The sequence below is a fragment of the Stenotrophomonas maltophilia group sp. Smal12 genome, from assembly GCF_037079935.1.
In the GTDB taxonomy this organism is placed as follows: Bacteria; Pseudomonadota; Gammaproteobacteria; order Xanthomonadales; family Xanthomonadaceae; genus Stenotrophomonas; species Stenotrophomonas sepilia.
Map to the genome: position 1 here is coordinate 53,924 of NZ_JBAWUK010000002.1, position 110,251 is coordinate 164,174.

General features: G+C 66.9%; 113 protein-coding genes, 2 tRNA genes and 2 pseudogenes (1 of these 117 only partly in view). 72 read left to right on the top strand and 45 right to left on the bottom strand.

Annotated elements, in window-relative coordinates; translation table 11 throughout:
* Positions 1-252 precede the first annotated feature (252 nt).
* Positions 253-2,688: a TonB-dependent receptor gene (locus WDC87_RS01460; RefSeq protein ID WP_252744331.1), complete on the bottom strand. Its 2,436-nt coding sequence runs from the start codon at positions 2,686-2,688 to the stop codon at positions 253-255.
* Between the two features lie 214 nt (positions 2,689-2,902).
* Here WDC87_RS01460 and WDC87_RS01465 point away from each other — a divergent pair, with 214 nt between their 5' ends.
* From WDC87_RS01465 to WDC87_RS01480, 4 genes are all read left to right on the top strand, one after another.
* Positions 2,903-3,385, top strand: coding sequence for a DUF3574 domain-containing protein (locus WDC87_RS01465; protein ID WP_072167652.1), 483 nt, complete (start codon positions 2,903-2,905; stop codon positions 3,383-3,385).
* Between the two features lie 36 nt (positions 3,386-3,421).
* On the top strand, positions 3,422-4,276 hold the full coding sequence (locus WDC87_RS01470; RefSeq protein WP_072167653.1) for an SH3 domain-containing protein: 855 nt from the start codon (positions 3,422-3,424) through the stop codon (positions 4,274-4,276).
* A gap of 126 nt (positions 4,277-4,402) precedes the next feature.
* Positions 4,403-6,121, top strand: a complete 1,719-nt coding sequence (locus WDC87_RS01475; RefSeq protein WP_252744330.1) for a thiamine pyrophosphate-dependent enzyme — start codon at positions 4,403-4,405, stop codon at positions 6,119-6,121.
* A 301-nt stretch (positions 6,122-6,422) separates the two neighbouring features.
* The gene (locus WDC87_RS01480; protein ID WP_072167655.1) at positions 6,423-8,027 is read left to right on the top strand and encodes a hypothetical protein; all 1,605 of its coding nucleotides are present in this window, start codon (positions 6,423-6,425) and stop codon (positions 8,025-8,027) included.
* Between the two features lie 197 nt (positions 8,028-8,224).
* On the opposite strand, the gene WDC87_RS01485 is transcribed toward WDC87_RS01480, so the two are convergent.
* A complete protein-coding gene (locus tag WDC87_RS01485; RefSeq protein WP_252744893.1) occupies positions 8,225-8,935 on the bottom strand; it encodes a glutathione S-transferase in 711 nt (236 codons plus the stop codon).
* 169 nt (positions 8,936-9,104) lie between these two features.
* Between WDC87_RS01485 and WDC87_RS01490 the strand changes: the two are divergent.
* The 3 genes and pseudogenes from WDC87_RS01490 (at position 9,105) to WDC87_RS01500 (ending at position 13,333) form a co-directional block, all read left to right on the top strand.
* Positions 9,105-9,927, top strand: a pseudogene (locus tag WDC87_RS01490) (DUF3014 domain-containing protein).
* Positions 9,928-10,108: 181 nt separating this feature from the next.
* Complete coding sequence (gene clpB, locus WDC87_RS01495) at positions 10,109-12,694, top strand: ATP-dependent chaperone ClpB (protein ID WP_072167658.1); 2,586 nt, start codon at positions 10,109-10,111, stop codon at positions 12,692-12,694.
* 54 nt (positions 12,695-12,748) lie between these two features.
* On the top strand, positions 12,749-13,333 hold the full coding sequence (locus WDC87_RS01500) for a hypothetical protein (protein WP_242015783.1): 585 nt from the start codon (positions 12,749-12,751) through the stop codon (positions 13,331-13,333).
* 39 nt (positions 13,334-13,372) lie between these two features.
* On the opposite strand, the gene WDC87_RS01505 is transcribed toward WDC87_RS01500, so the two are convergent.
* The 3 genes from WDC87_RS01505 to WDC87_RS01515 all read right to left on the bottom strand — a co-directional run bounded on the left by WDC87_RS01505 (position 13,373) and on the right by WDC87_RS01515 (position 16,338).
* Positions 13,373-14,173, bottom strand: coding sequence for a MipA/OmpV family protein (locus WDC87_RS01505; protein ID WP_072167660.1), 801 nt, complete (start codon positions 14,171-14,173; stop codon positions 13,373-13,375).
* 141 nt (positions 14,174-14,314) lie between these two features.
* Entirely contained in the window at positions 14,315-15,604 is a 1,290-nt protein-coding gene (locus WDC87_RS01510; protein WP_252744892.1) for an ATP-binding protein, read from the bottom strand.
* Positions 15,601-16,338: a response regulator transcription factor gene (locus tag WDC87_RS01515; protein ID WP_005418539.1), complete on the bottom strand. Its 738-nt coding sequence runs from the start codon at positions 16,336-16,338 to the stop codon at positions 15,601-15,603. Before WDC87_RS01515 ends, WDC87_RS01510 begins: the two co-directional genes overlap by 4 nt.
* Before the next feature lie 180 nt (positions 16,339-16,518).
* Between WDC87_RS01515 and WDC87_RS01520 the strand changes: the two genes are divergently transcribed.
* A complete protein-coding gene (locus WDC87_RS01520) occupies positions 16,519-17,805 on the top strand; it encodes an O-acetylhomoserine aminocarboxypropyltransferase/cysteine synthase family protein (RefSeq protein ID WP_252744891.1) in 1,287 nt (428 codons plus the stop codon).
* Positions 17,806-18,397: 592 nt separating this feature from the next.
* Here the strand turns inward: WDC87_RS01520 and ybaL are convergent.
* Positions 18,398-20,095 (bottom strand): YbaL family putative K(+) efflux transporter, encoded by a 1,698-nt coding sequence (gene ybaL / locus WDC87_RS01525; protein ID WP_069139333.1) that lies wholly within the window; start codon positions 20,093-20,095, stop codon positions 18,398-18,400.
* Between the two features lie 199 nt (positions 20,096-20,294).
* The gene (locus WDC87_RS01530) at positions 20,295-22,682 is read right to left on the bottom strand and encodes a TonB-dependent receptor (protein WP_252744919.1); all 2,388 of its coding nucleotides are present in this window, start codon (positions 22,680-22,682) and stop codon (positions 20,295-20,297) included.
* A 334-nt stretch (positions 22,683-23,016) separates the two neighbouring features.
* Here WDC87_RS01530 and WDC87_RS01535 point away from each other — a divergent pair, with 334 nt between their 5' ends.
* Positions 23,017-24,882: an ABC-F family ATP-binding cassette domain-containing protein gene (locus WDC87_RS01535; RefSeq protein WP_061480402.1), complete on the top strand. Its 1,866-nt coding sequence runs from the start codon at positions 23,017-23,019 to the stop codon at positions 24,880-24,882.
* 114 nt (positions 24,883-24,996) lie between these two features.
* On the opposite strand, the gene ampR is transcribed toward WDC87_RS01535, so the two are convergent.
* Positions 24,997-25,860 (bottom strand): LysR family transcriptional regulator AmpR, encoded by an 864-nt coding sequence (ampR, locus tag WDC87_RS01540; protein ID WP_088496740.1) that lies wholly within the window; start codon positions 25,858-25,860, stop codon positions 24,997-24,999.
* A 173-nt stretch (positions 25,861-26,033) separates the two neighbouring features.
* Between ampR and blaL2 the strand changes: the two genes are divergently transcribed.
* The 3 genes from blaL2 to WDC87_RS01555 all read left to right on the top strand — a co-directional run bounded on the left by blaL2 (position 26,034) and on the right by WDC87_RS01555 (position 28,943).
* A complete protein-coding gene (blaL2, locus tag WDC87_RS01545) occupies positions 26,034-26,945 on the top strand; it encodes a L2 family extended-spectrum class A beta-lactamase (protein WP_111007689.1) in 912 nt (303 codons plus the stop codon).
* Positions 26,946-27,030: 85 nt separating this feature from the next.
* Entirely contained in the window at positions 27,031-28,248 is a 1,218-nt protein-coding gene (locus WDC87_RS01550; protein WP_252744918.1) for a cation:proton antiporter, read from the top strand.
* Between the two features lie 53 nt (positions 28,249-28,301).
* Complete coding sequence (locus WDC87_RS01555) at positions 28,302-28,943, top strand: hypothetical protein (protein WP_252744917.1); 642 nt, start codon at positions 28,302-28,304, stop codon at positions 28,941-28,943.
* 50 nt (positions 28,944-28,993) lie between these two features.
* Here WDC87_RS01555 and WDC87_RS01560 read toward each other — a convergent pair whose 3' ends face one another.
* On the bottom strand, positions 28,994-29,482 hold the full coding sequence (locus WDC87_RS01560; RefSeq protein ID WP_095377237.1) for a DUF3011 domain-containing protein: 489 nt from the start codon (positions 29,480-29,482) through the stop codon (positions 28,994-28,996).
* Between the two features lie 158 nt (positions 29,483-29,640).
* Here WDC87_RS01560 and aspS point away from each other — a divergent pair, with 158 nt between their 5' ends.
* The 18 genes from aspS to queC all read left to right on the top strand — a co-directional run bounded on the left by aspS (position 29,641) and on the right by queC (position 45,534).
* Positions 29,641-31,392, top strand: coding sequence for an aspartate--tRNA ligase (gene aspS / locus WDC87_RS01565; RefSeq protein ID WP_252744916.1), 1,752 nt, complete (start codon positions 29,641-29,643; stop codon positions 31,390-31,392).
* Between the two features lie 16 nt (positions 31,393-31,408).
* Positions 31,409-31,732: a DNA primase gene (locus WDC87_RS01570; RefSeq protein ID WP_072167668.1), complete on the top strand. Its 324-nt coding sequence runs from the start codon at positions 31,409-31,411 to the stop codon at positions 31,730-31,732.
* Between the two features lie 31 nt (positions 31,733-31,763).
* Positions 31,764-32,285 (top strand): GNAT family N-acetyltransferase, encoded by a 522-nt coding sequence (locus WDC87_RS01575; RefSeq protein ID WP_049415346.1) that lies wholly within the window; start codon positions 31,764-31,766, stop codon positions 32,283-32,285.
* 75 nt (positions 32,286-32,360) lie between these two features.
* Positions 32,361-32,993 (top strand): alpha/beta fold hydrolase, encoded by a 633-nt coding sequence (locus WDC87_RS01580; RefSeq protein ID WP_032954421.1) that lies wholly within the window; start codon positions 32,361-32,363, stop codon positions 32,991-32,993.
* 175 nt (positions 32,994-33,168) lie between these two features.
* Positions 33,169-33,900 carry a YebC/PmpR family DNA-binding transcriptional regulator gene (locus tag WDC87_RS01585; RefSeq protein WP_005418519.1) on the top strand — a complete coding sequence of 244 codons (732 nt, stop codon included), beginning with the start codon at positions 33,169-33,171 and terminating at the stop codon, positions 33,898-33,900.
* Positions 33,901-34,006: 106 nt separating this feature from the next.
* On the top strand, positions 34,007-34,528 hold the full coding sequence (gene ruvC, locus WDC87_RS01590) for a crossover junction endodeoxyribonuclease RuvC (RefSeq protein ID WP_005418518.1): 522 nt from the start codon (positions 34,007-34,009) through the stop codon (positions 34,526-34,528).
* A gap of 13 nt (positions 34,529-34,541) precedes the next feature.
* Positions 34,542-35,135 carry a Holliday junction branch migration protein RuvA gene (gene ruvA / locus WDC87_RS01595; RefSeq protein WP_005418517.1) on the top strand — a complete coding sequence of 198 codons (594 nt, stop codon included), beginning with the start codon at positions 34,542-34,544 and terminating at the stop codon, positions 35,133-35,135.
* Positions 35,136-35,184: 49 nt separating this feature from the next.
* On the top strand, positions 35,185-37,104 hold the full coding sequence (locus WDC87_RS01600; RefSeq protein WP_301655158.1) for a potassium transporter Kup: 1,920 nt from the start codon (positions 35,185-35,187) through the stop codon (positions 37,102-37,104).
* A 51-nt stretch (positions 37,105-37,155) separates the two neighbouring features.
* On the top strand, positions 37,156-38,196 hold the full coding sequence (gene ruvB / locus WDC87_RS01605) for a Holliday junction branch migration DNA helicase RuvB (protein ID WP_005418515.1): 1,041 nt from the start codon (positions 37,156-37,158) through the stop codon (positions 38,194-38,196).
* The gene (gene ybgC, locus WDC87_RS01610) at positions 38,186-38,617 is read left to right on the top strand and encodes a tol-pal system-associated acyl-CoA thioesterase (RefSeq protein ID WP_049413323.1); all 432 of its coding nucleotides are present in this window, start codon (positions 38,186-38,188) and stop codon (positions 38,615-38,617) included. The genes ruvB and ybgC overlap by 11 nt, the downstream gene beginning before the upstream one ends.
* A gap of 10 nt (positions 38,618-38,627) precedes the next feature.
* On the top strand, positions 38,628-39,407 hold the full coding sequence (tolQ, locus tag WDC87_RS01615; protein ID WP_252744914.1) for a protein TolQ: 780 nt from the start codon (positions 38,628-38,630) through the stop codon (positions 39,405-39,407).
* A 24-nt stretch (positions 39,408-39,431) separates the two neighbouring features.
* Positions 39,432-39,860: a protein TolR gene (gene tolR, locus WDC87_RS01620; protein WP_005410751.1), complete on the top strand. Its 429-nt coding sequence runs from the start codon at positions 39,432-39,434 to the stop codon at positions 39,858-39,860.
* A complete protein-coding gene (gene tolA, locus WDC87_RS01625; RefSeq protein WP_069139342.1) occupies positions 39,850-40,905 on the top strand; it encodes a cell envelope integrity protein TolA in 1,056 nt (351 codons plus the stop codon). The genes tolR and tolA overlap by 11 nt, the downstream gene beginning before the upstream one ends.
* Positions 40,906-41,188: 283 nt before the next feature.
* Complete coding sequence (gene tolB / locus WDC87_RS01630; protein ID WP_005418511.1) at positions 41,189-42,508, top strand: Tol-Pal system beta propeller repeat protein TolB; 1,320 nt, start codon at positions 41,189-41,191, stop codon at positions 42,506-42,508.
* A gap of 64 nt (positions 42,509-42,572) precedes the next feature.
* Positions 42,573-43,091: a peptidoglycan-associated lipoprotein Pal gene (gene pal / locus WDC87_RS01635; protein ID WP_005418510.1), complete on the top strand. Its 519-nt coding sequence runs from the start codon at positions 42,573-42,575 to the stop codon at positions 43,089-43,091.
* 3 nt (positions 43,092-43,094) lie between these two features.
* Entirely contained in the window at positions 43,095-43,913 is an 819-nt protein-coding gene (gene ybgF, locus WDC87_RS01640; RefSeq protein WP_053499377.1) for a tol-pal system protein YbgF, read from the top strand.
* A gap of 176 nt (positions 43,914-44,089) precedes the next feature.
* Positions 44,090-44,791 carry a 7-carboxy-7-deazaguanine synthase QueE gene (gene queE, locus WDC87_RS01645; protein ID WP_072167671.1) on the top strand — a complete coding sequence of 234 codons (702 nt, stop codon included), beginning with the start codon at positions 44,090-44,092 and terminating at the stop codon, positions 44,789-44,791.
* A 77-nt stretch (positions 44,792-44,868) separates the two neighbouring features.
* Positions 44,869-45,534: a 7-cyano-7-deazaguanine synthase QueC gene (gene queC, locus WDC87_RS01650; protein WP_061480332.1), complete on the top strand. Its 666-nt coding sequence runs from the start codon at positions 44,869-44,871 to the stop codon at positions 45,532-45,534.
* A 90-nt stretch (positions 45,535-45,624) separates the two neighbouring features.
* On the opposite strand, the gene WDC87_RS01655 is transcribed toward queC, so the two are convergent.
* Positions 45,625-46,578, bottom strand: a complete 954-nt coding sequence (locus WDC87_RS01655; protein WP_252744913.1) for a DUF2268 domain-containing putative Zn-dependent protease — start codon at positions 46,576-46,578, stop codon at positions 45,625-45,627.
* Positions 46,579-46,745: 167 nt separating this feature from the next.
* On the opposite strand from WDC87_RS01655, the gene WDC87_RS01660 reads away from it, so the two are divergent.
* Positions 46,746-46,821, top strand: a tRNA-Lys gene (locus WDC87_RS01660).
* A gap of 60 nt (positions 46,822-46,881) precedes the next feature.
* On the opposite strand, the gene WDC87_RS01665 is transcribed toward WDC87_RS01660, so the two are convergent.
* From WDC87_RS01665 to WDC87_RS01760, 20 genes are all read right to left on the bottom strand, one after another.
* Positions 46,882-47,910: a tyrosine-type recombinase/integrase gene (locus WDC87_RS01665; protein WP_242876590.1), complete on the bottom strand. Its 1,029-nt coding sequence runs from the start codon at positions 47,908-47,910 to the stop codon at positions 46,882-46,884.
* On the bottom strand, positions 47,910-48,122 hold the full coding sequence (locus tag WDC87_RS01670; RefSeq protein WP_252744912.1) for a DUF4224 domain-containing protein: 213 nt from the start codon (positions 48,120-48,122) through the stop codon (positions 47,910-47,912). Before WDC87_RS01670 ends, WDC87_RS01665 begins: the two co-directional genes overlap by 1 nt.
* Before the next feature lie 11 nt (positions 48,123-48,133).
* Positions 48,134-48,316, bottom strand: a complete 183-nt coding sequence (locus WDC87_RS01675) for a hypothetical protein (protein ID WP_252744911.1) — start codon at positions 48,314-48,316, stop codon at positions 48,134-48,136.
* Positions 48,277-49,185, bottom strand: coding sequence for a DNA adenine methylase (locus tag WDC87_RS01680; protein ID WP_336331271.1), 909 nt, complete (start codon positions 49,183-49,185; stop codon positions 48,277-48,279). Before WDC87_RS01680 ends, WDC87_RS01675 begins: the two co-directional genes overlap by 40 nt.
* The gene (locus tag WDC87_RS01685) at positions 49,131-49,280 is read right to left on the bottom strand and encodes a hypothetical protein (RefSeq protein WP_252744909.1); all 150 of its coding nucleotides are present in this window, start codon (positions 49,278-49,280) and stop codon (positions 49,131-49,133) included. The genes WDC87_RS01680 and WDC87_RS01685 overlap by 55 nt, the downstream gene beginning before the upstream one ends.
* Positions 49,273-49,476: a hypothetical protein gene (locus WDC87_RS01690; protein ID WP_252744908.1), complete on the bottom strand. Its 204-nt coding sequence runs from the start codon at positions 49,474-49,476 to the stop codon at positions 49,273-49,275. Before WDC87_RS01690 ends, WDC87_RS01685 begins: the two co-directional genes overlap by 8 nt.
* Positions 49,473-50,078, bottom strand: coding sequence for a hypothetical protein (locus WDC87_RS01695; RefSeq protein ID WP_252744907.1), 606 nt, complete (start codon positions 50,076-50,078; stop codon positions 49,473-49,475). The genes WDC87_RS01690 and WDC87_RS01695 overlap by 4 nt, the downstream gene beginning before the upstream one ends.
* Positions 50,075-50,365 carry a hypothetical protein gene (locus WDC87_RS01700; RefSeq protein WP_087786643.1) on the bottom strand — a complete coding sequence of 97 codons (291 nt, stop codon included), beginning with the start codon at positions 50,363-50,365 and terminating at the stop codon, positions 50,075-50,077. Before WDC87_RS01700 ends, WDC87_RS01695 begins: the two co-directional genes overlap by 4 nt.
* On the bottom strand, positions 50,365-51,225 hold the full coding sequence (locus WDC87_RS01705; RefSeq protein WP_252744906.1) for a hypothetical protein: 861 nt from the start codon (positions 51,223-51,225) through the stop codon (positions 50,365-50,367). The genes WDC87_RS01700 and WDC87_RS01705 overlap by 1 nt, the downstream gene beginning before the upstream one ends.
* Positions 51,222-51,443, bottom strand: coding sequence for a hypothetical protein (locus tag WDC87_RS01710; protein WP_032962321.1), 222 nt, complete (start codon positions 51,441-51,443; stop codon positions 51,222-51,224). The genes WDC87_RS01705 and WDC87_RS01710 overlap by 4 nt, the downstream gene beginning before the upstream one ends.
* A complete protein-coding gene (locus tag WDC87_RS01715; protein WP_087786640.1) occupies positions 51,440-51,655 on the bottom strand; it encodes a helix-turn-helix domain-containing protein in 216 nt (71 codons plus the stop codon). The genes WDC87_RS01710 and WDC87_RS01715 overlap by 4 nt, the downstream gene beginning before the upstream one ends.
* Positions 51,655-52,437, bottom strand: coding sequence for a lambda exonuclease family protein (locus tag WDC87_RS01720; protein ID WP_252744905.1), 783 nt, complete (start codon positions 52,435-52,437; stop codon positions 51,655-51,657). The genes WDC87_RS01715 and WDC87_RS01720 overlap by 1 nt, the downstream gene beginning before the upstream one ends.
* Positions 52,434-53,396, bottom strand: a complete 963-nt coding sequence (gene bet, locus WDC87_RS01725; protein ID WP_220075467.1) for a phage recombination protein Bet — start codon at positions 53,394-53,396, stop codon at positions 52,434-52,436. Before bet ends, WDC87_RS01720 begins: the two co-directional genes overlap by 4 nt.
* Before the next feature lie 8 nt (positions 53,397-53,404).
* The gene (locus tag WDC87_RS01730) at positions 53,405-54,343 is read right to left on the bottom strand and encodes a hypothetical protein (RefSeq protein ID WP_252744904.1); all 939 of its coding nucleotides are present in this window, start codon (positions 54,341-54,343) and stop codon (positions 53,405-53,407) included.
* A 93-nt stretch (positions 54,344-54,436) separates the two neighbouring features.
* Positions 54,437-54,955 carry a hypothetical protein gene (locus tag WDC87_RS01735; protein WP_252744903.1) on the bottom strand — a complete coding sequence of 173 codons (519 nt, stop codon included), beginning with the start codon at positions 54,953-54,955 and terminating at the stop codon, positions 54,437-54,439.
* A gap of 41 nt (positions 54,956-54,996) precedes the next feature.
* Positions 54,997-55,287 (bottom strand): hypothetical protein, encoded by a 291-nt coding sequence (locus tag WDC87_RS01740; RefSeq protein WP_252744902.1) that lies wholly within the window; start codon positions 55,285-55,287, stop codon positions 54,997-54,999.
* Positions 55,277-55,573 carry a hypothetical protein gene (locus WDC87_RS01745; RefSeq protein WP_252744901.1) on the bottom strand — a complete coding sequence of 99 codons (297 nt, stop codon included), beginning with the start codon at positions 55,571-55,573 and terminating at the stop codon, positions 55,277-55,279. The genes WDC87_RS01740 and WDC87_RS01745 overlap by 11 nt, the downstream gene beginning before the upstream one ends.
* 109 nt (positions 55,574-55,682) lie before the next feature.
* Entirely contained in the window at positions 55,683-56,006 is a 324-nt protein-coding gene (locus WDC87_RS01750) for a hypothetical protein (protein ID WP_252744900.1), read from the bottom strand.
* A 147-nt stretch (positions 56,007-56,153) separates the two neighbouring features.
* Positions 56,154-56,546: a lysozyme inhibitor LprI family protein gene (locus tag WDC87_RS01755; RefSeq protein WP_252744899.1), complete on the bottom strand. Its 393-nt coding sequence runs from the start codon at positions 56,544-56,546 to the stop codon at positions 56,154-56,156.
* A gap of 8 nt (positions 56,547-56,554) precedes the next feature.
* Positions 56,555-57,256, bottom strand: coding sequence for a S24 family peptidase (locus tag WDC87_RS01760; RefSeq protein WP_252744898.1), 702 nt, complete (start codon positions 57,254-57,256; stop codon positions 56,555-56,557).
* An 84-nt stretch (positions 57,257-57,340) separates the two neighbouring features.
* Between WDC87_RS01760 and WDC87_RS01765 the strand changes: the two genes are divergently transcribed.
* Positions 57,341-57,580 (top strand): helix-turn-helix domain-containing protein, encoded by a 240-nt coding sequence (locus WDC87_RS01765; protein WP_164078658.1) that lies wholly within the window; start codon positions 57,341-57,343, stop codon positions 57,578-57,580.
* 17 nt (positions 57,581-57,597) lie between these two features.
* Here the strand turns inward: WDC87_RS01765 and WDC87_RS01770 are convergent, their stop codons facing one another.
* Positions 57,598-57,813 (bottom strand): hypothetical protein, encoded by a 216-nt coding sequence (locus tag WDC87_RS01770; RefSeq protein WP_252744897.1) that lies wholly within the window; start codon positions 57,811-57,813, stop codon positions 57,598-57,600.
* 355 nt (positions 57,814-58,168) lie between these two features.
* Between WDC87_RS01770 and WDC87_RS01775 the strand changes: the two genes are divergently transcribed.
* Positions 58,169-58,534, top strand: coding sequence for a hypothetical protein (locus WDC87_RS01775; RefSeq protein ID WP_252744896.1), 366 nt, complete (start codon positions 58,169-58,171; stop codon positions 58,532-58,534).
* An 84-nt stretch (positions 58,535-58,618) separates the two neighbouring features.
* Here WDC87_RS01775 and WDC87_RS01780 read toward each other — a convergent pair whose 3' ends face one another.
* The gene (locus tag WDC87_RS01780) at positions 58,619-58,828 is read right to left on the bottom strand and encodes a hypothetical protein (RefSeq protein ID WP_301655156.1); all 210 of its coding nucleotides are present in this window, start codon (positions 58,826-58,828) and stop codon (positions 58,619-58,621) included.
* Positions 58,829-58,872: 44 nt separating this feature from the next.
* On the opposite strand from WDC87_RS01780, the gene WDC87_RS01785 reads away from it, so the two are divergent.
* Genes WDC87_RS01785 through WDC87_RS01800 form a run of 4 tightly spaced genes read left to right on the top strand, consistent with a single transcriptional unit; the run spans position 58,873 to position 62,160 of the window.
* Positions 58,873-59,718 (top strand): hypothetical protein, encoded by an 846-nt coding sequence (locus WDC87_RS01785; protein ID WP_301655155.1) that lies wholly within the window; start codon positions 58,873-58,875, stop codon positions 59,716-59,718.
* Entirely contained in the window at positions 59,715-61,025 is a 1,311-nt protein-coding gene (locus WDC87_RS01790; protein ID WP_252745517.1) for a DnaB-like helicase C-terminal domain-containing protein, read from the top strand. Before WDC87_RS01785 ends, WDC87_RS01790 begins: the two co-directional genes overlap by 4 nt.
* Positions 61,022-61,543, top strand: a complete 522-nt coding sequence (locus WDC87_RS01795) for an HNH endonuclease signature motif containing protein (protein ID WP_252745516.1) — start codon at positions 61,022-61,024, stop codon at positions 61,541-61,543. The genes WDC87_RS01790 and WDC87_RS01795 overlap by 4 nt, the downstream gene beginning before the upstream one ends.
* Entirely contained in the window at positions 61,540-62,160 is a 621-nt protein-coding gene (locus WDC87_RS01800; RefSeq protein ID WP_252745515.1) for a hypothetical protein, read from the top strand. Before WDC87_RS01795 ends, WDC87_RS01800 begins: the two co-directional genes overlap by 4 nt.
* A 2-nt stretch (positions 62,161-62,162) precedes the next feature.
* On the opposite strand, the gene WDC87_RS01805 is transcribed toward WDC87_RS01800, so the two are convergent.
* Positions 62,163-62,786, bottom strand: coding sequence for a hypothetical protein (locus tag WDC87_RS01805; protein WP_152904830.1), 624 nt, complete (start codon positions 62,784-62,786; stop codon positions 62,163-62,165).
* A 47-nt stretch (positions 62,787-62,833) separates the two neighbouring features.
* Here WDC87_RS01805 and WDC87_RS01810 point away from each other — a divergent pair, with 47 nt between their 5' ends.
* From WDC87_RS01810 to WDC87_RS01955, 30 genes are all read left to right on the top strand, one after another.
* Complete coding sequence (locus tag WDC87_RS01810) at positions 62,834-63,118, top strand: hypothetical protein (RefSeq protein WP_049438766.1); 285 nt, start codon at positions 62,834-62,836, stop codon at positions 63,116-63,118.
* Positions 63,115-63,564 carry a RusA family crossover junction endodeoxyribonuclease gene (locus tag WDC87_RS01815; protein ID WP_049438767.1) on the top strand — a complete coding sequence of 150 codons (450 nt, stop codon included), beginning with the start codon at positions 63,115-63,117 and terminating at the stop codon, positions 63,562-63,564. The genes WDC87_RS01810 and WDC87_RS01815 overlap by 4 nt, the downstream gene beginning before the upstream one ends.
* Positions 63,561-63,773, top strand: coding sequence for a hypothetical protein (locus WDC87_RS01820; protein ID WP_180884081.1), 213 nt, complete (start codon positions 63,561-63,563; stop codon positions 63,771-63,773). The genes WDC87_RS01815 and WDC87_RS01820 overlap by 4 nt, the downstream gene beginning before the upstream one ends.
* A gap of 4 nt (positions 63,774-63,777) precedes the next feature.
* Complete coding sequence (locus WDC87_RS01825) at positions 63,778-64,188, top strand: hypothetical protein (protein ID WP_239668838.1); 411 nt, start codon at positions 63,778-63,780, stop codon at positions 64,186-64,188.
* Between the two features lie 287 nt (positions 64,189-64,475).
* Positions 64,476-64,554 (top strand) — tRNA-Met (locus WDC87_RS01830).
* Positions 64,555-64,642: 88 nt separating this feature from the next.
* Positions 64,643-64,882, top strand: coding sequence for a hypothetical protein (locus tag WDC87_RS01835; protein ID WP_225792042.1), 240 nt, complete (start codon positions 64,643-64,645; stop codon positions 64,880-64,882).
* Positions 64,879-65,343: a lysozyme gene (locus WDC87_RS01840; RefSeq protein ID WP_180884083.1), complete on the top strand. Its 465-nt coding sequence runs from the start codon at positions 64,879-64,881 to the stop codon at positions 65,341-65,343. The genes WDC87_RS01835 and WDC87_RS01840 overlap by 4 nt, the downstream gene beginning before the upstream one ends.
* Positions 65,340-65,807 carry a hypothetical protein gene (locus WDC87_RS01845; RefSeq protein WP_252745514.1) on the top strand — a complete coding sequence of 156 codons (468 nt, stop codon included), beginning with the start codon at positions 65,340-65,342 and terminating at the stop codon, positions 65,805-65,807. The genes WDC87_RS01840 and WDC87_RS01845 overlap by 4 nt, the downstream gene beginning before the upstream one ends.
* Positions 65,807-66,325 (top strand): hypothetical protein, encoded by a 519-nt coding sequence (locus WDC87_RS01850; protein ID WP_049438773.1) that lies wholly within the window; start codon positions 65,807-65,809, stop codon positions 66,323-66,325. The genes WDC87_RS01845 and WDC87_RS01850 overlap by 1 nt, the downstream gene beginning before the upstream one ends.
* Positions 66,297-67,796: a hypothetical protein gene (locus tag WDC87_RS01855; RefSeq protein WP_049438774.1), complete on the top strand. Its 1,500-nt coding sequence runs from the start codon at positions 66,297-66,299 to the stop codon at positions 67,794-67,796. Before WDC87_RS01850 ends, WDC87_RS01855 begins: the two co-directional genes overlap by 29 nt.
* Positions 67,797-67,806: 10 nt before the next feature.
* A complete protein-coding gene (locus tag WDC87_RS01860) occupies positions 67,807-68,010 on the top strand; it encodes a hypothetical protein (RefSeq protein WP_049438775.1) in 204 nt (67 codons plus the stop codon).
* Positions 68,011-68,014: 4 nt separating this feature from the next.
* Positions 68,015-68,278, top strand: a complete 264-nt coding sequence (locus WDC87_RS01865; RefSeq protein ID WP_049438776.1) for a hypothetical protein — start codon at positions 68,015-68,017, stop codon at positions 68,276-68,278.
* The gene (locus tag WDC87_RS01870; protein ID WP_053091793.1) at positions 68,278-69,990 is read left to right on the top strand and encodes a portal protein; all 1,713 of its coding nucleotides are present in this window, start codon (positions 68,278-68,280) and stop codon (positions 69,988-69,990) included. The genes WDC87_RS01865 and WDC87_RS01870 overlap by 1 nt, the downstream gene beginning before the upstream one ends.
* Positions 69,987-70,343 carry a hypothetical protein gene (locus WDC87_RS01875; RefSeq protein WP_152904831.1) on the top strand — a complete coding sequence of 119 codons (357 nt, stop codon included), beginning with the start codon at positions 69,987-69,989 and terminating at the stop codon, positions 70,341-70,343. The genes WDC87_RS01870 and WDC87_RS01875 overlap by 4 nt, the downstream gene beginning before the upstream one ends.
* Positions 70,336-71,025 carry a hypothetical protein gene (locus WDC87_RS01880; protein WP_049438778.1) on the top strand — a complete coding sequence of 230 codons (690 nt, stop codon included), beginning with the start codon at positions 70,336-70,338 and terminating at the stop codon, positions 71,023-71,025. Before WDC87_RS01875 ends, WDC87_RS01880 begins: the two co-directional genes overlap by 8 nt.
* Before the next feature lie 69 nt (positions 71,026-71,094).
* A complete protein-coding gene (locus tag WDC87_RS01885) occupies positions 71,095-72,096 on the top strand; it encodes a major capsid protein (protein ID WP_049438779.1) in 1,002 nt (333 codons plus the stop codon).
* Positions 72,097-72,166: 70 nt separating this feature from the next.
* Positions 72,167-72,601: a Bbp16 family capsid cement protein gene (locus WDC87_RS01890; protein WP_049438780.1), complete on the top strand. Its 435-nt coding sequence runs from the start codon at positions 72,167-72,169 to the stop codon at positions 72,599-72,601.
* Positions 72,598-72,921 carry a hypothetical protein gene (locus tag WDC87_RS01895; protein ID WP_049438781.1) on the top strand — a complete coding sequence of 108 codons (324 nt, stop codon included), beginning with the start codon at positions 72,598-72,600 and terminating at the stop codon, positions 72,919-72,921. Before WDC87_RS01890 ends, WDC87_RS01895 begins: the two co-directional genes overlap by 4 nt.
* A 49-nt stretch (positions 72,922-72,970) precedes the next feature.
* Positions 72,971-73,612 carry a hypothetical protein gene (locus WDC87_RS01900; RefSeq protein WP_252745513.1) on the top strand — a complete coding sequence of 214 codons (642 nt, stop codon included), beginning with the start codon at positions 72,971-72,973 and terminating at the stop codon, positions 73,610-73,612.
* Positions 73,613-73,614: 2 nt separating this feature from the next.
* Positions 73,615-74,787 (top strand): hypothetical protein, encoded by a 1,173-nt coding sequence (locus tag WDC87_RS01905; RefSeq protein WP_049438783.1) that lies wholly within the window; start codon positions 73,615-73,617, stop codon positions 74,785-74,787.
* Positions 74,787-76,430 carry a hypothetical protein gene (locus WDC87_RS01910; protein ID WP_252745512.1) on the top strand — a complete coding sequence of 548 codons (1,644 nt, stop codon included), beginning with the start codon at positions 74,787-74,789 and terminating at the stop codon, positions 76,428-76,430. Before WDC87_RS01905 ends, WDC87_RS01910 begins: the two co-directional genes overlap by 1 nt.
* On the top strand, positions 76,430-76,903 hold the full coding sequence (locus WDC87_RS01915; RefSeq protein WP_252745511.1) for a hypothetical protein: 474 nt from the start codon (positions 76,430-76,432) through the stop codon (positions 76,901-76,903). Before WDC87_RS01910 ends, WDC87_RS01915 begins: the two co-directional genes overlap by 1 nt.
* Position 76,904: 1 nt before the next feature.
* Entirely contained in the window at positions 76,905-77,474 is a 570-nt protein-coding gene (locus WDC87_RS01920) for a hypothetical protein (protein ID WP_235647098.1), read from the top strand.
* A 1-nt stretch (position 77,475) separates the two neighbouring features.
* Complete coding sequence (locus WDC87_RS01925) at positions 77,476-79,716, top strand: hypothetical protein (RefSeq protein WP_252745510.1); 2,241 nt, start codon at positions 77,476-77,478, stop codon at positions 79,714-79,716.
* Positions 79,713-86,315: a hypothetical protein gene (locus WDC87_RS01930; protein WP_252745509.1), complete on the top strand. Its 6,603-nt coding sequence runs from the start codon at positions 79,713-79,715 to the stop codon at positions 86,313-86,315. Before WDC87_RS01925 ends, WDC87_RS01930 begins: the two co-directional genes overlap by 4 nt.
* 156 nt (positions 86,316-86,471) lie before the next feature.
* Positions 86,472-87,899 (top strand): hypothetical protein, encoded by a 1,428-nt coding sequence (locus WDC87_RS01935; protein WP_336331272.1) that lies wholly within the window; start codon positions 86,472-86,474, stop codon positions 87,897-87,899.
* Position 87,900: 1 nt separating this feature from the next.
* Positions 87,901-89,088 (top strand): hypothetical protein, encoded by a 1,188-nt coding sequence (locus WDC87_RS01940; protein WP_252745507.1) that lies wholly within the window; start codon positions 87,901-87,903, stop codon positions 89,086-89,088.
* The gene (locus WDC87_RS01945) at positions 89,085-90,023 is read left to right on the top strand and encodes a hypothetical protein (RefSeq protein ID WP_252745506.1); all 939 of its coding nucleotides are present in this window, start codon (positions 89,085-89,087) and stop codon (positions 90,021-90,023) included. The genes WDC87_RS01940 and WDC87_RS01945 overlap by 4 nt, the downstream gene beginning before the upstream one ends.
* A gap of 1 nt (position 90,024) precedes the next feature.
* Complete coding sequence (locus WDC87_RS01950) at positions 90,025-90,588, top strand: hypothetical protein (protein ID WP_301655154.1); 564 nt, start codon at positions 90,025-90,027, stop codon at positions 90,586-90,588.
* 215 nt (positions 90,589-90,803) lie between these two features.
* On the top strand, positions 90,804-91,037 hold the full coding sequence (locus WDC87_RS01955; protein WP_336331273.1) for a hypothetical protein: 234 nt from the start codon (positions 90,804-90,806) through the stop codon (positions 91,035-91,037).
* Between the two features lie 247 nt (positions 91,038-91,284).
* Here WDC87_RS01955 and WDC87_RS01960 read toward each other — a convergent pair whose 3' ends face one another.
* From WDC87_RS01960 to WDC87_RS01970, 3 genes are all read right to left on the bottom strand, one after another.
* Positions 91,285-91,614: a hypothetical protein gene (locus WDC87_RS01960; RefSeq protein WP_252745503.1), complete on the bottom strand. Its 330-nt coding sequence runs from the start codon at positions 91,612-91,614 to the stop codon at positions 91,285-91,287.
* Positions 91,615-91,697: 83 nt separating this feature from the next.
* Positions 91,698-91,850 carry a hypothetical protein gene (locus WDC87_RS01965; protein WP_227838078.1) on the bottom strand — a complete coding sequence of 51 codons (153 nt, stop codon included), beginning with the start codon at positions 91,848-91,850 and terminating at the stop codon, positions 91,698-91,700.
* A complete protein-coding gene (locus WDC87_RS01970) occupies positions 91,844-92,053 on the bottom strand; it encodes a hypothetical protein (RefSeq protein ID WP_336331274.1) in 210 nt (69 codons plus the stop codon). The genes WDC87_RS01965 and WDC87_RS01970 overlap by 7 nt, the downstream gene beginning before the upstream one ends.
* 830 nt (positions 92,054-92,883) lie before the next feature.
* On the opposite strand from WDC87_RS01970, the gene WDC87_RS01975 reads away from it, so the two are divergent.
* Together WDC87_RS01975 and WDC87_RS01980 are read left to right on the top strand one after the other, a co-directional pair.
* Complete coding sequence (locus tag WDC87_RS01975; protein ID WP_088497082.1) at positions 92,884-93,735, top strand: alpha/beta hydrolase-fold protein; 852 nt, start codon at positions 92,884-92,886, stop codon at positions 93,733-93,735.
* 82 nt (positions 93,736-93,817) lie between these two features.
* Entirely contained in the window at positions 93,818-94,756 is a 939-nt protein-coding gene (locus WDC87_RS01980; protein ID WP_072167675.1) for an alpha/beta hydrolase-fold protein, read from the top strand.
* Between the two features lie 37 nt (positions 94,757-94,793).
* On the opposite strand, the gene WDC87_RS01985 is transcribed toward WDC87_RS01980, so the two are convergent.
* On the bottom strand, positions 94,794-95,219 hold the full coding sequence (locus WDC87_RS01985; protein WP_061480336.1) for a response regulator: 426 nt from the start codon (positions 95,217-95,219) through the stop codon (positions 94,794-94,796).
* 93 nt (positions 95,220-95,312) lie between these two features.
* On the bottom strand, positions 95,313-96,080 hold the full coding sequence (locus WDC87_RS01990) for a CPBP family glutamic-type intramembrane protease (protein WP_072167676.1): 768 nt from the start codon (positions 96,078-96,080) through the stop codon (positions 95,313-95,315).
* 150 nt (positions 96,081-96,230) lie between these two features.
* Between WDC87_RS01990 and WDC87_RS01995 the strand changes: the two genes are divergently transcribed.
* Positions 96,231-96,551 (top strand): zf-TFIIB domain-containing protein, encoded by a 321-nt coding sequence (locus WDC87_RS01995; protein WP_252745502.1) that lies wholly within the window; start codon positions 96,231-96,233, stop codon positions 96,549-96,551.
* 87 nt (positions 96,552-96,638) lie between these two features.
* Here WDC87_RS01995 and WDC87_RS02000 read toward each other — a convergent pair.
* The 6 genes and pseudogenes from WDC87_RS02000 to WDC87_RS02025 form a co-directional block, all read right to left on the bottom strand.
* Positions 96,639-97,144, bottom strand: a pseudogene (locus WDC87_RS02000) (GNAT family N-acetyltransferase).
* An 81-nt stretch (positions 97,145-97,225) separates the two neighbouring features.
* On the bottom strand, positions 97,226-98,221 hold the full coding sequence (locus WDC87_RS02005; protein ID WP_252745501.1) for a copper resistance protein B: 996 nt from the start codon (positions 98,219-98,221) through the stop codon (positions 97,226-97,228).
* Positions 98,218-100,029, bottom strand: coding sequence for a copper resistance system multicopper oxidase (locus WDC87_RS02010; RefSeq protein ID WP_088497079.1), 1,812 nt, complete (start codon positions 100,027-100,029; stop codon positions 98,218-98,220). Before WDC87_RS02010 ends, WDC87_RS02005 begins: the two co-directional genes overlap by 4 nt.
* 75 nt (positions 100,030-100,104) lie before the next feature.
* The gene (locus tag WDC87_RS02015; RefSeq protein WP_252745500.1) at positions 100,105-100,488 is read right to left on the bottom strand and encodes a CopL family metal-binding regulatory protein; all 384 of its coding nucleotides are present in this window, start codon (positions 100,486-100,488) and stop codon (positions 100,105-100,107) included.
* Between the two features lie 93 nt (positions 100,489-100,581).
* On the bottom strand, positions 100,582-102,387 hold the full coding sequence (recQ, locus tag WDC87_RS02020) for a DNA helicase RecQ (protein ID WP_072167681.1): 1,806 nt from the start codon (positions 102,385-102,387) through the stop codon (positions 100,582-100,584).
* A 510-nt stretch (positions 102,388-102,897) separates the two neighbouring features.
* Positions 102,898-103,446 (bottom strand): Dps family protein, encoded by a 549-nt coding sequence (locus tag WDC87_RS02025; protein ID WP_005418469.1) that lies wholly within the window; start codon positions 103,444-103,446, stop codon positions 102,898-102,900.
* Between the two features lie 86 nt (positions 103,447-103,532).
* Here WDC87_RS02025 and hrpA point away from each other — a divergent pair, with 86 nt between their 5' ends.
* Positions 103,533-107,615, top strand: a complete 4,083-nt coding sequence (gene hrpA, locus WDC87_RS02030) for an ATP-dependent RNA helicase HrpA (RefSeq protein WP_252744438.1) — start codon at positions 103,533-103,535, stop codon at positions 107,613-107,615.
* 75 nt (positions 107,616-107,690) lie between these two features.
* On the opposite strand, the gene WDC87_RS02035 is transcribed toward hrpA, so the two are convergent.
* Positions 107,691-108,215, bottom strand: coding sequence for a hypothetical protein (locus tag WDC87_RS02035; RefSeq protein WP_111008317.1), 525 nt, complete (start codon positions 108,213-108,215; stop codon positions 107,691-107,693).
* A 130-nt stretch (positions 108,216-108,345) separates the two neighbouring features.
* Here WDC87_RS02035 and WDC87_RS02040 point away from each other — a divergent pair, with 130 nt between their 5' ends.
* On the top strand, positions 108,346-110,251 hold the 5' portion of the coding sequence (locus WDC87_RS02040; RefSeq protein ID WP_061480346.1) for a bifunctional (p)ppGpp synthetase/guanosine-3',5'-bis(diphosphate) 3'-pyrophosphohydrolase. The gene runs 251 nt beyond the window's last position; only the first 1,906 of its 2,157 coding nucleotides appear in the window; the start codon lies at positions 108,346-108,348; its stop codon lies off the right edge, out of view.

Genomic DNA, 110,251 nt, shown 5'->3' on the forward strand with positions numbered 1-110,251 from the left:
AAAACGAATGGGGGTGGGGTCGGGGGGCGCTGGGTTGAGCTATTGACGCCAAAGAGTCCGTGGGTGGGTGTTTGGTGGGTGTCAGGCGGGTTAGATTTTGCGTGTGTGCCGCCCCACGGCGCGCACACCAAAAGAGCGGAATAGCCTGGGGTGGGCCGGCGGGTTTGGGCCCCACGATGGGGAGGGTTGCTTGAAACGGGGGGTGGGGGGACCAACGGGCCGCACCCACCGGGAGTGATTGGTCCAATGCAATCAGAACGTATAGCGGACGCGGCCGTAGTAGTACGCACCGTTGCTGCCGATCGGCGACAGCACGTCGTACGGCAGGTTGCCGAAGTAGTGGATATCGCTGTTGGATCGATCCGGATAGTTGTCGGTCAGGTTCTGCCCGCCGATGGCCACGCTCCACTGCGGGGTGATGCGGTATTCGACTTCCGCATCCAGCTTCCACTCGGCCTGGTAGGTCTGGCGCGGGATGTAGCCGTCTCCGAAGTTGAACACACGGGTGGCGCTGCCATAACGGTTCACGCGGGTGCTCAGCGACCAGTGGTCGTTGCTCCATGCGGCCGAGAAACTGCCACGTGTACGCGGTGTGGCATCGGTCAGCGTGTTGGTCTCTTCAATCCCGAACAGCACATAATCCGGGTCCAGCGCCTGCAGCTGGGCCGGGGTGGCCAGCACGTTCTTCAGTGTGGTCTTGGTATATGCATAGGTGCCGGTCAGCAGCAGCTGGCCATCGCCCAGCGACTGCCGCCAGTTGCTCACCAGCTCGGCGCCACGGGTGCGGGTGTCGGCGGCGTTGACGAAGAAGCTGGCACTCTGCAGGCCGCTGACGCCGTAGTTGGCGGCCACGTAGTCGGTCAGCGCATCGCCGGTGATGCTCTCCGACAGCGCGATGCGGTCATCGATGTCGATCTGGAAGAAGTCCAGCGACAGGTCGAAATGCTCGCCGATGCGGCTGGTGAAACCGAGCGAGGTGTTCAGCGATTTCTCTGGCTTCAGGTTCTGTGCCCCCAGGCCGCGTGCGATCGGATTGTTGACCGACAGCAGGCGGCCCTGCACCAGCTGGCCACCTGCGTTGTAGCCGGTGGAGGTGGACTCGTAGCCGATCTGTGCCAGCGACGGCGCGCGGAAGTTGTTGGAGATCGCGCCGCGCAGCGCGAACGCCGGGGTGAACTCATAGCGCAGGCCGAGCTTGCCGGTCAGTTCGCCGCCGAAGTCGTCGTTGTGCTCGTAGCGCGCGGCCAGATCAGTGGAAAACTTCTCGCCGAACTGGCTGGACAGGCTGGCATAGGCGCTGGCCACATCGCGCGACAGGCGCGCCGCATCCTGCGGGGTCAGGCCGCCACCGGCCTGCGAACCGGTCGGGCGGTCGGTGCACGGGCCGGCGGCATAGCTGGCCGGGTCGCCAGGGCGGGTCTGGTAGCGCTCGTGGCGTGCTTCCACGCCCAGGCCCAGGGTGTGGCTGATGCTGTCGTTCTGGGTGAACACGCGGCTCAGATCGAGGTTGCCCACGGTCTGCGCATATTCGTAATCGGCGGTCTTGAAGCGGGTCGGGCTGGTCGGGCCCAGCGAGGCGTTGAGCGAATCACGCAGGCGATAGGTGAAGTCATTCTGGCCGTAGTCCAGGCTGCCGTCGTAGCTCCATTCGCCCCACTGCCCGCGCACGCCGGCCACGGCCTGCACGTCGCGGTTCTCACCTTCGGAGATCGGCCGGTAGCCATTCGGATAGACCTGCTTCCAGTTGGCATCGCCATCGGGATAGCGGAAGTAGTTGGCGCCTTCGGTGTCACGCTGGTTGAAGGTACCGAACGCGTAGAACGTCGAGGTCTGGCCCACCGGAATCTCCGTGTTCAGCCACAGGTTGATGTCCTTGCTCTTGCCATCACCCAGGACATAGTTGCGCTTGCCCCGCAGTGCCAGGTTGCCCGGGGTCTGGTCCCACGGCGGAATCTGGTCGAAGCCGGCGCGGTTGGTGCCGTTGCGGTGCTTGTATTCCAGGCCGACGCGCAGGAAGCCACCGTCTTCGCCCAGCGAGGTGCCGACCTTGGCGCTGATGTTGCCGGTCTGGCCATCGGTGAGGGTGCGGCCGATCGGCTTGAGGTCGGTGTGGTTGGCACCGTAGCTCGCCTCGATCTCGCCGCCGTCACCGCCGTTGTCGAGGATCACGTTGATCACGCCGGCCACGGCGTCCGAGCCGTACAGCGCACCGGCGCCATCGCGCAGCACTTCAATGCGCTTGATCGCACTGACCGGAATCGAATTGAAATCGACCGGGGTGGTGCCCTTGCCGATCTTGCTGTCGGTGTTGACCAGCGCGGTGTGGTGGCGGCGCTTGCCGTTGACCAGCACCAGCACCTGGTCCGGCGACAGGCCACGCAGCTGCGCGGCGCGCACATGGTCGGCGCCACCGGAGTTGGACTGGCGCGGGAAGTTGAACGACGGCAGCAGCGCCTGCAGCGCGCTGCCCAGCTCACCGTTGACCACGCCGGCCTTGCGGATGTCCTCGGCGGTGAGCACATCCACCGGCGAGGTGGATTCGAGCACGGTGCGGTCGGCGGCACGGGTGCCGGTGACGATCACCGTATCCAGGTTGGTGGCGTCCTGGGCCAGGGCCGGGGCGGCGGCGGAGGAAAGCGCGAGGGCGATGGCGAGGCCGAGCGGCGACGCGGGCAGGCGGGCGGACATGGGGACTCCAGCAACAACGACGACGGGGGAAGGGGAGATGGTGTCACTTACATCCATCCGGATGAAGCGATATATTATCTTCGCGTGATGACCGGTGCGGATGCAAGCCCCTGCCGGTCCGGCATGAGCTGATGCCCGGTTGGCATCAGCACGCCGGGCCGGTGGCGCGGTACGCTGCCGGCTCGCCTTGTCCCCCTTCCCCGGAGCTGTACCGATGAAACACCTTGGCCTCGTCTTCGCCGTGCTGCTGGCCACCAGCGGCTGCGCCAGCCTCTCTTCGCAGGCGCCCAGCGCCTATGCCACGGCCACCACCGCCGAACTGAAGGGCGACGCCGCGCGCCCGTCTTCCGCGCACGGCTGGGTGCGCAGCGAGCTGTATTTCGGCGTGGGCGAGGAGCAGGGCGCCGGCAACCGCCCGCAGGCCGACACCATCAGCGAGGCGCAGTGGCGCGCGTTCCTGGACAAGGAAGTGACCCCGCGCTTCCCCGATGGCCTGACCGTGTTCGATGCCTATGGCCAGTGGCTGTTCCGCGGCGATGCCGCGCCCAACCGCCTGCGCACCAAGGTGCTGGTAGTGCTGCATGAGGACACCCCGCAGCGCCGCGCCGATATCGAAGCGATCCGCCTGGCGTGGAAGCAGCAGACCAGGCATCAGTCGGTGCTGTGGTCGCGGCAGCCGGTCGAGGTATCGTTCTGAGTTGAAGGTGCCGCCGCGGTGCCGCAGGGAGCAACGATGAACTACAGGGAATGCCTGCTGGGCCTGGTGTTGGCCGGCGCGCTGGCACCGACGGCGCAGGCGGAGGACGAGGGCGAAACGCTACGCTTCCAGGTGGGCGCGCATGTGCAGGCGCATGCCGATCCCCTGCAGGACGGCAGCATTGCCGTGCAGCTGTCACCGTCGGGCAAGCGGCAGACGCTGGCCGGCGCGGCGGATGCCGACGGCCATTCGCGCTGGTCGCTCGAAGATGTCGATTTCGATGGTTACCCGGAGCTGGTTGCACGCGCCCCGGTCGGCATGGTCAACGAAGCGGTGGCGGTGTACCGGTTCGATCCCGCCAGTGCCGGGTTCCGCGCGCTGCGGGCTGAAACCCACGGCAGGGAGAGCTGCGGCGAGCTGATGGGCCTGATGGTCGACCACCTGAGCCGCACCCTGACCAGTAGCTGCCGCAGCGGCCCGATGTGGTACACCGACCAGTATCGCTTTGCAGGTGCGACACTCTATCTGTACCGCGCCGAGAGCGTGCTGATGCTGGGCGATACGGTGAACGCCGCGCTGCAGTGGGAACAACGCGAAGAGAACGGGCCGTTGGCGGTCTGGCGCACCTATGATCCCGCCGGCCGTGTGTTGGAAAGTGCCATTGCCGATGGCCTGGGCGCACCGCCGGATGGACCGTTGCGCGGCCAGCAGGCCACCGTGGCATCCGCGCGGCTGTTCCTGTTCGACCGGCCTGGTGCGTCCAGCACCAAGCGTTACCTGGTGCAGGGCGATCGGGTGGAACTGCTGGATGAACAGAACGGCTGGGTGAAGCTGCGCTATCGCAGCCCGAAGCACGGCGACGTGCTGGGCTGGATCAACGTCAACGACTAGAAAGGGGACGGAGGGAATTAAGTCGCTTGCGGCACAAGCGAGTTAGTTCCCTCCGTCCCTTTTTTTGCGGAGGCATCACTTCATCGGGTCTAGCCTCGGGAGTTCCCCCGTTCGAGGATGTATCCGATGAGCAAGCGCGTGGCCGAAATCGTGGTGGACGCCCTGCAGCAGGCCGGTGCCCGCCGTTGCTACGGCATCGTGGGCGATACGCTCAACCATGTGACTGATGCGATGCATGGCAGCGAGATCGCCTGGGTGCACGTGCGCCATGAAGAAGTGGCAGCGTTCGCTGCTGGCGCCGATTCGCTGGTGAGCGGCGAGTTGACCGCCTGCGCGGGTTCCTGTGGTCCCGGTGGCCTGCACTTCATCAATGGCGTGTTCGAGAGCAACCGCAACCGTGCGCCGATGGTGCTGATCGCCAGCCAGGTGGTGACCAGCGAGCTGGGCATGGAATTCCCGCAGGAAGTGGATTTCAAGTCGGTCTATGGCAGCTGCACGGTGTTCTGCGAGCAGGTGCACAGCCCGGAGCAGGCGCGACGCGTGGTGGCCCTGGCCTGCCAGGCCGCGATCAGCCGCCGTGGCGTGGCGGTGGTGATCCTGCCGGCCGATATCAGCCAGGCCGAGGTGAAGCACGATGTGCCGTTCTCGGTGCATTACACCCAGCCGGTACTGCGCCCCTCCGACGCCGAACTGCAGCGCATCGCCGAGCTGCTGGGGCAGGGCAAGCGCATCGGCATCTACGCCGGTGCCGGTTGCCAGGGCGCGCACGCACAGCTGTTGGAACTGGCCCGGCGCTTGCAGGCCCCGATCGCGCATACCTCGCGCGCGAAGGATTTCGTCGAGCCGGACAACCCGTACAACATGGGCATGACAGGCATCTTCGGCATCGAGTCCGGCTTCCACACGCTGATGGCGTGCGACACGCTGCTGCTGCTCGGCGCCGACTTCGCCTGGGGCCAGTTCTACCCGGACAAGGCCACCATCATCCAGGTCGACCGCGATGGCAGCCACCTTGGCCGCCGCCACCCGGTGAACCTCGGCGTGGTCGGCGATATCGCACCGACGCTGGATGCGTTGCTGCCGATGCTGCCGCCGCGCGAGGACAGCAGTTTCTTGGACGAGTGCATCGAGCATCGCGACAAGGCGCTGAAGAAGCGCGAACAGGAAGAGCAGCCGGGCGAAGGCGAATTGATCCATCCGCAGCACCTGACCGCGCTGCTCTCGAAGCACGCTACCGAGGATGCACTGTTCACCGCCGACGGCGGCTCGCCGATGGTGTGGGTGCTGCGCCATATCCGCGTCAACGGTCGCCGCCGCACGCTGACCAGCCTGCTGCACGGCACGATGGCCAACGCGATGCCGCAGGCGCTGGGGCTGCAGAAGGCCTTCCCCGGCCGGCAGGTGATCTCGCTGTCCGGCGATGGTGGCCTGGCGATGCTGCTGGGTGATCTGTTGACGGCGGCGCAGGAGAACCTGCCGATCAAGGTGGTGGTGTTCAACAATGGTTCGCTGAACTTCGTCGAGCTGGAGCAGAAGGTGGAAGGCCTTCTGGACAACTACACCGACCTGAAGAACCCGGACTTCGGCCGCTTGGCCGAAGTGATCGGCTTCCATGGCCGCACGGTCACCCGCAGCGAGGATCTGGAGGAAGCGGTGCAGGATTTCCTGTCGCAGCGCGGCCCGGCATTGCTGGACGTGCACACGAGTCGCGCCGAGCTGGTGATGCCGCCGCAGATCGAGGCCAAGCAGGTCGCCGGCACGGCGCTGTATGCGGCCAAGGCGATGTTGAACGGTCGCTTCGACGACGTGAAGCATCTGCTGGTGGACAACTTCCTGAAGAAGTGAGGTGGTCGATGCAGGGCTGCGCCCTGCACCCGAGGTAGGGCCGGCCGCTGGCCGGCAACATCAGCAGCAACAGCAACAGCTGGGTATCCGTGGGATGGCGGGGTGGGTCCGGTTGCGGCGACCCCTGCGCAGCCTACCCGACCGGCCCAACTGGCAATGCCAGTCGACTAACAGTCGACTCTACCCGCGCCCAGCCATGAGGGGCGCCGCCGTTGGCTGGAACCCATCATTCCACCGCGGAATTGGCGCCCAGGCCCCGCTGGGCCTACCATCGGCGCTCCCCACCCCCACCGCCCCTTCCATGTCCGCTCCCGCTTCCGCCGCACCGCGTCGCTGGTTCGTCGCCGGCGACTTCAACGGCTTCTTCGGCCTGGTCGTCGACAACCTCTCCATCCTCGGCTTCATCGCCATGGCCCTGGTCGGGATCTTCCAGTTCCCCGCCGACGTGGTGTTCGGCCGCATGTTCCCCGGCACGGCCTTCGGCGTGCTGATAGGCAACCTGCTGTACACCCTGATGGCACGCCGGCTGGCCGCGCGCAGCGGCCGTGACGACGTCACCGCCATGCCGCTCGGCCTGGATGCCCCCACCAGCATCGGCATGGCCCTGCTGGTGCTTGGCCCGGCCTTCATCGCGTTCAAGCAGCAGGGCATGAACCCGCACGCGGCGGGCATCGCCACCTGGCAGCTGGGCATGGCGGCGCTGGTCATCATGGGCGTGCTCAAGTTCGTGCTGTCGTTCTTCGGTGAAGCAGTCACCCGCGCGCTGCCGCGTGCCGCGCTGCTGGGTTCCATTGCCGGCATCGCGCTGGTGCTGATGGGCCTGCTGCCGCTGCTGGAAACGCTGCGCTCGCCGCTGGTCGGCTTCACCACGCTGGGCCTGCTGCTGTATGTGCTGATCGCCAAGGGGAAGCTGCCGGTGCGTGGCCCGGGCGTGCTGCTGGCCTTCGTGTTCGGCACCGTGCTGTATTACGGCCTGGGCCTGGCCGGGCTGGGTGCGCCGGGCTTCCATGTGCCGGAGTGGGTGCCGCCGCAGGTGGTGCTGCCGCTGCCGACGCTGGGCTTCCTCGACGGCCTGCCCACTGCGATGACCTACCTGCCGCTGCTGCTGCCGTTCGGCCTGCTGATGGTGGTCGGCGGCATCAATGTGTCTGAAAGCGCGCGTGCGGCCGGCGATGACTACCGCACCCGCGACATCCTGCTGGTGGAAGCGGTGGCTACGCTGGTGGCAGGCGTCTGTGGCGGCGTCGCGCAGACCACGCCGTACATCGGCCAGCCGGCGTACAAGCACATGGGCGCGCGCAGCGGCTATACGCTGCTGACCGGCCTGTTCGTCGGCATCGGCGGCATGCTCGGCATCATCTCCGGGCTGGTGCAGTGGCTGCCGCTGGCGGTGCTGGCACCGATCATCGTGTACGTGGCCATCGACATCACCACCCAGGCCTTCCAGGCCACGCCGCGCCACCATACCGGCGCGATGGTGTTCGGTTTCCTGCCTTCGGTGGCCTACCTGCTGGCGATCAAGGCACCCGGCTGGATCGCACCGGATCAGCTGCCCCAGCTGCTGACCAAGCTCGACGGCCACGGCCTGCCGGAGCTGGCGGTGATCTTCACCCTGGGCAATGGCTTCATCATCACCTCGATGCTGTGGATTTCGGCGGTGGCGGCGATGGTCGATGGCCGCCTGCGCCGTGCCTGCGGCTTCCTGCTGGTGGCGGCGGTACTGACCCTGTTCGGGCTGATCCACTCGGTGGATCCGCGCGGCGGCATCTACCTGCCGTGGGAGCTGGAAGGATTGGCGCGCATCATCAGTGTGCAGTTTGCCGGCGCCTACGTGGCCCTGGCGGTGCTGCTGGGCCTGCTGTCGCTGCAGAAGCAGCCGGTGAAGCCGCTGGGTGGGGACAGCTGATCCCACGGTAGTGCCGGCCGCTGGCCGGCATGCTCATGGGTATCCAAGGGCCGGCGCATTGCCGGCCCTTCTGCTTCTGCCGCCTTGTAGAGGCGAGCCTGCGCTCGGCTGCTCTGAGCCGAGCATGGCTCGGCTCTACAGGGGCGTGTTGCAGGCGGCGAATGCTTACAGCGCGCTCTGCCGGCCAGCGGCCGGCACTACCGCTCGGCGTCCAGCTCCGGGTAATGGCGGAAGATGCCATTCGTGTTGAACGCCAGCCGCCGTTCCGAGGCCAGGTAGGCGGCGATGTTCGGCCGCTTCGCCACCCGCGCCTGCAGCGCGCGCAGCAGGGGCAGTGTGGGCGCCAGTGCCTGCATGCGACGCGGGAACATGTAGTCCAGCCCACTCAGCAGCTGGAACAGCGACAGGTCCACATACGAATGCTCGCGCAGTGCATGGCGGCCACCGTTGGCGGCCAGCACCCGTTCGAAGTAGCCCAGGAACTTCGGCAGGCGCTCGCTGCGCAGCGACGCGGCACGTGCCTTGGCCTCGGTCTTCTGCGCTTCGTAGTATTTCGATGCGGCGATCGGATGATGGGTGTCATGCACTTCGGCCACCAGGTCAGCGATGGTCAACTGCAGTTGCAGCGCCTGCATCCGCCGCGATGCGGCCTGCGGCACCAGATCCAGCGCCGGGCCGAGGAAGTCCAGGATCGCGGCAACCTGCGCAATGAGCTGGCGACCGGCCTTCAGGAACGGCGGCGCGAAGGGCTGCGGGCCTTCGCTGTGGCCCTCCAGGAACGGCTGCATCACCGCATCGCCGTGCACCCGCGCCATGTCGATGTAGTCGGCGCCGGCATCCTCCAGCGCCAGGCGCACGAACTCGCCGCGGCCCTGGATGCCGGTCCAGTAATACAGCGCGTACTGCATGGCAGTGCCTCCACATGAAAAGACCCACAGCGTCGCGCGGGGCATGCAAAGCAGGCGTGAGCGCGGCTTTGGCGCGGGCCGAAGCCGAACGGCAGCGGAACAGACGGGGAACCGGCTGGAACCGGTGGGGTCACACCTTCTCCATGCGTGTGAAACGAGGTGCTGCATCATGCAGAGTGGAAAGGCGGTATGGCCCTGGGTGTTGGGAGTGGTGGTGATCGGTGGCGCGGGCGGTTGGTTGTTCCGCGATCAGCTGAAGAGCCTGGCAGACGGTGTCTCGGTGCCGGTGCAATCGCCCCCCGCCAGTACCAGCGCACCGCCACAACCGCAGGCGGCCGCGGAACCCGCGCCAGCGCCACCGACGATCAAGCATCCGCTGGATACCGAGGCCGCAGCTGATCCGGCGCTACCGAAGCTGGCTGACAGCGATACGGCTGCCTGGGGGAGCATTGAGCCAGCTGTTCCAGGGCGAGGGCCCGATGACCCTGCTGCTGCGCGATCACCTGATCCAGCGCCTGGTCACCCAGGTCGACAACCTGGACAAACCAAGCGTGCCGCCGACGGCGCTGGCCGCACGGCCGCTGCCGGGCAACCTGCAGGTCGAGCCTGGCGAGGGTGGGGAACGCATCGCGGCAAGCAACTCGGCGCGTTACGCGCCCTATGTGCAGGCCTTTACTGCGCTGGATCCAGCGGCAGCGGCTACGGCTTACAAGCGCTTCTATCCGTTGATCCAGCAGGCCTACGTCGACCTGGGCCGGCCCGACGGCTACTTCAACGACCGTCTGGTGGCGGTGATCGACCATCTGCTGGAGACCCCGGAACTGGTGCAGGCGCCATTGGTGCAGCGTGATGAGCGCGGTCGCTACCGCTTCGTCGATTCCACCCTGCAGTCGCGCTCGATAGGCCAGAAGGCGCTGTTGCGCATGGACGCCACGCAGGCGCGGGCGGTCAAGCAGCAGCTGCGGGCGCTCCGCTCTGCGATCATCCGCTGAACCGGTCCACTGCGCCGAACTGATCGGGATCAACGCGCCGACCACACCCGTTCCGGCATGCTGGCCGCAGGCTGACTCGCTACGGGGTGCAGTCGCAGCCACCCTTGAAACGGGGTGGGGCAGCCGCATCTTCCCAGCATCGCCGGCGCGGGCCGGCCCTGATGACCGATGAGGATTCGCAATGCGGATGGACAAGCTCACCTCGCGTTTCCAGCAGGCGCTGGCAGACGCACAGTCGCTGGCCGTGGGCCGCGACAACAGCATCATCGAACCGGTCCACCTGTTCAGCGCGCTGCTGGACCAGCAGGGCGGCAGCACGCGCCCGCTGCTCGCGCAGGCCGGGGTGAACGTGCCGGTCCTGCGCGAGCGCCTGACCGAGGCGTTGGACGCGCTGCCCAAGGTGTCCGGCCAGGCCGGCAACGTCTCGATGGGCAATGACCTGGGGCGCCTGCTGAACCAGACCGACAAGCTGGCCCAGCAGCACGGTGATGCCTTCATCGCCAGCGAGTGGTTCGTGCTGGCGGCGCTGGAGGATGGTGGCACGCTGGGCATGGCGCTGCGCGCCGCCGGTGCCGACAAGACCCGCCTGCAGGCGGCCATCGACAAGCTGCGTGGCGGCGAGAACGTGCAGTCGGAGAATGCCGAGGAGCAGCGGCAGGCGCTGGAGAAGTACACCATTGACCTGACCGCGCGCGCCGAGAGCGGCAAGCTCGACCCGGTGATCGGCCGTGACGAGGAAATCCGCCGCACCATCCAGGTGCTGCAGCGCCGGACCAAGAACAACCCGGTGCTGATCGGCGAACCCGGCGTGGGCAAGACCGCGATCGTGGAAGGGCTCGCCCAGCGCATCATCAATGACGAAGTACCCGAGGGCCTGCGTGGCAAGCGCGTGCTGTCGCTGGACATGGGCGCGCTGATCGCCGGCGCCAAGTTCCGCGGTGAATTCGAGGAGCGCCTGAAGGGCGTGCTCAACGACCTGGCCAAGAACGAAGGCCAGATCATCCTGTTCATCGACGAGCTGCACACCATGGTCGGCGCGGGCAAGGCCGACGGTGCGATGGATGCCGGCAACATGCTGAAGCCGGCGCTGGCACGCGGCGAGCTGCACTGCATCGGTGCGACCACGCTGGACGAATACCGCAAGTACATCGAGAAGGACGCCGCGCTGGAGCGCCGCTTCCAGAAGGTGTTCGTCGGCGAACCCACGGTGGAGGACACCATCGCGATCCTGCGCGGGCTGAAGGAAAAGTACGCCGTGCACCACGGCGTGGAAATCACCGACCCGGCCATCGTGGCTGCCGCCACCCTGTCCAACCGCTACATCACCGACCGCCAGCTGCCGGACAAGGCCATCGACCTGATGGACGAAGCCGCCTCACGCCTGCGCATGGAGATCGACTCCAAGCCGGAGGAGCTGGATCGCCTGGAACGCCGGGTGATCCAGCTGAAGATCCAGCGCGAGATGCTGAAGAAGGAAAAGGACGAAGCCTCGCGGCAGCGCTTGGCCGACCTGGAGAACGACATCGACGGGCTGGAGCGCGAGTTTTCCGACCTCAATGAAATCTGGAAGTCGGAGAAGGCGGCGCTGCAGGGCGCCACCAAGATCAAGGAACAGGTCGAGCAGGCCAAGCTGGAGCTGGAAGCTGCGCAGCGCCGCCAGGATTTCGCCAAGATGAGCGAAATCCAGTACGGCCTGTTGCCGCAGCTGGAAAAGCAGCTGGCCGCCGCGCAGGAAGCCGAGCACAAGGACTTCAAGCTGGTACAGGACCGCGTGACCGATGAGGAGATCGCCGAGGTCGTTTCGCGCTGGACCGGCATCCCGGTCAACAAGATGCTCGAAGGCGAGCGCGACAAGCTGCTGCGCATGGAAGAAGTGCTGCACAACCGTGTGGTCGGCCAGGAAGAGGCGATCAAGGTCGTCTCCGATGCGGTACGCCGCTCGCGTGCCGGCCTGTCCGATCCGAATCGTCCGGCCGGCTCGTTCCTGTTCCTCGGCCCGACCGGCGTCGGCAAGACCGAGCTGTGCAAGTCGCTGGCCGAGTTCCTGTTCGACAGTGCCGACGCGATGATCCGCATCGACATGAGCGAGTTCATGGAGAAGCACAGCGTCGCCCGCCTGATCGGTGCGCCCCCGGGCTACGTCGGCTACGAGGAAGGCGGTTACCTGACCGAGGCCGTGCGTCGTCGCCCGTATTCGCTGATCCTGCTCGATGAGGTGGAGAAGGCGCATCCGGATGTGTTCAACATCCTGCTGCAGGTGCTGGACGATGGCCGCCTGACCGACGGCCAGGGCCGCACTGTGGACTTCCGCAACACCGTCATCGTGATGACCTCGAACCTGGGCTCGCATCAGATCCAGGACATGAGCAGCGACGACAGCCCGGAGGCCTACACGCAGATGAAGGCGGCCGTGATGGGCGTGGTGCAGGCGCACTTCCGTCCGGAGTTCATCAACCGCCTGGACGACATCGTCGTGTTCCACCCGCTGGACAAGCAGCAGATCAAGCAGATCGCACGCATCCAGATGCGCGGGCTGGAGAAGCGCCTGGCCGAGCGCGGGCTGAAGCTGGCGGTCTCCGATGCGGCGTTCGACCTGCTCGGCAACGTCGGCTTCGATCCGGTGTATGGCGCGCGGCCGCTGAAGCGCGCGATCCAGTCGCAGCTGGAGAATCCGCTGGCGCAGCAGATCCTGTCCGGCGCGTTCGTCAACGGTGACACCATCGAAGTCGGCAATGAGGGTGGGCACTTGGTCTTCGCCAAGGCCTGAACCGGTGGCGCGCCTGCCATGGCTGGCGCGCCACCAAAGCCTCAGCAAGGCACAATGATCCCGTTTCACTTTCGCAAGGACGAGGAGAACCGCATGGACGTTACCCGCAGGGTTTCACTCTGCATGGCGCTGGCGCTCGCTGCTGTTGCTGGACACGCTGCAGCCGTCGAACAGGTCCAGCTGCCGCCGATGAAGGGTTACCAGCAGGCCCACCAGAGCACCGACGCACAAGGCAACCGCATCACCGAGTACGTGCCGCAGGGCCAGACCGTGCAGGACTGGACCGACATGGTCACCGTCAATGATGCGCCGAACAGTGGCCATGTGAGTCCGCGCGAGTTCCTCGGCATCATCGAGGCGGGGTGGCGCATGGCCTGTCCGGCTGCGCAGAGCCACTGGATCCGCGAAGGCGAGGAGGGCGGACGGCCATTCGCGCTGCTGATGCTCAGTTGCCCGCTGAACCCCGGCACCGGCAAACCGGAGTTCACCTGGATCAAGGGCATGCAGGGCAGGCAGGGCTTCCACACCGTGCAGAAGTCGTTCCGCGCCGAGCCGGAGAAGGACGACGTCGTGCAGTGGATCGGCTGGCTGCGCGAGGTCGGCTTGTGCGGCAGCGGCACCGCACAAGCCTGCCACTGATCGCAGCGAAAGAGGGCGCCCAGCGGCGTCCTTCATGCATCAGAAGCGGTGCGTATAGCCGCTCATCACGCCAAACTGGTTGGCCTTCTGCACGATCGGGCTGTTGGCCGCATCGCCGAGCAGGCGCGTGCCTTCGGCCGAGATGTACCAGTTGCCATTACGGCCCACGCGGTGGCTCCACTTCAGGCCCACACCGGCGCTGACCAGGCCGGCCTTCGGTTTGTGCTCGGCAAAGCCGGTGCGCGCGGCCTGTTCCGGACTGACGCCGTACCAGGTCTGCATGTAGCCACGGTTGCCGTAGTCGGTGGAGACGCTGCCGCTGACCACGCCACCGGCCAGGTCGAACAGCGGCATGCTCAGGTTCAGGTGAATCTGCTGGGTAGCCAGTCCGTTCTCAGCCTTGTCCTCGTCCTTGCGGGTGAACTGCCAGGAGCCGCTCAGCACGGCTTCGCCCAGCGTATATCCAGCCGAGACACCGACCAGGGGACGGGTATCGATATCGCCCATGCCGCGCAGGAAGTCCGAACCGCCGAGCAGCGAATCCTTGTCCTTGCGGATACCGCTGGCACCGACATAGGCGCGCACGCGGGTGTGCTCGCCGAGGGTCGTGCCCCAGCCGATGCCACTGGTGCCCAGAAACCAGCCCCCTGGCGAGGTGACATCGAAGGACAGCGAAGGCGTCGCACGGTACTCCTCGCTGCCGCTGTAGCGCGGCGCCACGCCACCACCGGCGGCGAGCTCGAAGGTCCAGTGGTCATCCTTGGCGTGGGCGATCGGGGCAGCGAACAGTGGCAACAGGGCCAGGCAGAGCAGGGTGTGGGAACGGCGAAGCTGGGACATGGAAACTCTCGACAATGGGAGGAAAAGCAGCGCGCGCATCCGGCGAGTGCTGCAGGGTCGCTAGCGTGGCGATACGCCGGCGACCGATCCGTCCGCAGTTGTGCGGGAGTTGTAATCAACTGTAATTGCGCCCGTGGGCGTTCAGCTGGCAGCCAGCGGCCAGTGCATTTCCAGGCGTGCGCCGCCGAGGGCGGCGCGACCGATGCGCAGTTCGCCGTGGTGGCGTGCGGCAATGCGGCCGACGATCGCCAGGCCCAGGCCGAAGCCGCCGGTGTCGCGGCTGCGGCTGTCATCCAGGCGGGTGAACGGGCGGACCACCTTTTCGCGGTCAGCCTCGGCGATGCCGGGGCCGTCGTCGTCCACGCGCAGGCAGGCGCGCCCGCCCACACTCACCAGCGACACGTCCACCTGCGAGCGCGCGTGGCGCAGGGCATTGCCGACCAGATTGCTCAGCGCCAGCTGCAGCAGGCGCGGTTCCGCGTCCAGCCGAGGCAGGGCACTGGGCTGCACGCGCAGCACCAGGCCGGCACGTTCGGCATCGCGGCGGGCATCGGCCAGGCAGGCCTGCAGCCAGTCGTTGGCTTCGATCCGCTGCATCGGTTCGCCCTCGCCCGGATGCTCGAGCCGTTCGTAGGCCAGCAGTTCGCTGACCAGCCGGTTGAGCTCGGCCAGGTCGCCATGCAGGCCCTGCGCCAGTCGTTCGCGGCGCTCGCGATCATCGCTGTCCTGCATCAGGTCCAGGCCGAAGGCCACGCGCGCGATCGGCGTACGCAGTTCGTGGGAGATCGCATGGGTCAGGTCGCGCTGGCGCTGTACCAGTTCGGCCACGCGCGCGGCCATGCGGTTGGAATGGTCGACGATGACCCGGATCTGCGAGCGTGGCGAGACCTGCGCGCGTGCCTGCAGATCGCCGGCGCCGATGCGGTCGGCATGCACGCGCAGGGCATCCAGATCGCGCCAGAGCAGGCGTACCCAGGCGTACAGGCTGGCGCCGACCAGCAGCAGAATGCTGAGGTAGGCCGCGATGGTCATGTACGTGGTCATCTGCACCGCGCCAGGCACGCGCAGGTGCAACCAGCGACCATCGATGCCTTCGATGGGCAGCAGGACCTGCTGGTACTGATCGCGCACGATGAAGCCATCGGCCTGCACGGCTGCCTGTTCCTGCGGGGTCAGCGCGGGAGGCTTGTCGAGCAGGGTCAATGCGATGCCATAGTGCGGTTGCCACCGCTGCAGGCGCTCACGCTGCTGGCTACCCTCCAGGCCGGCCAGGCCGCTGCGCAGGGCGTACACCTGCCCGCGCACCTGCTGGACGAAAACGCGATCCTGCACGGGCGTATAGATGCTGTCGAGCACCCGGTTGAGAAAGAACACCGAGGCCAGGAAACAGGCGCCGGTGATGAACCACAGCCACAGGAACAGCCGCTTCATGCCGTCCAGGCCGACGGATTGAACTGGTAGCCGCGGCCCCACACGGTCTTGATCCGCCGCGGCTCGCGCGCATCGTCGCCGAGCTTGCGACGCAGCTTGCCGATGCAGACGTCAACGCTGCGGTCCAGGCCGTCGAAACCGATTCCGCGCACCGCCTGCAGGATCTGGTCACGGGACAGGATCTGCCCCGGCTGGCTGGCCAGCAGCCACAGGATCTCGAATTCGGTGGTGCCCACGTCCACCGTGGCACCGTGCAGGTGTACCTCACGCTGCATGCGGTCGATCAGCAGTTCACCGTGCATCAGCCGGCTGGGCGTGCCGGTGTTGCTGCTGCCGTGGCGGCGGCGCAGCAGGGCGCGCAGCCGGGCCAGAAGCAGGCGTGGTTCGATGGGCTTGTGCACATAGTCGTCGGCGCCCGATTCCAGGCCCAGCACCTGTTCGATGTCGTCCTCGCAGGCGGTCAGCATCAGGATCGGCACATCGGAGAAGCTGCGGATCTGGCGGCACACGTCGATGCCGCCCAGGCCGGGCAGCATCAGGTCCAGCACCACCAGCTCCGGCGCGTGCTGGCGGCAGGCGGCGCCGGCCAGGTCGCCGCGTGCGATGTGCTGCACGGCGAAGCCATGCTGGTGGAGGTAGTCGCTCACCAGTTCGGCCAGGCGACGGTCGTCCTCTACCAGCATGACCGACGTAGGCGAACTGCTGGTGGTGGGATGCCAGGGCGATGGCTGCATGGGTGGGGCCTCCGTGCCCGGGCAGCAGCGCCCGGCGGCGCAGCCTAGCAGCGCCCCATGACGACTGCCTGAATCGCGGCCAACCTGATAACCGCCGGTACGGGCGTCATCGCCAGTGGCTTTCAGTGGCGGGCGCGGGCTGGCCTATGGTGGCGGTTTCCCCGGATGGAGCCTGGTCCAATGAGCGAACCGCAGTGGCAACTGGAAACCCTGGCCGTGCACGGCGGCTACCGTCCCGACCCGACCACCCGCGCGGTGGCGGTGCCGATCTACCAGACCGTGGCGTATGCCTTCGATGACACCCAGCACGGCGCCGATCTGTTCGACCTGAAGGTGCCCGGCAATATCTACACCCGCATCATGAACCCTACCACCAACGTGCTGGAGCAACGCCTGGCCGCACTGGAAGGTGGCATCGGTGCGCTGGCGCTGGCCTCGGGGCAGGCCGCGATCACCTATGCCCTCCAGACCATCGCCGAGGCCGGTGACAACATCGTCGCCTCCAGCGCGCTGTATGGCGGCAGCCTCAACCTGCTGGCACACACGCTGCCGCAGTATGCCATCCAGGCGCGCTTCGCCGACCCGGCCGATCCTTCTGCGTTCGCCGCGCTGATCGACGAGCGCACCAAGGCGGTGTTCGTCGAATCGATCGGCAACCCGCGCGGCAACGTCACCGACATCGCCGCCATTGCCGAGGTCGCGCATGCGGCGGGTGTGCCGCTGATCGTCGACAACACCGTGGCCACCCCGTTCCTGCTGCGCCCGTTCGAGCACGGTGCCGACATCGTCGTGCACTCGCTGACCAAGTACCTGGGCGGCCACGGCAACAGCCTCGGCGGTGCCATCATCGACTCCGGCCGCTTCGACTGGGCGGCGCAGCCGAAGCGTTTCGCCCGCCTCAACCAACCCGACCCCAGTTACCACGGCGTGGTCTATACCGAAGCACTGGGGCCGGCGGCCTACATCGGCCGCGCGCGGGTGGTCCCGCTGCGCAATACCGGTGCCGCGTTGTCGCCGTTCAATGCGTTCCTGATCCTGCAGGGCATCGAGACCCTGGCCCTGCGCATGGAGCGCATCAACGCCAATGCACTGGCCGTCGCGCAGTTCCTGAAGGCGCACGACAAGGTCGCCTGGGTGCGTTACGCGGGACTGGCAGACGACCCCGAGCATGCCGCCGCGCAGCGCTACCTGGGCGGGCATGGCTCGGGCGTACTGACCTTCGGCCTGCCGGGCGGGCGCGAGGCTGGCGCGCGCTTTCTCGATGCGCTGAAGCTGTTCACCCGCCTGGTCAACCTGGGCGACGCGAAGTCGCTGGCCATCCATCCGGCCTCGACCACCCATCGCCAGCTGGATGCGGCAGAGCTGGCCAAGGCCGGGGTCAGCGAAGATACCGTGCGGCTGTCGATCGGCATCGAGCACATCGGTGACCTCCGCGCCGACCTGGAGCAGGCCCTGGCCGCCGCCTGATAGCCGCGCGCTTGGTGCATATCGCCACAGGCGATCACCACCGGCGGCGCGATGCGCTAGGGTGGAACTGCCTCTCCAAGGCGTGGCAACGTGGCGATCCAGATCCCCGGTCGATGCGGGTCGACCGGGGATTTTTTTGTTTCCAGGGTCAGATCCGTTTTCCTGTGGAAAACAGATCTGACCCCATGTGCCGACGGTCGGCATCAATCCTGGTAGATCCACGCCATGCGTGGATGGATCACCATCGGAATCGAACATTCCGACAGTTCATCAAACAGCATCCACGCATGGCGTGGATCTACTGCAGATCGTGGGAAATTGTCGAAGGCGGGGTGGGTCCGCTTGCGGGGGCGTGAGCCGCATGGGCCCGAGGCATGCCTCGGGCGGGTTGGGCAGGACGCCCAACCCCGGTCTTGCCGTGTGCGCAGGATTGCGCACACGAGCAAGCGGCGACCGAGCTTACATGGGCGTACTTGCAGCAGCCCCTGCAAGCGGACCCACCCCGCCATCCCACGGATAGTCAGCTTTTGCCTTTGCCTTTGCCGTTGCCTTGGCAGGTGCAGGGCTGCAAGCCCTGCCGCAAGCACACCCCTCACACCACCGGAATGCTGTGCTGCCCCAGATTCCGATATGGCGGCGTGGACATGACCATCTCCGCCAGCGAATAGGCCAGCTCGCGCTCGGCCATCACCGTGCCATCGGCACCATGCTCCAGCAGATGCTTCACTTCGGCATCGCTGTGCGCACGTGCCAGCAGGGTCAGGTCCGGGTTGATCGCACGCAGCTTGGCCAGCGCCTCACCGGCTTCCAGCGGCTGCGGAATCGCCAGCACTGCGATCTTGGCCCGCTCTGGATGGGCCTCGGCCAGCACCCGGTCGGCGGCGGCGCTGCCGCGGATCGCTGCCAGGCCCCTGGCGTGCGCCTGCTCGACGTGCTCCTTGTTGTCATCGATCACCAGCACCGGCACGCCGCGATCGCGCAGCACCTGTGCCAGCTCGCTGCCGACCCGGCCATAGCCGATCACGATGGCGTGGTCATGCAGGTCGCGCGACGGGCCGGTCGCCTCTTCCGGCTCTGGCGTTTGCGGCTGTGTTTCCTGCTTGGCCTGCCATCGGTCGAGCAGGCCGAACACCAGCGGATTGAGCATGATCGACACCAGCGCGCCGGCCAGCACCAGCGACTGGCCTTCCTTCGGCAGGATCTGCAGCGCCACGCCGAGGCCGGCGATGATGAAGGCGAACTCGCCGATCTGGGCGAGGCTGGCCGAGATGGTCAGCGCAGTGCTGGTCGGGTGGCCGAACGCGCGCACGATGAAGAACGCGGCTGCCGACTTGCCGAACATGATGATCAGCACCGTGGCCAGCACCTGCCACGGATGCTGGACGAGGATGTTGGGGTCGAACAGCATGCCGACCGAGACGAAGAACAACACCGCGAACGCATCGCGCAGCGGCAGCGAATCATGCGCGGCCTTGTGGCTCAGTTCCGATTCGTTGAGCAGCATGCCGGCGAAGAACGCGCCCAGCGCGAACGAGACACCGAACAGCATCGCAGAGCCGAACGCCACGCCCAGCGCAATTGCCAGCACCGACAGGGTGAACAGTTCGCGCGAGCCGGTACCGGCGATACGTTCGAGGATCCACGGGATGACCCGGCGCCCGACCACCAGCATCACCGCCACGAACAGGCCCAGCTGCACGAAGGTCCAGCCGATGTCGGCCAGCACGCTGCCCAGCGAGTGCGACTCCTTGGCCGCGTCGGGACCGAACACGCCGGCCATCACCGGCATCATCACCAGCGCCAGCACACAGGCCAGGTCTTCGACGATCAGCCAGCCGACCGCGATCTTGCCGCGCATCGTCTCCAGCAGGCGCCGTTCCTCCATTGCCCGCAGCAGCACCACGGTACTGGCCGTGGCCAGCGAGAAACCGAAGATGACGCCATGAATGGCCGGCCAGCCCATCAGCGAGGCCACGCCCCAGCCGAGCAGGGTGGCCACCGCGATCTGGCCGATGGCGCCGGGGATGGCGATGGCCTTGACCGCCATCAGGTCCTTCAGCGAGAAGTGCAGGCCGACGCCGAACATCAGCAGCATCACGCCCAGTTCGGCCAGCTGGTTGGCCAGCGCCTGGTCGGCGACGAAGCCGGGGGTGAACGGGCCTACGCAGATGCCAGCAACCAGGTAACCGACCAGGGGAGACAAGCGGAGCTTGTTGGCCAGCGCGCCGAAGATGAAGGCGAGCCCCAGGCCAACGGCAACGATGTTGATCAGGTCGGTGTCATGGTGCATCGGCACTCGCAGGAAATCGGGGGTGCCCCGATTTTCACCGATGAAGCCAGATACGGCAAACCTGCCGTCCACGTGCCGTGGCCGGCGGGTTTGCCCACGCATTTCTCCTCTACCCCCGCCTTCGGCGCGCCCCTTCAACAAGAAGGGGCTCTCCTCCAGATGCGGCCCGGGGTTGCCGGCCAGCGGCCGGCACTACCGCTTACCAGGTGTACTTGATCCGCCCGTACACATACGCGCCGTTGAAGCCGAACGGCGAGTAGTTGCTGTACGGCAGCATGCCGAAGGTGGAGTTCTGCAGGTCTTCGGTGCGGTCCGGGTACTTGTCCAGCAGGTTGTCGGCGCCCACGGTCAGGGTCCAGTTGCTGCTCGGCTTGTAGCTGGCCGAGGCATCCACCACCCAGGCATCGCCGTAGGTCTGGTCGCGCAGCGCGGTGGCCGAGTTGCGCACGGTGAACTTGCCGTAGCGGGTCGCGGCCAGGCCCAGTTCCCAGTGGTCCGAACGCCAGGTGCCGCTCAGGATCGCCTTGTCGCGCGGGTAGCTGTCCTCGATGCGACCGATCTCATCACGGCCGATCAGCGACTGGGTCAGGCCCAGCGTGCCGAACACCGCCGGAGTGCCGCCGACGCGGCGCACTTCGGTGTCGTTGTAGCTGTAGGCGGCGGTCAGCTCCAGGCTGCTGGCGCTGAACGGCACGGTGTAGCTGGACACGAAGTCGACGCCGCGGGTGCGCGTATCCAGGCCGTTGGTGAAGTACGAGAACGCGGTCACCTGCGGCAGGCCGAGGGTGCCCAGCAGCGCGCTGGTGGCGGCGTTGGTGGTGATGCTGGACGACAGCGCGATGCGGTCATCGATGTCGATCTGGTACGCATCGACGGTGATGTACAGACGGTCGACCGGCTGCAGCACCAGCCCCAGGCTGTAGGAGGTGGAGGTTTCGGCCTTCAACGGCGAGGCACCCAGCGCCTGGGCGGCCGGGCTCGTGGTCGGGAAGGTGCCGCGTTCAACGAACACGCCATTGAGGAACTGGCTGGTGACCGCCTGGTAGCCCTGCTGCGCCAGCGACGGTGCACGGAAGCCGCTGGAGGCGGTGGCACGCAGCGCGACCTTGTCGGTGAACGCATAGCGCGCCGACAGCTTGCCGGAGAAGCGGTCGCCGAAGTCCGAGTAGTCCTCGTAGCGGCCGGTGATGCCGGCCGAGAACTTCTCGGTCAGGTCCGCTTCCAGGCCGGCATAGACCGCGTAGTTGTGGCGGTCGGCATGCACTTCATTGGTCGGGGTGAAGCCGGCGAAGCCCTGCGCGCCGCTGCCGGTGTACGAGTTCAGTTCGCCCGGATTCTGGTCCCACTTCTCCTTGCGGTACTCACCGCCGAAGGACAGCGTGACCGGGTAGGCCAGGCCCCAGTCCAGCGACTTGGTCAGGTCGGCGTTGAAGATGTCCTGCTGGTACTTCAGCGTGCCGTCGTAGAACGAGCGCGGGCTGGTCGCACCGAGGCTGTAGTTGATGCTGTTGCGGGTGTGGAAATCGAGGGTGTTCTCGCCGTGGTTCAGGCTCAGGTCCCAGGTCCAGCCGCTGTCGGTGTTGCCCTTGACCCCGGCCACCAGCGAGCGGTCCTTGGAATACTGGTTGATCTCCGGCACGTAGCCGTCCGGATAGGTCTGCGCCAGCAGCGCGCTCTGCCCGCTATGGTTGCGCGAACGGTAGAACGCGAACGAGGTGATGTCGCGGTTGCTGAGCAGCGCGCTGGCGTAGCCGGTCACGTGGTCGCTGAAATCGAAGCTGGCGTTGGCCGAGGCGGCAGTGGCGTCCACGCGCGGGTCGCCGACGATGAAGGTCTTCTGGCCGATGCTCGGGAAGTTGCCGGTATTCGGCGTGGTGCCGCGGTACGGGCCGGCGCGGTTGCTCTCGTCCTGCTGGCTGATCTGGCCGGCCACGTGCACGCGGCCACGGCCGTTGCCGAACTCGACGCCGGTATCGCCGGAAAGCTGGTACTTGTTGCCGTCGCCGGCGGAGTACTGGCCGTAGTCCACGGCCAGGCTGCCGCCACGGCCGCTGCCCTTGAGCACGATGTTGACGACGCCGGCGATGGCGTCCGAGCCGTACTGCGCCGACGCGCCGTCGCGCAACACTTCCACGCGCTCGATCGCGGCGATCGGGATCGCGTTGATGTCCACCGCCGACGAGCCACGGCCGATGCTGCCGTTGACGTTGATCATCGCCGAGGTGTGGCGCCGCTTGCCGTTGACCAGCACCAGCACCTGGTCCGGCGACAGGCCGCGCAGTTGCGCCGGGCGCACGCCGCTGGTGCCGTCGGTCAGGGCAGGGCGCGGGAAGTTCAGTGAGGGCAGGGCGCGTGACAGGGCGGTGGCCAGTTCACTGGTGCCGGTGGACTGCAGCACTTCAGGGGTGATGATGTCGATCGGCGACTGCGATTCGGCGACGGTGCGGTCGGCCACGCGGGTGCCGGTGACGATCACGGTGTCCAGGGTGTTGGCGGCGGTGCCGGCCTGCTGGGCGGCGGCGACGAACGGAGAGCCACCGAGTGCGACAGCGACGGCGGCGGCGATCAGGCTGGTCTTGCGGGTCATCGGGATGGGCTCCGGTTGGCGGGGGCGGCACCGGAATCGACATCACGGGGGTGAGGCGGACGGCGGTTGTTGCGGTGCGCAATACAGCAATTAACGGGATATTCAGTGCCTGTCAAATGCCGGTCATCGGAAAAAACGTTGCAGCAGCAACCATTTAGCCCGGACAGGCATCGGCGGGGAGGAGACCCGGGAAGCGCGCGGCGAGGACGTGGGAGAGAGGAACGTCGGCCACTGCGCATCCCGGGACGCGTCAAGTATTCGTTAACGCTAGAATTGCGTCGCAGGAACAGTGCTCACCAGCACATTCCATCCGGTTATATGGACCCCTTCCCCGATGATCTCCCTTCGTAATTTCGCCTTGCGCCGCGGCGAGCGGCTGCTGTTGTCCAATGTCGACCTGACCCTGCACGCCGGTTACCGGGTAGGTGTGGTCGGCCGCAACGGTGCTGGCAAGTCCAGCCTGTTCGCGGCGGTGAAGGGCGAACTGGAGGCCGACAAGGGTGACGTCGACCTGCCCGGCAAGGTCCGTATCGCCAGCGTGGCCCAGGAAACCCCGTCGCTGCCGGACCCGGCGCTGAGCTTCGTGCTGGGCGGCGATACCGAGGTGGCTGCGGTGCTGGCCGAAGAGGCCGAGGCAACCGCCCGCGAAGACTGGGAGGCGGTGGCCAACGCACACACGAAGATGGCCGAGATGGGCGCCTACGACGCCGAAGCGCGCGCCGGCAAGCTGCTGCACGGGCTCGGCTTCCCGGCCGAGACGCACCACCGCGCGGTGTCCTCGTTCTCCGGTGGCTGGCGCGTGCGCCTGAACCTGGCCCGTGCGCTGATGATGCCCAGCGACCTGCTGCTGCTCGACGAACCGACCAACCACCTGGACCTGGACGCGGTGTACTGGCTGGAACAGTGGCTGCTGAAGTACCCAGGCACCTTGTTGCTGATCTCGCATGACCGCGAGTTCCTCGACAACGTGGCCACCCATACCCTGCACCTGCACGGCGGCGGCGCCAAGCTCTACCCGGGCGGCTACACCGATTTCGAGCGCCAGCGCGCCGAACAGCTGCGCCAGCAGCAGATCGCGCACGAGAAGGAGCAGGCCGAGCGCGCCCACCTGCAGAGTTTCATCGACCGCTTCAAGGCGCAGGCGAGCAAGGCCGCGCAGGCGCAGAGCCGCATGAAGCGCCTGGCCAAGCTGGCCGGCACCGAAGCGGTGCGTGCCGAACGCGAGTTCCGCATCGAGTTCGCGCCGCCGGCCAAGCTGCCGTTCTCGCTGATCCGCCTCAACCACGTCGAGGCCGGCTACGGCCAGGATGCGGTGATCCTGCACAACGTCGGCTTCGGCCTGGAAGCGGGCCAGCGCATTGGCCTGCTCGGCCCCAACGGCGCCGGCAAGACCACCCTGGTGAAGACCCTGGTGGGTGAACTGGCGCCGATCGTCGGTGAGCGCATGGCGCACCCGGACCTGAAGATCGGCTACTTCGCCCAGCACACGGTGGAGTCGCTGCACGAAGGCCAGTCGCCGATGGAGCACTTCCGCGAGATCGCCCCGGATGCGCCGAACCAGTCGTTCCGCGATTTCCTTGGCAAGTGGAATTTCCCGGGCGACCGCGCGTTCGAGCCGGTCGATGGTTTCTCCGGTGGCGAGCGTGCGCGCCTGGCGCTGGCGCTGATCGCCTGGCAGCAGCCGAACGTGCTGCTGCTGGACGAACCGACCAACCACCTTGACCTGGAAATGCGCGAAGCGCTGGCCGAAGCACTGGCCACCTTCGAAGGCGCGATCGTGATGGTCTCGCACGACCGTCACCTGATCGGCCTGGTCTGCGATACCTATTGGCGCGTGGCTGATGGCGTGGTCGAGCCGTTCGACGGCGATCTGGATGCCTACGCCGCGTGGCTGCGTACCCGCCCGCAGGCACAGGGCACCAAGGCGCGCATGGAACAGGTGGAAGAGCCGGTGGTGGTCAAGACCGCCCCGGTGGCGCAGGTGGTGCAGAAGAAGCCGGTGAACCCGCACAAGCTGGCCGCCGCTGAAGCCAAGGTGGCCGAGCTGGAAGGTGCGCTGGCCGAACTGGATCGCCAGCTGGCCGACCCGGCCAACTACGCCGATGCCAGCCGCATGGCCGTGCTTGGCCGCGATCGGGAAACCGCCGCCGCGCAGCTGGAAAAGGCTGAAGCGGCGTGGATGGAGCTGCTGGAGTCCTGACCGGTCGTGCCGGCCAGCGGCCGACTGGCATTTCTGCAGAGCCGAGCCACGCTCGGCTTTCGCGCGTAGCGCGGCATTGGACACGGAGCAGCCGAGCGTAGGCTCGGCGCTACATCATGCCTGCGCCTGCAGCCACTCGCGGAAGCGCTTGGCCGGCTCGCGCTCGGCGCGCGAGCGTAGCCGCGTCAGCCAGTAGCGGCCCAGCTCCAGCGTGGTGCCGAACGGCTGCAGCAGGCGGCCTTCGGCCAGTTCCTGCTCAAACATGCGCAGCGGCAGCAAGGCCACGCCGGCACCGCCGGCGGCGGCCATCGCCACCGTCAGCGAGGAATCGAACACCGGCCCACGTGCTTCCACACCGCTGACGCCGGCCGCCTGCAGCCAGCGCGGCCATTCGTCGCTGCGATAGGAACGCAACAGCGGCAGCGTGGCCAGGTCGCGCGGCTGCTTCAGCCGCCGCGCCAATGCCGGGGCGCACAGCGGCGCGAAGGGCGCATCGAGGATCGCCGTGCAGGCCTGGCCCTGCCAGTCGCCATCACCGAAGCGGATGGCCAGATCCAGCCCTTCGCCGGCCAGGTCGATGCGGTTGTTGTGGGTCTGCAGGCGCAGCTCGATGTCCGGATGCGCGGCCTCGAATGCGGCCAGCCGTGGCAGCAGCCAGCCGGTGGCAAAGGTGCCGACCACCCCCAGTGTCAGCACTTCGCGGGCCGGCCCGCCGGTGTAGCGCGCGATGCTGGCCGAGATGCGTTCGAACGATTCGTTGAGCACCGGATACAGCGCTGCGCCTTCATCGGTCAGCGCCACGCCGCGCGGCAGGCGATGGAACAGGCGGATGCCGAGCCGGTCTTCCAGGCCTCGGATCTGGTGGCTCAGCGCCGCCTGGCTGACACACAGCTCCAGCGCGGCACGGGTGAAGTTCTGATGGCGGGCGGCGGCCTCGAACGCGCGCAGCGCATTCAGCGGCAGGGTCGGGTGCAGCATCGTGCAGTCGTGAGCTGGAGTGATGGCTGATCCTACCCTGTCGATGGAGTTGTTCGTAAAGCAGTGGGTTGAATGCGACAGGCATGAATAATTTTCATGTCTCTCGCTGATATTTCGCGCTGGTCGCCCATCGTGCTGGCCTGAATAATCGAGGGGTTGCCAGGAGATTCCGTATGCTCGCCCGTCGCCGATTCCTGCAGTTCAGTGGTGCCGCCGCCGCTTCTTCGCTTGCCCTGCCGTTGCTGGCGCGTGCGGCAGGCAAGGCCAGCGCACGCGCACCGACCGAGGCTGCCATTACCACCGCCAACGATTTCGCAGCGCTGGAGATGGCCTGCGCCGGCCGCCTGGGCGTGACCCTGCTCGACACCGCCAGCGGTCGCCGCTTGGGTCATCGCCAGGATGAGCGCTTCCCGATGTGCAGTACCTTCAAGAGCATGCTGGCGGCCACCGTGCTCAGCCAGGCCGAGCGTGCGCCCGCGCTGCTCGACCGGCGCGTGCCGGTGCGCGATGCCGATCTGCTCTCGCATGCACCGGTCACCCGCCGTCATGCCGGCAAGGACATGACCGTGCGTGACCTGTGCCGGGCCACTGTGATCACCAGTGACAACACCGCCGCCAACCTGCTGTTCGGCGTGGTCGGTGGCCCGCCCGCGGTGACCGCGTTCCTGCGTGCCAGCGGCGATACGGTCAGCCGCAGCGATCGGCTGGAGCCGGAAATGAACAGCTTCGCCGAGGGCGACCCGCGCGACACCACCACCCCGGCGGCGATGGCCGCCACCCTGCAGCGTGTGGTGCTGGGCGATGTGCTGCAACCGGCGTCGCGGCAGCAGTTGTCCGACTGGCTGATCGACAATGAGACCGGTGATGCCTGCCTGCGCGCGGGACTCGGCAAGCGCTGGCGGGTGGGTGACAAGACCGGCAGCAATGGTGAAGACGCGCGCAACGACATCGCCGTCCTGTGGCCCTTGTCCGGCGGCGCACCGTGGGTGCTGACCGCCTATCTGCAGGCCAGTGCGATCAGCAACGAGCAGCGCGCCGGGGTGCTGGCGCAGGTGGGGCGCATTGCCGATCGCCTGATCGGTTGAGGTAACCGGGAGTCATCCAGAAACGGCTTGCCGGATCGGTTCAGCGCGCGCATCCTGCGCGCGTTCCAACCCCACGGAAGACCCCATGAGCCATGAACTGATCTACCTGCTGCTGATCTTCGCGCTGCTGGTGATCCCACGCGCGTTGCAGCGTTTCAGCCTGCCCGCCCCGTTGACCTGCCTGCTGTTCGGCATCATCGGCATGCTCTGGCTGGGGGATCAGGCACATGATGCGGTGATCGGACTGCTGGCCACCCTGGGCATTTCCTCGCTGTTCCTGTTCGCCGGCCTGGAAGTGGATCTGCAGGCGCTGCGCCGGGGCATGTGGCCGCTGCTGGCACATCTGGTCATCCGCACCGGCACGCTGTTCGGCGTCGGCTGGTTGGCCTGGCGTTACGCAGGATTGCCGTGGCAGGCCGCCGGGCTGCTGGCGTTGGCGCTGCTGACGCCCTCGACCGGTTTCATCATGGACTCGCTGTCGCGGCTGGGCCTGAGCGAGGACGAACGGTTCTGGGTGACCAGCAAGGCCATCGCCGGTGAGCTGCTGGCGCTGGCGGCGTTGTTCATCGTGCTGCAGGCCGGCGACCCGGGGCACATGGCGCTGTCCAGCCTGGCGCTGCTGGCGATGATGGTCGGCCTGCCGCTGCTGTTCATCGCGCTGGGCCGCTGGGTGGCGCCGCACGCGCCGGGCTCGGAGTTCTCGCTGCTGGTGATGGTCGGCATGGTGGCGGCCTACATCACCTACCTGCTGGGCGTGTATTACCTGGTGGGCGCGTTCATCGCCGGCCTGGTTGCGCGCCTGCTGCACCAGCGCATGCCGCTGCTGGCCTCGCACGAGAACCTGCACGCGCTGCGCCTGTTCGCCTCGTTCTTCGTGCCGTTCTACTTCTTCAACGCCGGCACCAAGGTGCCCAGCGAAGGGTTGAGCTTCGAGGCGCTGGGGCTGGGCATCGTGATCACCCTGGTGGTGCTGCCGCTGCGCATCGGCGTGGTCTGGCTGCAGCGCCGGGTGATGTTCGGCGAGAGCTTCCGCAGCAGCCTGCGCGTCTCGCTGGCGCTGGCTCCGACCCTGATCTTCACCCTGGTGCTGGCGGCGATCATGCGCGAGCGTTTCCAGATTCCGGCGGTGCTGTTCGGCGCGCTGCTGCTGTACGCCGCACTGACCACGCTGCTGCCGTCGCTGGTGTTCCGCACGCCGTTCGACGTCGATCCGGTGGAGCAGGAACCGGCGGGCGAGGGCGAGGCCGCGCCGGTAGCGGCGGCGACCGAAGCACTGCCGGCAGCACCGTCTGCCGAGCGCTGAGCGGGACTGGCGCGCGGTTTGCGCCCATCGTCCATGGCCGTTAGGGTTGGGGTATGAGACCGATTGCCGTTGCCACTACCGCCGCCCTCCTGCTCAGCCTCGCTGCGTGCACGCAGCGCTCCGACACGGTCGCCCATGACCTGGCGACCGCACCGGCCGATGCGTTCATGGCCGCCATCGCCGCACATTGCGGCCAGGCCTACGTCGGCAAGGTGGTGGAGGACACGCCTGCACCGACCGCCAAGGATCCGTTCGCCGGGCAGCGCCTGGTCATGCATGTGCGCGGCTGCGCCGACCCGGCGCACGAGCTGCGCATCCCGTTCCATGTCGGTGATGACCACTCGCGGACCTGGGTGCTGACCCGCACGCCGAACGGGCTGCGGCTGAAGCACGCCCATCGCCACGAAGACGGCAGCCCCGACGCGATCACCCTGTACGGTGGCGACAGCACGCCGCCGGGCACCGCCGAGCGCCAGCAGTTCCCGGCCGATGCCGATTCGGTGGCGATGTTCCGCCGTGCCGACATGCTGGCTTCCACGCATAACACCTGGGCGATGGAGATCGATCCGGATCAGACGTTCGTCTACGAACTGACGCGCCCGGACGGCCGCCGCTTCCGCGTGCAGTTCGACCTGAGCAAGCCGGTCGACCTGCCACCGCCACCGTGGGGCGACGACACAGCACCCGCGCCGTGATCCCCGGGTCGGACCCCTCCTGCGGAGGGCTCTGACCCCAACCCCTCAACTCAACGCGTACCGAAGCGCGCCCGGCAACCGTTGCTCACCCACACCTGGCCCCGTGCGTAGCCCCAGCTACGGCCCTCCTGGCAGGCGCTGCCGGACAGCTGCTGCTGCAGTACCGGCCGGCCCTGGCGCTCATCCCAGTCGCAGTTCTGCGTGCGGTTGTTGTTGCTGCTGCAGGTGATGGAGTAGTTGCTGTTGCCGCCGCCCCAGCCACCACGGGCCTCGACGAATTCGGCGCGGCAGCCATTGCTGACCCAGATGCTGCCATTGCGGCTGCCCCAGGTGCGGCCCTCGTCGCAGGCGCTGCCGGACAGCTGGCGGACCAGCTGCGCATTGCGCCAGCCTGTATTGCACACGCGTTCTCGGTTGTTCTGGCTCTCGCAACGGATCACCCCGCTCTGCGCGGCGGCCGGGGCGGAGGGCAGGGCGAGCGTGGCGATGGTGCCCAGGCTCAGGGTCACGGCCAGGCGGGCCAGGGACAGCGGATTCATGGCGGCATCCCATACGGTGGCAGGTGCCTGACTATAGGGAGGGGGATGATCAAGCCGGTGTGACTGGCCGGATTTGCCCCGGCCGGGGCCTCGGCCGCAGAATACGAGGCTTTCCGGCCCCCGTCCGGTGCCGGCGTTCTCCAGCGGAGCTTCCCCCAATGCGTACCCACTTCTGCGGCCTGGTCGACGAGACCCTGATTGGCCAGACTGTCACCCTCGCCGGTTGGACCGACGTGGCCCGTAACCAGGGCGGCGTCTGCTTCATCGATCTCCGCGATCATGAAGGCATCGTGCAGGTGACCGTGGAGGTCGATAACGCCGAAGTGTTCGCCGTGGCCGCTTCGCTGGGCTACGAGGACGTGCTGCAGGTGGAGGGTGTCGTGCGCGCCCGCCACGCGGTGAACGACAAGATGCGCACCGGCAAGGTGGAAGTGATCGCCACCGCCATCACCGTGCTGAACAAGGCTGCGCCGCTGCCGTTCCACGCCCACGAGAACCCGGGCGAGGAAACCCGCCTGAAGTACCGCTACCTGGACCTGCGCCGTCCGGAAATGCAGCGCATGCAGCGCACCCGCATCAAGCTGGTGCAGGCCCTGCGCCGCCACCTGGACGAAAAGGGCTTCCAGGACATCGAGACCCCGATCCTGACCAAGGCCACCCCGGAAGGCGCGCGCGACTTCCTGGTGCCGGCGCGCATGCACCCGGGCGAGTTCTACGCGCTGCCGCAGAGCCCGCAGCTGTTCAAGCAGATCCTGATGGTGGCCGGCTTCGACCGTTACTACCAGATCGCGCGCTGCTTCCGCGACGAAGCACTGCGTGCCGACCGCCAGCTGGAGTTCACCCAGCTGGACATGGAATTCGCCTTCGTGCGCGAGCGCGACGTGCAGGACTTCGTCGAAGACATGATCCGCGCCATCTTCAAGGAAGTGGTCGACGTCCAGCTGGATGCCAGCTTCCCGCGCATGACCTGGGCCGAGGCGATGCGCCGCTACGGTTCGGACAAGCCGGACCTGCGCATCGCGCTGGAGCTGGTCGACGTGGCTGAACTGGTCAAGGACAGCGGGTTCGCAGTGTTCACCGGCCCGGCCAACGATGCCGAAGGCCGCGTCGCCGCGCTGCGCATCCCCGGCGGTGCAGCGCTGAGCCGCAAGCAGATCGACGAGTACGCCGCGCACGCCGCCAAGTACGGCGCCAAGGGCCTGGCCTACATCAAGATCGCCGACAACGGCGAAGTCAGCTCGCCGATCCAGAAGTTCTTCAGCGAGACCTCCTTCGCTGCGCTGGTCGCCCATGTTGGCGCCGGCAACGGCGACATCGTGTTCTTCGGTGCCGGTGGCTACAACAAGGTCTCCGACTTCATGGGTGCGCTGCGCCTGAAGGCCGGCAAGGACTTCGGCCTGATCGCCGATGGCTGGGCGCCGCTGTGGGTCACCGACTTCCCGATGTTCGAATGGGACGAGGAAGAACAGCGCTACGTCGCCCTGCATCATCCCTTCACCGCACCGGCCGTGGACGACATCGCCGACCTGCGCGCCAACGCCCGTACCGCCGTCTCGCGCGGCTACGACATGGTGCTCAACGGCAATGAAATCGGCGGCGGTTCGATCCGTATCCACCGTCCGGACATGCAGAGCGCAGTGTTCGAGCTGCTCGGCATCGGCGCCGAAGAGGCCCGCGCCAAGTTCGGATTCCTGCTCGACGCGCTGAACTACGGCGCGCCGCCGCACGGTGGCATCGCCTTCGGCATCGACCGCATCGCCGCGCTGATGGCCGGCACCGAGTCGATCCGCGACGTCATCCCGTTCCCGAAGACCACCGGTGCACAGGATCTGATGACCGACGCGCCGTCGCCGATCGTCGACGCGCAGCTGGCCGAAGTGCACATCCAGGTTCGCCCCAAGACCAACTGATCAGGAGATCCAGGCAATGACCGAGTTTGCGTTTTCGCTGGAGTGGGAAAAGCTGGGCAATGAAGGCTCCGAGGCCAACCTGGTCACCGAGCGTGCACGCGTGTTCGGTGGTTGGCTGGTCCGCGTCGGTACCAACCCGGCGGCGATGGCCCTGACCTTCGTCGCCGACGGCGAAGGCCGTTGGGACGGTGAAGACTTCGGCGTCGAGGATTACGAGGACGACGAAGAGGAAGAGTACGACGAGGACGAGGAAGGCGAGGAAGAAGAGGACGAGGACGAGGACGAAGAAGAGTACGAGGAAGAGGACGAGGAAGAAGAGGAGTCGCCTGAAAAGGCTTAACCCCCGCTTCGCCCTGGCGTCAACTTCCTGCATGTATTCGATCCGCCGCGCCACTGTGGACGATGCGCCGACCCTGTCGGCGCTGGCCGCCCGCACGTTCACCGAAACCTTCGGCCATCTGTACCCGCCGCAGGACCTGCAGGCCTTCCTGGAGGAGGCCTACACGGTCGAGCGCCAGCGCGTGATCCTGGCCCACCCCGATTACGCAGTGTGGCTGCTGGAACTGGATGGGGAGGCGGTCGGCCATGCCGCCGCCGGCCCCTGTGGCCTGCCGCATCCGGATGTGAAACCCGGTGACGGCGAACTCAAGCGCCTGTACCTGATCAAGACGCAGCAGAGCTGCGGCTGGGGCAGCCGCCTGCTGGAAACCGCGCTGGCCTGGCTGGAGCGCGAAGGCCCGCGCACGCTGTGGCTGGGCGTGTGGTCGGAGAACTTCGGCGCGCAACGCTTCTACGCCCGCTATGGTTTCGAGAAGGCCGGCGAGTACCTGTTCCCGGTTGGCGATACCAACGATCTTGAATTCATCCTGCGCCGCGCACCGCGCGCGGCCTGACGTTCACCGCCGCTTGCTGCGCGCGCGTGTTCAATCACCTCACGTTCCTGCCCCGCTGACCGCCAGGCTGTTTGCATGACTCCCCCCGTATTGCTGCTGCATGGCATCTGGAATGCCCGCGCCTGGGTCGGGCCGCTGGCCTGGCGCCTGCGCGCGCGTGGTTTCCAGGTGCATGCGTTCGGTTACTCCTCGGTGTTCGGTGGTCCCGACGTGGCGGTGCCCCAGCTGCTGGAACGGTTGGCCGACGCCGGGCCGTTGTCGCTGGTCGGCCACAGCCTTGGAGGGTTGCTGGCGCTGGAAGCGCTGCGGCGCAATCCGCAGCTGCCGGTGCAGCGCGTGGTCTGCCTGGGTTCACCGCTGCGCGGCAGTGGCACCGCACGCTCGTTGTCCGAGCACGGCTGGGGCCTGGCGCTGGGACGCAGCAGCGAGCTGCTGCTCGATGGCCTGCCGGACTGGCAGGGCAGGGCCGAGGTTGGCCTGATTGCCGGCTCGGTGCCGCACGGGCTGGGCAGCCTGCTGGGTGCCATCGACGATGCCTCCGACGGCACCGTGGCACTGGCCGAGACCCGGCTGCCGGGCCTGGCCGACCACTGCGTGGTCCGCACCAGCCACAGCGGCCTGGTGGTGTCGCCCGACGCTGCGCGGCAGACCGCGCATTTCCTGCGCCATGGCAAGTTCGACCACAGCCGCGACGCGGCGGCAGCATAGGGGCAGGGGAGGCAGGCCGCCCTGTGGAGCCGAGCCCATGCTCGGCTGCATTCCGTCGGGCCCATTGAGCCGAGCATTGGCTTGGCTCTACAACAATACGGGCCTAGACACGGTTGCAGCGCCCGATCAGGTAGAATCCGCGCCTTGATCCTGAAGCAGCCAGACGGTAGCACCCATGGGTAGAGGCCCCTCCATCGAAGCCCGCAAGAACGCGTCCGACGCGAAGCGCGGCAAGATTTTCACCAAGATCATCCGCGAGATCGGCGTTGCCGCGCGCGGCGGTGGAGGCGACCCCAACAACAATCCGCGCCTGCGCGTGGCCGTGGACAAGGGCCTGGCCGTGAACATGTCCAAGGACGTGATCGAGCGTGCCATCAAGAAGGCGACCGGTGAGCTGGAAGGCGTCGACTACGAGGAAGTCCGCTACGAGGGCTACGCCCCGGGTGGCGTGGCCGTGATCGTCGACTGCCTGACCGACAATCGCGTGCGCACTGTGGCCGACGTCCGCCATGCGTTCAGCAAGTGCGGTGGCAACATGGGCACCGAAGGCTCGGTGGCCTTCATGTTCAAGCGCCTGGGCGTGCTCAGCTTCGCCGCAGGGGCCGACGAGGAAGCCATCACCGAAGCGGCCATTGAGGCCGGTGCCGATGACATCGTGGTCTACCCCGATGACGGCTCGATCGATGTGGTCACCAGCCCTGACGCGTTCAACGCGGTGAAGGATGCGATGGCCGCCGCCGGCCATGTCGCCGACCACGCCGAGATCACCTTCCGCGCGGACAACGACATCAAGGTTGAAGGCGACGTCGCCCTGCAGGTCAAGAAGCTGCTGGACATGCTCGAAGACCTGGACGACGTGCAGGACGTGTATTCCAACGCCGAACTCGGCGCCGACGCCTACGCCTGAGCCGTCTGCGACGGCCTGGGCGCGGGCCGTTGAACGGTCACCGCGGACAGCCATGAGCCCCCTACGCCTGCCAGCGCATCCCGTTCCGCCCCGCCAGGAGTGCAGCATGACCCGCATCCTCGGCATCGACCCCGGTTCGCAGCGGACCGGGGTCGGCATCATCGATGTCGATGCCGCCGGCCGCGTCACCTACGTGCACCACCAGCCATTGGTGCTGCTGGGCGCCGACGACTTCCCGCAGCGCATGAAGCTGCTGGTGCTGGGCCTGGCCGACCTGTGCCGCGAGTACCAGCCGCAGGAAGTGGCCATTGAAAAGGTGTTCATGGCCCGTAATCCCGATTCGGCGCTGAAGCTGGGCCAGGCCCGGGGCGCGGCGATCTCGGCCGTGGTGCTGCGCGACCTGCCGGTGCACGAATACGCCGCCAGCGAGATCAAGCTCGCCGTGGTTGGCCGTGGTGGCGCCGAAAAGCAACAGGTTCAACACATGGTCGGGCTCATGCTCAACCTGAAAACCAAGCTGCAGGCCGACGCGGCCGACGCGTTGGCGGTGGCGATCACCCATGCCCACGTACGGGCAACGGCCAACCGCCTGGGGCTCAGTGCCCGCCAGGCGTGGGGCCGCAAATGAGGAGCTGCACGCAATGATCGGTCGACTGCGCGGCATCGTCGCCTACAAGGCGCCGCCGTGGCTGGTGGTGGACGTGAACGGGGTGGGCTACGAACTGGAGGCGCCGATGAGCACCTTCTACGACCTGCCTGAGCTCGGCCGCGAGGTCACGCTGTACACCCACTACGCGCAGAAGGAAGACAGCGTTTCGCTGTACGGCTTCCTGCGCGAGGGGGAGCGGCGCTTGTTCCGCGACGTGCAGAAGGTCAGTGGCATTGGCGCGAAGATCGCGCTGGCGGTGCTGTCCGGCGTTTCCGTCGAGGAGTTCGCGCGCATGGTCCAGGCCGGTGACATCACCGCGCTGACCCGCATTCCCGGCATCGGCAAGAAGACTGCCGAGCGCATGGTGCTGGAACTGCGTGACCGTGCCGCCCAGTTCGGTGCCGGCGGCGCGCTGCCCACCGGCAGCGGCCCGGCCCCGGCCGACCCGCTGTCCGATGCCACCGTGGCCCTGCAGCAGCTGGGCTACAAGCCGGCCGAAGCGGCACGCATGGCCCGCGACGCCTTCAATGAAGGCGACGAAGTGGCCACCGTGATCCGCAAGGCGCTGCAGTCGGCGCTGCGCTGAGCCGCGTCCCTTTCCTTCAACGAACCGCCTGAGCGTCGCCAGGAGTCCCATGTCCAGCAGTCAAACCCCGCACGCAGCTGCCCCCGGCAGCCACGGTCACGCCCCTCCAGCAGGAGGCATGGCGCTGATCATCGGTGCGATCGGCGTGGTGTTCGGCGATATCGGTACCAGCCCGCTGTACACGCTGAAGGAGGCGTTCTCGCCACACTACGGGCTCAACAGCGACCACGACACCGTGCTGGGCGTGCTGTCGCTGGCGTTCTGGGCGCTGAACATCGTGGTCACGCTGAAGTACGTGACCATCATCATGCGCGCCGACAACGACGGCGAGGGCGGCATCATGGCGCTGATGGCGTTGACCCAGCGCACGCTGCGCAACGGCTCGCGCTCGGCCTACGTGGTCGGCATCCTCGGCATTTTCGGTGCCTCGCTGTTCTTCGGCGACGGCGTGATCACCCCGGCGATATCGGTGCTGGGTGCGGTGGAGGGCCTGGAGGTGGCCGCGCCGGGCCTGCATGCCTTCATCGTGCCGATCACGGTGGTGGTGCTGTTGATGGTGTTCGCGGCGCAACGCTTCGGTACCGAGAAGATCGGCAAGGCCTTCGGCCCCATCACGTCGGTCTGGTTCATCTCGCTGGCGGCGATCGGCATCTACAACATCTTCGATGCGCCGGAAGTGCTCAAGGCATTCAACCCGTGGTGGGCGATCCGCTTCTTCATGGAGCACAGCTGGCATGGGATCTTCATCCTCGGCGCAGTGGTGCTGGCGGTGACCGGTGGCGAGGCGCTTTACGCCGACATGGGCCACTTCGGTGCCAAGCCGATCCGACACGCCTGGTACTTCTTCGTGCTGCCGTGCCTGGTGCTGAACTACGTGGGGCAGGGCGCACTGGTGCTCAACCACCCCGAAGCGCTGAAAAACCCGTTCTTCGAGGCGGTGCCGCCGTGGGCGCTGTACCCGATGATCATCCTGGCCACCATGGCGGCGGTGATTGCCTCGCAGTCGGTCATCACCGGCGCGTTCTCGGTCTCGCGTCAGGCGATGCAGCTGGGCTACATCCCGCGCATGCGCATCAAGCACACCTCGCACGACACCATCGGCCAGATCTACATCCCAGGCATCAACTGGGGCATCGCGGTAATGGTGATCGGCCTGGTGCTGGCCTTCCGCAGCTCGTCCAACCTGGCAGTGGCCTACGGCATCTCGGTGTCGGCCACCATGCTGATCGACACCCTGCTGCTGGCCCTGGTGGCCCGTTCGCTGTGGCCGAAGGCGCGCGCCTGGCTGCTGCCGCTGTGCGTGGTGTTCTTCATCATCGACCTCGGCTTCGTCATCGCCAACGGTGCCAAGCTGCTGCAGGGCGCCTGGTTCCCGGTGGTACTGGGGATCTTCCTGTTCACCATGATGCGCACCTGGCGCCGTGGCCGCGAACTGCTGCGCGATGAGATCCGCAAGGACGGCATCCGCCTGGATACCTTCCTGCCTGGGCTGATGCTGGCACCGCCGGTGCGCGTGCCGGGCACTGCAGTGTTCCTCACCGCCGACCCGACCGTCGCCCCGCATGCGCTGATGCACAACCTCAAGCACAACAAGGTGCTGCACGAACGCAACGTGTTCCTGCACGTGGAGACCCTGCCGATCCCGTATGCGATGGAAGGGCAGCGGCTGAAGATCGAATCGGTGGGCGACGAGTTCTACCGCGTCTACGTGCGCTTCGGCTTCATGGAAACCCCGGACGTGCCGCTGGCGCTGATGCGCTCGTGCGACCACGGTGGCATCTACTTCGACCCGATGGACACCACCTTCTTCGCCAGCCGCGAAACCATCGTGGCCACCGCCAACCGCGGCATGCCGATCTGGCGCGACAAGCTGTTCGCGCTGATGCACCGGAATGCCGCGCCGGCCACGGGCTTCTTCCGTATTCCCGGCAACCGCCTGGTCGAACTCGGGGCCCAGGTCGAGATCTGAGGTCTGGTAGTGCCGGCCCCGGAATGCAACCATTTACCGCATAATCACGGTATGACCGACGACCGCATCATCGGCGCCGGCGCCACCCGCGAGGATGACGCCGCCGACGCCAGCATCCGCCCCAAGCGCCTGGCCGACTATCTCGGCCAGGCCCCGGTGCGCGAGCAGATGGAGATCTACATCGAAGCGGCCAAGGGGCGCGGCGACGCGCTCGACCACGTGCTGATCTTCGGGCCGCCCGGCCTGGGCAAGACCACGCTCAGCCACGTCATCGCCAACGAACTGGGCGTGGCCCTGCGGGTGACCTCCGGCCCGGTGATCGAGAAGGCCGGCGACCTGGCCGCGCTGCTGACCAACCTGCAGCCGCACGACGTGTTGTTCGTGGATGAGATCCACCGCCTGTCGCCGGTGGTCGAGGAAGTGCTGTACCCGGCGATGGAAGACTTCCAGATCGACATCATGATCGGTGAGGGCCCCGCGGCCCGTTCGATCAAGATCGACCTGCCGCCGTTCACCCTGATCGGTGCCACCACCCGCGCCGGCCTGCTGACCGCGCCGCTGCGCGACCGCTTCGGCATCGTCCAGCGGCTGGAGTTCTACAGCGTCGAGGAGCTGACCCGGATCGTGCGCCGTTCGGCCACCATTCTCGGCATCGACTGCACCGCCGACGGCGCCGGCGAGATCGCGCGGCGCGCGCGCGGCACCCCGCGTATCGCCAACCGCCTGCTGCGCCGCGTGCGCGACTACGCGCAGGTGAAGGCGGGCGGCCACATCGACGAGGCCGTGGCGCAGGCCGCGATGAAGATGCTCAAGGTTGATCCGGAAGGCTTCGACGAGCTCGACCGGCGCCTGCTCAAGACCCTGGTCGACTACTTCGATGGCGGCCCGGTCGGCATCGAGTCGCTGGCCGCGGCGCTGTCCGAGGAGCGCGGCACGCTGGAAGACGTGGTCGAGCCGTACCTGATCCAGCAGGGCTTCCTGGTGCGCACCGCGCGCGGTCGCATGGCCACCCACAAGGCCTACCGGCACATGGGCCTGAAGCCGAAGAACCCGCCGCAGGATCTGTTCGCGGAGGTTCCCGATGTCGGTTGAGCCACTATTCAGTTGGCCGACACGCATTTACTGGGAAGATACCGATGCAGGCGGCGTGGTCTACCACGCCCGCTACGTGGCCTTCATGGAACGGGCCCGGACCGAATGGATGCGTGCGCTCGGCTACGGCCAGGAGCGCATGCGCGCCGAGCATGGGATGGTCTTCGCGGTGCGCTCGATGCAGATGGATTTCATCAAGCCGGCACGGCTGGATGACACCCTGCAGGTGAGCGCCCGCCTGGTCCAGCTGAAGAAGGCCAGCATGGTCTTCGACCAGCAGATCCTGCGCGACGGCGAGCTGCTGCTGTCGGCCCGGGTCCGCATCGCCGCACTGGAAGCGGCCAGTTTCCGCCCGCGTGGCATGGACGAGGCCGTCCTTGCCATGCTGCAACCCCACCTCCACCCCGAATCCGAACACTGAGGAACAACGGATGATCGCAACGCTCCTGGCCCTGCAGGCCACGGTCACCGAGGCACTGCCGGCCGACGTCAGCAACGCCGCGACACAGACCCTTGCCCAGGCCACCACCGGCGGCGGCATCAACTACCTCGAACTGATGGCCAAGGCCAGCCTGCCGGTGAAGATCATCGTGCTGCTGCTGCTGGTCGGCTCGTTCGTCAGCTGGGTGATCATTTTCCGCAAGGCCCGCGTGTTCAAGCAGGCCACCCGCGAAGCTGACGAGTTCGAGAACCGCTTCTGGTCCGGCGCCGACCTGGGCAAGCTGTACAGCGCCGCCACCGACCGCAGCCGCAGCGTGACCGGCCTGGAAGCCATCTTCGAAGCTGGTTTCCGCGAGTACACCCGCCTGCGCGACAAGCGCCGCCTGGATGGCCGTGCGCAGCTGGAAGGCGCGCAGCGTGCCATGCGCACCACCTACACCCGCGAAGTGGACCAGCTTGAGCGCAACCTGGAACTGCTGGCCAACATCGGTTCGACTGCCCCGTACGTGGGCCTGGTCGGTACCGTGTTCGGCATCATGGTGACCATGCACGACATGATCAGCAGCGGTGCGCAGGCCGGTATCGCCGCCGTCGCGCCAGGCATCTCCGAAGCCCTGTTCGCCACCGCCATCGGCCTGTTCGTGGCGATCCCGGCGGTGTGGGCCTACAACCGCTTCACCACCCGCGTGGAGCGCATGTCGGTGCGGTTCGAGACCTTCGCCGAAGAGTTCAGCTCCATCCTGCAGCGCCAGAGCGCTAGCGACGAGTAAGCGCCTGACCCGGGAGTCCAAGCCATGTCCGCTGCCATCGGTCGCCGCAAGCGCCGCAAGCTGAAATCGGAAATCAACGTCGTTCCCTACATCGACGTCATGCTGGTGCTGCTGATCATCTTCATGGTCACCGCGCCGCTGCTCACCCTGAGTTTCGACGTCGACCTGCCGCAATCCAACGCCAAGGCGCTGGAAAGCAAGCAGGACCCGGTGATCGTCTCGGTGCGCCAGGACGGCCAGCTCAGCCTGAAGCTGCCCGACGCCAAGGAGCCGACCGCCGTGTCGGCCGAGGAACTGGAAGGCCGCCTGGCCGGCATCGCCGCCCAGGACAAGGGCGTGCGCGTGATCGTCGCCGCCGACCGTGCCGTGGCCTATGAAAAGGTCATCGCCGCGATGGATGTGATCAAGCGCGCCAAGGTAGACAAGGTAGGCCTGGCCACCGATGCACGCTGACGCCCTGCCACCTCCGCAGCAGCGCGAACCCGGCTGGGGCCTGCCCCTGGCGCTGGCGTTGCTGGTGCACCTGCTGGTCGCGCTGGTCTTCATCGTGGCCTGGTTCTGGTCGCCCGAGCGCAACACCGACGCCGCCGCCGGTGATCCGTCGGTGGAGGCCAGCCTGGCGCTGTCCGCGTCCGAAGCGTCCGCCGCCCGCCAGGCCCTGCGCCAGTCCGAAAAGCTGGAGGACCTGCCGCCGCCGGTGGCCGAGCCGGTTCCGGTGCCGGAAGACACCATTCCGCCGCCACAGCCGATTCCCGAGCCGCGCCCACAGGACGCCCCCACGCCGCAGCAGCAACAGGCACAGGAGCGTGTCGCGCAGCCGGATACCAAGGACCAGGAAGCGGTCAGCGCGTTGGCCATCTCGCAGGAGAAGGCCAGGCAGGAGCAGGAAGCCAAGCGCCGCCAGGAGCAGATCGACCTGACCGAACGCAAGCGCCAGGAAGAGGCCGAGCAGAAGCTGCGCCTGGCCAAGCAGCAGGAAGAAGACGCGAAGAAGAAGCTGGCCGATCAGGCGCGTCAAGCCGCGGACAAGGCCGAGGCCGAGAAGCAGAAGAAGATCGCCGAGATCCGTGCCCGCCGCGAACAGGCCGAAAAGGAAGCCAAGCTGGCTGAGCAGAAGCTGCGCCAGGTCGCCGCCGCGCGCAATGCCGCGGGCAGTGCCGCCGCCGGTTCCAGCGGTGCGTCCCAGCCGGCCGCCGGTGGTGGTGGCAACAGCGATGATCTTTCGGCCAAGTACGCCGCGGCGATCCAGGCCAAGGTGCTGTCGCAGTGGGTGCGGCCGGACACGGTGCCGCTGGGCCAGCGCTGCCAGATCACCATCACCCAGATTCCGGGTGGCACGGTGATGCAGGCCAAGGTCAGCCCGAACTGCCCGTACGACGAGGCCGGCAAGCGTTCGATCGAGGCCGCCGTGCTCAACGCGCAGCCGCTGCCGTACCGTGGCTTCGAGTCGGTGTTCGCACGCACGCTCAACTTCACGTTTACTGCCCAGGATCGCTGAGGCGGCGGGCCGGGGCGGCTCTCGAGCCACCCGCGCCCACGGTTGTCGCGCTTGCCTCTGGTGTGCTCGGTTTCGACCGGGCAGGCTGTGGGCTGCTGTCGAACACCGTCCTCCGGGGCGGCGTGACCAGGGCAGACGGTGCGATGTTAGCCACGACGTTAATGGTGCGTGAGAAGACGGGCTGGAACTGACCCGGAATTCACGTACCCTTGGTTCATGATTGCGAAGCGGTTCACTCCCGCTTTGTTATCCCTCGTTCCGGTTTCCCCTTATTGAGCGCTCCATGAAAAAGATGCCTCGCTGGCTTGCCGTGTTTGCGGCCCTGTTGCTGCCCTTTGCTGCTGTCGCGCAGCAGAAGGGGCTGGATATCGACATCATCGGCGGCAATGCCTCCGCGCTGCCGATCACCATCGTGCCGATGCCCTATCAGGGTTCGTCGGCCGCTCCGCAGACCGACGTCGCCGGCGTGGTCCGTGCCGATCTGGAGCGTTCGGGCCAGTTCCGCACGCTGCCGGAAGCGCAGATCGTCGAGAAGCCCGTGCGGGGGGGGGATATCCAGTTCGCGACCTGGCGCGCGCTGAAGCAGAACTACATCGTGGTCGGCCGCGTGCTTGATGCTGGTGCGGGTGCCTACCGCGTCGAGTACGAACTGTTCGACGTGCCCAAGGGCGAGCGCCTGCTGGGCCTGGCGATGACCGCCCGTGGCAACGCCATGCGCGACGTTGCCCACCAGATGGCCGACGCCATCTACGAAAAGATCACCGGTGTGCGCGGCGCCTTCTGGACCCGCATCGCCTACGTGACCGCCAGTGGCAAGGGCGACGCCATGCGCTACGCGCTGATGGTGGCCGATTCCGATGGCTTCAACCCGCAGACCATCGTGCGCTCGGCCGAGCCGCTGCTGTCGCCCTCGTGGAGCCCGGATGGCAGCAAGCTGGCCTACGTCAGCTTCGAGCGTGGCAATTCGGCCATCTACATCCAGAACATCGGCACCGGTGCGCGCGAGCTGGTCACCAGCTTCCGCGGCATCAACAGCGCCCCGGCGTTCTCGCCGGACGGCCGCAAGCTGGCCCTGACCCTGTCGCGCTCCGGTAACCCGGAAATCTACGTGATGGACCTGGGTAGCAAGCAGCTGACCCAGCTGACCAACCACTTCGCCATTGATACCGAGCCGACCTGGGCACCGGACGGCAGCGCGGTGTACTTCACCTCCGATCGCGGCGGCCGTCCGCAGGTCTACAAGGTCGGTGCCGGTGGCGGCAGCGCCGAGCGCGTCACCTTCCAGGGCAACTACAATGCCAAGCCCTCGGTGTCCTACGATGGCAAGAAGATCGCCGTCGCCCAGGGCTCGGGCAACAGCTACAAGATCGCGATGATGGACAGCTCGCTGGGGTCGCCCCGCTGGAGCACGCTGTCCCCGGGTTCGCTGGATGAATCTCCGAGCTTTGCGCCCAACGCAAGCATGGTGCTGTACGCCGCCCGCGAAGGTGGCCGTGGTGTGTTGTATGCCGTTTCGGCCGATGCGCGGGTTCGCCAGCGCCTGGTCCTGGCCGACGGTGATGTGCGCGAACCGGCATGGTCCCCATACCGTACCCAGCGCTAAAAGAGTGTTAATATTTTCGTTGTCTTGAACCCCTCATCGGCTTAGGAGCCACAAAGGTATCGCCATGAACAAGTCCACCCGCGTTCTGCTTGTTTCCCTGCTGTCTGTGGCCGTCCTGGCCGGTTGCTCGAAGAAGGTGAAGGAAGAGCCGGCAGCCCCGGTCGACACCGGCACCTCGACCACCACCCCGACCGGTCCGTCGACCTCCGGCCTGTACGGCCCGGGCGACCTGGACACCGACGCCTGCCTGCGCCAGCGCGTTGTCTACTTCGACCTGGACAAGGAAGACGTGAAGCCGGAATTCCAGGCCATCATGGCGTGCCACGCCAAGTACCTGCGTGACCGTCCGTCCTCGCGCATCACCCTGCAGGGCCACACCGACGAGCGCGGTTCGCGCGCGTACAACCAGGCCCTGGGTGAGCGTCGTGGCAACGGCGTCAGCTCGGCCCTGCAGGCCAACGGTGGTTCGGCTTCGCAGCTGACCGTCGTGTCCTACGGTGAAGAGCGTCCGGTCTGCACCGAGTCGAACGAGTCGTGCTGGTCGCAGAACCGTCGCGTCGAAATCGTCTACACCGCGCAGTAATCCATGCGCATTGGCATCAAACTGATGCTGGTCGTTGCGGCAGCCCTTGTGGCTGCCGCACCGGCGCACGCACAGCGACAGAGCCTGGCTGACCGTGTCGGCGCGCTCGAGCAGCAGATGTACAACAACAGTGCCAACCAGGACCTGTTGAACCAGATCAATCAGCTGCGGCAGCAGGTCACCAGCCTGCAGGCCTCGATCGAGCAGTTGCAGCATGACAACGCCCAGCTCAAGCAGTCCGCCCAGGATCAGTACCTGGATCTGGACAGCCGCCTGAACCGGTTGGAAGGGGGCAACGCCGCCCCGGCCCTGCCGCCCGTTCCGGCGAGCGCGCCGAAGGCCGCACCGGCCCCGGCAAAACCCGCAGCGGCGGCCACTTCCGAGCGGCCGCCTTCGGTCCATGGTGATGCTGGCAGCCTTGCCGCCACCGGCGATGAGCGCACCTCCTACAACGTTGCCTTCGATGCGTTGAAGGCCGGCAGGTACGACGATTCGGCGCAGCTGTTCCTGAGCTTCCTGGAGTTGTACCCGAACGGCGTGTACGCGCCGAACGCGCTGTACTGGCTGGGCGAGAGCTACTACGCCACCCGCAATTTCCCGATGGCCGAGACCCAGTTCCGAGAGCTGCTCTCGCGCTATCCGACCCACGACAAGGCCGCGGGCGGCCTGCTCAAGATCGGCCTCTCGCAGTACGGCGAGGGAAAGGTCGACCAGGCCCAGCAGACGCTGGAGACCGTCGTGGCGCAGTACCCCGGTTCGGACGCCGCGCGCACCGCGCAGGACCGCCTGCAGTCCATCCGCCTGGGCAGGCAGATCCGCTGATCCGCTGAGCGGGCGTACAATAGGTGCCCTGTAGAGCCGAGCCCACGCTCGGCTGCTTTCGTTTCCGGACCAGCAAACCCGTCCGGTTGCTGTTGTAGAGCCGAGCCATGCTCGGCTGTTTTCGTTACCGGCCACGGTAGCCCACCCGCCACGTGTCCCACCAAGAAGTACCCGCCATGACCGCCGTTACCCCGTCAAACGCCGTCGCCACCCCCAGCGACATCGTGCAGTCGCCGCTGCCGCGCCTGAAGATCACCGAGATCTTCACCTCGCTGCAAGGCGAGGCCGATACCGCCGGCTGGCCGACCGTGTTCGTGCGCCTGACCGGCTGCCCGCTGCGCTGCCAGTACTGCGACACCGCCTATGCCTTCCACGGCGGCACCTGGTGGGACATCGACGACATCGTGGCCGAGGTGCTGGCCCAGGGCGTCCGCCACGTCTGCGTGACCGGCGGCGAGCCGCTGGCGCAGAAGCGCTGCCTGGTGCTGCTGCAGAAGCTGTGCGATGCGGGCATGGATGTCTCGCTGGAAACCTCCGGCGCGCTGGATGTCAGTGCAGTGGACCCGCGCGTGTCGCGCGTGGTCGACATCAAGACGCCGGGCTCGGCCGAAGCCGTCCGCAATCGCCTGGAAAACCTGCCGCTGCTGACCGTCCGCGACCAGATCAAGTTCGTCATCTGCAACCGCGAGGACTACGACTGGGCCAAGGCCATGGTCGCCGAGCACGGCCTGGTGGAGCGTTGCACCGTGTTCTTCTCGCCGAGCAAGGGCGAGATCAGCGCGCGGCAGTTGGCCGACTGGATCGTCGAAGACCGGCTGCCGGTGCGCTTCCAGATGCAGTTGCATAAAATCCTGTGGAACGACGAGCCGGGCCGATGAGCCGGCGCAGCGTTCCCTGATGTAGCTCCGGCGCGGGACAGCGTGCTGGCTTTCCCCTCCCAACCGGAAGATTTCCCATGAAGAAGGCAGTCGTGCTTCTCTCCGGCGGCATGGATTCAGCCGCCGTCATCGCCATGGCCCAGGAACAGGGCTTTGCCGTGCATGCCCTGAGCGTGCGCTACGGCCAGCGCCACACCTCCGAACTGGATGCCGCCGCCCGCGTGGCCAAGGCCCAGGGCGTGGTCGCGCACAAGACCGTGGACGTGGACCTGCGCAGCATCGGTGGCTCGGCGCTGACCGATGACATCGACGTACCGGAGGCGGGCGGTGCCGGCATTCCGGTCACCTACGTGCCGGCGCGCAATACCATCATGCTGTCGCTGGCCCTGGGCTGGGCCGAAGTGCTCGGTGCCAATGACATCTTCTGCGGCGTCAACGCCGTCGACTACTCCGGCTACCCGGACTGCCGCCCCGAGTTCGTGGCCGCGTTCCAGGCGCTGGCCAACCTCGCCACCAAGTCGGGTGTGGAGGGCGCGGGCATCAAGGTGCACGCACCGCTGCAGTTCCTCAGCAAGGGCCAGATCGTCAGCGAAGGCGTGCGCCTGGGCGTGGACTTCGGCCTGACCGTGTCCTGCTACAACGCCGACGCCAACGGCGCTGCCTGTGGCCACTGCGACGCCTGCCGCCTGCGCGCGCAGGGTTTCGCCGAAGCCGGCGTGCCCGACCCCACGCGGTACGCCTGACCGCGCCTGGTAGAGCCGGCCGCTGGCCGGCTTCCCCGGTGGGGCAATCACTCCCTCGGTGGTGCCAACCGTTGGTCCGCACTCCTTGACCTAGCGGGCCTGCAACCATCCCGATGCCTCGATGAAGGCCCGCACCGCAGCCGGATCGGCATAGTCCAACTCGATCATCTGCGCGACAGCAGTCCTCTCGTCGGTCTGCCGGCGCATGTACTCCTGCGCAATGCGGTAGCCGGCGTAGTAGCCCAGGTCACTCACCCCGAACGGATTGCGCGCGCTGTTGTACAGCCAGTTGTCCAGGTTGTCCCCGTGCATCTCCGCACGGAAGCGCGCGCGGATTTCCGCTTCGTGCGCTGGCCCATAGGTGTACAGCGGCAACGCCGGGCGGCGCCCGCTGATGCGCTCTGCCACGTATTCGGCCACGCCTTCGCGTACCGCGTACTGGGCCAGGCTGCCGGTGGTCTCGCGCTGCTGGGTATGCACGTATTCGTGCAGGTTGTTCTGCGCGTTGTTCGCACCGGGGCGGCTGTCGTAGAAGATCCGCAGGCGGCTGCGCATCGGCTCGGGCAGCTCGCTCACGTCCACGCGCTCATCGCCGAGCGCCATCTCCGCGCCGATCAATACCTTGTTGCCCAGCGTGGTGCCGCCTGTGCGCAGCACGCCCACTGCATAGGTGATGGTGGCTGGACGCAGTGCCGGGTAGAGCGCCCGGAACGCAGTCAGGTCGCGCTCCAGCGTGGCGCTGGCGAGCTGTGCGTTGGCGGTGAGCGGCCGCACCGACGTCCAGAAGCGCGGCCACGCCCACATGGCCTCGGCGTATTCGCGGGCAGTGTAGTGGCGCACCTGCATCAGCGCATGCAAGCCGGGGCTGCCCGGATCGATGTAGCGCTGCTGGACCAGCGCCACCCGGCGTTCGCCATCGGGCTCGGCGCGCACCGCATCATAGGTGGCCCAGAAGCGGGCGATGTCGTCAGTGACGACCTGGGATGGGGCGGCCAGGGCTGCGCAGGGCAGCAGGGCGGCAAGCAGGCTGGCGATCAGACGCATCCATGGCTCGGGGAAAGGATCACAGATGGGATGCGACAATGGCCCGAAAGGTTTAAGCCGCTGGTAGTGCCGGCCGCTGGCCGGCAACCTCGACACACCGGGGTTTCACGCGACCGGCCAAAGTAGGGTAGAATGCCCACCCCGCCGAAAGGCTGGGGCAGTGCAATGGGCCGTTAGCTCAGTCGGTAGAGCAGAAGACTTTTAATCTTTTGGTCGAAGGTTCGAATCCTTCACGGCCCACCATATGCACCAAGGGTTTCAGCCCTTACCCCCCGCTCCGCAAAATATCGGCCGCTCCGCAATTCACTTCGTCGGACTGGTCAGCGCACCGCGGCGCTTCCGCACATAGATTTCGGTTGTGGTCACCGACTTGTGGCCCAGCTGCTGCTGCGCCTGGCGAATGTCGCCGGCCGAGTCTGCCTTGTCCGTGCCTGCCTTTGCGCGCAGGTCGCGGAACTGGAATTCCTTCTTCGGGATGCCGGCGCGCTCGCGGGCCTTATCGAAACGGTAACGCAGAGCGTCCTTGCCGATCGGCAGCCAGTCCTCGCCCAGCAGCAGACGCGTGCTGATAGGTGCGTCATCCGGGCGCTTCACTGACAGCAGGCGATCTATCAGCACCTTCAGCTCACCGGTGATCGCGATGCGTACCGGCGTCTTGGTCTTACCCTGGCGCAGCACCAGCGTCCCGTCCTTGATGTTGCGGCGGTCCAGCTCGCGCATGTCGGTCGGCCGCTGGCCGGTGAGGTAGGCAAGGTCCATCGCATCTTTCAGCACCTGGTCGGCGGCGTCGTACACCCGCTGCAGAATGTCGTCCTCCACGTACACGTCGCGGCCGTCTTCCCGGAATCGGTTCACGCCGGCGCATGGGTTCGGTAGGTCTGTGTAGCCCTTCTGCCGGCACCAGTTCCACAGGTGGGAGAGCAGCGACTTCTCACGGTTTGCAGCCACCGGCGCACTGCGGCGCCACTGCAGGTAGTTGAAAACGTGCGTCGGGCGGATCGCGTCGAGCGGACCCGGCGGGTCGTCGAAGAACTGGATCAGCGAATCGAGCTCGCGGTTGTTGTTCCGCTGCGTACCCTCGGACTTCGTCGGGATCACCTCGACGCGGTAGCGCTCGGCGGCCTGCCGGAACGTCAGCTTCGCGTCGGTAGGGATCACTGCCGCGCGCTCGAACTCGGCCCATTTCTGGATGGCCAGGCCGTAGTCGCTGCCCAGCGCAGTTTCCTTGCGCGGCTTGCCGCCGTGGTCGTAGTAGTAGTGCACCACGCCGGATTTCTGCTTGCGCTTGCGGAACCGGGGGATCGCCCCCGGCTTTGTCGGCTTCCTTCCCATCATGCGGCCTTGTTCGGTTTCCAATCGCTCGCCGGCGGCGTCTTCGGCTCCGGCTTGCCCTCGATCGCGGACCACAGCACCACCGGCCACCCGTGGGCGTCCAGATAGTGCCGGATCCCGTTGTTGCGCAGAAACTCGGCCTGGCCCTTCCGCCGCGGTGTGCGGCAAAGCGCCTTGATATCGTCACGGGACAGGTAGGGGCTGTCGGCCATGTTGTCCTCCTTCAGTTCGTGGCCAGCGCAGCGCGCAGCTGCTCGGTGGCCTGGGTTGCTGCATCGCGCAGGCGCAGAACCTCTGCGCGAAGGCGGATCACTTCATCGGCCGCGACCACCAGCTGCTCGCGCAGCACGTCCTTGGCCGGCTGCTTCATGCGGCGCGGTTCGCGGGGGAAAAGCTGGTCGGGCATGGTTCAAGCTCCAATGCGGGATGCGGCAGCGCTGCTGCAGCTGCAGGCGAGATCCACAGGGATTCGATGCGGGGCTGGTTGGACTGGGCACGCGCGTGCACGTCGACCCGGCGCCAGCCCACCAGCGCCTCGTCGTAGAGCGGATGCCGGTACCCACTGAGCAGCACCATGCCTCGAAGCTGCAGCAGCTGGTCCAACAGGGCGACATGCTCGGCGTCTTCCAGCTCATGCGTGTAGACCTTCCGGTGGTCGCCGGCGCGGGTCTTCAGCACATAGGGTGGGTCGACGTAGAACAGGGTTTCCGGCGAATCGAACTGCGCGATGACGTCGATCGCGGGCTGCTGGTCGATCAGCACGTCGCGTAGGCGATCGACATAGGCGGGGATGTGCTGCGGCCAGCCGCGCCACATGCTGGTGGGCGTGTGGTGGGTGGGGCCTGCACGCCAACCGTTCCGGGCCAAGCGCTTTTTGGCGCCGATCGCCTGGGCGGTGCGGATCACCATGCGGCGCGCGGCTTCGACAGGCTCTGGGTGGTCCTCCCACGCCTGCACGAACTCCGCGCGGGAATAGGGCGTCATGATCAGCGACAGCCGCAGCTGCTCGGCCTTCGTTGGATCCCGCAGCACGCGGAAGAAGTCGACCACGTGCTGGTCGAGGTCGTTGTAAACCTCGATCGCGGATGGCCGCTTCCGCAGCAGCACCGACATTGCGCCGCCGAACGGCTCGACGTAACAGTGGTGCTGCGGCATGTGGCCAATGATCCAGTCGGCCAGACGCCACTTGCCGCCGTGGTACCGGAGCGCGGGGCGTGTGATCATGCTGCGACCCTCCGCAAGCACCAGCGGAGCCCGGCACGCGCGGCGCGGCATGCGCGGCTGATCGCCCACAGGGTGGCGATGCCGGCCGCAAACCCGGCCAGGGCGAACACGTGGACCATTGCAGCGGTGAGCAGCAGGTCAGCCATGGGCGTCAGGCTCCTGTGGCAGCGCTGGCATGGCGATCTCGGCGTGCCGTTTGAAGATGCGCATCTGCAGCGCAATGCATTCGGCTGCCATGTCCAGAGACTCGACGCCGATATGCTCGGGCACATGCAGCACCACCTCGCCACCCTCGGGGATCGAGCAGCGCATGGTGCGGTAGACGACACGGACGCGGCTCATTTGCCCACCCCCTTGCCGTCGATCAGGTCCAGCAATTCATTCAGAGTTTCCCTTTCCAGTCCGTAGGGTGATGACAAGCCGAGTGCCGTCATCACTGCCGGACGGAAGCGTTCCAGGTCCACGGCTGGCGCGGGAGGGGCGGCGAGATAGTCGCGGGCCTGAGCGAGCAGTTTCCCCGGCGGTCGGCCCACGTCCGCGCACTGCACGAATTCTTCGATGATGCTGCGTGCCACCGGCTCCCCCACCGGCTGGCGGGCGGCGAGTGCGGCACGCATCTTTGCCTGCACCTCCTTTGCGAGGCGCTGCCCAACTTCGTGGCCTTCCAGCGAAGCGCGTCCAAACAGGGCCGGCAGGTCACATGCCACTTCATCCAGCGCATCCCCCTGACCACCCGGGGAGGGCTGGGCGGAGAGGGCGGCGCGTGCGTAGTCCCGCATCTGCTCGGCGGTGTAGTAGTAATCGCAGGCCTCGGCCAGATCCTTTTCGCCACGGATCATGCAGCGAACGGCATCAACCTCGGGCGGCAGTGGCGGCAGGGCATCCTTCAGCCTCACCATCCCACCGGGCTTCACGTCCGCCAGGGTCTTGTCGTTGGTCTTCATGCAACCTCCTGCAGTGGGGAGGCCTGTTCGGCCTCGATCAGGGCATAGCCGATGGCTTCGACGCGTTCGCGCAGCTGGCGGCGTGCGATCAGCAGCTGCAGCGCGATGTGCCGACGGTGGTCGTTGAGCTGGAACGTCCGCGTCTCGATGTGCAGCTTTCCGGCCAGGTCGCGGCGGAACAGGCGGTAGGTGAGGACGTGGCCGCCCAGCACCTTGTCGATGGACCGGCCCCAGGCGAAGCCCTCGGTGCGCTTCGGCAGCCGGCGGTCGTAGCGGTGGTGGGTCATCAGTAGGTGTCCCGTGCGTTGTCCAGGGCGGTCTGCACATCCGCCGACAGCTGCTGGTCGGCCACGCTTGCGAACAGAACGTCGTAGTTCCAGGTCGTATCGCGGAACACGCGGCCGTCGTCGAAGTCACGCAGGCAATCCAGCACGTCGTTGGCAATGGCCTTGTCCTCGTCGGTTTCGACGGAGAACCGGTCGAGCGCATGGCGCACACGGTAGGGGCCTTCGCTCCAATCGCCGCGCGTCTGTCGCATCGCCACGGCCAAGTCGAGGCGCTTATCACGGCCGCGCAAGGCTTCCAGGACGTCCTCCCATGACGCATCGATGGGGAGGTCGTACCTGAGCAGCATCGCGGCCAGAGCCATATCCGCCTTGCGCTGCTCGATCAGCCGGTTGTGCTCCCTTTCCTTGTGGCGATCAGCCTGCTCCTTCTGCTTCGCCGCTTCCGCTTCGAACCGGCGGTAGTCGGCCAGCAAACGCTCGTAGGTTGCTTGCGCATGGTCCCACCCGTCGCTCGTCTTCACCTCCCGGCGCAGGTCGGTCAGGTAGCCGGCGTCATGCGTGATCGACTTCGGGTAACGGGATCGTGAGCGCAAATCGCGTTCGCTGAAGCGCGACGGCATTCCGATCTCGGCCATCAGCGCTGTTACCCGTTCGATGATTTCCTGGTTGGCCGCCATCGCGGGTAGGTTCGCTTCATGGGTTGCCTTGTCCTCCGCGTAGGCCTGTTCCAACTTCTGCAGGGCAATGGCAGCTGTACGGGTCGGGCAGGCGCTGCCGTAGCTGGTCGACGGCGCGTAATACTTGGGGTCCGTCTTACAGCTGGTCACCTTGTTGCACGGGGCAATCTGCTGGATCTTCATGCGTGGCTCCGAAGCGGCACGCGGCGCACTGGCCCGTGCCACAGGTTGGTGAGGTTGTTGAGGCGGACCTGCAGCGGATCGCGGCGCAGGGGGCGCAGCGGGTCGTGCAGGCGGCGCTCGGTGTTCCGGCAGGGCGCGCATGCGGCGGTGGCCTTGCCGTTGATCAGGGGGAAGAACCGCAGCGGCAGCCGGGCAGCGCACTTCGTGCAGGTCTTCATGGCAGGCGGGCCTTCATCAGGTTGGCCCAGGTGAGCGGGTAGGGGCCGCGCTTGATCCGGTCGTAGGCCGTGCTGCGCGAGACGTCCAGAATCTCGGCCACCTGCCTGGTGGTGTAGCGCTTGCCCTCGATCACCTGCGCGAACAGCTGGGCGCGGGCGAGGCCGGCACGGCGCAGGCATTTGGCGTGGCTGGGGTAGATCGTCACGTCCATCAGGCGGCCTCCTGGTGGTGATCGCCAGCGCGCAGGCTCTGCTCGAACCCGGCCACCATCTGCCGGAACGGTTCCAGGTCGGCCCGCAGCTTGGCGATGAACGCCTCGTCGCGGTCGAAGCGGCGCCACCACAGCTGCTTGCCCACGGCGGCCAGCGCCGGACAGTACAGGCCGATGTGCCACCACTCGCGGTCGGTCAGCCACATGCAACCCTGCGCCTGCTCGAACACCTCGCTCGCATCGTTGTCGATGTGGAAGGCGCGCAGCTTCTCGGGGTTGATGAAGCACTTGTATTCGCTGCCGCCGTCTTCGCCGATGAAGCCGTCGGCCGAGCAGCCGTAGTCGCCGCAGTCGCTCAGGACGAACCCAGCGCGTTTCACCAGCAGGCCGGACTGCACCTCATGCTCGGCGCGGGCTTCCGGTTCCAGCTCATGGCCGCGGCGCATGGCGAACGTCTCGAAGCCTTCGTCCAGCGGCTCGCCGCTGATTCGCTCGATCGCCAGCCGGAAGGCGTAGTTCTTCGACGCCTCGCTGAAGTCGCCGATGGGCTCGCCGGCGATGGCCTTCTCGATGATGGCCGAGCGCGGCACGGCCTTGTACCCGGCGCGCTCCATGGCCGTCTTCTCGGCCAGGCCGGACAGCACCGCATCCACGTAGGTGCGCTGCTGGTCGGTCAGCTCGCCTACCCGCGAGCGCGCGGTGGCGAACATGCTGGCGGTGATGATGCCGGCGCGAGCGCGGTGCCACGCCTCGCTGCCCTGGTCGCACCCGATGACGATCACAGCGGCACCTCTTCATCGGCTGCGGTCTGCCCGGGGCCTTCCTCGACCACGGTGGCGCTGGCGCGTTCAGCGATTCCCTTCAGCGTTTCGTGGCCGGCGCTGCCGATCAGCTGGCGCTGCTCCTTGGTCAGGCGGCCCCAGGCGCCCTCGTATTCCTCCATGCCGCAGTCAGCGAAATCCTTCAGGCTTGCATACAGCGCCTTCCGTTCCGGGGTATCTTCCGGCTCCGGCGGCAGCTGTCGGGTGACGGCACCTGCGGTGGAGGGGCGGCGATCAGCGCGCACCGTCTCGCCGTCAATGATGTCCTTGCCTTCCATTTCCTCGGCGGTGGGCTGGGAGCCGACCGCTTCCGGGAACGCCTTGCGCAGCGCCTGGGCCTCTGCGCACTTCGCCAGCTGCCCGAAGGCGCGCTTTTCCCACATGGCGTTCGGGCTGCCATCGCTCTTGGAAGCGTAGTTCTCCAGCCAGTATTCCTTGGCGGAGAACTCCACCACCTGGTTGCCGAGCAGCTTGCGGACCGTTACGCGACACCATTCCGGGTAGTGCAGCTGAATAGCTTTCTGCGTCTTCTGCCTGCGCCCATTGGGGCCATCCGACCACACGTCGCGCACCGACTCCATGGTGCAGGTTGGTCCGAACTCGGGTTCACTGCAGCCGGCGTACTGACCCGTGCGGGAGGCGTTGATGCGGTACAGGCCAATGCCGGGCATAACCACGTCGCGCATGCCGTTGACGGGGGTGCCGTCGGGGTTCTCGCCGATCTTCACCTTCATGGGCACGATGTGCACCGGCTTGGTCATCGGGTCGAGCCCGGCCGCCTGGCAGTAGCTCAGCACCATGTCGATGGACGCATCACTGGCGCCCGGGTACAGGCTCGACTTCAACGCGCCGCGGATGGCTTCGGCCTGCTCGCTGGTCATCAGGGCGCCGGCAGCGGCGCGGGTGGTCATCTGGTTCATGGGGTGCCTCAGTAGCGGATGGCCACGGCCGGGACCTTGCCCTGCACGATGGCGGTAATGACGGTGGCGGCATCGTCTTCGCTGATGCCCTGTGCGATCAGTGCGGCCATGGCGGCGCGGTTGATCGAACGGCGGTGTTCGACGTCGGCGGCGCGTGCCTCATCCTCCCGGCGCTGCGCATCGGCCTTGGCCTGGCGCTCGCGCTCGGCCCGGTTGGCTTCTTCCTGGGCGCGGCGCTCAGCGGCAGCGACGGCCTCGGCCTTTTCGCGCTCGGCCTTCTCGGCGGCATCCTTGGCACGCTGCTCGGCTTCGGCTGCCTCACGGGCTGCGCGCTCGGTGGCTTCGCGGGCCTCACGTTCGGCTCGCTCCACGGCAGCAGCTGCCTCGCGCTTCGCGTTCTCTGCGGCCTCAGCCTGCAGGCGGGCCTCGCGCTCGACGCGCTCACGCTCGGCCTGCTCTGCGGCAGCGCGCTGGCGCTCGGCTTCTTCAGCAGCGCGCACGGCTTCCTCGCGCGCGCGGATCTCTTCTTCCTTCCGGGCGATCTCGGCCAGGCGTGCTGCTTCGGCCTCAGCACGGGCGCGTTCCTCAGCCTCTACGCGTTCGCGTTCGATGCGGGCCTGCTCTTCCTCCCAGTCGGTCAGCGGCTTGCGCACTTCGTCGCGCAGCGCGTCTAGGGTGTCGCGTGCCTTCTTGCGGGCCGAGTCGATGTCGCCGGTCTGCTTCTTCAGGTCGGCCACCAGCGCCTTGCCGGCGTCATCGATGGCGATCTTGGAGCGCGACACCTTGTAGGCGATCGAGGCGATCTCCTTGCGACCGGCTACCGTCTTGACGTTCGGTACCAGGGTGGAGGCCTCGGCGCGGATGCGGGCCAGCAGGTCGTCCAGTCCGCCGCCGGTGAAGACCTCGACGGCGTTGACGGATTCGATCGGGATCAAGGCTTCGGACATGGCAATTCCTTTTTTTCGACATGAAATGAGGTGCCGGCTTTGTGGAAGGCCTGGCCGGCGCAGGCACCCGCAGGCGGCGGGCGGGGGAATTCGTTACGCGGCCAGGTCGGCCTGCTGCGGGGCGGCGCTCGGCGGCGTGAGGGTCAGGCGCACCTGACCGCGGCGCCATGCAGAGATCAGCTCGGCGTCTTCGTCCTCGTCCAGCAGCACCGAGACGGTGAAGCCCATGGCCACGCTGCCGCCTTCGAGAGGCTTCCAGGTGATTTTTTTCACCTTGGCGTCGGCGAAGAACACCGGCTCGATGTGGTCCATCAGGGAGCCGATCGACAGCTCGTAGCCTTCGAACTTGCCGGTGATGTCCTGCTCGCCCAGCAGCGGCAGGTTCAGCGCTACCAGGTCGGTGCTGCCTTCCATCGGCAGGTTCTGCTGCTGGCCCTTGTCGGCCTTCTTCCAGAACGCCGGCAGGATGGCCGGGTCGATGGTGTTGAGGATCGTGTTCGGAGCGTTCAGCGAGAACTTCAGGTCAGCAGCGGCCGCGTCTTCGTCGCCGTGCTTTTCCTTCCGCAGGTTCAGATGCGAGAACACCGCATCGTGTTGATCGAGTTGGAACATCGGTGGTGCCTCTCGTAGGAGCCGGCCGCGCCGGCGGGAAGTCAGGACCAGGCCAGCGGCCAGCACATCGCCCAGCCAAGGCCGAGGACGATGGCGATGCAGCCCAGGAAGGCGAGGAATTCGGCTGCGTTGCGGCAGCCAATGCGCGCGAGCAGGCGACGCCGACGGACAGGGACGCGCACCGGCCGCACCAGGTGCACGAACAGCACGCCCACGTGGTCGAGCTGTGCAGCCCACAGCGTGGCCATCCAAGCCCACCGGTGAACGGTCACCAGCTGCTCGGTGCGGGTGACGGGACAGACGGAGAAGACGCCGTAACGGTCAGCGCGCATCATCGGATTCCTCCACGCACAGGCCGTCCACTGCCTCGCGGTTGTGATCGGTGTCGGTGGGTTCGCAGGCCGCCAGAGCGGCGTCCAAGCGATCACCGGTGACGATCACGTCGACCAAGTCGCTGGAATCGCGGTAGGCACGGGCAGCGGCGCGGACGTTGGCAAAGGCCATGCGCACGGCGTCGATCTGTGCGGCGGCGTCGGCCAAGCCCCGTTCCTCGCGCAGGTAGTGCGCACAGTTGTCGAGGGCGGCATCCACGCCGATGGCCAGCAGCCCGGCGCTCACGACAGCACCGCCTGCAGCAGTACGGTGGCCAGCACGCCCAGGCAGAACGCCAGGGCATTGGCGACGACGGTGGCCACCACGTGGTGCCGATGCTCGCGTTCGGCGGCGGTCATGCGGCGTCCTCCAGGTGCCCGGCCTCGAAATCCTTCATCGAGGCGTCCACGCGGCGGGACATGTCGCGGACCAGGTCGGCCAGCTCGCGGAAGTGGGGCAACAGGTGGGCCGGAACCTCCTGCGTCAGGAGGTGGGTCATCACGTGCCGAGCCTGGCTCAGCTTCTCGACCAGCGGGGCGATGTCGCCCTCGCGCTCCAGCTCCGCCGCCACGTGGTCGCACGCGAACTGGAAGGCCTCATCGTTCGGTTCGGCCGGTGCGCGGCCGTCATGGCTGCGCTGGGCAGCGCGGGCCAGGTCGTTTGCGGTGCGGACTGCCATGGGTGACCCCGTCATATGGCCCGGGTGGGCCGACGGCTGGCAATGTACCTTCGGGTAAACTTCTTTGCAATACCCGCAGGTAAACTTTTTTCGGACGGGCACAAAAAAGCCCCACCGAAGCGGGGCTGAGCTGTGCTGGGGCGCGGGCTACAGCGACCAGTAGTTCACAAGCTGGAGCTTCCGGAGGGCCGCGTGGTGGATCATGCATTCCAGCCGCTCGGAGGTGGCTCCAGTGCCTATGACCGCCGCAGCTTTGGTATCGCAGTCTTGTTTCCTGAACGTGGTCCAGGCAGCCTGCGCATCGTCCATCCGCCTAGCAATCTCTGGCCGAGCGCTGTCCTTCGCGAGCTTCAGCTCGGCGCCGACCAGCGCATCCTGTCGGACAAGCTCCTGTTTCATGCAGTCGCTGGTCTCAACCTGCGACGAGGTGCTCGCGATGCAGGCCCTGAACTCCGCAGTGAGCTGCTCGACCTGCTGTGCACCCGCTGCCGGAGCTGCACAGGCCATTCCGACAACGACAATCCACTTGATCCTGTTCATGCCTCTCCTTAGTTGAACCGGTCGATTCGATTCCGTAGGTAGACCTTGCCCCCGATGACCGTGCTGCTGGGCATCGCAAAGGCCGGGTAGAGCGCTGCGTTCGCGCTCACGATGTAGATAGCATCCCCACGGTCCTGTAGCCCCTTGACCTGCTGGCCATTGCCCGTGTTAATCAGGTAGATCCCGTCGCCGTCAAACGTCTGCACTCCTGAATCGACCAGCAGGGTCTCGCCTGGCTGGATGATCGGAATCATTGAATCCCCGCGCCCCGTGACCAGCACCAGCCGACCAGGGGTTGGCAAAAATCCCACCACCGAACGGATGTACGTGGGGGTGAAGTCCATGGCTCGGATCACTTCCGGGTAGTCCTCGTTCACCGCCTCGCCTCCCATACCTGCCTCCGCGTCCAGTTGCTGAACGCGAACATATGGGATGTCAGTCGCAGATCCGTAGACCGGAACTGATTCAGCAACACGGTTGGGAGCCTCTTCCTTGCCGGAAAAATAGCCGGGAATGCGCAGCGCTTCCTCGATCTTCTCGATGGAATCTTCGCCAATGCCTTTGGCGCCGGGCTTGCCCGTTGGGTAGAGCATCCGCGTCACGTAGGAGGGGGTGATCCCCACCGCGTTGGCGAATCGGGCGGCAACGCCCTCGAACTTGTCATCGATCAGGGCCCGCAGAAGCTGGCGGCGGCGGTCGGATTTGGTCATGAAGAAAGACTGTCAGGAAATTACCCGCAAGTAACTGACCTCCGGGTATTGATTTATGGATACCTGTAGGTAAACTCGCGGGTCATGGACACCCTACGCGCTTACCTCACGACACTCTCGACCGCAGACCAGGCCGATTACGCCCTGCGTTGCGGGACCTCCATCGGCTATCTGCGCAAGGCGATCAGCAAGGGGCAGCGGTTCGACGGCGGGCTGGTTCGCCAGCTCCATGTGCAGAGCCAAGGTGCTGTATCCCTGACGGAGCTGCGGCCGGACATCTGGCCGGCGGACGAGCAGACCCCGGAAACCGGGGCTGCCGCCTGAGATGTGTGCCGGCCGCGCTACTGCAGAGGCGCAAGCACGCGCTGCACTGATGCGAGCAACTGCCTCGCCTCGGCCGGCGAACCGTTCTTGGTCACACGGCGAAGTTCCACCAGCAGCCCCGGCTGCGCGGGGGCTCCGATGAACTGCCGCTCGATGTCTGCCACCTGTTGCTGCAGCTCTTGGCGTTCCCGCCGGTTGCGCTCTGCGGCGCGGGTCGATTGGGCTTTTCGCATTGGTAACTCCTGTGTGGGTTCGGTGGGTGTTGCAGGCCGACCGTACACAGGCTGCCGAACGCATCAACGGACGCCACCCGAGGCGACAGGGAAGGGGATCACCACCCCCGGAACCTTCCGGCGCCGCTTCTTCGCTACCTGGCCGACCGGCCGCACGTCGACCCGCTCGCCGACCCGCTTCAGCACGAACCACTTCCCACCCATTCGCATGAGCGTCAGGACGTTGGCTCCGGCCAGCTGATTCGTTTTTGCCACAAGGCTGCACTCCGATTGGGGATGCGGCCATTTTCAGAACCAGCCAGGGGAACGCAGGGGAAAACGTCTTCCCCCGCATTCCCACCCACGGGATAACTGCATGAAAAGTCAGCAAATTACCTATGAAGATGGGTTGACCCGCAACCCGACACTCCGGGATCACATGGCGGCGATGGTCCACCGCGGCGCCGGCCTGACGGCTGTGGCCGGGCAGCTCGATATGGCCCCTTCGAAGCTGAGCGAGAAGCTGGCCGGCTGCGACAGCGGTGGCAAGCCAAGGGGTCTGTCCATCGACGACCTGGAACGCTACATCCAAATAACCAAGGACGTCTCGCCGGTCCACTACCTGATCGAGCGCTACCTGATAACTCCCGAGGCAGCGACGGCAGAGGCGCTGGCCGAACTGCACCAGCACCTTTCTGCCCTGAGCGGGACGCTCGCCAAGCTGGGGATCAAGTGGCCATGAACGCTACCGAAAAGGCCATGCTGGCCGTTCGATCTCTTTGGTTCATAGCTGGCTGCCTGCAGCTGCTAGGCGGTGCCCGATGAATCAGTCTTCCGTGCGCTCTTTGTTCCGCAGCAGGTCGATTGCAAGCGCGACGGGATCCTCTGGCAAGCCCAGCGCGTGCCAGAACACCGGCTGGCCTTCGTCGTTGACGCCTCCTTGGGTGGCCAGGAGGACCCAGCCCTCGCGCAGCATCCTGTTGACGTCTTCCTGTCGGTCGGTGTGGCCGACCTGCGAAATGTTCCTCAAATCCATGGCTGCTCCTTCAGTGGATGGGGTGGTGCAGGGGGGAGTATCCCATGCGTGAGTATGGACAGATCCAGTGCGCGTTCTGGCAGAGCCAAGATGCCCAGGAGTGGACCGACGCCGGCAAGCTGCTGGCCGCCTACCTGATGACCGGCCCTCACTCGAACGGGCTGGGCTGCTACCGCTGCCCGGATGGCTATGTGATGGCTGACCTCGGGTGGTCTCTGGAAAGGGTTTCGGAAGGGTTTGCCGAACTGTCTCGAAACGGTTTCGCATACCGTTTCGAAGGGGTTGTTTTTCTGCCCGGATTCCTGCGCTGGAACAAGGTCGCCAACGGCAACGTGGCGGCGGCGCGCATGGCGGAGTTCGAGGCGCTCCCGAAGGGTGAGGCCAAGGCCCGTGTGGCCGGTGCAATCCTGAAGTACGTCAAGCACTTGGGTAACGACTACCGAACCGTTCTCCAAACCGTTGCAGAAACGGTTTCTGAAACGGTTCCCCCAACGGTTACCCAAACAGAACCCAACCCAACCCAACCCAGAGAGAACCCAAACCAAACCACTTGCGCTGCGCCGGTCGAGCCGGCTCCGGCTGGTGACCTCCTGCCAGCAGCGCCTGTTTCCCCGGTCGCCGTCAGCTTCCTGCTGAACGACGGCAAGGACTTCGAAATCACCGAGGCCCAGGTCCGTGAGTTCGCCGAGCTGTACCCGGCAATCGACGTGATGCAGACCCTGCGGGCGATCAAGGCCTGGACGATCTCCAACCCGAAGAACCGGAAAACCCGCAGCGGTGCCATGCGGTTCGTGAATTCCTGGCTGAGCCGTGCGCAGAACCAGGCGCCGACCCGGCCGGGTACAGCGCCAGCGCAGCAGAAGGGCGCACTGCCGAGGCTCAGCGCATGACGACCCTCGAAGACAACCACCGCTCCGCCATTCACCAGGTCGAGCGCCAAGTGCTGCACACCGCCATGTGCCGCCCGTCCAGCATCGCCGACATGCCGCTGCAGTCGTGCCACTTCGGCAGCGAGGCACACGGCCAGCTTTGGGAGCTGATCCGCAGCATGGACTCCGGCGGCAAGCCCGTCGACGCGGTGACGATCTCCGACGTGGCGGACCGGATGGGTAGCGCGCGCCTGAGCGAGTTGGCGCTGCTGATCGGTGCCGACCGCGACCTGTACCCCAGCAGCCAGCCGGCCTATCAGTCCTCGATCTTGTTGGCAGCTTGGCGCGACCGTGAGGCCCTGGCGATCGCACGGGAGCTGCAGGAAGGCGCGCAGGCTCGGCAGGAGGACGCGGTGGACGCCGCGATCCAGCGGCTGATGACCCTGCACACCGCCGACCGCAGCTACGAGCACACCTCGCAGTCGGCACTCGATGCGGCTGTGGCTCAGGCCATGGAAGCTCAACGCAACGGCGGGAAGCTGATCGGCGTCTCCACCGGCATCTTCGACTTGGACGAGGCGCTGGGCGGCTTCCACGACAGCGACCTCATCATCGTGGGTGCGCGGCCGGCGATGGGTAAGACGGGCTTCCTGCTTGGCGCCACTGCCGCTGGCGCCAAGGGCGGGCCGGTGGGCCTGATCTCGGGCGAGCAGCCTGCCGACCAGGTGGGCCTGCGCTGGCTGGCTGCTGGGTCGGGTGTCAACGTCGGTCGCCTGCGTGCTGGCAAGTTCCGCCACGACGACGTCGGCTCGCTGCTGCACGCCGCCGAGCAGTACGGCGCGCTGCCGGTGCGCATCCACGACCGGCCATCGCCGGACATCACCGAGGTGGTGCGCGAGGCCCGCCGGTGGAAGCACCAGCTGGGCATCCGCGCGCTCTACGTGGACTACCTGCAGCGCATCGAGATCGCATCGATGTCGCGCGCGCCGAAGCACCAGCAGGTGGGCAGCATCACCCGTAGCCTGAAGAACCTCGCGCGCGATCTGCGGATCCCGGTGGTGGCGCTGGCCCAGGTGAACCGCGAGGCCGATGGAGAGCGGCCGCAGATGAAGCATCTGGCCGACAGCTCGGAGATCGAGAAGGAAGCCGACCAGATCATGATGCTGTGGCGCGACCTGTCCAACCCGCAGGCCGAGCGCACCGCGGCAGAAATCAACGTGGTGAAGAACCGGCACGGCAACATCGGCGTGGTTCCGGTGACTTGGCACGGTGGGTCGACGTCCTACGTCAACCGCAGCGCTGCCGACGAGCTGGGGGAAGTCGCATGAGCCTCACCGCTGCAGCGAAGAAGATCAGCCACGCCAGGCTGCTGGAAGTCATTCGTTACGAGCCTGAGACAGGCGCGTTCATTTGGAAAATCGCGACATCGCGAAAGACCCGCGTGGGTAGTGTCATGGCGACCCGCTCAAAGGCGTCGCGTGGTGGGGTTTATCTGCAAGGTCGAATTGATGGCCGGATCTACCGACTGCATCGACTGGCTTGGTTCTACATGACCGGCTCATGGCCGGCCAATGAGATCGACCACATCAATGGAGACTCAACGGACAACCGTTGGACGAACCTCCGGGACGTGCCGCGAGCAGTGAATCAGCAGAACGTTCGATCAGCCAAGCGCAACTCGAAGACAGGCCTGCTGGGAGTAATCCCCGCCAGGGGCGGGAAGTTCCGCGCTGCCATTCGAGTCGGCCAGCAGTTCCATCACCTCGGGCACTTCGACACAGCCGAGGAGGCGCATGCGGCTTACGTCTGCGCGAAGCGTCGCCTGCATGAGGGGAGCACTGTATGAAACAGACGGAAGCAGCGCGGAAGGTGAAGGCCAAGCGTGCGCGCCGGCCGATCTACCTGGTGGTGGTGAAGCTGGTCGACCCGGCCACCGGCGAGGTGGTCGGCGCCCTGGTTCCGGCCCATGAGGTCGACCAGCGCCTGCTGCGCGAGCGCAAGTTTCGCGTGGGCCGCGAGATCCGCGGCGAACTGAAGCAGCCGCGCGAGGAATGGCAGCACAGGCTGATCCACAAGATCGGGCACCTGATGGTCGACAACGTCGAAGGCTGGGAGCAGTTGGGCGCGCACGACGCAGTGAAGCGCCTGCAGCTGGACGCCGGTGTCTGCTGCGAAACGGTGGAAATGGACGCCACGCCGGTCATCTCCGCAGTGCTGGACGCCTGCGAGACGCTGCTTGGGGCAGGCGCCCGCAAGGTGCTGGCCGGCGTGCTGCCGGAGATCCGCACCATCCCGGTCAAGCGCGCCGAGAGCCTGTCATTCGACGAGATGGAACAGGCCCGGTTCCAGGAGCTGTTCGATGGCCTGACCGAGTACATCGGCCGTCGCTACACCCACGTGATGCTCGACGACGTGCGCGCCGAGTTTTGGAACATGGCCGGATCGAACAGGAGGGTGGCGTGATTCTAGCGGCGATGCAGCAATTCCTGGATCCGCTTGGCAAGACGCTGCCCTGCGTCAAGCGCGCGATCGATCTTCTTTGCAATTTCGTACGGATCTTCGCCGTCGAACCACCGGCCAAGAGCGTTGTTCTGGGTGGCTTCGACGCATGCATTCGCGTCTTCCAGAGTGAGAACGAACTGAACGAGATCGTCGGCCAGGTCGGGGAATTCATGCCCCACAAGCAAGGCGTCCTTCACTTCTTTGAGGACCTTTGTGTTTTCTCTGGCGGTATCGAGAATGCTCGGCACGCGGTCGGCTGTATGAAGCTCGCAGATTACGTCGAACATCTCCAGCAGTTGGTTGTGAATAAGGTCAAGCGAGCCAGCAAATGCACACTTGGCTCTGGCAATCTCCCTCGCTCGACGAGCCTGCTGGTCGCGCCAGTACAACGTGGTTGGCACTCCTGCGGCCACCAGAACGGACAATATTCCTCCGATGGCTTGGACCCAGTCCGCTGCGCTGTCCTGACTGGGGCGAGGATCTGGTCCATGACCGCCACTGGTCAGTGCCCACGTCACCACGACGCCGGCGACGAACGTCAAAACTGCGACAACGGCCCAATCTCGGTCGGTTCTTCCTTGCTTCATTTCTTTCCCCCTGTGTTGGAGCGGATTCTACCGCCCGGGGTGGCCGCGTGAGGACCAAGAATTCCAAGGCCTTCAGCCCGGCCGAGAAGCGACACGTGGACGCGGTGAAGCTGCTGCCCTGCAGCGTCTGCAGCCGGCCTGGGCCGAGCGACGCCCACCACATCAGTCAGGGCCAGCACTTCACGACCGTGGCCCTGTGCAAGGACTGCCATCAGGGCAGTTTCAACGGCATCCACGGGCAACGCCGCATGTGGCTCGTCATGAAGATGGACGAGCTGGCCGCCCTGAACGTCACCCTTTCCCGGCTGCAGCTGAAGGAGGCCGCACGATGATCCACCTCACCCTCCCGTATCCGATCAGCTCGAACCGTTACTGGCGTGCTGTGACCATCAGGGGGCATGCCGTCATGGTTCCGACCAAGGAGGCGAAGGCCTACAAGGCCGAGGTTGCTTGGCTGGCCAAGGCTGCAGGGATTGGCCAGCCGCATGCTGGCCGGATTGCGCTGACCATCCGCCTGTACCCCAACCTGCCGCAGGACTGGGCGAAGCGCGCGCGCAAGGATCCGCACACCTGGGACGACACGGTGCAGTGCATCGACCTGGGCAACTGCGAGAAGGTGCTGTCCGATGCCCTCAACGGCGTGGCCTGGGTTGACGACAAGAAGCACCGCCGCATCCTGCTCGAACGCATGGAGCCGGATGCCAAGGGCGCACGCGTCGAGCTGGTCATCGAGCATCTCGCCGCCGCGCCGTCCCTGTTTGGGGAGGCCGCAGCGTGACCACCGCCGAGGCACGCACGCGGAAGCGATACAACGCCTACCTGCGCCGGCATGGCGTGTGTTCGGTCTGCACCATGCGCGAGCGCGGCAGTACCCCGGCGCATTGCCAGCGCCGGCCGGACCGGCAGGGCGGCTGCGACACCGACGGCCTGCTGCCGGTGTTCCGATTCGACGAGAACGTGCTGAAGGGGATGCGCGATGCAGATTGACCTGATGAGCGATTACATCCGGCGACGCATGGAGCATTGGGGCGAGGAATTCGCGCTGCACAAGGACTGCGAATACCTCGGCCACGCGTCGAAGAACCTGCTGGCTGTGCTGATGGAACACCACGAAATGCCGGGCAGGGCGACAGGCTACAAGCCACTGGAGATCAACCAGGAGGCGCAGCAGATCGAGGACGCGGTGTTCGAGATCAGCCGGCATGCCCCGGCCATTGGCTGGGTTCTGCGTGCCTACTACTGCGGACAGGGCCGGCGGAAGGTGGAGCGCTGGCACACCGCCAACACTCTGCTGGAGATCTCTGGTCTGCCGAAGGTCAGCCAGGCCAGCTACGTGGACATGGCCAGGCGCGGAACCGAGAGGGTGCATGGGATGCTGCTGGCTGTCGCGTCGGCCGCCTGAATACGTCTTGGCAATTCACTCCGGCCAATGCACAATTGCGCTCGGATCGACTGGGCGACACCAAGGCCCCATATCTCGTTGAGGCCCTCTGTCCCAGCACACCCGCTGGGCACGGTCTATATACGTAAAGGAGCTGAGGGCCGGTCTAATAGCCGGAGGCAGTTCGGTCCACTTTCTTCGCTGTGAACGCGCTTGACAGGTTAATCCTGAAGGCGTAGAAATCGCACAAGCTGACATAGCTACCTCATTTCAACGGCTCGCCCTCACCGGCGGGCCGTTTGCGTTTCTGCGGGCGTAGGCCAGAGGTCCAGGCTGCCGGGCTCATAACCCGGAGATTCGCCGGTTCGAATCCGGCCCCCGCAACCATCCACGCCCGTCCACCCTCACCGGACCAATTCGCCGAGCCTGCCGGGCTGCGGTGACGGGCACCTATCGACCAATCGGGGAGGGCGTCATGCCGAACCGGATCAACCATGGAACCGACATGCGGGGAGAAATCATTGACGCGGTGGGGACCGCAGCCCTGAAGGTCACGCCGCCGGTAACGGTGGCCACGGCCGTCGCATCAGGGTTCACCCTGGACAAGGCGGTGCTGGTGCTGACGGCCATCTACCTGGTGGGCCAGATCGGCTACCTGGTGTGGAAGTGGATCCGTGAATGGCGCCAGGCGCGCCGAGGCGGGGTGATCGGATGAAGGGCAAGGTGATCGGCGGCAGCGCCGCGGCCGTTATCGCCCTGGCCGCCGCCGCGCTGGTGAAGCCGTGGGAGGGCTACTCGCCCACGCCATACATCGACATGGTGGGCGTTGCCACCCACTGCTACGGCGACACCAGCCGCCCGGATAAGGCGGTCTACACCGAGCAGGAGTGTGCCGAGAAGCTCAACAGCCGCCTGGGTAGCTACCTGACTGGCATCAGCCAGTGCATCAAGGTACCGCTGCGCGAGCGCGAGTGGGCCGCGGTGCTGAGCTGGACCTACAACGTGGGCGTGGGTGCTGCCTGCCGCTCGACGCTGGTGGGCCGGATCAACGCCGGCCAGCCCGCCGCGAGCTGGTGCCCGGAGCTGGACCGCTGGGTCTACGCCGGTGGCAAGCGCGTGCAGGGCCTGGTGAACCGTCGGGCCGCTGAGCGCCGGATGTGCGAGGGCCGGTCGTGAACCGCATCGCCGTCGCAGTCGCCGCCTTCGCCCTGTGGTCCGCAGCCATGTTCGGTGCCGGGTGGGCGTGGCGCGGCGACCGTGCAGAGGGCAGGGAGGCCACCCAGCGTGCCGCCGGCGCCGAGGCAGTCGTCGCCCAGGTGAACCAGACCCGTGCCACCGAGCATGCCCAGGCCGAGACACTGGCCGCCATTGGAGCGAAGCATGAAGAAGACCGCACTGCGGCCGCGGCCGTCCCTGCTGCTGTTGTTGCTGGCGTGCGTGATGGCAGCCTCCAGCTGCGCGACGACCTCGCCACCTGCAATACCGCTCGCCTGTCCCAAGCCGTCGCCGGCACCATCGAACGTGACCAGGCAGCCCAACTACGAGCAGAGGTCGCGGGCGCTCTTGTTCAAATCGGGCGAGACGCCGATGACCACGTCCGCGCCTGCCAAGCCGTGATCCGGGCGGACGGGGAGCAGTGATGGCACGGCCCAGCAAGAAGACCGCCAAGCTGGTGCAGGCCATCGTAGAGCGCCTGTCCGAGGGTGAGCCGCTGGCCCAGATTTGCCGGGACGAGGGCATGCCTGCCGCCCGCACCGTCCGGGAATGGCAGCAGACGGACGAGACGGTTTCCGCCGCCATCGCACGCGCGCGCGAGGAAGGGTTCGACGCCATCGCGGCCGAATGCCTGCGGATCGCCGACACGCCGATGCCCGGCAAGATCGAGAAGCGGGAGCTGCTGGGCGTCCTGAAGCACAAGGACGAGGACGGCAAAGAGCAGGCCGTGGCGCTGCCGGAGGCTGAGCTGGTCGTCACCGAGGAACGCACCGAGGACATGCTGGGCCACCGCAAGCTGCAGATCGAAACCCGTCTGAAGCTCCTGGCCAAGTGGGATCCCAAGCGCTACGGCGAGCGCCTGGCCGTCGACCACGGCGTGCAGGACAACCTGGCCGAACGACTGAGGGCAGCCCGTGAGCGCGCAACTGACCGCGACGCCTGAGCAGGAGCTGGTCGAGGCGATCGGCTCGTTCCAGCGTGATCCGTTGGGCTACGTGCTGTTCAACTTCCCTTGGGGCGTCAAGGGCGGCCCGCTGGATGGTAAGAAGCTGCGCGCCTGGCAGCGCCGGCGGCTGGAGAAGATCGGGAACAGGCTGCAGGCCGGGGCCGCTGATGCTGGCGAGGTGATTCGCCAGGCCGTCGGCTCGGGCCACGGCATCGGCAAATCCGCGCTGGTGGCGATGCTGATCAAGTGGGCCTTCGACACGTTCGAGGACACCCGCGGCGTGGTCACGGCCAATACCGACATCCAGCTGCGCACCAAGACCTGGGCGGAACTGTCGAAGTGGCACGAAATCAGCCTCACCAAGGATTGGGCCACGCTGACCGCCACCGCGCTGATCAGCAACGCCCCGGGCCACGACAAGACCTGGCGCATCGACGCAGTGCCGTGGTCGCAGAACAACACCGAGGCGTTCGCCGGCCTGCACAACGAGGGCCGGCGCATCCTGCTGGTGTTCGATGAGGCTTCGGCCATCGCCGACAAGGTGTGGGAAGTGGCCGAGGGCGCGCTGACCGACCAGGGCACCGAGATCATCTGGGCCGCGTTTGGCAACACCACCCGCAACACCGGCCGCTTCCGCGAGTGCTTCCGCCGGTTCAAGGCCAGTTGGGACACCGAGCAGATCGACAGCCGCACCGTTGAGGGTGTGAACCTGGTCGAGGCCGAGCGCATGGTGCGCGACTACGGCGAGGACAGCGACGTGGTGAAGGTCCGTATCCGCGGCCTGTTCCCCTCGATGTCAGCCCGCCAGTTCATCGCCGAGGCGGATGTGGCTGCAGCCTACGGGCGACACCTGCGGCCCGAGCAGTACAGCTGGGCGCCGAAGATCCTCACGCTGGACCCGGCGTGGGAAGGCGACGACGAGCTGGTGATCGGCCTGCGGCAGGGCCTGGCCTATCGGCAGCTGCGCACGCTGGCCAAGAACGACAACGACATGGCGGTGGCGGCGATCCTCGCCCAGCTGGAGGACGAGCATCAGGCCGACGCTGTGTTCGTCGATGGCGGGTTCGGCACAGGCATCGTGTCCGCAGGCCGAACCATGGGCCGCGACTGGCGCCTGGTGTGGTTCTCGGGCGAGTCGGGCGACCAAGGCTGCCTCAACAAGCGCGCCGAGATGTGGAAAGCCTGCCGCGACTGGCTGAAGGAAGGCGGCGCCATCCCTGAAGACCCGCAGCTGCGCGACGAGCTGCAAGCACCGGAAACCGTGCCGCGCCTCGACGGCAAGCTGCAGATGGAATCGAAGAAGGACATGAAGCGCCGCGGCCTGCCGAGCCCCAACCGGGCCGACGCCCTGGTGCTGTCGTTCGCATACCCCGTGATGCCCCGGCCGCGCTTCCCCGACGGGTCGCCGATGGAGCATCGCGACCACGCCGACCAGCAGGCCGGCGAGCCCTACAACCCGTTGTCCTGAAGGAATCCCCATGTGCAACTCCGCCCCCAAGGTGAAGCCGGTGGCCGCAGCGCCCGAAGTGGCGCCCGAGTCGATCGACGATGCCGCCGTGAACGAGCGCGACCGCGAGCGCCAGCGGCAGCGCCTGCGCTTCGGCGCCAGGTCGACCATCCTGGCCGGCGATACCAGCTCGGCGATGCCGACCGCGTCGGTCAAGACGGCGCTGGGTGCCTGACGCCATGTGCACCTCGCGCCAGGTGATCGATCCGGGTGGCCTCCTGTTCGGCGACAAGACCGGCAAGTACGCCGACCCGCTCGGCATCACCAAGACCGCTGTGGGTGATCCGACCGGCCGCGTGCGCCGCGCTCGCAAGGAAGCCGAGGACGAGCGTCGCACCTACGCCAGCAGCGGCGTGCGCTCGGTGGCGTATCGATCCGCGGCACCGACCACAACCGCGCTGGGTGGAACGGCTCCGCGCAACACCGTGCTGGGGGGAGGCTGATGGACATCAAGGAGCTGTACGCGCACTGTGGGCGGCGCAAGACCGCCTTGAAGGAGGCCCAGAACGACTGGACCCCGCTGTGGCGCCAAACGTCGGAGTACATCGACCCGACCCGCGGCCGCTTCTACGGCGACCAGGACGACAAGCCGCGTAAGCGCAACTGGGCCAAGGTGATCAACAGCACGGCAACCGATGCGCTGGGCGTGATGGCCGCCGGCATGATGTCGCACATGACGCCGAAGGCGCAGCCGTGGTTCAAGGTGACGACGCCTGACCCGGCGACTGCCGAGCTGTTCGGCGTCCGCGTGTGGCTGGACGACGTTGCCCAGCGGATCCGCGACACCTTGGCCAGCAGCAACTTCTACAAGGCCATGCCAGTGGTCTATGCCGAGGACGGCATTTTCGGCGTTGCCCCGCTGCTGGTGCTGGAAGACTCGCGCGAGGTGGTCCGCTTCTATGCCCTGACCGCAGGAAACTACGCCGTGGGGCTGGACGACCAGGGGCGGGTCGACTCGCTGTGGCGCCGCTACCCGAAGACTGCGCGGCAGCTGGAGGAACGCTACGGCGCAGACGCGCTACCGGCCGTGGTGCGCGATGCACTGGGCAAGAACGGGGACCAGAAGTTCTGGGTGGAGTCGCTGATCGAGCCGAACCCGGAGCAGCGTCCCGGCATCGGCCCGCTCGGGCTGCAGGCCCCGCGCTTCCGGCCCTACCGCGAGGTGGTGTGGATCGACGGTGCAGCCAACGGCCAGAACGGCGTGATCGACATCGGCGGCCACTATGAGGCGCCGTTCGTCGTGGCCCGCTGGAACCCCGTCGCGGAGGACATCTACTCGTCCTGCCCGGCGATCAACTGCCTGGGCGATATCAAGCAGCTGCAGTACCTGGAAGGCGAGAAGCTGCGCCTGATGGAGCAGATGTCGGATCCGACTCTGGGCGTGCCGGAGGGCTTGCGCAGGACCGGCGGCGCACGACTGAGAAAAGGCGGCCAGATATACCTACCCGACGGGGTCACTAACGCGAACGTCGCGCCGGTCTATACGCCAGACGGGCGCGGCCTGCAGCAGATCCGTGAAGAGATCACCACCGTCGAGCAGCGCATCCAGCGGGCGTTCTTCTACCAGTTGTTCCTGATGCTGGAGGCGCTGGGCGACAAGACGGATCGCACCGCCACCGAGATTGTCACCCGCAAGGAAGAGAAGGCGGCGGTGCTGGCGCCGACGCTGGAGTCGATCACCGACGAGGTGCTGGACCCGGTTGTGGTCCGGGTGTTCCGCCTGCTGGAACGCGCGGGCCGCATCCCCGATCCGCCGCAGGTGCTGGCCAATGTGCCGCTGAAGATCGAGTACACCAGCATCCTGGCGCAGGCTGCCAAGGCGGCAGCGGTCGGGTCGATCGAACGCACCATGACCTTCGTGGCCAACGTGGCGCAGGCCACCGGCGACCCGTCCGTGATGGACAAGCTGGACAGCGACCAGGTGGTCGACGAGTACACCGCCGCCGTGGGCGGCCCTGCCTCGATCATCCGCAGTGACGACGCAGTGGCCAGGATCCGCGCAGACCGTGCGCAGCAGCAGCGCCAGCAGCAGCTGGCGGCGTCTGCCCAGCCGATGAAGGACGCCGCGCAGGCGCTGAAGACGGCCAGCGATACCGTGCCCGAGGAAGGCTCGGCGGCTCAGGCGCTGATCGATGCCATGCAGGGTGCCGCATGAAACGCCCCGGCATGGATCCGCGAGAGGACGAGCAGAGGAAGCTCGCCGACCGGCTGGCGGACATGCAGGACGCGCAGCTGCGCCAGGACGTGCGGACCGTTCTGGCAACGCCGGAGGGTCGGCGCATGGTGTGGCTGTTCGTCCAGGCGATGAACGTGGACGTCAGTGCGTTCAATCCCAATGCGATGACGCAGTCGCTGAAGATTGGTCGGCAGGAGGCTGGTCAGTGGTGGCTGCATGTGATCCGCGATAGCTGCCCGGAGCGTGAGGCACAGATGCGCGCCGAGGCCAACACAGAAGAGAAGCGGCTGCTGGCGCAGCTGCAGCAACCCGAGGAAGACGACGATGAGTGACACCAGCACCGAGACCAGCACACAAAATTCTGGCGCAGGCGGAGCTACGACCACCGCAACCGATACGCAGCAGGTTCCCGGCAGCAGCGCGCCGGCGGGATCCGAGGGCAGCGGCAACGGTGGTGACGCAACGGGCGGCGATGGCCAGCCGAACAAGGGCGAAGGCGGCGGCGATGCCGGCAAGCCCGAGGACGGTAAGACCAGCGCGGCACCGGAGCAGTACGGCCAGTTCAACCTGCCGGAAGGGTTCACCCTGGAAGGCGATCGACTGGGCGCGGCCACGCAGTTCTTCAAGGCCAAGGGCTGGACACAGGAGCAGGCCCAGGAGGCCGTCGACCTGTATACCCAGATGGCCGGGCAGGATGCGGCGGCGATGCAGCAGGCAATGGAAGCCCAGCGCCTGCAGCAGGTCGAGCAGTGGGGCGTGGATGCAAAGCAGCAGCTGGGCGCCAAGTACGACGAAACCGTCGGCCTTGCCACCACCGCGGTCAAGGCGATCAACGACCCTGAGCTGACCAAGGCGTTCAATGAGCTGGGCTGGGGCAACCACCCGACCATGATCAAGGCGTTCGCATTCTTCGGCGGTTTCCTCCGCGACAGCAAGGTGGATGGCCTGGGCGGTACCACTGCATCCGGTCCGAGTGCTTCCAGCGACCCGAAGTCGATCCTCTACGGCGGCTGATACCCGCCATGTACCACCCCATCAACCAGCCGCCGCAAGGCGGTTTTTTCGTATCTGGAGAGACCAACAATGTCGACCATCGGCAACACCTACCTGACCCTGGCGGACGTGTTCAAGCGGACCGACGCCGACAAGCAGATCGCTGCGGTGATCGAGCTGCTGGCGCAGGACAACCCGATCCTGCAGGACATGATCGTCAAGGAATGCAACGACGGCACGACGCACCTGACGACCGTTCGCACCGGCATCCCCGAAGGCACCTGGCGCATGCTGTACCAGGGCGTTCAGCCCACCAAGTCGACCACCGCACAGGTGCGCGACGCCACCGGCATGATCGAAGCATGGAGCGAGATCGACGAGAAGCTGGTGCGCATGACGGGCGACTCGGCCGGCCTGCGTCTGTCCGAAGCCCAGGCATTCCTCGAAGGCCTGAACCAGGGCGTGGCCACCTCGATGTTCTACGGTGACCAGGCCACCTCGCCGGCGAAGTTCACTGGCTTTGCCCCCCGCTTCAACAAGATCGCCACCAGCGGTTCGGGCGCCCAGATCGTCGACGCAGGCGGCACCGGCTCGGACAACACCTCGATCTGGTTCATCGTCTGGGGTGAGAACACCGTCCATGGCCTGTACCCGAAGGGCAGCAAGGCCGGCATCGATCGTGAGGACAAGGGCAAGCAGACCAAGACCAACGCGGATGGGTCGATCCTCGACGTGGTCCGCGAAAAGTTCCAGTGGGACATTGGCCTGTCGGTTCGCGACTACCGCTACGTTTCCCGCATCGCCAACATCGATGTGTCCGACGTGAAGGCCGGCAACGTGAAGCTGTACGACTTCATGCGCAAGGCCTATTACAAGCTGAAGCAGCGCCGCGTCATGGGTGGCCGTGCGGCCATCTACCTCAACACCGACATGCTGGAAGCGCTGGACGCGCTGGCCGCCAATGGCGGCACCACCGACAACTTCGTGCGCCTCACCCGCAAGGAGATCGAGGGCGAGGAAGTGCTGACCTATCGCGGCATCCCGCTGCGCGAGTCGGATGCGCTGCTGAACACCGAAGCCCGGGTCGTCTGATCCGCCGCCACTGAACCGGGCGCGCGGGCTCCGGCCCCGCTCCCTACCGCAATCCAAGGAGCAAACCACCATGATCTTCGATCAGCAGAACCTGTTCTCGAACGCACAGTCGGTGCTTGCGAGCGCAGTGTCCACCAACGTCATCGACCTGGGCGCCACTGGAACCGTGCAGGGCGAGGGCGCCCCGATCAAGCGTGACATTGGCCCTGGCACCCCGATCCCGCTGCGTGTGCAGGTAGTCGAGGCCTTCAACAACGCCACCAGCCTGCAGGTCGAGCTGCAGGTCTCGGCCACCGAGAACTTCGCCGCTCCGGTTGTCGTCGGCTCGCAGACCAAGCTGCTGGCCGATCTGGCTGCCGGTTCGGTGTTCGGCGGCCTGTACTACGTGCCGCGGGGTACCAACCTGCGCTATGTCCGCCTGAACTACACCCTGGCGGGCACCGCGCCGACCACGGGCAAGGTCACCGCGGGCATCGTCGCCGGCCACCAGGAGAACAACCTGTGACCGGCCTGCGCGTGCGCGCGACCCGGCGCGGCTTCTTCGGTCAGACCCGCGAGGCGGGCGACGAGTTCGAGATCGCCAGCAAGGAACAGCTGGGCTCCTGGATGGAGCAGATCGGTGGCAAGGCCGTGGCCGAGAAGTCGGCGCCGCCGGCGGACCCGTTCCTGGCCCGCAACGCTGACCTGATCAAGGCGGACCTGGCCGGTCTGGAGGTCGAGCAGTTGGCCGCATACCGCGAGCAGGAAGCTGCCGCTGAGAAGCCCCGCAAGGGCGTGATCGAGGCGATCGACGCGGCCGTGGCCGAGAAGTCGGCGAACGCTTGACGGCAACCATAGGGGGCGCCTTCGGGCGCCCCCGCTATCGGAGCGGCATATGACCTCCCAGGTCCAAATCTGCAACCTGGCCCTGGGCAAGCTGGCCCAGGACATCACGATCACCTCGCTGACCGAGCGCTCCAAAGAAGCGCGCGTGTTCTCGCGCCTGTGGGAGCCGATGCGCGACCTGGTGCTGGCCGACCGTCTGTGGCCCTGGGCCATGAAGGCCCAGCGCCTGGCGGTTGCCGCAGAGGCGCCGATGCCGGGCTGGAAGATCCGCTACGCGCGCCCGTCGGACTGCATCACAGTGCTGGCCATCACCGACGACCAGGGCATGCGCGCTAGCCGCCGGCTGTCGCGCTGGTGCGAGCCGCAGTTCCGCCAGTGCCACGGCATCCAGTTCGAGCAGGCGATGGGCACGGATGGCACGTCGCTGCTGTGCGACCGGGCCGAGGCGTATCTGATCTACGTTGCCCGCGTGGAAGACCCGGAGCGCTACCCGGCGCACTTCGTGGATGCGCTGGCCTGCAAGCTGGCCGAGGAAGGCGCGCCGGCGATCATCGGGGCCAATGGGTTCTCCAACAAATCCGGCCTGAAGCAGCTGTACCAGCTCGCGCTCAGCCAGGCCGCGGCGCACGACTTCAACGAGGCCGACGAGGACGAGCGCCAGCCGTCCATGGCCCAGATGGCGAGGGCCTGACCATGGCACGTCTGCTGCAACCGAGCATGTCCGGCGGCGAGCTGTCGCCCGGGCTCCAGGGTCGCGTCGACATGGTGCGCTACGCCATCAGCCTGAAGACCTGCCGCAACGTCATCACCAAGCCCACCGGTGGGGCTGAGAAGCGTCCGGGCTATCTCTTCCGCGGCGGTGCCAAGCACAACGAACGCGCCACGCGCTTCATCCCGTTCATTTACTCGACCACGGTCAAGTACGCGATCGAGATGGGCGACGGGTACATGCGGTTCTGGGTAGGCGGCGCGCTGCTGCGCAATGGGGCGGGGGACATCGTCGAGGTGGCCACGCCCTACACCGGCGAGGACATCTACAAGGTGCGGCACACGCAGTCGGCCGACGTGCTGTTCCTGGTGCACCCGTGGATCCCGCCGAAGGAGCTGCGCCGCCTTGCCGTCGACCAGTTCGAACTGCGCGACTTCGAGTACCGGCGTGGTCCATTCCGCCCGTTCAACAACGACGAGGCCGCTCTGCTGGCGGTGTCCGGTACCCAGGGCGTGGTGACCGTGACCACCAACGTGCCGACCTTCACCGCGGAGATGGTCGGGTCGCTGCTGTATGCCGAGGAAAAGGAACTGCGCTCGGTGAAACCCTGGGTGGCGGCGGAGAAGAACGTGCCGCTGGGTGCCCTCCGCCGGAGCGACCAGAAGGTCTACCGGTGCGTGAGCGTCCCCGTGGTGACCGGCCTGGAAGGAACGCCGTACTACGTCTGCGGCAGCGTGCGCCCCGTGCACGACAGCGGCCGTGCGTTCGACGGCCCGCAGGACGTGAAGTTCGACAACGTCAACGACTACGCCGTCGGGGTCGAATGGGAATACGTGCATGGCGGGTTCGGAATCATGAAGATCACCGCGTTCACCAGCGCGTTCGAGGTCACCGCCACGGTGATCGAGCGGATCCCGGACAGCATCGTGGGCAACGTGCCACCGCCGGTGGCCGGTCCGTGGACGTTCAACGGCGACGGCACCACAAAACAGTTCTCCATCCCAGGCGCGACCAGCAGCAGCTACCTGGACTACCAGGTCAAGATCGACGGCGTGCCGGTTCAATCCAATCCGTACTACCCGGGTGGCAGCGGCACTGGCGGCACCAGTGGTGGCGGTATCGGTCGCGGCGGCAACGTCGCGCAGGAGGCGCAGTAATGGCACAGGGCTGGACGATCGATCCCGGCGCGGACCTGATCAACTTCTACGAGGCACCGCCGACCGGCACCAACAACATCGTGGTGACGCAGTACGCGGCCGGCGCTGTCGGTGGAACCGACGTCTGGGCTGTCGGCGCATGGTCGTATCGCTACGGCTACCCTGGGGAGGTCGAGTTCTTCGGCGACCGCCTGTGGTTCGCCGGCAGCCCTGGCGATCCGCAGACCGTGTGGGCGTCGAACATCGGCGATTACCCCAACTTCGGCCGCAGCTCGCCGATCGTCGACAGTGACGCGGTGTCGTTCACGATCAACGCGCGCCAGGTGAACGCGATCCGCGACCTGGTGCCGCTGGACAGCCTGCTGGTGCTGACCACCGGCGGCGAATGGAAGGTCACAGGCGGGCAGGATTCAGTGGTGACGCCCAGCACCATCGGGATCAAGCCGCAGTCCGCCTATGGCACTGGCGACCTGCAAGCGCGGGTCCTGGGCGAGTCGGCGGTGTTCCTGCAGGCGCAGGGCCAGCGCGTGCGTGATCTGGCCTACCAGTTCGAGAAGGACGGCTTCCGCGGCAATGAGATCAGCATTTGGGCCGACCACCTTGTGCAGGGCTACACGTTCCGCGGCATCGAATACAGCACGGCGCCCTGGCCGATTCTGTGGATGCCGCGCACGGACGGTGTGCTGATCGGCTGCACGTATATGCCCGAGCAGGAGGTTACCGGCTGGCACCCGCATGAAACCGACGGCGAGGTGCTGGACGTCTGTTGCCTGCCCGGCGAGATCGAGACCGAGGTCTACCTGCTGGTGCGCCGCTTGATCAATGGCGAGTGGGTCCAGTACGTGGAGCAGATGGCGCCGACCCGGTACGACGATCCGATCGACTGGAAGTATGCGGACAGCCTGCTGACCTACGACGGCCGGCGCCCGAACGGCTCGCCCATGACGCTGACCAGCACCGATGGGTGGAACGAGGGCGCCGTGATCACCGCCACCACCGGCACTGCGATCTTCAGCGGGGCAGGCGACGTGGGCAACATCCTGCGGCTGGCGATTGGCGATATCCATGTGCGCGTGCGGGTCATGGCCGTGGTGTCGTCCACGGTGGCGACGGTGGAGTCGATCGGCTCGGTGCCGCTGGCGTTGCGCGGCGTCGCTGTGCAGGACTGGACCTACCAGCGCTCGACGATCGCCGGCATGGGCCACCTGGAGGGCAAGGGCGTGGTTGCCCTGGTCGATGGCAACGTGCAGAAGGACCTGCAGGTGGTCGACGGCCAGGTGCAGTTGCAGCGCCCGGGTGGCGTGGTGCACATCGGCCTGCCGTACACCGCCCACATCGAGACGCTGGAGGTCAATGCCAACGGTGGCGACCCGCTGCGTCCGATGAAGAAGCTCGCCTTCGAGGTCGCGCTGCTGGTGCGCAACACCCGCGGCGTCTACGTGGGTACAACGTTGGACACGCTGGATCCCATCGCACAGCGCGATTTTGAGGACTACGACGAGCCGACGGCCCCATACACGGGCGTTCTGCGCAAGAACATGTCCTGCCGATGGGGAGTGCACAGCGGTCATTTCCACATCATCAGCGACGACCCGCTGCCGATGGAGATCCTGTCCCTGATGCCACAGGTGGTGGCGTCCTGATGAAGATCACCGCAGAGCTGGTGCCGGCAGAGGCCGGCCACATCGAGGCGATCGCATCGGCGGCAAGGCCGGCAGACGTGGCCGAACTGTGGGCATGCGCTCGCACCACGCCGGCGGAGGCCCTGCAGCGCGGCCTGGCCGGAAGCGCTGAGGCGTGGACGGCGATGGTGCGCGGCGTGCCGGTGTGCATGTTCGGGGCCACCCCTTACTCGATTCTCGGCGGCATCGGCACGCCTTGGATGGTCGGCTCGACGGGGCTTAACCCGCTGTCGGTCCAGAAGGAACTGCTGCGCTTGTCGCGACCGGCCCTGGCCAGGATGCAGCAGGCGTTCCCCTCAATGCTGTTCAACGTGGTCGACCAGCGCAACGAGGCCGCCCAGCGCTGGCTGCATTGGCTGGGCTTCCACTTCCTCGCGCCGGTGCCGGTCGGACCGGACAGCGCCCCTTTCCTCCCGTTCTACTGGAGCGCATAACGTGTGCAATCCCGCCATCGCCCTTTTGGCGACAACCCTGGTCACCGGCGCGTATCAGGCCGATGTCCAGCGCAAGCAGGGCCAGGCCAACGCGCAGGTGGCCGAGAACAACGCATTGCTGGCCCAGCAAGAGGCCGACGCGAGCAACGCGCTGGCCACTCGCGAGATGGAGCAGCAGGCATGGCGCACGCGGATTGCGCTGGGGCAGCAGCGCGCCGCGATCGCCGCCAACAACATCGACCCGACGCTCGGGACGCCGGCGGAGATCCTGGGCGAAACCGCACTGTTCGGTGAGGTCGACCAGCAGACCATCCGTATGAACGCTGCGCGCCAAGCATGGGGATTCAATGCACAGGCCCAGAACCAGCGGACGCAGGGAGAGCTGGCCCGCTGGAGCGGCAACGCACAGGCGACCGGCACGATCCTGGGATCGCTCGCCAGTGCGGCCAGCATGGGTTTTGGAGGCATGGGTGGCGCCGGTGCTGGAGGCGTCGGTGGAAACCTGTCCGGGCAGGCCAACGCCATCACCATGCGCAACAACGCGCGCATCTCGCGCGGCTGGGGGCTGTGACATGGCGACCCTGATCCCCCGCACCAGCGGGCCGCAGGTCGAGGCCCAGCTGGGTCCGCAGGTCCGCAACACCGCACAGGTCGACCTGTCCCCGCTCAGCCGTACCGCAGGTGCCGTCGGCCAGGCGGCGGCCGACCTGTTTCAGCAGCAGAAGCAGCGCGCCGACCTGACGGCGGTCATGGAGGCACGCCGCGAGCTGTCGGACTGGGAGGGCGCCACCTTCAACCCGGCCAATGCCGACGGCATCGCCAAGTACCAGGGGAAGAACGCGCTACAGGCGCACGACGCGCTGCTGGGCGATCTCGATCAGCGCGTGTCGGTAATCCGCAGCCGGCTGTCGCCGGAGCAGCAGCAGCGGTTCGACCAGGTGTCGTTCTCGTTCCGCGACTCCGTTCAGGGCCGCCTCAACAGCTACGCCGACCGCGAGTACAGCGCCTATGAGGCCAACGAGCGCAAGGCGACGATCGACAACATCGGACAGGACGCCGTCAGCGCCGGCATGTCCGGCGACTTCGGGCTGGCCGACGTGCGGCTGCAGGAAGCCGTGGGCATCGCCAGCGCCGCCTATCAGACGCAGGGCATGGGCGCGGAAGCGATCAAGGCCAGCGAGCGCGGCATCGTATCGTCCGTGCGCAAGCAGACGGCTGCGGCGATGGCCACCCGCGACCCGTTTGCGGCAGAGGACTACTACCACCGCTACGCGGACCAGATGACGCCGGAGGACCGCGCGCAGGTCGAGCGCACGCTGTACCCGGTGGTGAAGGACCGCGCGGCCTATGAACTGGCCCAGTCGCTGGCCGATGGCCGCGGTGCGGTCGAACCGTTGCCGGCGCCAGCGGCAAGGGGCACACCCTCTGCAGCAATCGCCAAGGCGATCGATGATGCCGCGAAGGCCGAGGGGCTGGACGCAGCAGGTCGCGCGGATCTGTATGCGCTGGCCGAACAGGAATCGGGATTCCGCGCCGACGCCGTCAACCCTGAAGTGCTGGATGACGGCGACCAAGCCACCGGTCTGTTCCAGTACCGCGCCACCAGCGCCGGCGGCATCGACCGCAAGGACGCTGCGGCGTCTGCTCGTCGCGCAGCGCGTGAGTACAAGGAACGGCTGGCCAAGGGCGGCCGGGCGTTCGCCATTGCCGCTCATTTCGCTGGAGAGGGTGGGGCCGATGCGGTGGTGAACCGTGGCCGCTCAGCGCAGAACCCCAAGACGGCGCTGTACGTGCGGCAGGTGATGGGCCGCTCCGCGCGGTGGGCGTCGTCCGCGGGGCAGGGTGCAACACCGGGAACGCCGGCCGCTGCCGCTGCGACGGCCGCACCGTCGACGCTGGCCGATGCCATTGCTGCGATCCCGCGCACCATGCCGCCGGACCAGCGGGCTGCAGCCGAGGGCTACCTGCGCGACATCTACGCGCAGCGCAAGGACAGGCTGGAGCAGGCGAAGAAGGCTGCGGCCATGTCGATCTACGACAAGGTGGCTGCCGCCGGCGCCAGCGTGCCGCTGTCGCAGGTTCTGGCTCCGGCCGAACTGGCGCTTGTGGGTCAGGATTCCAGCCTGTCCGAGTCGATCAACCGCTACCGGAAGCTGGTCGCCGAGGGGGCCGTGGTCCAGGACGACCCGGCCACGGTAGACGAGCTGCAGCGCATGCAGGCTCTGCGTCCGACCGAGTTCGCGAAGCTCCCGCTCGGCCAGTACGCCGACAAGCTCAGCGGCAAGACGCTGAAGGCCTTCGCCGAGGACCAGACCACTGTGAACGACCCAGCCAAGCGTGCCGATTGGATGAACGAGAAAGACCGGCGCGAACGTGGCTTCCAGATGCTGGGCATCGGTTCGGAAGGGGACGCCGTGGGCGACGGCGCCAGTAAGAAGAACGAACCGAGGGCGGCACTGCGCGGCGAGTTCACGATTGCCTATCAGAACGCGCAAACGGCGTTCATCCAGTCCACCGGCAAGAAGCCCACCCCTGAGCAGGCGGACGTGCTGCTGTCGGCCACGGCGAAGCAGTTTGCCCAGAACCTGCAGTCTGGCCGTCTCGGCGCGATCCAGGAGAAGGACGGCAAGTTCAAGAACAACCCGAAGGTGAAGGTGGGTCTCTACAGCAGCGCGGCGCAGTTCGACCTGCAGGTGAGCCAAGCCGACCGCGACGCGGTGCGGAGCGCATACGCCGATAAGTACGGCCGTCCCCCAACCGACGCCTGGGTCACCCAGTACCTCGCCCGCAAGAGCCAAGGAGCCAAGAAGTGATCGACAACGTGCTGGAAGGCTTCGACGAACTGTCGGACGAGATCGAGAACAACCGGCAGGTGACTCTGCGCAGTGCCTACACCGGCACCAGCCAGAAGCCAGAAGAAGCCGCGCGCGCGAACCAGCTGTCGGACCAGCTTGGCCAGCCCTTCGGTGTAGTGGCGGCGAACCTTGCCGACTACGAGCAGGACGCGCGCCGGCAGGAGATCGACGACGCCGGCCGCGCGTCGCCCCACGTGGGCGATTTCCTCAGCGATCCGCGCCGCATGGCGCTGGCCAGCGATGAGGCCCCGAAGCTGGCCACCTATGCCAACTCGCTGGTGACCGGCGAGGCCCGCGCGACTGCAGAGCCGAATATCCTGGAGCAGGTCATCGGCGGCATCGTCAGCGGCTGGCAGCGCGGCAAGGCGAATGCACTGGCACTGCTGCCGGATGGTCCGGCGGTGATGGACCCCGTGACGGGCCGCCTGACCACGGATCGCTCGGCCGAGGAAGCGGCACTGCGCGCAGACCTGGAACGCAAGGCGCAGGCTGCGGAGGTGACCAGCGCCAGCACCACCCGTGGTTTCGAGGCCTTCGACCGGGCGAACAAGGCGGGCAGCTTCAGCGGTGCTGTGCGGGAGCTGGCCGGCGGCGGCAGCGACACACTGGGCGCCATTGCGGTCACGCTGGGGCAGTCCATCGGTATGGGCGCCCCGGGTCTGGCACTGACCGCAGCCACTGGCGGCGGTAGCCGCGTGGTGACGGCTGCCTCTGCCGGTACCGGTTCGGGCCTGACCGAGTTCGGCGCCAGCATCGCCGACGCCATGCAGGACGCGAAGGTCGACCCGACCGACGCCTACGCCGTTGGCCAGTTCCTGCGCGACCCGCAGAAGATGGCCGCCGCGCGCGACAAGGCGGCCAAGCGCGGCGTGGCGATCGGCGTGTTCGACGCGCTGACTGCCGGCGTGGCGGGCCACTTCATCAACAACGCCCGACGCAGCGCGTCCTCGGCGATCCTGCGCACCGGCGCCGAGGCCGGCGTCCAGCTGGGTGGCGGAGCGGCCGGCGAGGCCACGGCGCAGCTGCTGACCGAGGAACGCCTGAAGTGGGGCGACATCATCATGGAGGGCCTGGCCGAGGTCCCCACCGGTGCGGTCGAGGTGCACGCCAACTACCGTGCTGCGCGCGCGTCCGGGCAGGTGCGGTGGATCAACGAGCGCCTGGACCAGGTGATGCAGTCGGGCCAGAGCAACGACCGGCTGCGCGCTGCCACCGAGCTTGCCGGCGAGCTGAAACTGGGGGAACGCTCGCCGGAGGACATGAAGGCGCTGACGGCGCAGGTGGCCGGCGAAGACGCGCGCGTGTATCTGGACGCTGACCAGGCGCAGACGCTGTTCCAGTCCGCACCGCAGGTACTGCAGGACATGGTTGGCGGCGAGTCGGCGCTGGCCGAGCAGCTGGCGACCGGTCAGGTCGTGATCCCAATGGCCGAGTGGATGGCTGCTGTCCCGCGGCTGCCGAACCGCGACGAGATCCTGCGCAACGCTCGCACGACCGCAGACGGGTTGTCGCCCGCGGAGCTGGAATCGCTCGACATCGATGCGATGGCCCGCGAGCTTGGCGTGCCGCTAGACGCGCCGGCACCGGACCAGGCCGCAGCGAATGCCCGCGCGCAGGTGCAGCAGTCGGTCATGGCGCAGCTGGTTGGAACCGAGCGCTACACCCCGGCCCAAGCCGAGAGCCAGGCACAGTTGTGGGGCGCGATGTTCGGCCGCCTGGGCGAGGTCACGGGGCAGGATCCGGTGGCGCTGTACGAACGCTATGCCGCCGGCATCGAGGCAGCCGAGGCGCCGGCAGAGGGCGGCGAGAACCAGCCGCGCACGCTGATGCAGCGGGGCATGGATGCGCTGCGCAGCCTGTTCGGCCGGCCGCAGGTGGCCACCGACGGCCGCGGCCAGCAGACCATCGAGCGTTATGGCAGCGCCTATGTGCAGCGCGCCGGCCAGTGGCTGCTGGCGGACGAACGGGGGCAGGCGCGCGATTTCCTGACGCTGGGCCAGGCCCGCACCGAGGCCGAACGCACCGGCGGCGAGATCGTGCAAGACGACCCGATTGACGGTCAGCGGCAGACCTGGAGCGTGGCGCTGCCGGATACCGCTGCGCGCGAGGTGCTGGCCGGAGACATCCTGTTCCAGCCGACCCGCACTGACGAAGTGCCCACCGGCCTTGCCCCCGATACGCCGGTGCCGGTGATCGAACTGGAGCCCACCACCGGCAACCCGGCCGAGTGGTTCACCGAGTCGAACGAGCTGATGCGCACGCAGCAGGACGGCACCGAGGTCACCGCACCGGATGGGCAGCCCGTGCGCTTCGCATCCCGCGGCCGGAAGAAGGTCATGTCCAAGGGCCGCCGTGACCCGCTGCGCCAGGCGGTCGCACGGGAGCTGCCGGCGCTGGTGGAGTCGGCCCCAATCCACGCCACCTCGGTCGACACGGACGACAAGACGGTTTCCTACGCCTACGCGGCATCGGCGGTCCAATACGACGGCCAGGTCTACCCGGTTCGCTTGGTCTACAGGGTGGGTAACGACGGTGTCCGCCGCGCCTACGATTTCGAGGGCTTTGAAATAGGAAACCCCGACGGCCTCGGCAGCGAAGCGCTGCGCCAATCGGGGTCTGACGTCGGTGCCATGGAGCGGGCCGGCACGGCCGAGTCCGAGTTGCGTACCCGCGGTCTGCCGACGTCGGGGCTGACGCTATCAGAGGTCCTGCCGGCTTTCAACGCCCGGCCGTTCTTCCAGTCGTCTGAGGCGGCCCCCCGGGGGCAGATTCAGATTGGCCAGGGCCGGTCGATGCAGATCAGCCTGTTCAGGGGGGCGGACCTGTCCACCTTCCTGCACGAATCGGGGCACTTCTTCCTGGAGGTCTACCGCGACTTGGCCACGGCAGAGGACGCTGCCCCCCAGCTGCGCTCCGACCTGGACGCATTGCTGAAATGGTTCGGTGTCGAGTCGGCGGACCAGATCGGCGTCGATCAGCACGAACAGTTCGCCCGGGGCTTCGAGGCCTACCTTGGCGAGGGCAGGGCGCCGACGCCTGAGCTGCAGTCCGTTTTCAGCCAGTTCAAGCAGTGGATCCTCGGCGTCTACCGCAGCCTGCGGAATCTGGACGTGGAGCTGACCGACGAAGTGCGCGGCGTGTTCGACCGCATGCTGGCCAGCCAGGAAGAGATCGATGCGGCGCAGGCCCGGGTCGGCTTCGAGCCCATCGCGCTCGACCTGGCCGAAGCGCAGGCGCTGGGCATGACCGAGCGGCAGTTCGCGGACTATCAGGCGCAGGTGGCCGCCGCGCGCGAGCAGGCTGAGGCTGACCTGATGGCGCAGCTGCAGGAAGCCGATGCACGCGCCCGGGAGCGCTGGTGGAAGGACGAGCTGGCCAACATCCGCAGCGAGGTAGAGGCGGAGGTCGAGGCCACGCCGATCGTGCGCGCCTACCGCGTGCTGACCGGGCGCAAGGAAGCCGCCGGCGAGCCCGTGCCGGAGCAGCTGCAGGGCCTGAAGCTGGACCGCGCGGTGCTGGCGGCGACCTACGGCGATGGCCTGCTGGGCAAGATGGGCCGGGTCTACGCGCGCAAGGGCGGAACCCATCCCGAAGAGGTGGCAGCCATGCTGGGCTTCACATCCGCCGACGAGCTGGTGCAGGGCCTGTGGACGGTACGGCAGACCCTGGCCGGCGTGAACGCGGAGGCCGATGCGCGGATGCAGGCGCGCCACGGCGACCCGATGACCGACGGAACGCTGCCGCAGCGGGCCCTGGATGTGGTTCACGGCAGCCGCAAGATCCAGCTGCTGGAGCGGGAGCTGGGTGTACTGGCAGACCTGGCCAAGGAGCCCCGGCCGAACCGGCGCGAGCTGAAGGCCGTTGCGCAGGCGCTCCTGGCTGAGAAGACCGCGCGCCAGATCCGACCGAACGAATACCTGGTAGCCGAGCGAAAGGCTGCCCGCGCGGCGGCGCAGGCGGCGGCCAAGGGGAAGTTTGCCGATGCCCTGCAGGCGAAGCGGCAGCAGGCCCTGAACGCCGTTCTGTTCGCCGAAGCCCGCGCTGTGCAGCAGGAGGTCGAGTCGAAGGTTGGCTACATCCGCCGGCAGATGACCCCGCAGGCCCGCGAGCGGCTGGGCAAGGCGGGCGCCGACTACCTGGAAGCGATGGACACCATCGCCGACACCTACGAGTTCCGCGACGTGTCCGGCCGGGCCGTTGCGCGCCGCCAGAGCCTGCGGCAGTGGGTGGAAGCCCGCCAGGCCGAGGACGACCTGACCGCCGTAAGCGATGCGCTGCTGGCCCGGGTCGAAGCGGAAAGCGTGACGAACTATGCCGATTTGCCGATTACCGAGTTCCGCGAGCTGCACGACGCGGTGACCAACATCGCGCGGCTGGCCAAGCTGAAGAACAAGCTGCTGAGCAACAAGGACCAGCGCGACTGGGAGAGCGCGCAGGCGGAGCTGGCCGGCGCCATCCGCGGTGCGATCGCCGAAGGTAGGCCGCTGCCGCTCTCGGATGCGGACCTGACGGCGATGCAGAAGGTGGGCGCGACCTACACCGGCCTGATGGACTGGGTGCTGCGGCCGGAGACGGTGGTCGAGTGGTTGGACGGCGGCGAGACCGGGCCGTGGCACGACTTCCTCTGGAACCAAGCCGAGGCAGCGCAGCAGCAGCGGATTGAGTTGCGCAACCGCGTCGGCGGCATGCTGGAGCAGACCATGAAGGCCCTGACCCCGGCGCAGCGGGCGGACCTGAACCGACTGGTGTACGTGCCGAGCCTGGGGCGCTCGCTGTCGAAAAACACGATCGTGGCCGTGGCCCTGAACATGGGCAACGCTGGCAATCGCGACAAGCTGATGCGCGGCGGATTCATCGGCAAGAACGCCGAAGTGGTTCAGTTCACCCCGCAGAACATCGCGGAAATGCTGAGTCACCTCACGCCGGCGGACGCACAGATGGTGCAGGGCATCTGGGATGCGGTGAACAGCCTGTGGCCGGACATCGTGGAGCAGCAGCGCCGACTGTCGGGTGTCGCGCCTGAGCAGGTCGAGCCGATGCCGCTGATCTTCACCGCGGCCGATGGCTCGACAGTCAGCCTGCGCGGCGGGTACTACCCGGCGGTGTACGACCCGCGGGCAGGCGCCGGCGGCGTCAAGCAGGCGCGCGCGGCCGAGGAACAGATCATGGGCGGCACCTTCAGCCGCGCCATGACGAGTAAGGGGCACACGAAGGAGCGCACCGGGTATGCAGCGCCGATGCTGTTGGACTACCACCGTGTGCTGTCGCGCCACCTCAATGACGTGATCACCGACGTCTCCCACCGCGGCTACGTGAAGCAGGCGCTGCGGGTGCTGGAAGACCAGGAGCTGAAGAACCTGATCCAGCAGCGGCTGTCGGAGGGCGCCTATCACGCGCTCTACGGGAGCGTGAAGAACGCGGTGCGCGGCGCATCGGTGTCGGAACCCGGCTCCAGCATGGCCGAGAAGATCGGCGACGCCGTCCTGACGAACACTGCAGTGGCCGCACTGGGCTTCCGCCTGCCGCTGGTGTTCGCCAACACCGTGGTGGCGCCGATCCAGGCGGCGGCGCGCGTTGATCCGAAGTACCTGGCCACCGGTTACGCGGCGTACTACCGCAACCCCGGCAAGATGACCGAGATGATTCACTCGCTGTCGCCCTTCATGGAGGAACGCGCCAACTCGCTGGATTCGTCGTATCAGGTGGTGCTGGGCAAGCTGTCGGGGAAGCGTGGCATTCGCGCGGCGGCTATGAAGATGGCCATGGAGGTGCATCGCTGGACGGTGCCGCTGGCCGAGCGCGCGATCTGGCTGGGGCGCTACCAGCAGGCACAGGCGCAGGGCGCCAGCGTCGACGAGGCTGTGCGCCTGGCCGACAAGTCGATCCGCACCACCCAGCAGGCCGGCGCACCGAAGGACCTGAGCGCCGCCGAGCGCGACCCGCGCTACAAGTGGGTTCGCATGTTCATCGGCCCGATGATCATCATGAACAACCGTTTGCAGGAGTCGGGTTTGCGCGGCTTGTACCTGGGGCGCGTGCAGTCGCCGGCGCGCGCGCTCGGCACGTGGTTGTCGGCCGGTGTCCTGTCCAACGCCGTGTTCGAACTGCTGATGATGCGTGGCCCTGACGGTGGGGACGACGACGAGAAGGGCTGGGACGACTGGGGCAGCTGGCTTGCGCGGAAGACGCTGCTGTTCCCGTTCCAGACCATCCCGCTGCTGCGTGACGTTGCCGGCGGCATCGATGCGGCGATCGAGGGCAAGCCGAGCATGGGCCGACCCAACCCGATCGTGGACGCCGGTGTCGCGCTGGCAAAGTTCGGCCAGGCCGCGTGGAAGGAGGGCAGGGACTGGGTTGCCGACGATGACGAGCCCGACGCCGAGAAGCTGATCAAGACCGGCGTGCGCGCAGCTGGCCCGCTGACTGGCATCCCCAGCAACCAGATGCTGACCACCGGTGAATACCTCTACGACGTGGGCACTGGCCAGTACACCCCGGACAACCCAGCAGAGGCGGCCGCATACCTCATGTATCGCCGACCCAAGGACGAGCAGTAATCGACCACACCCAGCCCCGCAGAAGCGGGGCTTCTTCTTTCTGGAGCCGATGCACCCATGACCATTTCCGCCAACGACCGCCGTAAGACCTACGTGGGGAACGGCGTCGCTACCGCGTTCCCCGGGCCGCGCGCATTCCTGGCCTCGCATATCCAGGTGTTCACCGGCACGCATCCGGTATACAGCCTGGTGCCGCCATCGCAGTACACGGTGACCGGACTGCGGGCGAACACCAGCACGATCACCTTCAATGCCGCCCCTGCGCTGAACCTGGACATCCTGGTCCTGCGCACGGTGCCGATGGACCAGCCGGCCGACATCACCAACCAGGGTGCGTTTCTGCCGGAGATCCACGAAGACGCCTTCGACTACCGTGTGATGCAGCTGCAGCAGCTGCTCGATAGCGGCATGCAGCTGATACAGGACCCGGAGAGCGGTGAGTTCGTATGGGACGCCAAGGGCAGCCGCATCATCAGGGTGGGCGATGCGAAGGGCGATGCCGATGCGGTGAACTTCCGCACCGTGCTGGTGCTGATCGAACAGATCCAGAACGGCGGCGGGTCGGTAGGTATAGCGCCGAAGTTCTGGCCGTTTGAGGGCGATGGCGAGGTGACCGACTTCCCGCTGGCAGGTGCCGACGTGCTGGATCCCCTGTTCTATGACACGGCGCTGGAGAAGACGGCCGGGGCTGGGGACTACCTGGTATCGAAGCCCGGCGACTTCCAGATTCTGCCTGGCGGCGAGGGTGTGGCTCCGGCAATTCGATTCACGACGGCGCCAGCCGATGGGCAGCGAGGCTTTACCACCCTGCGCGGTTATGCCCGGCCTTGGATCGGTGAAACCCCGATCTACACAGTCGCGCCGCGCATCGTGAGCGTCACCGGCAACACGACCTTGGCCGGCGACATGCACAACACGCTGATCCTCGCCAACTCGCCCAATCCGATTACGATCACGATCCGCGCCAACACGGGCAGCGCGATCGACTGGAAGGAGGGGCAGTTCTTCTCGGTCCAGCAGGTGGGCGTCGGTCAGGTCACGCTGGCGATCGAGGGCGGAGGGCAGCTGTCGGTGCCGGATCTCTTCCAGCCGAAGTCGCGTGCGAGAGGATGCATCTTCAGTGCAACCTGCACAGCGCCCGATGCCGACGCGTGGTCAACTGCCGGTGATCTGCTGCGAAGCGCCGCAAACCCCGACCTGCAGTCGTTTGTCCTACCCGATCGATCTGCCCTCATCGGGACGAACATTACAGCCGGAACGGGGAAGGGCTCGCTGGTCCTGCCCTATGGTGTGGCGCTGTCGCCGGTGGCGCAGCGCGGCATCTACGCCAGCTTGTCAGAAGCGCAGGCCACCGGTGTGCCGCTGACGGTCGACGTGAAGCGAAACGGCACCAGCATCCTCAACGTGAAGCTCACGTTCGACAACGGCGAGCGTTCTACGCTGACCGCCGCGTTGCCGCCGACGTTTGTCCCTGGCGGCGACCTGCTGGCTGCCGGCGACGAAATCACGATCGATGTCCAGCAGGTAGGCACGGCCGGCGCCAAGGGCCTGCAGGTGTACCTGGTCGGCCAGAGGTCCAGCTGACATGTCGGCGCGCATCTACGACCGGCCGGACCTCGATCAGCGCAGTCGGCTGCTGCCGCTACTGGTGGTCGGCGACCTGCCGAAGGCACTGCCGTTCGTGGCCTACGAGGGGCGCCTGCAGATTTACAACGCCGTGGGCGGCTGCACGGTGCGCCAGATCGACGGCGACCGGCTGCCGCCAGGCCACCAGCTGTACGTCGACCAGGCCACGAAACAGGTGGTGCTGACCTGGCCGGCGTACCAGGCCGGCGCCGCGCCGATCGCCAATCCTGGTTTCGAAAGCGGCCCGACCGGCTGGGACACCGGCGCGGGCTGGGTGATCGCAACGGAGAACCCGCCGACCGGGCAGTGGGCCGCGGGATACAACAACAACCGCGGTGAGTCGATCATTTCCAGCACGTCGCGGTATGAGGTCTATCCAGGGCAACGCACCGCGGCGAAGTGCAAGGTGCGCCAGGGTGCGTCGGCCGAGGGCAACGCCGGCGCCTCGGTCCTGCTCGAGTACCGGGACCAGGATGGCCAGGTTGTCGGCCGGGTAGAAGGCAACCGGGTCATGTCGGCCAGCAAGAACCGGGTGTACGACTCCAACGTGGTCGGCATCGCGCCCGCCGGCGCCGCCACAATCAACATTGCCGGCAACGGCATCCGCTACCGCGAAAACAAGATCCTGTTCGTCGACGACTTCGAATGGGATCACACCGTCGCGGCCGTCGGCCTGGACCATGAGGCCGAGTACCGCCTGACCCTGCAGGTCAGTGACTCCGCCGGCCGCACTGCGATCTGGCGCGGCTTCATCGGCGACCACTCGGTGTTCTTCACCAGCAAGCCCTATGCGATCGGCGTCATCGAAGAACTGTCCAGCAGCCTTGCGGTCGACGGCGGTGGTATCCGGGTGCCGCCGCAGGTTTCGTATGTCGAGGGTGTGGCTCCGAGCCTGGTGATCGTGTCGGGCGAGATGCGCACACCGTTGCAGACGTACCTGATCCCGCCCGAAGGCGTGGACCCCAGCCTGCAGATCCTCAGCGGCGAACTTCGCCAGCTGCTGCGCGGCTACACGATGGTGCCAGAGGGTGTCGATTCCGGCCTGGCAATCCTCTCCGGCACGCTGGCCCAAGTGCTGATTACCACCACCATGGCGCCTGAAGGCGTCGACGCATCCATGTCCATTACCTCGGGAACCCTCGCATGAACGCTCGAAACAACGTCGTTGAACTGAACATTCCGCATGCCGTGGCCGGCCGCTTCAAGATTGAGGCGTTCAAGGTCGACGCACAGGGGGAAGAGATCCAGGGCTCGCGCCGACTGGCTGCCGACTGGTTCGACAACTTGGTCGTCGACGCCGGCCTGGATCGTATGGGTAGCAATAGCGACTACCTCAGCACCTGCATTGTTGGCTCTGGCAGCGCAGCCCCAGCGTTCGGGGACACTCAGCTGCAGTCCCGGGTGGCCAGCACTACCGCGATCAACTCGGACACCAACGGCATGGTGGTGTCCCCGCGCTACGGCTGGAAGCGCAAGACGTTCCGGTTCGCGGCCGGTGCTGCGGCGGGCAACCTATCCGAGGTCGGCATCGGCTGGTCCTCGACGGCGGTTTTCAGCCGAGCGCTGATCCTCGACGGTGGTGGCAATCCGACCACCATCACGGTGCTGAGCGACGAAGTGCTTGACGTCACCTACGAGCTGCGCGCCTACGTGAATGAGGCGGACGTGAGCTTCAACGTCGTTATCAGCGGCGTCACCTATGCGTGTGTGTTGCGCCCGGCCAACATCGGTGGCAACCAGGGCCTGCAGCTCGGCGACGCCATCACCATCAACACGGCGAACCGCGCTTCCGGCGCGCGCAGTACGGAGAGCAACGTCCTCGGTTCGGTTACCAGCATGCCCGGCGGCACGTCGAACTCCATGGACTACACGAACGAGCCCTATGTGAACGGCACGTACTACCGCAGCCACGTCCTCACGGCACAGCTGAACAACAGCAACTTCGCCACCGGCCTGGGAGCTGTGGTGGTGTCGAACACCTTCAGCGACTTCCAGACCTCGTTCACCCCGAAGATCCCGAAGGACGCGACCAAGGTCCTGACGCTGCAGGTCCGCAGCACCTGGGGGCGTCATGTTCCCTGACATGGCGCTATCGAGCGTTCCGCTGCAGGGCGACTTCGTGGAGAAGGTCAATGCGCGCCGCGCCCCCCTGATCGACTATGAGCTGGGGGGCAACGCCCTGGGCGATGCCAGCACCGGCCTGCAGGCGCGGCTGTGGACCATCGAGGTCAAGGGGGACGACGCGGTCCTGAGCGCCGACGGGGTCGCGCCGGTTGTCCTGTTCAGCCGTCCGGGCATGACCGAGATCGCCCTGGCGTTCGATCAGAACATGCGGGCGCATGTCGCGTTCGTGCAGGCCGGCCAGGCTTGGCTGTGGTGGTACGACAGCCAGGTGAATCAAATGGTGTTCACTGGCTTCCCAGGCATGAGCAACCCCAGGCTGGCCACGGATGAGAAGCGGAATGCCGAGCTGGCGGTGTCCGACGTGGTCCTGTCCTACATGAGCGCCGGCAATCTGTGCTGCCGGATCCAACGGGAGCGGTTCGCGGTCGAGCATGTCCTGACCGCGGCGCCCGGCCTGCAGCTGGTGTCGGTGGCCCGAAACACCGGCAACCGGCTGCAGTGGGAGTGCTTCCCGATCGCCTGACCGGGGCTGGTAGGGTCGAGTCAGGCTCGGCTCTGCCCGAACGATTCAGGGAGGTGGCCGGCCCGTTCGCAGGATCTGCGACGGCCGGCCGTATCCTCCCGGCCATGCCGCTCCCCGTCGACTTCTACTGGACGACCAGGTCATCCAGCCACCGGGATGACCTCCCGACCGTCATTGCCTGTGAAGGTGTGTGGGTGGTGGTCATGATCCAGCGGGTGAACGACGGAATCTGGATTGCCTCGCTGGACCGGCACCGGCATGGCCCAGGCGGTCCATTCCGCTGGTGCAGCAGCTACGAGCAGGGCAGGGTAGGCGCCGAGCTGTGGGTGATCAGGCACGAGGCCCGTCTGCGCGAGGACCTGGCCAAGATCAGGGAGTACCGGGAGGCGATCGCGGGGAACCGCCTGCTGAAGGACCGCCTGAAGCCGCCGTTCGATTGGATGGGGTAGGGCGCTTCCGGCGCTCCGCAACGAGAAACGGCGCCAAGCCACACAAGGGTTTCAGGGCGCCGTTGCAGATAGTGTTGCGGAGCGGATTTTGCGGCCAAAGCCTTGTGGCGCAATGGTTCTTCGTCAGACTTTTAATCTTTTGGTCGAAGGTTCGAATCCTTCACGGCCCACCAATGCGGTCAATGACCCAAGTCATTCAAAAAGGCACCGCTCAGCGGTGCCTTTTGTGTTGTTGCCCGCAAAATGCCTATTTCGCTTTGGCGCCGCGCGCCCGCGCCGCCTCGTGTTCGGCGGCTGCCTGCGCGGCGACCGCTGCGGCGTTGGCGGCAGCATTCGCAGAGCGTTCCGCTGTCGCACGATCCGCATCGAACCGCGCCTGCCGCTGGGCGCTGTAGGCGCGTTCCAGTTCCAGCGAGGCAAGGAAACTGTCTGGATGCTTCGCCGCACACGCCCGCTGTACCAGTTGCACAGCATGATCGGACAGCCCGGGCTGGATATTGCCCAGCAGGCAATCGGCATACGGTACGGACGCAGCGGGGCCAGCAGCCAGCGCGGCAACGATCACGACATTCAACACGCAAACCTCCTTGTAGGTTTCGATGGGACCCGGTACCGGCCGGTCCGGCCCCAGTATGGCCCGGTTTGCAGTACAGGGTGAGGCTACTCCGGCCGCACGTCCCGGCACACCAGCTCGGCCAGACTGCGGCAGGCAAAGAACAGCCCTTCAACCACGCCGGCATCCAGATGCCGGTCCGGCGTGGCCATTGCTCGGCAGCGGTCGGCGGCGTGCAGCATTTCCGCCACGGTCAGCATGCCAATGGCGGCTCGTTCCACCCGCGACAGGGCAACCCCGCGCCCTGCAGATAGGCTGGTTTCAGGCCAGGGCAGGCCATCGGCGCCTTCGCCCGCGCGGATGCGTTTGAGGCAGCCAGAAACGTGCTCAGTTCGGGCGCAGGGTTGTCGTCGTCATCGTGGGTGCTGGCGGCGTATGAAGCATAGGGCGGACGGTCGGTCATCTCGGCTTCCTCAGCTCTGGAGTGGGCGTGCCACCGCGCAGGGCGGGTGGCAGGCGATGCGTGGCTGCAAGCCGGAATGACATCACGTAGTAACCGGCGGGTCCGAAGACCCCCACGCACCGCCCGCCATGAAGGCCGACGGATCACCCGCCGGCACGGTCCAAAGACAGTGTCGGCGGGTGAGCGCAAACAACAGCGTGAATGTCATTACGGGCTTGCAGGCCCGCTGCCACCCGTTGTCGGTGGCGCAGTATGGTGTTTACGCCTGCGCCTGGAGCTCAATGAGGATTTTCCGAAGAACGATGCGGAATCCAGGCGCGCGACGATGGTGGCGCAGGCCGCGCCGACGCAGCAAGCGACAGGGCGCGACGCATGTGCTCATGCGCTCGGTCGGTCGCGTTGGACAATGTCGGTAACTGCCGCTGACGGCACGTTTGCCGTGGTGGGGAACGTGGAAAGTGCGCGCCACGTTTGCCAGCCGTGGTGGTACGGAACAGCGGGTCACGCACTCAAAAATCGGTGCATCTGCGACGTCCAAGGTGTTGTAGAGCCGAGCCATGCTCGGCTGCGGTTTGCGCGGTGGGCTGAGCCGAGCGTGGGCTCGGCTCTACAGTGATCCGTCCCATCCGCGACGGTTGAACTGTTGTAGAGCCGAGCCATGCTCGGCTGCGATTCGCATGGGAAACCGAGCCGTACCCGGTTGCGCGCGGGGAGGTCATCCCCCGCATGGCATGGATCTATGCATCTGGCAGGGATGCTGAGCGTGCAGAAGCCGCCAATGCCTGCCGCTGGGCGCTATGCTCGGCCTCTTTCCCAGGACGGGTCACCCCATGCGCTTGATCATGCTGTCGCTGTTGTTGTCCGCCATCTCCGTCGCGCCGTTGATGGCCGCCGAACCGGCGCCGTCCGCACAATCAGCGGCCGCAACCTCGCTGGTGATCGGCGAAACCTTCACCATCGAATCGAAGGCGCTGGGTGAAACCCGCCGCATCAATGTCTACCGCCCGCAGCCCTGGGGCCTGGACCCGAAGGCGCCGCTGCCGGTGATCTACATGCCCGACGGCGGCATCGGTGAGGACTTCCTGCACGTGGCAGGACTGGTGCAGGTGCTGAGCGGCAATGGCAGCATGCGCCCGTTCCTGCTGGTCGGCATCGAGAACACCGAGCGCCGTCGCGACATGACCGGCCCCAGCAGCGATCCGCAGGACCAGAAGATCGCGCCGCGCGTTGGGGGTTCCGCGGCCTACCGCACGTTTCTGCGCGATGAACTGATGCCGCAGGTACGCCAGCGCTACCCGACCACCGACGAGCGCGCGCTGATCGGTGAGTCGCTGGCCGGCCTGTTCGTGGTTGAGACGCTGCTGCAGGAACCGGCGCTGTTCAACAGCTACATCGCGCTGGATCCCAGCCTGTGGTGGAACCGCGGCGCGATGCTGGCCGGAGCGGCCAGGCAGTTGCCTGCGGTGACGCGTGCGCAGCCGCACGTGTTCCTGGCCAGCAGCGGGCAGCCGGAGCTGGCCGCCTCTGCCGCACGACTGGCCGCATTGCTGCAGCACGCCTCGCCGTCGCCGCTGGTGAAGTACCTGCCGCTGCCGGAGGAAACCCACGCGACCCTCTATCACCCGGCCGCAATGCAGGCGCTGCGCACGCTGTTCCCGGCACCACCGCCGGCCTCGCCCTGACCGCACTGGCACCGGGCTGCACGCCATGCAAGGATGCGGCAGCGGTGCCATGCGGTGCGCCGCCCGCAATGGGAGAGTGTGGATGCAGCGTGTGCGTGGATGGAGTATGGCGGCCTGCCTGGCCATGAGTAGCTGTGCGATGTCGGTGGCGCCACCGGCAACGCAGAATGAAGCGAAAGAAAGCGCGGCCACCGCTGTGCCGGGCGTGGTGCTGCCGGATACCGAAGCGCTGCGCGTGCACGATCCGGTGGGCCGCGATTATCCGATCTGGGTAGCACTGCCGGCTGACTACGCGGCGCATCCAGAGAAGCGCTATCCGGTGCTGTATGTGACCGATGCGCTGTACACCTTCCCGCTGGTGCGCAGCGTGCGCAACATGGTGGGGCAGAAGGGCGTGAACCTCGAGGATTTCATCCTGGTCGGGCTGCCGCCGCAGGAAGGCCTGACGTCCAAGCAGAGCCGCTCGCGCGATTACACGCCCAGCGATCCGGCGCGCACCGATCCGCGTGACTACAGCGACGACGTCAGCTACGGCGGCGCGGCGCACTACCGTGATTTCCTCGCTGAGCAGGTGCTGCCGATGATCGATGCGCGCTACCGCACTGATCCGGCGCGGCGCGCCTATGCCGGTCATTCCTATGGTGGCTTGTTCGGTGCCTACGTGCTGACCACGCGCCCAGACATGTTCCGCACCTACATCCTGTCAAGCCCGTCGCTGTGGTTCGACAACCATCGGGTGCCGCGCATGCAGGCCGAGGCCAAGGCGCCCACGCAGCCGACCACGGTGGTGCTGTCGATCGGCAGCTTCGAAACGGTGAAGCCGGAGCCGCGCTATTTCACCCGCAACGACATGCTGCGCCACAACGCCGAATTCGCCGAGCAGCTGCGCGCCAACGGGCGCTCGTTGACGGTGGACAACATGGTGATCGATGACCAGGATCACTTCACCGTGTATCCGGACATGATCACCCGCGCGCTGCTGAAGGTGTTCCCGGGTACCGGACCGTACAGCAGCGGTTGATTGCAGGTTCAATCCACGCCATGCGTGAATGATTGCCTCAGGCCGCGCTGGCCTGCGGCGGCGGCATCAACGTGGCATCCGCTGCATGGCGGAAGCACAGGCGGATGGCATCGAGCAGCTCGCTCATGCTGTACGGCTTGGGCAGGAAGTGGATGCCGGCGCGCAGCTGCGGCAGCACATGATGCTGGTCCATGCCGGAGGTGACCAGGATCGGCAGCTGCGGCAGATGCTCGCGCACGCGGTTGGCGGTTTCGATGCCGCTGATCCCGCCCAGGCAGACGTCGGTGAACAGCAGGTCGAACGGCTCGCCGGCGTTGAGCAGGCCCAGCGCGGCCTCGGCACTGCTGACAGCGGTGACCTGGCAGGCCTGGCTTTCCAGGGCGAGGCGGCTGAGTTCCTGGGTTTCCTCGGCGTCCTCGATCAGCAGGACGCGCGGTTCCACAAAGCGCTTGGACAGCAACATGACGCGGCAACTCCGGACAACAGGGGAGCAGAAGGCGCGCAAGTATGCGCAAGCCGGGGGTGATCCCGGCGTGCACGCCAGGCTAAGTGGGCGTTACAGCCGATGCTGCTGCCGGCGGCGTACCTGCCAGGCCAGCACCGCCACCGCCAGCAGCGCGGTGCCGATACGCAGGCTGGTGGCCTGCCAGCCCAGCGCGACGGCGTCATCGAGGCTGAACGCGTTCCACGCCATGTTCATCGATACATGCAGCACCAGGCCGCACCACAGGGTGTCGCCGTCCAGATGGTCGAGCCAAGCGAAGATGAAGCCGCCCAGTGCGATGACCGCGCCGACGAACAGGGCAGTGCCGCCGCCGTCGAAGCCGCCGAAGCCCAGCCAGTGCACCCAACCGAACAGCAGCGCCTGCGGCAGCGCAAGCAGGGACCACGGGCCACGCATGAGCTTCACCAGCAACACGAAGCCGAGGCCGCGGAACAGCACTTCCTCGGCCAGTGGGAACAGCACGGCGAGCATCGTTGCATCCAGGGTGGTCAGTGCGGTGTTGGGCGTGCCCAGCAGCGCCAGGCCCAGCCAGCAGGGCAGGCTGGCCAGCAGCACCCACATCGGGCCGCGCCAGCCGTTGCCGCGCAGCCCCAGGCTGGCCATCAGGCCTACCCCATGGGGGCGCAGCAGTGCGGCCAGCAGCAGTGCCAGCAGCACGGCCAGTGCGTTGTCCAGCAGGCTGCCGCCGTAGGGCATGGGCAAGGCGGGAATCGGCGCGCCTGCGGCCGCAGCGACATCGCGCAGATTGAGGCCCAGGCCGACGCCGAGGAGCACCAGCAGCAGGCGCGCCGCGTTGGGCAGGCGGGACAGGACGGTCATGCACGCACTCCCTGCGGAACCAGCGTGCAGTGTGGAAGGCGGCCGGGGAGGCTGGCACGCGCCGGAAGTCCCTGTGCCATCGGTCATGTGTTGCCGCACAGTCATCCGTGGGCAGGTAGAGTCGTTGCCAGACCTTCAGGAGCCATGCCCATGCTGTGCCCCGTGTGCAAGACCCAGACCCTGCAGATGGCCGAGCGCCATGGCATCGAGATCGATTACTGCCCCGGTTGCCGTGGCGTGTGGCTGGACCGTGGCGAGCTGGACAAGATCATCGAACATGCCGGCGCCGGTGCTGCGGTGCCGCCGCCCGCCCCTGTGCAGGCACAGCCGGCCGCTGCGCCGCCGCCGGTGATGCATCGCGATACCCGCCACCTGGGCCAGCGCTACGAGGACAACCGGGGCCAGCAGTACGGCCATGGGCACAAGAAAAAGAAGAAGGACAGCTTCCTGTCGGAGTTGTTCGACTTCTAGGTGCTTCGCTTTTGTAGAGTCGAGCCATGCTCGACTGGCTATTGCCAAAGCAGTCGAGCACGGCTCGACTCTACATGTGCAGCATGGTCACAGCCGGCGCAGGATGAACTCGCGGTCGCGCGTATCCCCGACGACGAAGTCGTACTCGCCGACCTTGCTGCAGCCGTAGCGCGCGTAGAAGCGCTGCGCGCCGAAGTTCTCCTCCCAGACGCCCACCCACAGGGTGCGGCGCTGCGGCTGGTCCAGCCAGGCCATGAACGCGTCCATCAGGCGCGCGCCGTGGCCGCCGTTCTGGTAGTCGGCCAGGATGTAGAAGCGCTTCAGTTCGATGTCGCCTTCGCAGGCATCGGCATGCGGCAGGGTGTTGGCACCAGCAGCCAGGTAGCCGACCACGTTGTTGCCGTCCATCAGCAGCCAGATCGCGCTGCGCGGGTCGGACAGTTCGGTGCGCTGCGGTTCGCTGCTGTAGTGCGGAAATCCTGCAGCTCCTGCGCCGGATACGAGTCGCCCCAGGTTTCGTTGTAGGTGGTGATGGCGATGGCCGACAGCGCGTCGACATCGGCAAGGGTGGCGCGGCGGATCTGCAGCGACATGGCGGAGCCTGCATTGGAACGTGGCGCAGTGTAGCCGGCCCCGGCGTTTGCCGGGGCTGGCGGTTGCTCACACCCCGCTGATCAGAACCACATGCGAACGCCGGCCACCCAACGCGTGTCGCGCGCGTGGTCACCGGCGTAGTCGGCGGTGTCGCCAAACGTGCGCTCGTGGCTGATGCCGATGTACGGCGCGAAACGGCGGCTGAACTCATAACGCAGGCGCAGCCCGGCTTCGACCTTGTTCAGTCCGCGACCAATGCCGTACTCCGGTTCATCCTTGGCTGCGATGGTGGCTTCCAGCAGCGGCTGCAGGATCAGGCGGTTGGTCAGCAGCACGTCGTACTCGACCTCGGCCTTGGCCAGCACCTGGCCGCCGGAACCCATGTACAGCGTTGCCGAGCTCTCGAACTTGTACGGTGCAAGGCCCTGGATGCCGATGGCCGCCCAGGTGCGCGAGTCGGCCGGCTGGAAGTCCTGGCGCACGCCGACCAGCACGTCCCACCACGGCGATACGCTGCGACCATACAGTGCTTCCAGTGACGACGATTCCGTGCGGCCGCGGCTGCGTTCGCCATCGGTGCGCAACCACAGGCGGTTGATGTTGCCACCGATCCAGCCGGTGGCCTCCCAGGCCTGGCCGGTGCTGTTCTTGCCGTCCCAGTGTTCGAGGCGATCGATCAGCAGCAGGCTGTTGATCTGCGGTGCATGCTCCATCGCATCGTGCGCGATCGGTGGGAATGCGGCAGCGCGGTCGGCATCGGTGGGAACCGGGATCGGCTCGCGCGGTTCGATCGGTGCGGGCGTGCCGTGACCCATCCCCTCGTGGTCCATCTGTGAATGGTCCATCTTCGAGTGGTCCATCGTGGAGTGGTCCATGCCGGCGTGATCCGCCGCGCCCATGTCCATCTTCGAATGATCCATCTTCGAATGATCGACCGGTTCGGCCGACGCGTTGGCGGTCTTTGCGGGCGGATCTATCGCGTCCATGTCATGGCCAGCATGCGACTGCGCGAATACCGGCCATGCCGCGGCCAGGCCCAGGGCCAGTAGGCTGGGGGAAAGCAGTGAGTGGCTCATTCTTCGATCCTCACTTCGCGCATCATGCCCGCTTCCATGTGGTAGAGCAGATGGCAGTGGTAGGCCCAGCGACCGAGCGCATCGGCACGCACGCGGTAACTGCGGCGGGTGCCGGGTGGCATGTCGATGGTGTGCTTGCGCAGCTGGAATTCGCCCTGCGCGTTTTCCAGATCACTCCACACGCCGTGCAGGTGGATCGGGTGCTGCATCATGGTGTCGTTGACCAATACGATGCGCATGCGCTCGCCGTAGTTCAGCCGCAGCGGCTCGGCGCTGGCGAACGGAATGCCATCGAATGACCAGGAGAACTTCTCCATATGGCCGGTCAGGTGCAGCTCGATCTCGCGGCTCGGCTCGCGGCCATCGGGGTCCTCGAACAGGCTGCGCATCGCGCCGTAGGTGAGTACCTGGCGACCGTTGTCGCGCAGGCCGATACCGGGATCGTCCAGCTTCGGTTCGGTGGCCGAGCTCTGCATGTCCACCAGCGGGTTGTTGCGTTCGCTGGCCGGGTGCTTCGGTGCCTTGCTGGCGGCATCGCTACCGCCGTGCGCACCGTGGCCCATGCTGGCGCCGCAGCCGCCTTCCATGCCCTTCATCGCGGCCATGTCATGGCCACCATGGCCACCACTACCCATGTTGTGCCCCATGTCGCTCATCGTCAGCAACGGGCGTGGGTCGCGCGCGGGAATCGGTGCCTGCAGGCCATGGCGGACTGCCAGCGTTCCGGCGGCAAAGCCGGTACGGCCCATGTCCTGGCAGAAGATGGTGAACGCGTCCTGCCCGGTCGGTTCCACCAGCACGTCGTAGGTTTCGGCCGGCGCGATGCGGAACTCGTCGATGCTGACCGGATGGATGTACTGGCCGTCGGCGGCGACCACGGTCATCTTCAGGCCGGGAATGCGCACGTCGAAGTAGGTCATCGAGGCGCCGTTGATGAAGCGCAGCAGTACTTTCTCGCCGCTGCGGAACAGCCCGGTCCAGTTGCCGGCCGGCGCGGTGCCATTCATCAGGTAGGTGTAGGTGTGCGCATTGATGTCGGAGATGTCGGTGGGCGTCATCCGCATCCGCCCCCACATGCCACGGTCGGACAACGCGGCCGACCAACCGTCGCGCTTCACGTCACGCAGGAAGTCGGGCAGGGTGCGCTTGTAGTAGTTGTCATGCTCGGCGAGCTTCTTCATGCGCCGGAACAGCGCGCCGGGGTCCATGTCGGTCCAGTCGGACAGCAGGATCACGTGCTCGCGGTCGTGCTGGTAGGGCGCCGGCTCGGCCGGGTCGATGATCAGCGCGCCGTACAGGCCGGCCTGCTCCTGGAACATCGAGTGGCTGTGGTACCAGTAGGTACCCGACTGCTTCAGTTCGAAGTGGTAGTGGTAGGTCTCACCGGGGCCGATGCCATTGAAGCTCAGGCCGGGCACGCCGTCCATGTTGGCCGGCAGCAGGATGCCGTGCCAATGGATCGAGGTCGGGTGGCGGTCCAGCGTGTTGCGCACGAACAGGTCCACGGTCTGGCCTTCGCGCCAGCGCAGGATGGGTGCCGGCAGCGATCCATTGACGGTGATCGCCGGACGGGTGCGGCCAGTGAAGTTGGCCAGCGATTCGCCGATGGCCAGTTCGATGCGGGTGTCGCTGAGCACGGCGGGGGCGCCGGCCAGGCGTGGGGCGGCAGTGGCGGCGGCGAGCGCGCGCTGCGGCACGCCGACAGCGGCGATGCCGGCAACCACGCCACCGGCGGCCAGGCCCTGCACGAACAGGCGGCGCGACGGCATGGGCACAGCGCCCGGACCGCGGGGGATGCGGGTATTCATGGTGGTGACTCCAGACACGTAAAGACGCCGGCAGGCGGCCGGCTGCGGTGCGCAGGGCGCACGGTGCGTGTGGAATCAGCCGATGGGAGGGCGTGAGATCGGCGGCAGCGGCGGCGCCGGCCGGCCGGTGGCCGGCATCGGCTGCGGGGCCAGCGACAGTGCCGGTCCGGCAATGAACGGCAACGGCTGCACCACCAGCAGCGGGTGCTGGGCGCAGCTGCGCACGCAGTCCTTGATCTGGCAGTGGGCGTCGTGGGCCGGGGCCTTGGCCTGCGGGGCCGGGTCGGCCTGCGTGCCGGCGTGGTGGTGGCAGTCGGCAGTGCCGCCATCAACAGCAGCGGCTGCGGCGTGGGCCATCCGCCCCATTTCTTCGTGACCACGGGCCATGGCCGCGTTCAGCCCGTTGAGCAACAGGCTGAGCATGAGCACGACGCGGAGCAGGGTCGAGGCCAGGGACATGGCGCTAATTTAGCCGCAAGCGGGTGCGGATGCACTTCCGGCTGAATGGCCGGTTCAAGGTTGGAGCCGCACCAATGTAGAGCCGAGCCCGGCTTACCCCTCTTCGCGCACGATCTCGACCAGGCGCGGGCCATAGCGGCTCAGCTTGGTACCGCCGATGCCGCCGACCCGGGCCAGTTCATCCAGGCTGGTCGGGCGCCGCTCGGCGATGTTGCGCAGCGTGCTGTCGTGGAAGATCACGAACGCCGGTACGTTCTGTTCCCGGGCCAGTTCGGCGCGCAGGCCGCGCAGCGCGTTGAACAGGGCCAGGTCCTGCGGCAGTACCGACAGGCCGGTGCGCTGCGCGCTGCGCTCGCGTCCGCTGCTGCTGCTGGCCGGGTCGCGGCGCATGCTGATCTGGCGGCGGCCGGTCAACACGTCGCGGCTGGCATCGGTCAGGCGCAGGCCACCGTGACCCTCGCTGTCCACTTCCAGCAGGCTGGCCGCGACCAGCTGGCGGAACACGCTGCGCCAGGTGCGTGCATCGAGGTCGCGGCCGATGGCATAAGTGCTCAGCTTGTCGTGGCCCTGCTGCCTCACCTTCTCGTTCTCGCTGCCGCGCAGGATGTCGATCAGGTGGCCGACACCGAAGCGCTGGCCGCTGCGGTAGACGCAGCTCAGCGCCTTCTGTGCCGGTATGGTCGCGTCCCACGAGGCCGGTGGCGTCAGGCAGTTGTCGCAGTTGCCGCACGGCTGGGGGTAGGTCTCGCCGAAGCCGGCCAGCAGCACCTGGCGGCGGCACTGCATCGATTCGCAGTAGCCCAGCAGATGGTCGAGCTTGGCCCGCTCCAGCTGCTTGCGCTCTTCGCCCGCCTCGGACTGCTCGATCATCTGCTTGAGCAGTACCACATCACCCAGGCCGTAGCACAGCCAGGCCTCGGCGGCTTCGCCATCGCGGCCTGCGCGTCCGGTTTCCTGGTAGTAGCCCTCCATCGACTTGGGCAGGTCGGTATGCGCGACGAAGCGCACGTCCGGCTTGTCGATGCCCATGCCGAAGGCGATGGTGGCACACATCACGATGCCGTCCTCGCGCAGGAAGCGGCGCTGGTTGCCGGCGCGCACTTCCGGCGGCAGGCCGGCGTGGTAAGGCAGAGCGTTGAAGCCCTGGCCGCAGAGGAATTCAGCGGTCTCCTCGACCTTGCGCCGCGACATGCAGTAGACGATGCCGGCCTCGCCACGGTGGCCGCGCAGGAAGTCGGTCAGCTGCTTGCGGGCGTTGTCCTTCTGCACCACGGTGTAGCGGATGTTGGGGCGGTCGAAGGAACTGACAAAATGGCGCGCTTCCTGCAGATCGAGGCGCTCGGCGATCTCGCGCTGGGTCGGCGGATCGGCGGTGGCGGTCAGCGCGATCCGCGGGATCTGCGGCCAACGCTCGTGCAGCACGGTCAACTGGCGATATTCGGGGCGGAAGTCATGGCCCCACTGCGACACGCAGTGTGCTTCGTCGATGGCGAACAGGGCGATCTGGCTGCGCGACAGCAGCGACAGGAAACGCCCGGTCAGCAGCCGCTCAGGGGCGACATACAGCATGTCCAGTTCGCCGGCGAGCAGCTCGCGCTCGACGCGGCCGGCGGTCTCGGCATCCAGGGTTGAATTCAGGTACTCGGCGCGCACGCCGAGCTGGCGCAGGGCTTCGACCTGGTCCTGCATCAGTGCGATTAGCGGCGAGATGACGATGCCGCAACCGTCACGCAGCAGGGCCGGGACCTGGTAGCACAGCGATTTGCCGCCGCCGGTGGGCATCAGCACCAGGGCGTCGTGACCGGCAGCCACATGCTCTACGATGTCCTGCTGCGGACCACGGAAATCGTCGTAACCAAAGACGCGTTGAAGCAGGTCGTGCGCGGGACGGGAAGCCATCGCGCTAGTTTACCCCGGCGGGGGAGTCGGCAGGGCTGCGCCCTGGGAACGCGCCATCGCATGCGCGCTGCCGCTCCCACGCTTCGCTCCGCGAAACGCGGGCCCCACTTACCAGCTCCCAGACCCCCGCCGCTTCGCGTCCGCCCCCTGACTCAGGGGGCTCTCCCCCGGACTTGGCCCGGTGGGCGGTAGATCCACGCCATGCGTGGATGAAATCTGTCAGATATCGACAAACAAAATGGGTCAGATCCGTTTTCCTGCGGAAAACGGATCTGACCCCAATGGCTTTGCTGGCAGATCGCGGAAAACTGTCGAAGGCGGGGTGGGTCCGGTTGCGGGGGCGTGAGCCGCATGGATGCGGCGACCGAGCCTACATGGACGTATTCACGGCGTCCCCCGCAACTGGACCCGCCCCGCCAACCCACGGATAGCCCGCTTTTGACGTTGACGTTGACGTTGCAGTTGCCTCTGCGGGTGCAGGGCGCAGCCCTGCCGCCCCCCCCCCAACCCTTACTGCAGCAGGGAACGCAGCATCCAGGCGTACTTCTCGTGGGTCTGCAGGCGCTGGGTCATCAGATCCTCGGTCGGGGCATCGTCACCCTTGGCCGCCACATCCAGCACTTCACGCGCCGTACGGCATACCGCTTCGTTGGCGACCACCAACTGGCGTACCATTTCACGCCAGTCCGCACTGTCGGTCAGGCCCGGTTCCTCGACGATCGAGGTCAGCGCAGCGAATTCCCGGTAGGAGCCCGGGGCATTGAAGCCCAGCGCGCGGATGCGCTCGGCCACGTCGTCCAGTGCCGCCCACTGCTCGGTGTACTGCGTCTCGAACATGGTGTGCAGCGAGTTGAACATCGACCCGGTCACGTTCCAGTGGAAGTTGTGCGTCTTCAGGTAGAGCGTGAACGCGTCGGCCTGGAAGCGCGACAGACCGTCGGCGATCTTCTTGCGGTCGCCCTGGGTGATCCCGATATCGATGTTCGGCGCCGACGGTGCCGCCGCTGCAAGCTTCTGCTTGCCGGTCTTGGCCTTGGTCGTGCTCTTGGTCTTCGCCATGGGGTTCCTCCTTGTGGAATCGTTGGCCTTCACAATAAACCGGTCGTGATGACTGGTCGCTTTCAAAGTTTTGAACGAACCGATTGATGAACTCTATCGATAAAAATCCATCGCCCCGCCTGCGCCAACAGCGCGCCGCCATCGACGGCGCCATGAGCCGCGACCGGGGCCGTTTGCTGGGAATGCTCTCGCGTTGCCAGGCCAAGCCGCAGGATGCGGCACTGGCCGCTACTTTCGAGCAGGCCTTGCAGGCGTCGGTGCAGCGCCGGCAGGTGCGGGCGCAACAGCAGCCGTCCATTACTCTGGACCCGCAGCTGCCGATTGCGCGTGAAGCCGACGCGATCATCAAACTGATCCGCGACCACCAGGTGGTGGTGATCGCCGGTGAAACCGGTTCGGGCAAGACCACCCAGCTGCCGAAACTGTGCCTGGCCGCAGGCCGTGGCCAGGCCGGCATGATCGGCTGCACCCAGCCGCGACGGATCGCCGCACGTGCGGTGGCCAGCCGCGTGGCGCAGGAACTGCAGAGCGAACTGGGCCAGCTGGTGGGCTACCAGGTACGCTTCAATGACAAGGTCAGCGACGACAGCCGCATCAAGTTCATGACCGACGGCATTCTGCTGGCGGAGATCGCCAGCGACCGCTGGTTGTCGAACTACGACACGATCATCGTCGACGAGGCACACGAACGCAGCCTCAACATCGACTTCCTGCTGGGCTACCTGAAGCAGCTGCTGCGCAAGCGCCCGGACCTGAAGCTGATCGTCACTTCGGCCACCATCGACACCGAACGCTTCGCCCAGCATTTCGACAATGCGCCGGTGATCAGCGTCGAAGGCCGTACCTACCCGGTGGAAGTGCGCTACCGCGCGCTGGAAGGTGAGGGCGAAGACCAGGGCGAGCGCACCGTCAACGATGCCATCGTGTCGGCCATCGACGAGATCACCCGCCTGGACGCACGCGGCGACGTGCTGATCTTCCTGCCGGGCGAGCGCGAGATCCGCGATGCGCACCAGTCGCTGGAACGGCGCAAGTACCGCAATACCGAGGTGCTGCCGCTGTACGCGCGCCTGTCCAACCAGGACCAGGACCGGGTGTTCAACCCCGGGCCGAACCGGCGCATCGTGCTGGCCACCAACGTGGCCGAGACCTCGCTGACGGTGCCACGCATCCGCTACGTGGTCGATCCGGGCTTCGCCCGCGTCAAGCGCTACAGCCCGCGCAACAAGCTGGATCGCCTGCACATCGAGCCGATCTCGCAGGCCAGCGCCAACCAGCGCAAGGGTCGCTGCGGCCGTATCGCCGAAGGCATCTGCTACCGCCTGTACGCCGAGGCGGATTTCCAGGCGCGGCCGGAGTTCACCGATCCGGAAATCCGCCGTTCCAGCCTGGCCGGCGTGATCCTGCGCATGCTGCAGCTGGGCCTGGGCCGCATCGAGGAGTTCCCGTTCCTGGAGGCGCCGGACGAGCGTGCCGTTGCCGATGGCTGGCAGCAGCTGACCGAGCTGGGCGCGATCGATGCCGAGCGGCGCATGACCACCATCGGCAAGCAGATGGCGCGCCTGCCGGTGGACGTGAAGCTGGCGCGCATGCTGGTCGCCGCACAGGCTGCAGGCTGCCTGCGGCCGATGCTGGTGATTGCCTCGTTCCTGGGCATCCAGGACCCGCGCGAACGCCCGCCGGAAGCGCGCGGTGCGGCCGACAGCGCGCATGCGCAGTTCGCCGATGGCCGCTCCGAGTTCGTCGGCGTGCTGCGCCTGTGGGATGCCTACCGGCAGGCCCATGAGGACCTGACCCAGTCCAAGCTGCGCGACTGGTGCGGACGTCATTTCCTCGGCTTCCTGCGCATGCGCGAGTGGCGCGAGCTGCATCGCCAGCTGCGCCTGCTGTGCGAGGAACTGGGCTGGAAGGAAGAGGCCAGCGAGGCGTCGATGGCACCGTTGCTGGCCGGCAGCAGTGCGCCGGCACCGGCGCGTGATGACGCGGCCGCAGTAAAGGCCACCCGCGGCCAGTTGCATCGTGCCGCGCGCCTGGCCCGCGAAGGCAAGGCCGAGGCCGCACCGGCACCGGCGGCCGCGCGCGCGCAGAAGGAACAGGCGCCCGTCGGCGGCGGCTTCAGCGAACGTGTACGCGCTGCTGCCTACCAGACCCTGCACCGGGCACTGGTGGCGGGCCTGCCGACGCAGATCGGCCACCGCACCGAGAAGGGCGATTTCCAGGCACCACGCCAGCGCCGCTTCCTGCCGTTCCCCGGTTCGGCGCTGGCCAAGCGGCCACCGCCGTGGCTGCTGGTGGCCAACCTGCTGGATACGCAGAAGGTATGGGGCATGACCCTGGCCGCGATCGAGCCGGACTGGGTGATCGCCGAACTGCCGCACCTGCTGCTGCGCAAGCACTTCGACCCGCACTGGTCGCGCGCGCAGGGCCAGGTGCTGGCGTCCGAGCAGATCAGCCTGTTCGGCCTGGTGCTGGCACCGAAGAAACCGGTCCATTACGGCCGCATCGCGCCGGGCGAGGCGCATGACATCTTCGTGCGCCAGGCACTGGTGACCGGCGAGATCAATACCCGCGCCAGTTTCGTCGCCGACAACCAGAAAGTGCTGGAGGTCGCGCGCGAGGAAGAAGCCAAGCTGCGGCGCGCCGGCATCGTTGCCGACGAAGACTGGCAGGCACGCTGGTACCTGGACCGGGTGCCGCCGCAGATCCACTCGGCGGCGGGACTGAATAGCTGGTGGAAAGGGCTGGCGCCGGAACAGCGCAAGGCGCTGCACTGGTCGTTGGCAGACCTGTTGCCCGGTGAGGGCAGCGAACAGGAGCGCTATCCGAAGTACCTGGCGCTGGGCCAGGCGCGCTTGCCGCTGCACTACCGCTTCGAACCGGGGGCCGACGACGATGGCGTCACCCTGGACGTGCCACTGCACCTGCTCAACGCGTTAGACCCGGTGCAGCTGGGCTGGCTGGCGCCGGGCTTTGTTGCCGACAAGGCCTCGGCACTGATCCGCAGCCTGCCCAAGGCGATGCGCCGCAACTACGTGCCGGCGCCGGACTTCGGTCGCGCGTTCTACGAGGCCTTCCCGCAGCCCAGCGCCGATGCCATCACCGGCGAGCTGGCGCGTTTCCTGTCACGTGCGACCGGCGCGACGGTGACCGCACTGGATTTCGAGCCGGGTTCGATCGAGCCACACCTGCACATGAACCTGCGGCTGCGCGACGAACAGGGCAAGGTGCTGGCCACCTCGCGTGATCTGGAAGCGCTGCGCGCGAAATTCGGTGGCCGTGCTGGCGATGCCTTCGCCGCGCGTGCCGGGCGCGAGATGGCGGCTGACGGCCTGCGCACGTTCCCGGCCACGCCGATTCCGCTGCAGGTACCCGGTGAAGCCGGCGTGCCGGCCTATCCGGCGCTGCTGGACGAGGGCGACAGCGTGGCGCTGCGCATCTTCGCCGACCGCCAGCAGGCGCAGGACGCCCATCCGCTGGGCGTGCGCCGCCTGCTGGAGATCGCCCTGGCCGACAAGGTGAAGCAGGCACGCAAGCAGTTGCCGGTCGGTGCCAAGACCGGCCTGTTGTATGCCGCGATCGAATCGCAGGAGCGCCTGCGTGGTGACCTGGTCGATGCAGCGATGAACGCGGTGCTGGCCGAGGGCCTGGAAGACATCCGTGATGCGGCGGCCTTCGAGCAGCGCCGCGAGCATGCCGCCAAGGCCCTGTTTGGCGAGGCGATGTCGCGGCTGAAGCTGGCCGAATCCATCCTGGCGCTGGTGGCGGAGCTGAAGCCGATGCTGGAGGCGCCGCTGATGGGCTGGGCGCGCGGCAACCTGGACGACATGGAAGCGCAGCTGGCCGGGCTGATCCACCCCGGCTTCATGCGCGACACGCCGGCCGACGCGCTGGCGCAGTACCCGCGTTACTTGAAGGCGATGATCCTGCGCACCGAACGTGCCAAGCGTGATCCGCCGCGCGACCAGGCGCGCATGCTGGAACTGCATCCGTTCCTGGAAGCGCTGGAGGCGGGCGAGCAGCAGGGCCTGCGTGATCGCCCGCAATGGCAGGCGCTGCGCTGGGATCTGGAAGAACTGCGGGTATCGCTGTTCGCGCAGGAGCTGGGGGCACGCACCGGCATCTCGGCGAAGAAGCTGGCGCAGCGCGTGGCTGCATTGCGCCAGGCCTGAGCGCGCCCCGGCCGCCCCCTCGGGCGACCGGGGCCGGCCGGGCAGGGAGCCGGGCACGGCCGGAATGCCCGGACGTTACTTGGTGCGGCGAACCTTCGGCTGCACGTTTACCCCGTCCACCTTCATATACCAGGCGCCCATCACCCCTGGGCGCATGCTGACGCCCGGGGCGTCCTTGCGGCCACCGGAATAGTGCGTGGCGTCTATCTGCTCCCACTCCTGGCCGTTCTGCAGCACGTAGCGGCGGCCCTGGCCGAATCCACGGAATTCACCCTGCAGGTTGCTTTCGATCGGTTCGCTGCTGCCGAAGTCCAGGAAGCCGCGGTTCTTCTTGATCACTTCCTGGCGGCCTTCTTCGCGCGCTGCGGCGACGGCCTGGTTGGTGGCCGCCTCGACCTTGCCCTGCAGCCAGCGGTTGAGCGTGGCCAGTTCACCGGCACTGAGCTTGTCCAGGCCGGCGGCCTTGAACTCGGAGGGCGACATCTGCTGCTGCAGGTCGCCCTCCACCACGCGCTGGGCCAGCGCAGGCGCGGACAGGGACAGCAGCACGGCGGCACAGGCCAGCAGCCGTGGACGGACGCGCGGGGCAATCGAAGGCATGGCGGGTCTCTCCTGGGTGTGTGGGCGAGTGTAGCGGCATGTCTTCATGCCGGGTGATGGTAGGTGCAGTGATTGTCCCTGAACGGCGCCGGCGCTAGTGTAGGGGCCTCTGTCTTGCCTGCTCGATGCTGTGAACCGCGCTTCCGTCCCCGGCCTGGATGCCTTGTTGAACCGTCCCTCGGCAGCGGTGCTGCCTGCTCCGCTGCGCCAGGCCCTGCGTGAGCATTGGGAAGCGCCGGATTGCGACCACCAGATGCGTGCCAGCTGGTCGGTGCTGGGCGATACCCTCGATGCGCTGGCGATGCTCTCGGCCGACGAAGGCGCGGTGGTGGCCGCATTGCTGTTCGACCTGCCGGGCCTGCGCGCCAGCCTGGACCAGCTGCCGCTGGGCAACCACAAGGCGGCGGTGACCGGCCTGCTGGATGGCCAGGATGCGGCCGATCCAGTGTGGGCGCTGCATGCCGGCCGTGAGGCGGGGCGCAACAGTGAGGGCCTGCGCCGGCTGCTGCTGGCGATCATCCGCGACCTGCGCGTGGTGCCGATCCTGCTGGCGCGCCAGCTCGCGAGGATGCGTGCGGCCGACAAGCTGGACGAGGAGCAGCGGCGCGCGCTGGCCCAGCTGACCCGCGACATCCACGCGCCCCTGGCCAACCGGCTGGGCATCTGGCAGCTGAAGTGGGAGCTGGAGGACCTGGCGTTCCGCCACCTGGAACCGGAAACCTACCGCCGCATCGCCCGCGAGGTGGATGAAACCCGCATCGCCCGCGAGCGTTACGTCGAGAACGTCAAGAAGGTATTGTCGCGCGAGCTGGTCGCCCAGGGCATCAAGGCCGAAGTCAGCGGCCGCCCGAAGCACATCTACAGCATCTGGCGGAAGATGCAGAAGAAGCGGTTGGCCTTCGACCAGTTGTATGACATCCGTGCGGTGCGCGTGATGGTCGACGACGTTGCCGCCTGTTATGCCGCGTTGGGCGTGGTGCACGCGCTGTGGGCACCGGTACCGAGCGAGTTCGATGATTACATCGCACGCCCGAAGGCCAACGACTATCGCTCGCTGCATACCGCCGTGGTCGGCCCGGAAGGTCGCACCATCGAAGTGCAGATCCGCACCCATGAAATGCATTCGCAGGCCGAGCTGGGCGTGGCCGCGCACTGGAAGTACAAGGAAGGTGGCAAGGGCGCGGAGAAGTCCTTCGACCGCAAGATCACCTGGATGCGCCAGTTGCTGGAACAGGCGCAGGACGGGCAGGGCAATGAACTGGCCGGGGCGCTTGATGCTGAGCTGACCGAGGACCGGGTCTATGCGCTGAGCCCGAAGGACGAGGTGCTGGACCTGCCGCAGGGCGCTACGCCGCTCGATTTCGCCTACCAGGTGCATACCATGGTCGGGCACCGCTGCCGCGGCGCCAAGGTCAACGGCCGCATCGTGCCGCTGACCTACCGCCTGCGCAGCGGCGACCGCGTCGAGATCCTGACCGGCAAGGAGGCCGATCCGCGCCGCGACTGGCTGATGCCGGCCAACGGCTTCCTGGCCAGCAACCGCTCGCGCGAGAAGGTGCGCAGCTGGTTCCACAAGCTGGACCGCGCGCGGAACGTGCAGGCCGGTCGCGAGCTACTCGAGCGCGAGCTGAAGCGGCTGGGCCTGCAGCACGCGGACCTGGCTGTGGCGGCGAAGAAGTTCCATGCCGACAGCGTCGATGACCTGTACATCCAGGTGGCGCTGGGCGATACCGGCCCGAACCAGGTCAGCCGTGCGCTGCTGGAGGCGGAGCGTGCCGCCAGCCAGCCCGCGCCCGCACCGGCTCTGCCGCGGCCGACCGCGCGCCGCGAGAACCTGGGCAAGTCCAAGTTCACCGTGCAGGGTGTGGGCAACCTGCTGGTGCAGCTGGCACGCTGCTGCCAGCCGGTGGCCGGCGAGCCGATCGTCGGCTACCTGACCCGTAGCCGGGGTGTCACCGTGCATCGTGCAGACTGCGCCGCGCTGGCCCGGCTGGCGGCCAGCAGCCCGCAGCGCATCCTGCCGGTGGAGTGGGGCC

Excerpts from the sequence above, each read along its gene's own strand:
- WDC87_RS01785 (WP_301655155.1), top strand. The coding sequence starts at position 58,873 with ATGCGTGAGTATGGACAGATCCAGTGCGCGTTCTGGCAGAGCCAAGAT.
- WDC87_RS01465 (WP_072167652.1), top strand. The coding sequence starts at position 2,903 with ATGAAACACCTTGGCCTCGTCTTCGCCGTGCTGCTGGCCACCAGCGGC.
- WDC87_RS01915 (WP_252745511.1), top strand. The coding sequence starts at position 76,430 with ATGAAGATCACCGCAGAGCTGGTGCCGGCAGAGGCCGGCCACATCGAG.
- tolR (WP_005410751.1), top strand. The coding sequence starts at position 39,432 with ATGTCCGCTGCCATCGGTCGCCGCAAGCGCCGCAAGCTGAAATCGGAA.
- WDC87_RS01880 (WP_049438778.1), top strand. The coding sequence starts at position 70,336 with ATGAGTGACACCAGCACCGAGACCAGCACACAAAATTCTGGCGCAGGC.
- WDC87_RS01500 (WP_242015783.1), top strand. The coding sequence starts at position 12,749 with ATGATCCCGTTTCACTTTCGCAAGGACGAGGAGAACCGCATGGACGTT.
- hrpA (WP_252744438.1), top strand. The coding sequence starts at position 103,533 with ATGAACTCTATCGATAAAAATCCATCGCCCCGCCTGCGCCAACAGCGC.
- WDC87_RS02025 (WP_005418469.1), bottom strand. The coding sequence starts at position 103,446 with ATGGCGAAGACCAAGAGCACGACCAAGGCCAAGACCGGCAAGCAGAAG.
- WDC87_RS01900 (WP_252745513.1), top strand. The coding sequence starts at position 72,971 with ATGACCTCCCAGGTCCAAATCTGCAACCTGGCCCTGGGCAAGCTGGCC.
- ybaL (WP_069139333.1), bottom strand. The coding sequence starts at position 20,095 with ATGCACCATGACACCGACCTGATCAACATCGTTGCCGTTGGCCTGGGG.
- WDC87_RS01730 (WP_252744904.1), bottom strand. The coding sequence starts at position 54,343 with ATGTCCGAAGCCTTGATCCCGATCGAATCCGTCAACGCCGTCGAGGTC.
- WDC87_RS01965 (WP_227838078.1), bottom strand. The coding sequence starts at position 91,850 with ATGCTGACCGTGGCGGAAATGCTGCACGCCGCCGACCGCTGCCGAGCA.
- queE (WP_072167671.1), top strand. The coding sequence starts at position 44,090 with ATGACCGCCGTTACCCCGTCAAACGCCGTCGCCACCCCCAGCGACATC.
- WDC87_RS01485 (WP_252744893.1), bottom strand. The coding sequence starts at position 8,935 with ATGCAGTACGCGCTGTATTACTGGACCGGCATCCAGGGCCGCGGCGAG.
- WDC87_RS01835 (WP_225792042.1), top strand. The coding sequence starts at position 64,643 with ATGCCGAACCGGATCAACCATGGAACCGACATGCGGGGAGAAATCATT.
- queC (WP_061480332.1), top strand. The coding sequence starts at position 44,869 with ATGAAGAAGGCAGTCGTGCTTCTCTCCGGCGGCATGGATTCAGCCGCC.
- WDC87_RS01670 (WP_252744912.1), bottom strand. The coding sequence starts at position 48,122 with ATGGCCGACAGCCCCTACCTGTCCCGTGACGATATCAAGGCGCTTTGC.
- WDC87_RS01570 (WP_072167668.1), top strand. The coding sequence starts at position 31,409 with ATGACCGAGTTTGCGTTTTCGCTGGAGTGGGAAAAGCTGGGCAATGAA.
- WDC87_RS01775 (WP_252744896.1), top strand. The coding sequence starts at position 58,169 with ATGAAAAGTCAGCAAATTACCTATGAAGATGGGTTGACCCGCAACCCG.
- WDC87_RS01480 (WP_072167655.1), top strand. The coding sequence starts at position 6,423 with ATGTCCGCTCCCGCTTCCGCCGCACCGCGTCGCTGGTTCGTCGCCGGC.
- WDC87_RS01905 (WP_049438783.1), top strand. The coding sequence starts at position 73,615 with ATGGCACGTCTGCTGCAACCGAGCATGTCCGGCGGCGAGCTGTCGCCC.
- WDC87_RS01840 (WP_180884083.1), top strand. The coding sequence starts at position 64,879 with ATGAAGGGCAAGGTGATCGGCGGCAGCGCCGCGGCCGTTATCGCCCTG.
- WDC87_RS01860 (WP_049438775.1), top strand. The coding sequence starts at position 67,807 with ATGTGCAACTCCGCCCCCAAGGTGAAGCCGGTGGCCGCAGCGCCCGAA.
- aspS (WP_252744916.1), top strand. The coding sequence starts at position 29,641 with ATGCGTACCCACTTCTGCGGCCTGGTCGACGAGACCCTGATTGGCCAG.
- WDC87_RS02035 (WP_111008317.1), bottom strand. The coding sequence starts at position 108,215 with ATGCCTTCGATTGCCCCGCGCGTCCGTCCACGGCTGCTGGCCTGTGCC.
- WDC87_RS01795 (WP_252745516.1), top strand. The coding sequence starts at position 61,022 with ATGAGCCTCACCGCTGCAGCGAAGAAGATCAGCCACGCCAGGCTGCTG.
- WDC87_RS01580 (WP_032954421.1), top strand. The coding sequence starts at position 32,361 with ATGACTCCCCCCGTATTGCTGCTGCATGGCATCTGGAATGCCCGCGCC.
- WDC87_RS01680 (WP_336331271.1), bottom strand. The coding sequence starts at position 49,185 with ATGCCGCGCCGCGCGTGCCGGGCTCCGCTGGTGCTTGCGGAGGGTCGC.
- WDC87_RS01460 (WP_252744331.1), bottom strand. The coding sequence starts at position 2,688 with ATGTCCGCCCGCCTGCCCGCGTCGCCGCTCGGCCTCGCCATCGCCCTC.
- WDC87_RS01950 (WP_301655154.1), top strand. The coding sequence starts at position 90,025 with ATGGCGCTATCGAGCGTTCCGCTGCAGGGCGACTTCGTGGAGAAGGTC.
- WDC87_RS01585 (WP_005418519.1), top strand. The coding sequence starts at position 33,169 with ATGGGTAGAGGCCCCTCCATCGAAGCCCGCAAGAACGCGTCCGACGCG.
- WDC87_RS01530 (WP_252744919.1), bottom strand. The coding sequence starts at position 22,682 with ATGACCCGCAAGACCAGCCTGATCGCCGCCGCCGTCGCTGTCGCACTC.
- WDC87_RS01995 (WP_252745502.1), top strand. The coding sequence starts at position 96,231 with ATGCTGTGCCCCGTGTGCAAGACCCAGACCCTGCAGATGGCCGAGCGC.
- WDC87_RS01575 (WP_049415346.1), top strand. The coding sequence starts at position 31,764 with ATGTATTCGATCCGCCGCGCCACTGTGGACGATGCGCCGACCCTGTCG.
- WDC87_RS01505 (WP_072167660.1), bottom strand. The coding sequence starts at position 14,173 with ATGTCCCAGCTTCGCCGTTCCCACACCCTGCTCTGCCTGGCCCTGTTG.
- WDC87_RS01770 (WP_252744897.1), bottom strand. The coding sequence starts at position 57,813 with ATGCGAAAAGCCCAATCGACCCGCGCCGCAGAGCGCAACCGGCGGGAA.
- WDC87_RS02015 (WP_252745500.1), bottom strand. The coding sequence starts at position 100,488 with ATGTCCCTGGCCTCGACCCTGCTCCGCGTCGTGCTCATGCTCAGCCTG.
- ruvB (WP_005418515.1), top strand. The coding sequence starts at position 37,156 with ATGACCGACGACCGCATCATCGGCGCCGGCGCCACCCGCGAGGATGAC.
- ybgC (WP_049413323.1), top strand. The coding sequence starts at position 38,186 with ATGTCGGTTGAGCCACTATTCAGTTGGCCGACACGCATTTACTGGGAA.
- pal (WP_005418510.1), top strand. The coding sequence starts at position 42,573 with ATGAACAAGTCCACCCGCGTTCTGCTTGTTTCCCTGCTGTCTGTGGCC.
- WDC87_RS01885 (WP_049438779.1), top strand. The coding sequence starts at position 71,095 with ATGTCGACCATCGGCAACACCTACCTGACCCTGGCGGACGTGTTCAAG.
- WDC87_RS01550 (WP_252744918.1), top strand. The coding sequence starts at position 27,031 with ATGAGCCATGAACTGATCTACCTGCTGCTGATCTTCGCGCTGCTGGTG.
- WDC87_RS01700 (WP_087786643.1), bottom strand. The coding sequence starts at position 50,365 with ATGACCCACCACCGCTACGACCGCCGGCTGCCGAAGCGCACCGAGGGC.
- WDC87_RS01910 (WP_252745512.1), top strand. The coding sequence starts at position 74,787 with ATGGCACAGGGCTGGACGATCGATCCCGGCGCGGACCTGATCAACTTC.
- WDC87_RS01470 (WP_072167653.1), top strand. The coding sequence starts at position 3,422 with ATGAACTACAGGGAATGCCTGCTGGGCCTGGTGTTGGCCGGCGCGCTG.
- WDC87_RS01600 (WP_301655158.1), top strand. The coding sequence starts at position 35,185 with ATGTCCAGCAGTCAAACCCCGCACGCAGCTGCCCCCGGCAGCCACGGT.
- ampR (WP_088496740.1), bottom strand. The coding sequence starts at position 25,860 with ATGCTGCACCCGACCCTGCCGCTGAATGCGCTGCGCGCGTTCGAGGCC.
- WDC87_RS01535 (WP_061480402.1), top strand. The coding sequence starts at position 23,017 with ATGATCTCCCTTCGTAATTTCGCCTTGCGCCGCGGCGAGCGGCTGCTG.
- WDC87_RS01865 (WP_049438776.1), top strand. The coding sequence starts at position 68,015 with ATGTGCACCTCGCGCCAGGTGATCGATCCGGGTGGCCTCCTGTTCGGC.
- WDC87_RS01780 (WP_301655156.1), bottom strand. The coding sequence starts at position 58,828 with ATGGATTTGAGGAACATTTCGCAGGTCGGCCACACCGACCGACAGGAA.
- WDC87_RS01870 (WP_053091793.1), top strand. The coding sequence starts at position 68,278 with ATGGACATCAAGGAGCTGTACGCGCACTGTGGGCGGCGCAAGACCGCC.
- WDC87_RS01990 (WP_072167676.1), bottom strand. The coding sequence starts at position 96,080 with ATGACCGTCCTGTCCCGCCTGCCCAACGCGGCGCGCCTGCTGCTGGTG.
- WDC87_RS01750 (WP_252744900.1), bottom strand. The coding sequence starts at position 56,006 with ATGGCAGTCCGCACCGCAAACGACCTGGCCCGCGCTGCCCAGCGCAGC.
- WDC87_RS01825 (WP_239668838.1), top strand. The coding sequence starts at position 63,778 with ATGAGCGATTACATCCGGCGACGCATGGAGCATTGGGGCGAGGAATTC.
- WDC87_RS01805 (WP_152904830.1), bottom strand. The coding sequence starts at position 62,786 with ATGAAGCAAGGAAGAACCGACCGAGATTGGGCCGTTGTCGCAGTTTTG.
- WDC87_RS01945 (WP_252745506.1), top strand. The coding sequence starts at position 89,085 with ATGAACGCTCGAAACAACGTCGTTGAACTGAACATTCCGCATGCCGTG.
- WDC87_RS01740 (WP_252744902.1), bottom strand. The coding sequence starts at position 55,287 with ATGCGCGCTGACCGTTACGGCGTCTTCTCCGTCTGTCCCGTCACCCGC.
- WDC87_RS02010 (WP_088497079.1), bottom strand. The coding sequence starts at position 100,029 with ATGAATACCCGCATCCCCCGCGGTCCGGGCGCTGTGCCCATGCCGTCG.
- blaL2 (WP_111007689.1), top strand. The coding sequence starts at position 26,034 with ATGCTCGCCCGTCGCCGATTCCTGCAGTTCAGTGGTGCCGCCGCCGCT.
- bet (WP_220075467.1), bottom strand. The coding sequence starts at position 53,396 with ATGAACCAGATGACCACCCGCGCCGCTGCCGGCGCCCTGATGACCAGC.
- WDC87_RS01735 (WP_252744903.1), bottom strand. The coding sequence starts at position 54,955 with ATGTTCCAACTCGATCAACACGATGCGGTGTTCTCGCATCTGAACCTG.
- ruvA (WP_005418517.1), top strand. The coding sequence starts at position 34,542 with ATGATCGGTCGACTGCGCGGCATCGTCGCCTACAAGGCGCCGCCGTGG.
- WDC87_RS01675 (WP_252744911.1), bottom strand. The coding sequence starts at position 48,316 with ATGCCCGACCAGCTTTTCCCCCGCGAACCGCGCCGCATGAAGCAGCCG.
- WDC87_RS01715 (WP_087786640.1), bottom strand. The coding sequence starts at position 51,655 with ATGGACGTGACGATCTACCCCAGCCACGCCAAATGCCTGCGCCGTGCC.
- WDC87_RS01970 (WP_336331274.1), bottom strand. The coding sequence starts at position 92,053 with ATGACCGACCGTCCGCCCTATGCTTCATACGCCGCCAGCACCCACGAT.
- WDC87_RS01710 (WP_032962321.1), bottom strand. The coding sequence starts at position 51,443 with ATGAAGACCTGCACGAAGTGCGCTGCCCGGCTGCCGCTGCGGTTCTTC.
- WDC87_RS01655 (WP_252744913.1), bottom strand. The coding sequence starts at position 46,578 with ATGCGTCTGATCGCCAGCCTGCTTGCCGCCCTGCTGCCCTGCGCAGCC.
- ybgF (WP_053499377.1), top strand. The coding sequence starts at position 43,095 with ATGCGCATTGGCATCAAACTGATGCTGGTCGTTGCGGCAGCCCTTGTG.
- WDC87_RS01515 (WP_005418539.1), bottom strand. The coding sequence starts at position 16,338 with ATGCAGCCATCGCCCTGGCATCCCACCACCAGCAGTTCGCCTACGTCG.
- WDC87_RS01520 (WP_252744891.1), top strand. The coding sequence starts at position 16,519 with ATGAGCGAACCGCAGTGGCAACTGGAAACCCTGGCCGTGCACGGCGGC.
- recQ (WP_072167681.1), bottom strand. The coding sequence starts at position 102,387 with ATGGCTTCCCGTCCCGCGCACGACCTGCTTCAACGCGTCTTTGGTTAC.
- ruvC (WP_005418518.1), top strand. The coding sequence starts at position 34,007 with ATGACCCGCATCCTCGGCATCGACCCCGGTTCGCAGCGGACCGGGGTC.
- WDC87_RS01800 (WP_252745515.1), top strand. The coding sequence starts at position 61,540 with ATGAAACAGACGGAAGCAGCGCGGAAGGTGAAGGCCAAGCGTGCGCGC.
- WDC87_RS01560 (WP_095377237.1), bottom strand. The coding sequence starts at position 29,482 with ATGAATCCGCTGTCCCTGGCCCGCCTGGCCGTGACCCTGAGCCTGGGC.
- WDC87_RS01690 (WP_252744908.1), bottom strand. The coding sequence starts at position 49,476 with ATGAGCCGCGTCCGTGTCGTCTACCGCACCATGCGCTGCTCGATCCCC.
- WDC87_RS01705 (WP_252744906.1), bottom strand. The coding sequence starts at position 51,225 with ATGAAGATCCAGCAGATTGCCCCGTGCAACAAGGTGACCAGCTGTAAG.
- WDC87_RS01475 (WP_252744330.1), top strand. The coding sequence starts at position 4,403 with ATGAGCAAGCGCGTGGCCGAAATCGTGGTGGACGCCCTGCAGCAGGCC.
- WDC87_RS01555 (WP_252744917.1), top strand. The coding sequence starts at position 28,302 with ATGAGACCGATTGCCGTTGCCACTACCGCCGCCCTCCTGCTCAGCCTC.
- WDC87_RS01940 (WP_252745507.1), top strand. The coding sequence starts at position 87,901 with ATGTCGGCGCGCATCTACGACCGGCCGGACCTCGATCAGCGCAGTCGG.
- WDC87_RS01850 (WP_049438773.1), top strand. The coding sequence starts at position 65,807 with ATGGCACGGCCCAGCAAGAAGACCGCCAAGCTGGTGCAGGCCATCGTA.
- WDC87_RS01760 (WP_252744898.1), bottom strand. The coding sequence starts at position 57,256 with ATGACCAAATCCGACCGCCGCCGCCAGCTTCTGCGGGCCCTGATCGAT.
- tolB (WP_005418511.1), top strand. The coding sequence starts at position 41,189 with ATGAAAAAGATGCCTCGCTGGCTTGCCGTGTTTGCGGCCCTGTTGCTG.
- WDC87_RS01685 (WP_252744909.1), bottom strand. The coding sequence starts at position 49,280 with ATGGCTGACCTGCTGCTCACCGCTGCAATGGTCCACGTGTTCGCCCTG.
- WDC87_RS01665 (WP_242876590.1), bottom strand. The coding sequence starts at position 47,910 with ATGGGAAGGAAGCCGACAAAGCCGGGGGCGATCCCCCGGTTCCGCAAG.
- tolA (WP_069139342.1), top strand. The coding sequence starts at position 39,850 with ATGCACGCTGACGCCCTGCCACCTCCGCAGCAGCGCGAACCCGGCTGG.
- WDC87_RS01815 (WP_049438767.1), top strand. The coding sequence starts at position 63,115 with ATGATCCACCTCACCCTCCCGTATCCGATCAGCTCGAACCGTTACTGG.
- WDC87_RS01890 (WP_049438780.1), top strand. The coding sequence starts at position 72,167 with ATGATCTTCGATCAGCAGAACCTGTTCTCGAACGCACAGTCGGTGCTT.
- tolQ (WP_252744914.1), top strand. The coding sequence starts at position 38,628 with ATGATCGCAACGCTCCTGGCCCTGCAGGCCACGGTCACCGAGGCACTG.
- WDC87_RS01790 (WP_252745517.1), top strand. The coding sequence starts at position 59,715 with ATGACGACCCTCGAAGACAACCACCGCTCCGCCATTCACCAGGTCGAG.
- WDC87_RS01975 (WP_088497082.1), top strand. The coding sequence starts at position 92,884 with ATGCGCTTGATCATGCTGTCGCTGTTGTTGTCCGCCATCTCCGTCGCG.
- WDC87_RS01695 (WP_252744907.1), bottom strand. The coding sequence starts at position 50,078 with ATGAAGACCAACGACAAGACCCTGGCGGACGTGAAGCCCGGTGGGATG.
- WDC87_RS01980 (WP_072167675.1), top strand. The coding sequence starts at position 93,818 with ATGCAGCGTGTGCGTGGATGGAGTATGGCGGCCTGCCTGGCCATGAGT.
- WDC87_RS01765 (WP_164078658.1), top strand. The coding sequence starts at position 57,341 with ATGGACACCCTACGCGCTTACCTCACGACACTCTCGACCGCAGACCAG.
- WDC87_RS01510 (WP_252744892.1), bottom strand. The coding sequence starts at position 15,604 with ATGAAGCGGCTGTTCCTGTGGCTGTGGTTCATCACCGGCGCCTGTTTC.
- WDC87_RS01875 (WP_152904831.1), top strand. The coding sequence starts at position 69,987 with ATGAAACGCCCCGGCATGGATCCGCGAGAGGACGAGCAGAGGAAGCTC.
- clpB (WP_072167658.1), top strand. The coding sequence starts at position 10,109 with ATGCGGATGGACAAGCTCACCTCGCGTTTCCAGCAGGCGCTGGCAGAC.
- WDC87_RS02005 (WP_252745501.1), bottom strand. The coding sequence starts at position 98,221 with ATGAGCCACTCACTGCTTTCCCCCAGCCTACTGGCCCTGGGCCTGGCC.
- WDC87_RS01985 (WP_061480336.1), bottom strand. The coding sequence starts at position 95,219 with ATGTTGCTGTCCAAGCGCTTTGTGGAACCGCGCGTCCTGCTGATCGAG.
- WDC87_RS01755 (WP_252744899.1), bottom strand. The coding sequence starts at position 56,546 with ATGAACAGGATCAAGTGGATTGTCGTTGTCGGAATGGCCTGTGCAGCT.
- WDC87_RS01925 (WP_252745510.1), top strand. The coding sequence starts at position 77,476 with ATGGCGACCCTGATCCCCCGCACCAGCGGGCCGCAGGTCGAGGCCCAG.